This window comes from Moorena sp. SIO1G6 (assembly GCF_010672795.1).
Taxonomy (GTDB): Bacteria; Cyanobacteriota; Cyanobacteriia; order Cyanobacteriales; family Coleofasciculaceae; genus Moorena; species Moorena producens.
On sequence record NZ_JAAHFZ010000010.1, the window covers coordinates 56,998 to 172,340 of the forward strand.

Annotated in this window: 100 protein-coding genes, 3 tRNA genes and 6 pseudogenes (1 of these 109 running past the window's edge); 57 read left to right on the forward strand and 52 right to left on the reverse strand. The window is 43.1% G+C overall.

Translation table 11 applies throughout. The annotated features are described in order from the left end of the window. Positions 1 to 59: the beginning of a hypothetical protein gene (locus tag F6K63_RS11735; protein WP_287312191.1), read on the reverse strand. 79 nt of this gene lie to the left of the window's left edge; the window shows 59 of its 138 coding nt (coding positions 1–59); it begins with the start codon at positions 57 to 59; its stop codon lies off the left edge, out of view. A 15-nt stretch (positions 60 to 74) separates the two neighbouring features. On the opposite strand from F6K63_RS11735, the gene F6K63_RS11740 reads away from it, so the two are divergent. Next, the gene (locus F6K63_RS11740; protein WP_287295826.1) at positions 75 to 623 is read left to right on the forward strand and encodes a hypothetical protein; all 549 of its coding nucleotides are present in this window, start codon (positions 75 to 77) and stop codon (positions 621 to 623) included. Here the strand turns inward: F6K63_RS11740 and F6K63_RS11745 are convergent. Next, positions 606 to 938, reverse strand: a pseudogene (locus F6K63_RS11745) (transposase); the annotation flags it as partial. The gene F6K63_RS11740 and the pseudogene F6K63_RS11745 sit on opposite strands and share 18 nt — an antisense overlap. Before the next feature lie 905 nt (positions 939 to 1,843). On the opposite strand from F6K63_RS11745, the gene F6K63_RS11750 reads away from it, so the two are divergent. Together F6K63_RS11750 and F6K63_RS11755 are read left to right on the forward strand one after the other, a co-directional pair. Continuing rightward, the gene (locus F6K63_RS11750; protein ID WP_287312310.1) at positions 1,844 to 2,089 is read left to right on the forward strand and encodes an endo-1,4-beta-xylanase; all 246 of its coding nucleotides are present in this window, start codon (positions 1,844 to 1,846) and stop codon (positions 2,087 to 2,089) included. Between the two features lie 82 nt (positions 2,090 to 2,171). After that, positions 2,172 to 2,747: a Uma2 family endonuclease gene (locus F6K63_RS11755; RefSeq protein ID WP_287312192.1), complete on the forward strand. Its 576-nt coding sequence runs from the start codon at positions 2,172 to 2,174 to the stop codon at positions 2,745 to 2,747. A 244-nt stretch (positions 2,748 to 2,991) separates the two neighbouring features. Here the strand turns inward: F6K63_RS11755 and F6K63_RS11760 are convergent, their stop codons facing one another. From F6K63_RS11760 to F6K63_RS11790, 7 genes are all read right to left on the reverse strand, one after another. After that, entirely contained in the window at positions 2,992 to 4,302 is a 1,311-nt protein-coding gene (locus F6K63_RS11760) for a YeiH family protein (RefSeq protein ID WP_287312194.1), read from the reverse strand. Between the two features lie 516 nt (positions 4,303 to 4,818). Beyond that, on the reverse strand, positions 4,819 to 5,007 hold the full coding sequence (locus tag F6K63_RS11765) for a hypothetical protein (RefSeq protein ID WP_131826974.1): 189 nt from the start codon (positions 5,005 to 5,007) through the stop codon (positions 4,819 to 4,821). A gap of 915 nt (positions 5,008 to 5,922) precedes the next feature. Continuing rightward, positions 5,923 to 6,612 (reverse strand): hypothetical protein, encoded by a 690-nt coding sequence (locus F6K63_RS11770; protein ID WP_287251141.1) that lies wholly within the window; start codon positions 6,610 to 6,612, stop codon positions 5,923 to 5,925. 60 nt (positions 6,613 to 6,672) lie between these two features. Then, the gene (locus F6K63_RS11775) at positions 6,673 to 9,105 is read right to left on the reverse strand and encodes a CHASE2 domain-containing protein (protein WP_287312196.1); all 2,433 of its coding nucleotides are present in this window, start codon (positions 9,103 to 9,105) and stop codon (positions 6,673 to 6,675) included. Positions 9,106 to 9,268: 163 nt separating this feature from the next. Further along, the gene (locus F6K63_RS11780; protein WP_165691829.1) at positions 9,269 to 10,438 is read right to left on the reverse strand and encodes a DUF1822 family protein; all 1,170 of its coding nucleotides are present in this window, start codon (positions 10,436 to 10,438) and stop codon (positions 9,269 to 9,271) included. Positions 10,439 to 10,449: 11 nt separating this feature from the next. Further along, positions 10,450 to 11,964: a hypothetical protein gene (locus F6K63_RS11785; protein ID WP_287251132.1), complete on the reverse strand. Its 1,515-nt coding sequence runs from the start codon at positions 11,962 to 11,964 to the stop codon at positions 10,450 to 10,452. A gap of 287 nt (positions 11,965 to 12,251) precedes the next feature. Beyond that, positions 12,252 to 12,518 (reverse strand): hypothetical protein, encoded by a 267-nt coding sequence (locus F6K63_RS11790; protein WP_287251131.1) that lies wholly within the window; start codon positions 12,516 to 12,518, stop codon positions 12,252 to 12,254. A gap of 163 nt (positions 12,519 to 12,681) precedes the next feature. Between F6K63_RS11790 and F6K63_RS11795 the strand changes: the two genes are divergently transcribed. The 3 genes from F6K63_RS11795 (at position 12,682) to rfbD (ending at position 15,145) form a co-directional block, all read left to right on the forward strand. After that, the gene (locus F6K63_RS11795) at positions 12,682 to 13,329 is read left to right on the forward strand and encodes an alpha/beta hydrolase (RefSeq protein ID WP_287251142.1); all 648 of its coding nucleotides are present in this window, start codon (positions 12,682 to 12,684) and stop codon (positions 13,327 to 13,329) included. A 383-nt stretch (positions 13,330 to 13,712) separates the two neighbouring features. After that, complete coding sequence (rfbC, locus tag F6K63_RS11800) at positions 13,713 to 14,258, forward strand: dTDP-4-dehydrorhamnose 3,5-epimerase (protein WP_008178350.1); 546 nt, start codon at positions 13,713 to 13,715, stop codon at positions 14,256 to 14,258. Next, on the forward strand, positions 14,255 to 15,145 hold the full coding sequence (gene rfbD / locus F6K63_RS11805) for a dTDP-4-dehydrorhamnose reductase (protein ID WP_008178352.1): 891 nt from the start codon (positions 14,255 to 14,257) through the stop codon (positions 15,143 to 15,145). Before rfbC ends, rfbD begins: the two co-directional genes overlap by 4 nt. On the opposite strand, the gene F6K63_RS11810 is transcribed toward rfbD, so the two are convergent. Then, positions 15,130 to 15,306, reverse strand: coding sequence for a hypothetical protein (locus tag F6K63_RS11810; protein ID WP_154659650.1), 177 nt, complete (start codon positions 15,304 to 15,306; stop codon positions 15,130 to 15,132). The genes rfbD and F6K63_RS11810 overlap by 16 nt on opposite strands. Positions 15,307 to 15,443: 137 nt before the next feature. Between F6K63_RS11810 and F6K63_RS11815 the strand changes: the two genes are divergently transcribed. The 5 genes from F6K63_RS11815 (at position 15,444) to F6K63_RS11840 (ending at position 22,039) form a co-directional block, all read left to right on the forward strand. Further along, positions 15,444 to 16,517: a glucose-1-phosphate thymidylyltransferase gene (locus F6K63_RS11815; RefSeq protein WP_071103789.1), complete on the forward strand. Its 1,074-nt coding sequence runs from the start codon at positions 15,444 to 15,446 to the stop codon at positions 16,515 to 16,517. Positions 16,518 to 16,802: 285 nt separating this feature from the next. Further along, positions 16,803 to 17,900: a dTDP-glucose 4,6-dehydratase gene (gene rfbB, locus F6K63_RS11825; RefSeq protein ID WP_071103787.1), complete on the forward strand. Its 1,098-nt coding sequence runs from the start codon at positions 16,803 to 16,805 to the stop codon at positions 17,898 to 17,900. 879 nt (positions 17,901 to 18,779) lie between these two features. After that, on the forward strand, positions 18,780 to 19,415 hold the full coding sequence (locus tag F6K63_RS11830) for a hypothetical protein (RefSeq protein WP_287267780.1): 636 nt from the start codon (positions 18,780 to 18,782) through the stop codon (positions 19,413 to 19,415). Between the two features lie 60 nt (positions 19,416 to 19,475). Next, complete coding sequence (locus tag F6K63_RS11835) at positions 19,476 to 19,646, forward strand: hypothetical protein (protein WP_158026344.1); 171 nt, start codon at positions 19,476 to 19,478, stop codon at positions 19,644 to 19,646. Between the two features lie 1,223 nt (positions 19,647 to 20,869). After that, the gene (locus tag F6K63_RS11840; protein ID WP_287312198.1) at positions 20,870 to 22,039 is read left to right on the forward strand and encodes a mechanosensitive ion channel family protein; all 1,170 of its coding nucleotides are present in this window, start codon (positions 20,870 to 20,872) and stop codon (positions 22,037 to 22,039) included. A gap of 90 nt (positions 22,040 to 22,129) precedes the next feature. On the opposite strand, the pseudogene F6K63_RS11845 reads toward F6K63_RS11840, so the two are convergent. The 4 genes and pseudogenes from F6K63_RS11845 to F6K63_RS11865 all read right to left on the reverse strand — a co-directional run. Beyond that, positions 22,130 to 23,239 (reverse strand): annotated as a pseudogene (locus tag F6K63_RS11845) (RNA-guided endonuclease InsQ/TnpB family protein); the annotation flags it as partial. Positions 23,240 to 23,346: 107 nt separating this feature from the next. Then, positions 23,347 to 23,577: pseudogene (locus F6K63_RS11850) on the reverse strand (RNA-guided endonuclease TnpB family protein); the annotation flags it as partial. 277 nt (positions 23,578 to 23,854) lie between these two features. Then, positions 23,855 to 24,169 carry a hypothetical protein gene (locus F6K63_RS11860; RefSeq protein ID WP_071103782.1) on the reverse strand — a complete coding sequence of 105 codons (315 nt, stop codon included), beginning with the start codon at positions 24,167 to 24,169 and terminating at the stop codon, positions 23,855 to 23,857. A gap of 290 nt (positions 24,170 to 24,459) precedes the next feature. Beyond that, positions 24,460 to 24,531: transfer RNA gene (locus F6K63_RS11865), tRNA-Val, on the reverse strand. Positions 24,532 to 24,591: 60 nt separating this feature from the next. On the opposite strand from F6K63_RS11865, the gene F6K63_RS11870 reads away from it, so the two are divergent. The 3 genes from F6K63_RS11870 (at position 24,592) to F6K63_RS11880 (ending at position 26,709) form a co-directional block, all read left to right on the forward strand. Next, the gene (locus F6K63_RS11870; protein WP_287312200.1) at positions 24,592 to 25,197 is read left to right on the forward strand and encodes a metal-binding protein; all 606 of its coding nucleotides are present in this window, start codon (positions 24,592 to 24,594) and stop codon (positions 25,195 to 25,197) included. A 311-nt stretch (positions 25,198 to 25,508) separates the two neighbouring features. Then, entirely contained in the window at positions 25,509 to 26,348 is an 840-nt protein-coding gene (mazG, locus tag F6K63_RS11875; protein WP_287267777.1) for a nucleoside triphosphate pyrophosphohydrolase, read from the forward strand. A gap of 160 nt (positions 26,349 to 26,508) precedes the next feature. Further along, a complete protein-coding gene (locus F6K63_RS11880) occupies positions 26,509 to 26,709 on the forward strand; it encodes a hypothetical protein (protein WP_008178378.1) in 201 nt (66 codons plus the stop codon). Between the two features lie 174 nt (positions 26,710 to 26,883). On the opposite strand, the gene F6K63_RS11885 is transcribed toward F6K63_RS11880, so the two are convergent. Beyond that, positions 26,884 to 28,455 carry a YcjF family protein gene (locus F6K63_RS11885; RefSeq protein ID WP_008178381.1) on the reverse strand — a complete coding sequence of 524 codons (1,572 nt, stop codon included), beginning with the start codon at positions 28,453 to 28,455 and terminating at the stop codon, positions 26,884 to 26,886. Positions 28,456 to 28,757: 302 nt separating this feature from the next. On the opposite strand from F6K63_RS11885, the gene F6K63_RS11890 reads away from it, so the two are divergent. Then, positions 28,758 to 29,279: a DUF937 domain-containing protein gene (locus tag F6K63_RS11890; RefSeq protein WP_008178383.1), complete on the forward strand. Its 522-nt coding sequence runs from the start codon at positions 28,758 to 28,760 to the stop codon at positions 29,277 to 29,279. A 23-nt stretch (positions 29,280 to 29,302) separates the two neighbouring features. Here the strand turns inward: F6K63_RS11890 and F6K63_RS11895 are convergent, their stop codons facing one another. Further along, complete coding sequence (locus F6K63_RS11895) at positions 29,303 to 30,328, reverse strand: Hpt domain-containing protein (protein WP_008178385.1); 1,026 nt, start codon at positions 30,326 to 30,328, stop codon at positions 29,303 to 29,305. Positions 30,329 to 30,588: 260 nt separating this feature from the next. Next, the gene (locus F6K63_RS11900) at positions 30,589 to 31,806 is read right to left on the reverse strand and encodes an RNA-guided endonuclease InsQ/TnpB family protein (RefSeq protein WP_044492011.1); all 1,218 of its coding nucleotides are present in this window, start codon (positions 31,804 to 31,806) and stop codon (positions 30,589 to 30,591) included. A 436-nt stretch (positions 31,807 to 32,242) separates the two neighbouring features. Here F6K63_RS11900 and F6K63_RS11905 point away from each other — a divergent pair, with 436 nt between their 5' ends. Together F6K63_RS11905 and F6K63_RS11910 are read left to right on the forward strand one after the other, a co-directional pair. Beyond that, positions 32,243 to 32,908 (forward strand): pentapeptide repeat-containing protein, encoded by a 666-nt coding sequence (locus F6K63_RS11905; protein ID WP_008178389.1) that lies wholly within the window; start codon positions 32,243 to 32,245, stop codon positions 32,906 to 32,908. Positions 32,909 to 33,031: 123 nt separating this feature from the next. Next, on the forward strand, positions 33,032 to 35,032 hold the full coding sequence (locus F6K63_RS11910; protein WP_287312202.1) for a DICT sensory domain-containing protein: 2,001 nt from the start codon (positions 33,032 to 33,034) through the stop codon (positions 35,030 to 35,032). A gap of 168 nt (positions 35,033 to 35,200) precedes the next feature. Here the strand turns inward: F6K63_RS11910 and F6K63_RS11915 are convergent, their stop codons facing one another. Together F6K63_RS11915 and F6K63_RS11920 are read right to left on the reverse strand one after the other, a co-directional pair. After that, positions 35,201 to 35,839, reverse strand: a complete 639-nt coding sequence (locus F6K63_RS11915) for a phosphoribosylanthranilate isomerase (RefSeq protein ID WP_008178396.1) — start codon at positions 35,837 to 35,839, stop codon at positions 35,201 to 35,203. Positions 35,840 to 35,885: 46 nt separating this feature from the next. Continuing rightward, on the reverse strand, positions 35,886 to 36,239 hold the full coding sequence (locus F6K63_RS11920) for a YkgJ family cysteine cluster protein (protein WP_008178398.1): 354 nt from the start codon (positions 36,237 to 36,239) through the stop codon (positions 35,886 to 35,888). Positions 36,240 to 36,440: 201 nt separating this feature from the next. Between F6K63_RS11920 and psb30 the strand changes: the two genes are divergently transcribed. Then, positions 36,441 to 36,575 (forward strand): photosystem II reaction center protein Ycf12/Psb30, encoded by a 135-nt coding sequence (gene psb30, locus F6K63_RS11925; protein WP_008178400.1) that lies wholly within the window; start codon positions 36,441 to 36,443, stop codon positions 36,573 to 36,575. 208 nt (positions 36,576 to 36,783) lie between these two features. Here psb30 and F6K63_RS11930 read toward each other — a convergent pair whose 3' ends face one another. Both F6K63_RS11930 and F6K63_RS11935 read right to left on the reverse strand, forming a co-directional pair. Then, the gene (locus F6K63_RS11930; protein ID WP_287312204.1) at positions 36,784 to 39,189 is read right to left on the reverse strand and encodes a hypothetical protein; all 2,406 of its coding nucleotides are present in this window, start codon (positions 39,187 to 39,189) and stop codon (positions 36,784 to 36,786) included. A 264-nt stretch (positions 39,190 to 39,453) separates the two neighbouring features. Then, positions 39,454 to 39,897, reverse strand: a complete 444-nt coding sequence (locus F6K63_RS11935; RefSeq protein ID WP_287312206.1) for a cyclic nucleotide-binding domain-containing protein — start codon at positions 39,895 to 39,897, stop codon at positions 39,454 to 39,456. Positions 39,898 to 40,128: 231 nt separating this feature from the next. On the opposite strand from F6K63_RS11935, the gene F6K63_RS11940 reads away from it, so the two are divergent. Next, on the forward strand, positions 40,129 to 40,317 hold the full coding sequence (locus tag F6K63_RS11940; protein ID WP_287312207.1) for a hypothetical protein: 189 nt from the start codon (positions 40,129 to 40,131) through the stop codon (positions 40,315 to 40,317). A gap of 135 nt (positions 40,318 to 40,452) precedes the next feature. Here the strand turns inward: F6K63_RS11940 and F6K63_RS37200 are convergent. The 5 genes and pseudogenes from F6K63_RS37200 to recJ all read right to left on the reverse strand — a co-directional run. Next, a pseudogene (locus tag F6K63_RS37200) lies at positions 40,453 to 40,575 on the reverse strand (cupin domain-containing protein); the annotation flags it as partial. A gap of 17 nt (positions 40,576 to 40,592) precedes the next feature. Continuing rightward, positions 40,593 to 40,739: a cupin domain-containing protein gene (locus tag F6K63_RS11945; RefSeq protein ID WP_353813010.1), complete on the reverse strand. Its 147-nt coding sequence runs from the start codon at positions 40,737 to 40,739 to the stop codon at positions 40,593 to 40,595. 50 nt (positions 40,740 to 40,789) lie between these two features. After that, complete coding sequence (locus F6K63_RS11950) at positions 40,790 to 40,939, reverse strand: cupin domain-containing protein (protein ID WP_287312209.1); 150 nt, start codon at positions 40,937 to 40,939, stop codon at positions 40,790 to 40,792. A gap of 137 nt (positions 40,940 to 41,076) precedes the next feature. After that, positions 41,077 to 41,451: a cupin domain-containing protein gene (locus tag F6K63_RS11955; RefSeq protein ID WP_287312211.1), complete on the reverse strand. Its 375-nt coding sequence runs from the start codon at positions 41,449 to 41,451 to the stop codon at positions 41,077 to 41,079. A 207-nt stretch (positions 41,452 to 41,658) separates the two neighbouring features. After that, the gene (recJ, locus tag F6K63_RS11960; RefSeq protein WP_008178412.1) at positions 41,659 to 43,722 is read right to left on the reverse strand and encodes a single-stranded-DNA-specific exonuclease RecJ; all 2,064 of its coding nucleotides are present in this window, start codon (positions 43,720 to 43,722) and stop codon (positions 41,659 to 41,661) included. Between the two features lie 341 nt (positions 43,723 to 44,063). On the opposite strand from recJ, the gene F6K63_RS11965 reads away from it, so the two are divergent. Then, positions 44,064 to 44,534 carry a GNAT family N-acetyltransferase gene (locus F6K63_RS11965; RefSeq protein ID WP_008178414.1) on the forward strand — a complete coding sequence of 157 codons (471 nt, stop codon included), beginning with the start codon at positions 44,064 to 44,066 and terminating at the stop codon, positions 44,532 to 44,534. On the opposite strand, the gene F6K63_RS11970 is transcribed toward F6K63_RS11965, so the two are convergent. The 6 genes from F6K63_RS11970 to F6K63_RS11995 form a co-directional block, all read right to left on the reverse strand. After that, entirely contained in the window at positions 44,494 to 45,534 is a 1,041-nt protein-coding gene (locus F6K63_RS11970) for a sensor histidine kinase (RefSeq protein ID WP_008178416.1), read from the reverse strand. The genes F6K63_RS11965 and F6K63_RS11970 overlap by 41 nt on opposite strands. 363 nt (positions 45,535 to 45,897) lie before the next feature. Continuing rightward, the gene (locus F6K63_RS11975) at positions 45,898 to 46,503 is read right to left on the reverse strand and encodes an L-threonylcarbamoyladenylate synthase (RefSeq protein WP_008178418.1); all 606 of its coding nucleotides are present in this window, start codon (positions 46,501 to 46,503) and stop codon (positions 45,898 to 45,900) included. Positions 46,504 to 46,605: 102 nt separating this feature from the next. Beyond that, the gene (gene prmC / locus F6K63_RS11980; RefSeq protein WP_008178420.1) at positions 46,606 to 47,553 is read right to left on the reverse strand and encodes a peptide chain release factor N(5)-glutamine methyltransferase; all 948 of its coding nucleotides are present in this window, start codon (positions 47,551 to 47,553) and stop codon (positions 46,606 to 46,608) included. Continuing rightward, positions 47,550 to 48,317 (reverse strand): Tic22 family protein, encoded by a 768-nt coding sequence (locus F6K63_RS11985; RefSeq protein WP_008178422.1) that lies wholly within the window; start codon positions 48,315 to 48,317, stop codon positions 47,550 to 47,552. Before F6K63_RS11985 ends, prmC begins: the two co-directional genes overlap by 4 nt. Positions 48,318 to 48,573: 256 nt before the next feature. Further along, positions 48,574 to 48,647, reverse strand: a tRNA-Pro gene (locus F6K63_RS11990). A 63-nt stretch (positions 48,648 to 48,710) separates the two neighbouring features. Then, positions 48,711 to 49,232: a GNAT family N-acetyltransferase gene (locus F6K63_RS11995; protein ID WP_008181937.1), complete on the reverse strand. Its 522-nt coding sequence runs from the start codon at positions 49,230 to 49,232 to the stop codon at positions 48,711 to 48,713. A 705-nt stretch (positions 49,233 to 49,937) separates the two neighbouring features. Between F6K63_RS11995 and F6K63_RS12000 the strand changes: the two genes are divergently transcribed. Both F6K63_RS12000 and F6K63_RS12005 read left to right on the forward strand, forming a co-directional pair. Further along, entirely contained in the window at positions 49,938 to 50,663 is a 726-nt protein-coding gene (locus F6K63_RS12000; protein ID WP_044492570.1) for a hypothetical protein, read from the forward strand. 315 nt (positions 50,664 to 50,978) lie between these two features. Next, a complete protein-coding gene (locus F6K63_RS12005; protein ID WP_287312212.1) occupies positions 50,979 to 51,890 on the forward strand; it encodes an alpha/beta fold hydrolase in 912 nt (303 codons plus the stop codon). Between the two features lie 251 nt (positions 51,891 to 52,141). Here the strand turns inward: F6K63_RS12005 and F6K63_RS12010 are convergent, their stop codons facing one another. Further along, complete coding sequence (locus tag F6K63_RS12010; protein WP_287312214.1) at positions 52,142 to 53,314, reverse strand: FG-GAP and VCBS repeat-containing protein; 1,173 nt, start codon at positions 53,312 to 53,314, stop codon at positions 52,142 to 52,144. 85 nt (positions 53,315 to 53,399) lie between these two features. Beyond that, positions 53,400 to 53,633, reverse strand: coding sequence for a hypothetical protein (locus tag F6K63_RS12015; RefSeq protein ID WP_008181931.1), 234 nt, complete (start codon positions 53,631 to 53,633; stop codon positions 53,400 to 53,402). A gap of 113 nt (positions 53,634 to 53,746) precedes the next feature. On the opposite strand from F6K63_RS12015, the gene F6K63_RS12020 reads away from it, so the two are divergent. The 8 genes and pseudogenes from F6K63_RS12020 to F6K63_RS12055 all read left to right on the forward strand — a co-directional run bounded on the left by F6K63_RS12020 (position 53,747) and on the right by F6K63_RS12055 (position 60,994). Then, complete coding sequence (locus tag F6K63_RS12020; protein ID WP_008181929.1) at positions 53,747 to 54,754, forward strand: RnfABCDGE type electron transport complex subunit D; 1,008 nt, start codon at positions 53,747 to 53,749, stop codon at positions 54,752 to 54,754. Between the two features lie 75 nt (positions 54,755 to 54,829). Next, complete coding sequence (locus F6K63_RS12025) at positions 54,830 to 56,212, forward strand: DUF2330 domain-containing protein (protein WP_008181927.1); 1,383 nt, start codon at positions 54,830 to 54,832, stop codon at positions 56,210 to 56,212. Between the two features lie 465 nt (positions 56,213 to 56,677). Then, positions 56,678 to 56,989: pseudogene (locus F6K63_RS12030) on the forward strand (ABC transporter permease subunit); the annotation flags it as partial. 390 nt (positions 56,990 to 57,379) lie between these two features. Further along, on the forward strand, positions 57,380 to 58,405 hold the full coding sequence (locus F6K63_RS12035; RefSeq protein ID WP_287312216.1) for a DUF6492 family protein: 1,026 nt from the start codon (positions 57,380 to 57,382) through the stop codon (positions 58,403 to 58,405). Between the two features lie 574 nt (positions 58,406 to 58,979). Next, positions 58,980 to 59,858, forward strand: coding sequence for a hypothetical protein (locus F6K63_RS12040; RefSeq protein ID WP_287250588.1), 879 nt, complete (start codon positions 58,980 to 58,982; stop codon positions 59,856 to 59,858). Positions 59,859 to 60,081: 223 nt separating this feature from the next. Then, complete coding sequence (locus tag F6K63_RS12045; protein WP_131826970.1) at positions 60,082 to 60,303, forward strand: hypothetical protein; 222 nt, start codon at positions 60,082 to 60,084, stop codon at positions 60,301 to 60,303. Between the two features lie 71 nt (positions 60,304 to 60,374). Beyond that, positions 60,375 to 60,533 (forward strand): hypothetical protein, encoded by a 159-nt coding sequence (locus F6K63_RS12050; protein ID WP_229414257.1) that lies wholly within the window; start codon positions 60,375 to 60,377, stop codon positions 60,531 to 60,533. Positions 60,534 to 60,553: 20 nt separating this feature from the next. Next, positions 60,554 to 60,994 (forward strand): MATE family efflux transporter, encoded by a 441-nt coding sequence (locus F6K63_RS12055; protein WP_287296361.1) that lies wholly within the window; start codon positions 60,554 to 60,556, stop codon positions 60,992 to 60,994. A 170-nt stretch (positions 60,995 to 61,164) separates the two neighbouring features. Here F6K63_RS12055 and F6K63_RS12060 read toward each other — a convergent pair whose 3' ends face one another. The 4 genes from F6K63_RS12060 to F6K63_RS12075 form a co-directional block, all read right to left on the reverse strand. Beyond that, complete coding sequence (locus F6K63_RS12060; protein ID WP_287312217.1) at positions 61,165 to 62,340, reverse strand: PLP-dependent transferase; 1,176 nt, start codon at positions 62,338 to 62,340, stop codon at positions 61,165 to 61,167. A 62-nt stretch (positions 62,341 to 62,402) separates the two neighbouring features. After that, the gene (locus F6K63_RS12065; RefSeq protein ID WP_287312219.1) at positions 62,403 to 63,740 is read right to left on the reverse strand and encodes a pyridoxal phosphate-dependent decarboxylase family protein; all 1,338 of its coding nucleotides are present in this window, start codon (positions 63,738 to 63,740) and stop codon (positions 62,403 to 62,405) included. A gap of 467 nt (positions 63,741 to 64,207) precedes the next feature. Next, positions 64,208 to 64,441: an SGNH/GDSL hydrolase family protein gene (locus tag F6K63_RS12070; protein WP_287312221.1), complete on the reverse strand. Its 234-nt coding sequence runs from the start codon at positions 64,439 to 64,441 to the stop codon at positions 64,208 to 64,210. After that, positions 64,426 to 65,043, reverse strand: coding sequence for an SGNH/GDSL hydrolase family protein (locus F6K63_RS12075; RefSeq protein WP_287312223.1), 618 nt, complete (start codon positions 65,041 to 65,043; stop codon positions 64,426 to 64,428). The genes F6K63_RS12070 and F6K63_RS12075 overlap by 16 nt, the downstream gene beginning before the upstream one ends. Positions 65,044 to 65,125: 82 nt before the next feature. Between F6K63_RS12075 and F6K63_RS12080 the strand changes: the two are divergent. The 12 genes and pseudogenes from F6K63_RS12080 to ispE form a co-directional block, all read left to right on the forward strand. Then, positions 65,126 to 65,242, forward strand: a pseudogene (locus tag F6K63_RS12080) (IS200/IS605 family transposase); the annotation flags it as partial. Between the two features lie 279 nt (positions 65,243 to 65,521). Beyond that, entirely contained in the window at positions 65,522 to 66,403 is an 882-nt protein-coding gene (locus tag F6K63_RS12085; RefSeq protein WP_287312224.1) for a hypothetical protein, read from the forward strand. Between the two features lie 567 nt (positions 66,404 to 66,970). Further along, the gene (locus F6K63_RS12090) at positions 66,971 to 67,450 is read left to right on the forward strand and encodes a DUF4079 domain-containing protein (RefSeq protein WP_287312226.1); all 480 of its coding nucleotides are present in this window, start codon (positions 66,971 to 66,973) and stop codon (positions 67,448 to 67,450) included. Then, positions 67,450 to 69,810: a ComEC/Rec2 family competence protein gene (locus tag F6K63_RS12095; protein WP_287312228.1), complete on the forward strand. Its 2,361-nt coding sequence runs from the start codon at positions 67,450 to 67,452 to the stop codon at positions 69,808 to 69,810. Before F6K63_RS12090 ends, F6K63_RS12095 begins: the two co-directional genes overlap by 1 nt. Before the next feature lie 119 nt (positions 69,811 to 69,929). After that, positions 69,930 to 70,016: transfer RNA gene (locus tag F6K63_RS12100), tRNA-Ser, on the forward strand. A gap of 198 nt (positions 70,017 to 70,214) precedes the next feature. Next, entirely contained in the window at positions 70,215 to 70,652 is a 438-nt protein-coding gene (locus F6K63_RS12105) for a DUF3119 family protein (protein WP_287312229.1), read from the forward strand. Positions 70,653 to 70,721: 69 nt separating this feature from the next. Beyond that, complete coding sequence (locus F6K63_RS12110) at positions 70,722 to 71,963, forward strand: DUF3086 domain-containing protein (protein ID WP_287255865.1); 1,242 nt, start codon at positions 70,722 to 70,724, stop codon at positions 71,961 to 71,963. A 221-nt stretch (positions 71,964 to 72,184) separates the two neighbouring features. Beyond that, positions 72,185 to 72,856 (forward strand): glycerol-3-phosphate 1-O-acyltransferase PlsY, encoded by a 672-nt coding sequence (gene plsY, locus F6K63_RS12115; RefSeq protein ID WP_287312230.1) that lies wholly within the window; start codon positions 72,185 to 72,187, stop codon positions 72,854 to 72,856. Between the two features lie 860 nt (positions 72,857 to 73,716). Further along, positions 73,717 to 74,082 (forward strand): dihydroneopterin aldolase, encoded by a 366-nt coding sequence (gene folB, locus F6K63_RS12120; RefSeq protein WP_287312312.1) that lies wholly within the window; start codon positions 73,717 to 73,719, stop codon positions 74,080 to 74,082. 37 nt (positions 74,083 to 74,119) lie between these two features. After that, the gene (locus tag F6K63_RS12125; RefSeq protein ID WP_287312231.1) at positions 74,120 to 75,085 is read left to right on the forward strand and encodes a CBASS cGAMP-activated phospholipase; all 966 of its coding nucleotides are present in this window, start codon (positions 74,120 to 74,122) and stop codon (positions 75,083 to 75,085) included. 399 nt (positions 75,086 to 75,484) lie between these two features. Beyond that, the gene (rsmA, locus tag F6K63_RS12130; RefSeq protein ID WP_287312233.1) at positions 75,485 to 76,333 is read left to right on the forward strand and encodes a 16S rRNA (adenine(1518)-N(6)/adenine(1519)-N(6))-dimethyltransferase RsmA; all 849 of its coding nucleotides are present in this window, start codon (positions 75,485 to 75,487) and stop codon (positions 76,331 to 76,333) included. Beyond that, a complete protein-coding gene (gene ispE / locus F6K63_RS12135) occupies positions 76,302 to 77,252 on the forward strand; it encodes a 4-(cytidine 5'-diphospho)-2-C-methyl-D-erythritol kinase (protein ID WP_287312235.1) in 951 nt (316 codons plus the stop codon). Before rsmA ends, ispE begins: the two co-directional genes overlap by 32 nt. A 212-nt stretch (positions 77,253 to 77,464) precedes the next feature. Here the strand turns inward: ispE and mrdA are convergent, their stop codons facing one another. Continuing rightward, positions 77,465 to 79,243, reverse strand: a complete 1,779-nt coding sequence (gene mrdA / locus F6K63_RS12140; RefSeq protein WP_008178460.1) for a penicillin-binding protein 2 — start codon at positions 79,241 to 79,243, stop codon at positions 77,465 to 77,467. A 375-nt stretch (positions 79,244 to 79,618) separates the two neighbouring features. After that, positions 79,619 to 79,747, reverse strand: a complete 129-nt coding sequence (locus tag F6K63_RS12145) for a hypothetical protein (protein ID WP_267871969.1) — start codon at positions 79,745 to 79,747, stop codon at positions 79,619 to 79,621. Between the two features lie 36 nt (positions 79,748 to 79,783). Here F6K63_RS12145 and F6K63_RS12150 point away from each other — a divergent pair, with 36 nt between their 5' ends. The 3 genes from F6K63_RS12150 to F6K63_RS12160 all read left to right on the forward strand — a co-directional run bounded on the left by F6K63_RS12150 (position 79,784) and on the right by F6K63_RS12160 (position 83,475). After that, a complete protein-coding gene (locus F6K63_RS12150; protein WP_008178464.1) occupies positions 79,784 to 80,938 on the forward strand; it encodes an ABC transporter ATP-binding protein in 1,155 nt (384 codons plus the stop codon). 221 nt (positions 80,939 to 81,159) lie between these two features. Beyond that, positions 81,160 to 82,284 (forward strand): ABC transporter substrate-binding protein, encoded by a 1,125-nt coding sequence (locus tag F6K63_RS12155; protein WP_287312237.1) that lies wholly within the window; start codon positions 81,160 to 81,162, stop codon positions 82,282 to 82,284. Positions 82,285 to 82,611: 327 nt separating this feature from the next. Beyond that, positions 82,612 to 83,475: an ABC transporter permease gene (locus tag F6K63_RS12160; protein ID WP_044492088.1), complete on the forward strand. Its 864-nt coding sequence runs from the start codon at positions 82,612 to 82,614 to the stop codon at positions 83,473 to 83,475. Between the two features lie 2 nt (positions 83,476 to 83,477). Here the strand turns inward: F6K63_RS12160 and F6K63_RS12165 are convergent, their stop codons facing one another. Further along, a complete protein-coding gene (locus tag F6K63_RS12165) occupies positions 83,478 to 83,618 on the reverse strand; it encodes a hypothetical protein (RefSeq protein WP_287312239.1) in 141 nt (46 codons plus the stop codon). A 171-nt stretch (positions 83,619 to 83,789) separates the two neighbouring features. On the opposite strand from F6K63_RS12165, the gene F6K63_RS12170 reads away from it, so the two are divergent. Beyond that, the gene (locus F6K63_RS12170) at positions 83,790 to 84,638 is read left to right on the forward strand and encodes an ABC transporter permease (RefSeq protein WP_008178470.1); all 849 of its coding nucleotides are present in this window, start codon (positions 83,790 to 83,792) and stop codon (positions 84,636 to 84,638) included. Here F6K63_RS12170 and F6K63_RS12175 read toward each other — a convergent pair. Continuing rightward, a complete protein-coding gene (locus F6K63_RS12175; RefSeq protein ID WP_131826969.1) occupies positions 84,592 to 84,780 on the reverse strand; it encodes a hypothetical protein in 189 nt (62 codons plus the stop codon). The two genes, F6K63_RS12170 and F6K63_RS12175, sit on opposite strands and share 47 nt — an antisense overlap. Before the next feature lie 36 nt (positions 84,781 to 84,816). Next, the gene (locus tag F6K63_RS12180) at positions 84,817 to 85,758 is read right to left on the reverse strand and encodes a polysaccharide pyruvyl transferase family protein (RefSeq protein WP_287312240.1); all 942 of its coding nucleotides are present in this window, start codon (positions 85,756 to 85,758) and stop codon (positions 84,817 to 84,819) included. 554 nt (positions 85,759 to 86,312) lie between these two features. Here F6K63_RS12180 and F6K63_RS37205 point away from each other — a divergent pair. Beyond that, entirely contained in the window at positions 86,313 to 86,423 is a 111-nt protein-coding gene (locus tag F6K63_RS37205; protein WP_353813011.1) for a pentapeptide repeat-containing protein, read from the forward strand. Between the two features lie 102 nt (positions 86,424 to 86,525). Here the strand turns inward: F6K63_RS37205 and F6K63_RS12185 are convergent, their stop codons facing one another. Continuing rightward, positions 86,526 to 86,678: a hypothetical protein gene (locus tag F6K63_RS12185; protein ID WP_287312242.1), complete on the reverse strand. Its 153-nt coding sequence runs from the start codon at positions 86,676 to 86,678 to the stop codon at positions 86,526 to 86,528. A gap of 245 nt (positions 86,679 to 86,923) precedes the next feature. Between F6K63_RS12185 and F6K63_RS12190 the strand changes: the two genes are divergently transcribed. Together F6K63_RS12190 and F6K63_RS12195 are read left to right on the forward strand one after the other, a co-directional pair. Beyond that, positions 86,924 to 87,091 carry a hypothetical protein gene (locus tag F6K63_RS12190; RefSeq protein ID WP_287312244.1) on the forward strand — a complete coding sequence of 56 codons (168 nt, stop codon included), beginning with the start codon at positions 86,924 to 86,926 and terminating at the stop codon, positions 87,089 to 87,091. Positions 87,092 to 87,272: 181 nt separating this feature from the next. After that, positions 87,273 to 89,885, forward strand: coding sequence for a DEAD/DEAH box helicase (locus tag F6K63_RS12195; protein WP_287312246.1), 2,613 nt, complete (start codon positions 87,273 to 87,275; stop codon positions 89,883 to 89,885). Positions 89,886 to 90,146: 261 nt separating this feature from the next. On the opposite strand, the gene F6K63_RS12200 is transcribed toward F6K63_RS12195, so the two are convergent. Then, a complete protein-coding gene (locus F6K63_RS12200) occupies positions 90,147 to 91,349 on the reverse strand; it encodes an RNA-guided endonuclease InsQ/TnpB family protein (protein WP_287312248.1) in 1,203 nt (400 codons plus the stop codon). Between the two features lie 76 nt (positions 91,350 to 91,425). Between F6K63_RS12200 and tnpA the strand changes: the two genes are divergently transcribed. Further along, positions 91,426 to 91,824 carry an IS200/IS605 family transposase gene (gene tnpA / locus F6K63_RS12205; protein WP_287312250.1) on the forward strand — a complete coding sequence of 133 codons (399 nt, stop codon included), beginning with the start codon at positions 91,426 to 91,428 and terminating at the stop codon, positions 91,822 to 91,824. A gap of 336 nt (positions 91,825 to 92,160) precedes the next feature. Here the strand turns inward: tnpA and F6K63_RS12210 are convergent, their stop codons facing one another. Continuing rightward, entirely contained in the window at positions 92,161 to 93,222 is a 1,062-nt protein-coding gene (locus F6K63_RS12210; protein WP_287312252.1) for a hypothetical protein, read from the reverse strand. 476 nt (positions 93,223 to 93,698) lie between these two features. On the opposite strand from F6K63_RS12210, the gene F6K63_RS12215 reads away from it, so the two are divergent. The 3 genes from F6K63_RS12215 to F6K63_RS12225 all read left to right on the forward strand — a co-directional run bounded on the left by F6K63_RS12215 (position 93,699) and on the right by F6K63_RS12225 (position 99,113). Then, complete coding sequence (locus F6K63_RS12215; RefSeq protein ID WP_287312254.1) at positions 93,699 to 95,213, forward strand: hypothetical protein; 1,515 nt, start codon at positions 93,699 to 93,701, stop codon at positions 95,211 to 95,213. After that, positions 95,206 to 96,540: a DUF1822 family protein gene (locus F6K63_RS12220; RefSeq protein WP_008178479.1), complete on the forward strand. Its 1,335-nt coding sequence runs from the start codon at positions 95,206 to 95,208 to the stop codon at positions 96,538 to 96,540. Before F6K63_RS12215 ends, F6K63_RS12220 begins: the two co-directional genes overlap by 8 nt. Positions 96,541 to 96,635: 95 nt before the next feature. Next, positions 96,636 to 99,113, forward strand: a complete 2,478-nt coding sequence (locus tag F6K63_RS12225) for a CHASE2 domain-containing protein (protein WP_287312256.1) — start codon at positions 96,636 to 96,638, stop codon at positions 99,111 to 99,113. Between the two features lie 401 nt (positions 99,114 to 99,514). On the opposite strand, the gene F6K63_RS12230 is transcribed toward F6K63_RS12225, so the two are convergent. After that, a complete protein-coding gene (locus F6K63_RS12230; RefSeq protein ID WP_267871970.1) occupies positions 99,515 to 99,646 on the reverse strand; it encodes a hypothetical protein in 132 nt (43 codons plus the stop codon). A gap of 188 nt (positions 99,647 to 99,834) precedes the next feature. Between F6K63_RS12230 and F6K63_RS12235 the strand changes: the two genes are divergently transcribed. Beyond that, on the forward strand, positions 99,835 to 100,407 hold the full coding sequence (locus F6K63_RS12235; protein WP_287312258.1) for a helix-turn-helix transcriptional regulator: 573 nt from the start codon (positions 99,835 to 99,837) through the stop codon (positions 100,405 to 100,407). A 251-nt stretch (positions 100,408 to 100,658) separates the two neighbouring features. Here the strand turns inward: F6K63_RS12235 and hpsE are convergent, their stop codons facing one another. Beyond that, on the reverse strand, positions 100,659 to 101,606 hold the full coding sequence (hpsE, locus tag F6K63_RS12240) for a hormogonium polysaccharide biosynthesis glycosyltransferase HpsE (protein ID WP_008178484.1): 948 nt from the start codon (positions 101,604 to 101,606) through the stop codon (positions 100,659 to 100,661). 156 nt (positions 101,607 to 101,762) lie between these two features. Beyond that, the gene (locus tag F6K63_RS12245; RefSeq protein WP_287312259.1) at positions 101,763 to 105,077 is read right to left on the reverse strand and encodes a choice-of-anchor I family protein; all 3,315 of its coding nucleotides are present in this window, start codon (positions 105,075 to 105,077) and stop codon (positions 101,763 to 101,765) included. Positions 105,078 to 106,975: 1,898 nt separating this feature from the next. On the opposite strand from F6K63_RS12245, the gene F6K63_RS12250 reads away from it, so the two are divergent. Next, positions 106,976 to 107,158, forward strand: coding sequence for a hypothetical protein (locus F6K63_RS12250; protein WP_131826968.1), 183 nt, complete (start codon positions 106,976 to 106,978; stop codon positions 107,156 to 107,158). Here F6K63_RS12250 and F6K63_RS12255 read toward each other — a convergent pair. Together F6K63_RS12255 and F6K63_RS12260 are read right to left on the reverse strand one after the other, a co-directional pair. Further along, positions 107,148 to 109,979, reverse strand: a complete 2,832-nt coding sequence (locus tag F6K63_RS12255) for an esterase-like activity of phytase family protein (RefSeq protein WP_287312261.1) — start codon at positions 109,977 to 109,979, stop codon at positions 107,148 to 107,150. The two genes, F6K63_RS12250 and F6K63_RS12255, sit on opposite strands and share 11 nt — an antisense overlap. A gap of 255 nt (positions 109,980 to 110,234) precedes the next feature. Then, entirely contained in the window at positions 110,235 to 113,159 is a 2,925-nt protein-coding gene (locus tag F6K63_RS12260) for an esterase-like activity of phytase family protein (protein ID WP_287312262.1), read from the reverse strand. Between the two features lie 843 nt (positions 113,160 to 114,002). Between F6K63_RS12260 and F6K63_RS12265 the strand changes: the two genes are divergently transcribed. Then, a complete protein-coding gene (locus F6K63_RS12265; RefSeq protein WP_044492020.1) occupies positions 114,003 to 114,425 on the forward strand; it encodes a helix-turn-helix domain-containing protein in 423 nt (140 codons plus the stop codon). 80 nt (positions 114,426 to 114,505) lie between these two features. Here F6K63_RS12265 and F6K63_RS12270 read toward each other — a convergent pair whose 3' ends face one another. Then, on the reverse strand, positions 114,506 to 114,739 hold the full coding sequence (locus F6K63_RS12270; RefSeq protein ID WP_287312264.1) for a hypothetical protein: 234 nt from the start codon (positions 114,737 to 114,739) through the stop codon (positions 114,506 to 114,508). Between the two features lie 171 nt (positions 114,740 to 114,910). Between F6K63_RS12270 and F6K63_RS12275 the strand changes: the two genes are divergently transcribed. Continuing rightward, positions 114,911 to 115,288 carry a hypothetical protein gene (locus tag F6K63_RS12275; RefSeq protein ID WP_287312265.1) on the forward strand — a complete coding sequence of 126 codons (378 nt, stop codon included), beginning with the start codon at positions 114,911 to 114,913 and terminating at the stop codon, positions 115,286 to 115,288. Positions 115,289 to 115,343: the final 55 nt, after the last annotated feature.

Here is a 115,343-nt window from a genome sequence, read left to right on the forward strand (position 1 = left end):
AATAATACTTTGGTTTGTTTAGGATGTTTTTGAATATAATCCCAAGTATAATTACTCATTGTTTCCGCTTATCTATGGATATTTACGTCCATTATACTCTATTTTTAGAATTTTATAGTATTATGGAGATGTATAATAAGTTAGTGAAAGTACTTCAAAAGATAAAGCCCGTGGTTGCTGGAACGGGTGCGCAGACCAAGTACAACCGGACTAAGCTGGGCTTTCCTAAGGAGCATTGGATTGATGCCGCCTGTGTCGGAGATATTGAAGCCTTGCAGTTAAGGACAAACCAACCACTGTTAGTAACTTGTTTTGGCCAAGGAGGTAGGCAAAAAGCAGCACTCAACAAGTATGGCTATCCCATCAGACACAACCCATTAAAGCCGATTGGCCGTAGGCCACGCTGCGCGAACAAAGGTTGGTGTAGTGGAGATATAGCCAAAAACCTCCTGACTGGGGAGTTCGGAAGAGTTAACCCCAGAAGCAAAAGTAACTCTTTCAATTACACAGTCCCGGGGAAAAAGGCAATAAGCTTGCACGTCAAAAACCTGATAAGAGTCCACAGAAAAGATGGATACACTTACAGCTTTTGCGAGCAAATACCAGAAATTACCTGGGAATAGTCGTCCTACCGTTGACAGACTAAATCCCCTGGCTAATTTGGTTTGAGTACATTTGTTCATCACCTCTAAACGACGTCCATTTATTTGCTCTGCCTCCCAAGGTGCTTCGGTCAGAAAATGGTGTATTCTGTGGTAAGTTACCTCTACGGAGTCTCTCGCTATCTGAGATAGATTTTTTCGTTGACTTTCTCCCAATAATCCCTCTATGTAGTTTCCTTACTCTCTTTTCTTCGGCTAATTCCTCAATAAATCATCGAACTTACACTCACCTTTGTTAAAACAGGGAGGCATTGCTGCTGGGGTTGTTTCTTTCATGGGGGCGTACCCTTAAGCATAACGACGTTAAAACTATGTAAAATCTGTAGTATACCCTACCTTTCGTTTTCCAGGCGAAAGCGTGTCTTCCTAACCGTTTTAGCTGTCGAGTGCAGGTGAGTGGAAATCTGTTCAACATAAAGCGCCTTGATGACTTAAATGAACCGCTTCTGCTCGATCGCGTAGCGTGGCCTACGGCCAATCTTTGACTCGTTAACTGACGGTGGTGGCCCTCCTCAACTCCGGTGAGCGTTCTTTCTTCTTCTTGGGTGAGAAACACTCTCAGTCTGGCTCCCATACCTCTGACTCCTTTCTTCGGCAACACTTTATAATTTGTAACATACCTCCTTTTTTCTGGCACGACCTACTTATGAAATGATGCACTTTCCCTACTCACGCTGGGGGGGTGACATACAAGCTTAAATCCTTACTGGATAATAATTTCAGCCCATAAGTTACTTCAGGTGCGCTTGACCGTGGCGAATTTAATTCGCCACGGTCAAGCGCACCTAAAATATACATTCTGTTTTGGGCTGACTTTGGACGTAGTTATAAGGGTTTGAGCTTGCCATTAAGCGATGCAGCTTCGGAACAGGGGAGGCAGCGCGGTCTTGGGGGTTCCCCCCATGAGCGACTGCCGTGGTTTCCCCCACTCGCGCTTTGCNCTGCCGACTATAAAGGCTCCACTCTACTTACGGTAACTTCAAGCCCTCCGGGCATTACTACTTTCAGGTCGGTAAGTTACGGGTCTCTCTCCCGGCTCAGCCTGCGGTTTCTCAGCCTGTACCCTATACTTTAATTACACCCTAGCGCCAATGTATTGTCAACTCGGCGACTCAAGTCGCTACGGTCTTTCATCCCCGGTTTAAAAACACGGGGCTTTCAGCCTTAGGAGTTCCGTAAAAATTCATGATGATAGTGGCACACCAGAAGAACGGGTGGCTGCTCAGACAAAGGTATATCAAGATATCCTGCAAGTTTGTCTAGAGGCTCCCAATTGTACAGCGTTCTTAACTTGGGAATTTGCAGATCATCATTCCTGGATTCCCGATTTCTTTGGTAAACCAGATTCCCCTCTACCTTTCGATAACTCCTATCGTCGTAAAGCTGCTTATCACGCGATGGTGGAGGTTTTAAAAGTTGATGCTTAAATAGTCAAAAATAAAAGTAAAAATAGCTTAAATTGTACTTGTTATTTCATAAAAATATTCTATAATTTTGGAGGTAATTAACATGGTATATTTACCTAATACCCTCGAATTAACTATTAATTTAAGTGACGAACAATTTTTTCAGATTTGTCAAGATAACAGGGATTTAAGATTTGAGCGCACCTCTGAAGGAGATTTAATCATCATATCACCTACCGGAGGAAATACAGGTAGACGAAATATTAAACTATCGACTCAACTAGAATTGTGGAGCAGTCAAATGAAACTTGGTGTTGCATTTGACTCTAATACAGGATTTCAACTGCCTAATGGAGCAAATCGTTCTCCTGATGCGTCTTGGGTTAAACGAGAGCGTTGGGAAGGGTTAACATCAGAAGAACAGGATAAATTTGTTCCTTTATGTCCTGATTTTGTGATCGAATTGCGTTCTCCCAGTGATTCCCTGAAAATGGTGCAAGCTAAAGTCCGAGAATATATGGAAAATGGCGCTAGATTAGGATGGTTAATTGATCCCCAAAATAAGGTTGTGGAAATCTATCGTCCCAATCAAGAGGTAGAAATTATCCAATCTCCGAAAACCTTATCAGGAGAAGATGTTTTGCCTGGATTTACTTTAGATTTATCAGAAATTATATGATATATTATGCTATCAATAACAGTTATCAATTGGTTTGCTAACTGCTATAGTTGAATAAGCTAATCTTGAGATAGTATCTCTACATCTGTCCAGAAAATTACTGAAGCATCACTCTCGTTTTCGTAGATATCCTGTACGCTCGAACCCAAATAACCACTTACTATCAAGCTATTCAATAACCACAGTAGTAGCGGAAGTGTACAAATACTAATCAAAAAGATTAGGGATTTTCGGAGAGTGTTTATCACTGTCCTAACTCCGGTATAGGAAAAATAATTCCGCTTAACATTAGCCAAGCTATAGCCAAAGTCAGGACAATGTTAAAACTCTGCCCTACCAAATAAAAAATCATGGGTTTACCACCCTGAAGTTGTGTTCCTAAATCCCGAAAGTTCGAGTCTAGACCAATGGACAAAAATGCGATACAAAATAGCCAGCCACGATAGATCTTGGTTTGACTAAGAATGTTTTTAACTGTATCCATCCCCATCAAGGGAATACAAACAAAGGATACTAACAGAGAAGCAGCTATAAAACCTAAGATAAACTTGGGCAAACGTACCCATAATTCCCTCAGTTGTGGTTTAGGAGCATTTGGCTCGCGCTCTATAAAAAACACCCAAAATAAAGCGATCGCAAAAGCTATCACTCCGATCAGCATATTTTGAATCATCTTAACTAAAGCAGCAGCTTGACCAGCGATTTCCCCTACTGTTTCACCAGCAGCGACAACTGCGCCAGTAGAATCAATGGTTCCCCCCAGCCATGCACCACTGACTAATTCATTCATACCTACAGCCTTGACAAACAAGGGCATGATCACCATCATGGCAACAGTAAAAATGAGAGTCATCCCTACAGCTAAAGTCAACTCGTTTTTCTTAGCCTTACAGGCTGCTGCTGCTGCAATAGCGGCTGATACACCACACACTGATGTGGATGTGGCGACTACCATCACCAGTGATTTCTGCTGCATTTTCAGAACCCGAGTACCAAACAGATACATAAATATGATCACAATAGGCGTAACCAGCCAAGCGGACGCTAAACCATAGGGTCCGAATTCGACAATTCGGTTAAAGAGAATTTCTGCACCGAGAATCACTAAGCCAGTCTTGATGTAATATTCAGTACGCACCGCTGGCATCATCCACCTTGGTGTACCAATCGTATTACTGATGATTAGTCCAATCAACAATGCCCAGAAAGCATAGCCGAGGTTAATTGCTTTAGCGGTCTGTGAATTCCCAAGTATATAGGATAAAACTGACAAGAGAAAGATAACCAAAAAGCCTGGTATCATGTTTCTGCCTTCTTTGCCCTTCATTACCAGGTTGCCAAGGGTAAACAGAGCACATAAACCAATGGCGAGCAATGCCAGTTTAGGAAACAATTCCCAGGGGAGTGCCGATAAGAAATCTATCCCTTTCCATTTAGGCATCTTTGGCACAACGGTTATGATGCCACTAAACACCGTCCCCAATAACAGCAGACCAATCCATACAGACCACCAGTCTTCTAATTTGTAGAAGTTAGACCATTTTGTTTGACTCATTAGTAGATTTTATTTTACCCTGGAAGCCACCACCGAAATAATATCAATACATAATACCAATTCATAAAAGTAGCACGCTAAGATGCAGATGGGGAGATGGACATCTCCCCGCGCCGGGGTCTGTTTTTGTAACTATTTCCTATTCCCTGGGCACAGCGCTATAGTTTATTAACGGTGACGATTGCTCCTAGTGGTACTTTCAAAGGCTCTAGACTCGAAATCCCCTAAAAGCGAAGCAGAGCTAGGAAAATACATCGGCGCTACCAAAATGACTGAAACCCAAGGTTCATGTAGGGTGGGCAGTGCACCACAGATCATGAACCTTGCAAAGGGCGTTGGTAGGCACTGCCCAGCCTACGATTAATGACAATGGTGCAAGATCTCGGAAATACGTCGGCGCTACCAAAATGACTGAAACCCACGTGGAGCAGCGACTGCATCAAGAGAAGGAGATACTGCTGATGGACTATTACCTAGCTCTGGATCTACTTTTGAGGCTATTTAGGAGGGTTTATCTTAAAATCCCACTACAAACTGCTGGTCGAACCTGAACATAAATTCAACTCTCAACCCATTAATTCCTTCCCAGGAAATATTCCGAAACACAGGAGCAGCCTCTGCTTTATAAACGTAACATGCGATCGCAATACAAAGAGCAACACTGGTGACTGCAGTATTAACAATTTTGGCCAGTTTTTTTTTCATTTTTAGATTATCTCGACTACATTTGGTTACTACTGACTGTTCAAACAAGAATTAACTTTAATGGCTGATTAGATTGGTAGTTGATAAATTATCTAGCAACGAGAGGTTAGAACTAACAGCGCTAATATAATTCAGGAGCTCCCTCAAACCCCTCAATGAATGTTGATAACTATAGCTTCCTATGCCGTTCCAGGTTTCTGTAAAAACAATCTTGACGTTGATTAGAACGATCTTATCAGGTGTTCCGGACAACGTGCATCAAGTTATTATCAATATAATTAATGGTTTTGTTAAGAGAGCTTTAAGGAAATATGAAACTAGTTTAGGACTTAGGCAAAACTATTCAAAAAAAACTATAGCTAGTAGAACACTACAAGTCGATTTGCTGTCTAATTGTAAGCATTCAGCATTCAGCATTCAGCTATCAGCATTCAGCTATCAGCATTCAGCTATCAGCATTCAGCATTCAGCTATCAGCATTCAGCTATCAGCATTCAGCATTCAGCATTCAGCATTCAGCTATCAGCCATAGGCCAACGGCTGACGGCTGACGGCACCTCAAGTAGCGTGGCCAAAGGCCAACGGCTGACGGCTGAATGCTTACGTCTAATTCCTGTAGTTAAGACTAGGGCGTGTTTTCAAAGTTTTCCGCAAGATATTAGATCCCCCCCAGCCCCCCTTATTAAGGGGGGAGCCATACTCAAAGTCCCCCTTTTTTAAGGGGGACCAACGGGGGTACTCGGAGTTTGAAGACACGCCCTAGTCTCGTTAGACTATGAAAACTAAAAATTATGAATTGTGAAGACTGATAATACCTGATTTTGACATAACAAACTATCCTCCGATTGAGGAGCTTTGAGTCAGGAGTAATATTAATTTATTTTACAGTAATTTTTAAGATAAATTAGTCCTTGACTACTCACAAAACTCTTGATATAATTCCTCAGTATTAGTTTTCCAACTATCTAAGTCCCCAAACACCGAAATCACTCGTACCACATCTAGGAAAAGATCGCGATCAGCAAAGTAACTCGCATGCTGATCTCGAAACTGCTCAGCTGGCAATTCAGCTTGGATAATCTGATACGCTTCACCACCCATAACTTGAAAGGGAATAGTTTCGGTATCTGTAATTAGTTGTCCATTATTATCCGTTGTGTTGTACTCTACCCAGTAATAATATTCTTTACCTCGTTGAAGTGGCTGACCTTTACCATCAGCATTGTACATAACACTAGTCTGATTATCGTTTACCTGATAAGACCATAACGCTTGTCCATTGCGAGAGGAACGAACTTGAATGATATTAACACTTCCTTCCCAAGCAAATAGAGGTTGGTCACTCCAGGTGCGATAGGCAGCAATATTAGGGGAAATTGAACAAAACTCTCCATGGGTACCTGCTTCATCCTTCTTCCTACGAAAAATATCTCGGATCTTAGCCCATACAGATTGTGTTTCCTGTTTGGTTTGACTCACTGCTTTCGCTACTTGATTCCCTTGACTGGTAAACGAAGCTGCAATTGATACTGATGAGGTCGGACAACTAATACTCATCGTTCCAGTAATTAGCAGTAGATAAAAGACTCTAATTAATCGATACATAGGATTTAAATGTTAAAGGCTTGCCGGAAATTAAATTAATAATTACCAATTAATAATTAACTAAATAATATAAAACCAGAGTATAATTGATGGTAAAGCTATAGGCATTAAAAGAGAAGCTGAGATATAAGCCTGTAGTCCGATTATTCCATAGACCGCTGTAGCACCAAATAATATCAATATTGATTGCTGTCGTTCTTGAGGCTTTTGCTGGAGCAGTAGCAGCATTGTTCCTTTTCCTGACAATGCTGCTAATAGAATCATCCAGCTGTCGGGAATTAATTTTATTGTATGCTGCGATAAAAAATGGTGAACCATGTAAGCATGGGCTTCACCTCCGGTAAATACCTTGGGACAAGTATCTGGTGGCTTTCTGGTTCGATTCAGTGGATTACACCAATATTCAATAGCTAGAGGTAGAGAAAAATTATCCTCGGCTTCATCATATCCCCCAGAGGCAATGATAACCACTTGCTGCTCAATGTTAGAAAAGTCACTTTTGAGGAATTCCCAAGCAGGCTTGTGCTCATAAGCCTGTTCTGGAGGAATAGAAAAGTCAATAATATAGCGCATCCCTAACGGTAGATTCTTTGGTTTAACGGATGCGTTCGCGTAGCGTGGCCTACGGCCAATCGCATTATCCTGGCTACTGACTTGCTGAAGATACTGACTAACTTGCTGCTGAAAGTTGGTGGTACTTTCAACATTAGGATTTAATCCTATCCCGTGGTTTGGCTGTTGGTGCAACTGGTGTGATAGAGCCAGTAGATAGGCAAAAGGACATGACTTGTTGCAGGTGGCATCCTGGGGGAGTTCCATATCCCAACGGAAAAAGGTAATATCCCCTTGTAGACTCCATTTAGGGCTAGCAATTTTCGGAAAGACCTTGCGATTTTTATCCTGATTGACCCCAAAGACAAACCAGGTATCCTGTTGACTGACAGCGGATTGAATCGCACTAGCCAGTTTTTCCTCTCTCGCTTCTTGGGTATGGAGCAGATAATCAATTCCAATTACCTTAGCGCCTGAGTTCGAGAGTTGTCTGACTAATTTGCCAAGGTATTCCCGTTCCATCGGCTGGGTTTTAAAGCCTTTAATCTCCAGTTGTGCCTGATTGATTGAGTCTTGATCAATAGCAATTAACAGTACAGAGCGTGGCTTAGCCGAGGATAACCCCTCCCGAGGAAACTGGTTTGTGCTATCGCGATAGACAGCTTGAAGAAACGTTCGCCCATCTAGCAACATGTCTTGTACAGGAACCATAGCGCTAACTAAAAGCACACTAGCTAATGCGATCGCTTCTTTTGGTTTAGGTAGCCACTGCTGAAGTAGTTTCTGGTAACCCCAAGGCTCAATCCGAAATGGCTTAGCACCATAGGGACTAAAAAACGAAGGAATCAGGTAAGCTGATGGATAAACAAACTTCTCACCTACCTGTAAATTGCGACAAGCTGCCAGCATTGCTTCCTGGACATCCTGATACTGAGCTAAGCGGCTGCAAAATTCTTTGAGAAATACATGAGCAACATTATCATGAACTTCCTCCCGCATGATCACCACTTGCAATCCTAAATCAGCCAACCGATTCGCAATCTTTAGACCATTACAGGAGTTAAAGACGCACAACTGAAGTCCCTGATTTTTAGCAGTAGTTAGGTATTCCTTAATTTCACTGATAGATACCAACTGATCTGGGGCGATCGCTAATTTTCCATCCGTAACTTTTGTCTCATCACTATGACCCATAAAAAATAGAGCATCCCACCCCCTTTCATCCGTTATTTCTGCCGCCAGTGCTGCTTTAAGATTCACCCCATCTCCTTGGTGTTGCCAGTCAAAGAACTCTACTTGAGCAACTCCTTTGAGCAACTTAACAGCCTGCTTATCTTTCTCCAAATTCAGATCTGTATTATCCCCCAAAATCGCTAAAATCCGAGGTTTACCATGGCGCAGTTTATTATCTAGCGCTATTGTTTCTGCCTGAGTAGTCATCGGAATCCTGGTAATCCGAATTCTCCCACTGGGGATATCCTCTGGAAGCAACTGCCATGCTTCCCAAGGAAGCCGTGCCAATTCCACAGAATCGCAGGCTATAAAAATAGCTACTTCTCGATAGGCTTCTGCTGTCTTCTTTGACTGTGATTCCTTTCTAGCAATAGTGAAAATTTGATGTTGAATTGTTTCTCGAATAGTCTGTAATTGACCTAACCACCGTTGAAAGACATCCAGAAATATCTCTTTTGCTTCTTCTAATTCATGTCCCAAGTCATCGACTAATGGTGTGATGGCACCACTGGATAATTCTCTTGCTCGCAATTTCGGGTAAAACTGGAGGTAAAGGTATCGCCACTCCTCATAACAGTCTATTACTTTAGCTGGATAGTCCAACTTTGCGGATACTTCCTGTCCGTGATTACCCCGTAAATAAAACAGACAGGATGAATCAGCTTGCCAAACATTTAGTCTAAAACTACTTTGATGATTAGTTGTCAATCGCTTCGCTCCAATTCAAAATTATCAATTAAAAATTAAAAAAAATACTACAAATGAAGTCGGGGGCTTGAAACATCGCTTCGCTCCAATTTAAAAATGGTAATTTGTTACTTTTTTATTCCCCCTACTCCCTACTCCCTACTCCCTACTCCCTCTTAAAATATCATAAACATTTATCAGGATCAAAAGCGAAGGGAAGTAGGGTTAATGAGGCTCCATTACTTAGAGAAATGGTAGCTACAAATTTTTGGTTCCACCTACCTGCTACTGCAACATGGAGATAACGTTCATTTACCAATATCGCTTCAGAGACAACACCAGTGAATTCGCTGATTCGTAACTTCATACCAGGGGGAAGTGTATTACCAAGACAGTCTTCGATTAGCAATAGCAATGCCCATTCTCGAGTATCTTCTGGTGCTTTCTGGTAAATGAACCAGGTAACAGCACATAGTTTGAACAGAATGCCATTTAAATTAACAGTTTGGTAAGAGCCACGAGCATGAGACGGAACAATTAATCCTTTTTGTCTTCTCAACTCTTTAGCGATCGCTCGATATCTGTCTGGTTCATCCGATACTGGACTAATCCGACGCATTGATGGCTTAGAAAAGGTATAGTCAGGAAGCAGTTGCCAAGATAAACAGCTTGCTAACTCATCCATTTCTCCTCGCAGCCATTCTGCTGTATTAATGGCTGTTTCAGCAAAGAATGGTAGGATTTCCTGAACAGAACGCTTAGTATCAGCAACTGGAATTGTGATCTCTTGGGAATCTAACCAACGCAAGTAGTGCAGTAAATGATTTGGTTGCTGATCAAATAAAGACAGAGGTAAGTTATAGTTACGGTTACCTTGTGGTAAGTTAGCTGTTTCGCGATAGTTAACCAACTCGTCGTGACGTAAAATACCTCTAATAATACCCTGTTCTTGGGTTTCTTTCACCTCAATTATGATATAAAAATGAGCGGCAAGTTCTGGTAATTCAACAGCAGCTATTGGTATATTAACCCCTGGATATATGAGGGTTTCCGTGACAATTATACACAGATTAAAATTACCAACTTTAAAATTACATACCGTTTCAATCAGATTAGCATACTCTGGTTGAAACACCGAACATTTATCCTTATTAATTGGCAGCTTAACCCGTTCTTCTAACCATCTTTCAAAACCAAATAAGGCTAAACTATTTAGATAATTTGGCCAATTTTTGGCCTCACTATTAACTTTTTCACTAATCTTTATCGCTTGCTCAAAGTCTTCAGGTTCTAGCCAAAATACTTCTCGGTTTGCAAGGGCTATATCCCTGGAATCTGTCCTATCCTTATTCATTAGTTTCATCCTTATTTTTTTTGATTGTGTTCATCTAGATATCGGCACAATCGCTGAGCATATAAACTAGCCATTGAACGGGTTTTAGAAGTACTCAGTTCTGCTACCGCTTCTTGAAAAACTTGTGTGTTCAAGAAAGCCTCTACTTCCTGCATCAGGTTACTCAAATAATCGAGCTTTGTGGCATTTTCTTCCAGAGCTAATCCCTTAGTAGTTGTTGAGATAAGCTGGAAAAAATTTTCTACACTCAGATAATGAACGCGATTCAGCAGTTTCCCTGGTGCCAAGACTCGGCTGGCTTGGGAATGATTGGTCATCTTCACAAGGGTTGCTATCTCTTTAAGAGACTTACCCTCACAGTAAAGGAATCGGAAACCTGGGATAACCTTTGAAGCAAAACAAGCGTAACGGCGACTTTGCTCTAAAGAGGCAATGTGCTCAGCCAAGGCTTGCGCTATCGCGTGATCTAAAACCTCAATCAGTCCCTGTTCAAGAAAATCCTGCAATTCAGATTGTCCTAAATGATCTATGGTATTAATAGAGTTTAGATCAGGTAATTCTTTGGGGACATACTCGCCAGTTTCTGGATCCCGTGCTTCTAGAGGTTCCCAGATCGGACTTCCTCTGCGGCTCCAAATCTCCTCTTCTTGCAGACCCTTGGCTATCCTGGTTAGTTCTTTGTGAAGCTCTTTGGTGGAATTGATGATAACACCACGTTCTGGCAACAGGTGGAGCATGTCTTGGAGTTGGTCATCCCTAGGCTCAAGGCATTGGTTAACTCTAGGGTTAAGTTTATGGTTAACTCTATGGCGCCGTTGCTGTTGTCTGTCTTGAGAATAGACAGTATGGAAGGTTTCTACTAGTTTGCGATCGCGTGGATAGAGCTGTTCAAGGTGTCTGAGTTTAACTCGTCCCAACAGTGACCAGTTACTGGACAAGGGCAATCCCTGTTCAGCTAAGCAACGTTTGATATCAGGATGTTGTTTGGTTTTCAGATATGCCCAATTGTCCAAACTGAAGCGAGCTGGTGAGTTCAGACGATAGCTTGCCAAGACATCAATCGTAAAAAACTGACCAAGTCCAGGTTCAATCTCACCTTGCTTATTAACAACCAGTTGAGCTTTGCCATCACTATCGAGAATAATCGGAGTTTTGCCATCATCATTGAGTACATAGGATAGCAGCTCACGGTAAGTTAACCGATAGTCAAGGCAAAACTGACTCGCTAGTTTTTTACAAGCCTTTAGGATAGGCATTGAAACATAGCACCGAAGACACAGTCCAGCTAACGCCCGGTATTTAGTATCACATGTAGTATCAACAGTAGATAGCTCAGCACGAAACCAGGATAGCAGTAAATCCTGGATACCTCGCTCCCACTGAGCTAATAACCTTTCCTTTTGATCCAATCCCAGGAGTGTTTGTTGAAAAAACTCCTGTGCTTCCTGTTGATGGCAGACTTTGTAGCCTTTTTCGTTATTGGTTGGGTCAAATACCCGAATTGTCGAGTATCTAGATGCATCCATAACCGATTGAGACAGCACTCTACTAGTATATAGATGTCAGGCTATTTAACCTGTGCAGTTTTCTCTAGCAACAGCAACAGGCAAGGCGTTGGTCAATGGTGGAACGATTGAGGGTAATCGGTAATCATTAATCAGTAATCAGTAATCAGTAATCAGTAATCAGTAATCAGTAATCAGTAATCAGTAATCAGTAATGTTAATTTGAGATTCCCTCACCGTCAATCATCAAACTCCAACCTACCCTACAACGGACGCCTGGACAAAAACCACCTCCAAGCCTTCAACCTTCAACCTTGGCCAATAGGCCACGCCATCGCGTTCAACCCTCCAACCTTCAACCTTGGCCAATAGGCCACGGGTTCGCTGAAAGCGGGACGAAGTCCATCGCGTTCAACCTTCAACCTCCCAACCTCCCAACCTTCAACCTCCCAACCTTCAACCTCCCAACCTTCAACCTCCCAACCTTCAACCTCCCAACCTTCAACCTCCCAACCTTCAACCTCCCAACCTCCAACCTCCCAACCTTGGCCAATAGGCCACGCGTGCGCGTTCAACCTCCCAACCTTCCAAAGCCTATTACTTGTGAAAATCAATTCATTTAAGCGACGAAAATTTCTATTCCAAAGTTTAGTAGCTCTGGGAATAACGCTGTTATCAACTGCTTGCCAAAAAGCGTACAATTCTCAAGAGATCACCTACTCTGATGGAGATAAATCTTTGCAGCTGAACTATATTAACATTCCCCCTACCAACAATCAACCACCAGCTGGATTAATTGTCTGCTTACATGGCTTTGGAGCCAACTCCCAAGATTTGGTATCTTTGGCTAAGGCGCTAAACTTACCAGACTATCAGTTTCTATTTGCTGAAGCTCCCTTTGACCATCCTGCTGTACCTGAGGGTAAAATGTGGTATGATTTGAATGGCCCGGAGTATCAAGGCTTAACCGAAAGCAGACAGCAGCTAATTGATTGGCTCAAATCCCTGGCCAAAAGGCCACGCTACGCGAACGAAGTGAGCACTGGCGTGCCCCTATCCCGCACCATTCTGAGTGGATTTTCCCAAGGCGGAGCCATGACATTAGATGTAGGGTTGACCTTGCCAATAGCAGGCTTAGTATCCATGAGTGGCTATTTACATAGCCGAACCCAACCTCCTACAGGCTCATCGTTACCAGCAATTTTGATAGTTCATGGTAGACAAGACGAGGTTGTACCGTTAATGGCTGCTCACAATGCTAGATATACTCTAACTGGTTTAGGGATACAGGTCAAGTATCAAGAATTTGACATGGGACATCAAATCATCCCAGAGGTAGTAGTGCTCTTTCGTAATTTTGTTCTTGAAGTAATGGGTAATCGGTAATCTGAATGACTTTTCGTTAATTTAGTTTAGTTAATTTAATTTTTTCGATAGTTTACACCATTCGCCTTTACGAAATCCTGATAGCAATTTTAAATTCAGTAGAATACAAAAGTTCGTCAGATTAAGCCTCGATCGATCTTCCCCATCTTGCCATCCCTCCCTTTCTACACAACTAGGTGTAGTCTACTTGAGTGCAGACTACTATTATAATTACTCCCCTATCAATCTTGTTTTCAATTAACAGACTACTAGGGAGGAAAGTGTCAAGCTGAGATATTTCACAAAAAGTTTACAAAGTATTGAAATTCTTTCAGTGTAGATAACACAAACTTGATGAGGAGTTGGTCACTTTAAGAGGCTTAGCTAATCAACCAGAGAACTGTATGAACGTTATTGAAACCAAAATACCCGAAGTCTTAATTCTTGAACCCCGTGTCTTTGGTGATGACCGTGGTTTTTTCTTTGAAAGCTACAATAAACGAGTTCTAGCAGATAAAGCTGGGATCACCGCTGAGTTTGTCCAGGATAACTATTCCCGTTCAGCCCAAGGGGTGCTTCGAGGATTACACTACCAGATTCAGCAGCCCCAAGGTAAACTGGTGCGGGTTTTACTCGGAACTATATTTGATGTGGCAGTGGATATTAGAAAAAGCTCCCCGACCTTTGGACAGTGGGTTAGTTGTTTGCTGAGTGCAGAAAATAAACAACAAATCTGGATTCCAGCTGGATTTGCCCACGGATTCCTGGTAGTCTCTGAATTCGCTGAAGTTTTATATAAGACTACTGACTTCTACGCTCCTGATCACGAGCGGACTATTGTGTGGAATGACCCTGACCTAGCCATTCATTGGCCTCTGACCGACTCTCCCAGTCTGTCGGCTAAAGATCAAGCGGGTAAGTCTTTCAAAACAGCCGAGGTTTTTGCATGAAAAAAATCTTACTCACTGGGATTACTGGACAAGTGGGTCAAGAGTTGGAAGATACTCTGAGTCCCCTAGGCCAAGTCATCGGTGTGGGGCGCAGCGATATGGACTTAGCTGAGCCAGAGAGTATTCGTCAGGTAATTCATCAGATTAAGCCTGACGTGATTGTCAATGCAGCGGCTTACACGGCTGTGGATAAAGCAGAGACAGAACTGGCACTGGCTAAATCGATTAATGCTGTTGCTCCAACCATCATGGCAGAGGAAGCTCAGAATTTAGGAGCCATCCTGCTCCATATTTCCACCGACTATGTGTTCGATGGCAAAAAAAATACTCCTTACACGGAGCAAGACACTCCTAATCCCATCGGTTCTTATGGTAAGTCGAAACTGCAAGGGGAAGAAGGGGTGCAGCAAAAATGCGATCGCATTCTCATCCTCAGGACTGCTTGGGTTTATGGTACTCGTGGTCATGGCAACTTTGTCAAAACCATGTTACGACTAGGGGCTGAGCGAGAAGAGCTTCGGGTGGTAGCGGATCAAGTGGGTACTCCTACCTGGGCTAAAGATATAGCAGTAACCATTACTCAACTTTTGCAAGCAATGGATTCTAATCCAATGCTAGGAGGAATCTATCACTTCACCAACACTGGTGTCACCAGTTGGTATGACTTTGCCGTTGCCATCTTTGAAGAAGCCAAACTGCTGGGCTTCCCCTTAAAATTGCAGCGAGTTGTCCCAATTACTACCCCAGAATACCCCACTCCCGCTCAGCGTCCAGCTTACTCAGTTCTCTCAAACCAGAAAATATCCCAAACCTTGGGAAGCTATCCGCCCCATTGGCGTCAATCTTTGAGGCAAATGCTAGCAGAACTTTATCAAAAGCTTGGGTAATTGCTATAAGCATAGGGAGTAGGGAGTAGGGAGTAGGGAATCGGGCATCGGGCATCGGGCATCGGGCATCGGAAAACAATCCTGTGTACCTGATTAGTATGAGAACCGCTATAGTTCAAGTTCAACCAAACAACCTGCCAACCAAACAACCAAACAACCAAACAACCTTCAACCTACCCTACGGGAACGCCAAGGGCGAACAACCTTCAACCTACCCTTCACCGAATGCCAAGGGCGAACAACCTTAATAATTCATATTTCATATTTCAGACTTTATAGTGAGGATTTCATATAGCTTATGAAAGCACTAATTCTTTCTGGGGGAAAAGGAACTCGTTTACGTCCCCTAACTTATACTGGTGCCAAACAGTTAGTACCTGTTGCCAATAAACCAATTTTGTGGTATGGGCTTGAAGCGATTATCGCTGCTGGTATTACTGATATCGGTATTATTATCAGTCCTGAAACTGGGGAAGAAGTTAAGGCTAAAACAGGAAATGGCGATCGCTTCGGAGCCAACATTACCTATATCCTCCAAGACCAACCCTTAGGACTTGCCCACGCCGTTAAAGTGGCCCAACCCTTTCTCGGAGATTCTCCCTTTGTCATGTACTTGGGAGACAACTTGGTTCAAAGTGAGCTGAACTTATTTGTAGAGAATTTCCAGAACAAAAATCTGGATGCTTTAACTCTGCTACGGGAGGTAGATAATCCTACTGCTTTTGGTGTTGCCAAAGTCGATGAATTCGGGCGAGTGTTGCAGCTAGTAGAAAAACCGAAAGTTCCTCCTTCTAATCTGGCACTGGTAGGTGTTTACCTATTTTCTCCTGTTATCCATCAAGCAATTGCTAATATCCAGCCTTCTGCTAGAGGGGAACTGGAAATTACCGATGCGATTCAATACTTGATTGATCAACAAAAAAATGTAGAAGCGTTTCAAATCAAAGGTTGGTGGCTGGATACTGGTAAAAAAGATGACTTGTTAGCTGCTAACCAGATTATTCTAGATACTTGCCTAGAATCTGCTGTTGATGGTGAAATTGACTCCGAAAGTCGAATTAGCGGACGGGTACAGATTGGTAAGGGGTCTTCTATTACTAATTGTACCATTCGTGGTCCAGTTACCATTGGTGAAAACTGCCATCTGGAAAACTGCTTCATTGGTCCATATACTAGCATTGCTGACCAAGCTACTCTCTTAGATGCTGACATTGAGCATAGCGTGATTCTAAAAGGTGCTAAATTAACGGGGATTCATCAACGAATTGTTGATAGTTTAATTGGAGAACGAGCTCAAGTTAAAGCTGCACCCCAACATCCAAAAGCCTTACGATTCATGATTGGTGATGACTCACAAGTTGAACTAACTTAAGGTAATAATTCAGCGGTCAGCCGTCAGCGATCAGCGGTCAGCTTCAAATAAACCTTGAACGGTCGAATTTAATAGTTCGAGATTAATGAGAATTGAAGGTCTGGGTAAAAGCCATTGGCCAATGGCTGATAGCTGATAGCTGATGGCTGAATGCTGAATGCTGATAACTGATAGATGAATGCTGATAACTGAATGCTGATAGATGAATGCTGATAACTGAATGCTGATAGCTCAATGCTTACTTTTCTACTAACCCATTGAAGCACTAACCCACTCAAACTAATCATGAATTCTTTTGAACAAAAATCCCTGACTACTAGACAACCTCGCCAATTACTAGTAACAGGTGGTGCAGGATTTATTGGCTCGAATTTTGTTCATCACTGGTGTGAACAGTACCCAGGCGATCGCGTGGTGGTACTAGATGCTCTGACTTATGCTGGTAACCGCCAGAATCTGGCCGGTCTGGAAGACAAAGCAAATTTGCGGTTTGTCCAGGGAGACATATGCGATCGCACTCTAGTAGACCGCCTGCTCCAGGAAGAAAACATCGACACCGTCGCCCACTTTGCTGCTGAATCCCATGTTGACCGCTCCATTTTAGGACCCGATGCTTTTATCCGCACTAATGTGGTCGGTTCCTTCACCCTACTAGAATCCTTCCGGCAACAATGGCAAAATCAAGGACAACCAAGGGATTATCGCTTCCTCCATGTTTCCACGGATGAAGTGTATGGCAGTCTAAGTGCTGATGACCCAGCCTTCTGTGAAACCACACCCTATGCCCCCAACAGTCCCTATTCAGCTTCCAAAGCTGGCAGTGACCATCTTGCCCGGGCTTATTACCATACCTATGGGGTTCCCACTATTATTACCAATTGCTCCAATAACTACGGACCCTATCATTTTCCAGAAAAATTAATTCCCCTGATGTGCATCAACATCCTGTTGGGCAAATCTCTACCAGTCTACGGGGATGGACAAAATATTCGAGATTGGCTGTATGTGGGTGATCATTGCCGTGCTTTAGATGTGGTGATTCACAAAGGTCAACCAGGAGAAACCTATAACATTGGTGGCAATAACGAAGTCAAAAACCTAGACCTAGTTCACCAGATTTGCGAGCTGATGAATGAATTAGCCCCTGATCTACCGGTTGCTCCAGCACAACAGTTAATTACCTTTGTCAAAGACCGCCCAGGCCATGACCGTCGCTATGCTATTGATGCGACTAAAATTAAAACTGAACTGGGTTGGGTACCAACAGAAACCTTAGCAGGTGGCCTACGTAAAACTATTGAGTGGTATCTAAGCAACCGGGATTGGTGGCAACCATTGCTATCCCAAGAGTATCAAGCTTACTATCAAAAAGTTTATGCCTAGAAGGATGTTCGCGTAGCCTGGCCGTTCGCGTAGCGTGGCCTAAAGGCCAAAAGGCTAAGGGTTAGGTACCCTCGTCCTAGATTTTAGGGAGTAGGGAGTAGGGAGTAGGGAGTAGCGATGCAGTGTGGTCAAGACCGCTTAGGTGCGTTTTCCGTAGACGAATTAAATTCGCCACGGGTCGCACCTCTGCATCGCTTTTTAATAACACCAAAAAATCTTCCGAGCTTTTTCCTACTGTTCCCTATTCCCTGTTCCCTGTTCCCTTGTAAATGCTATAGATGATATCCATTGTGGATCAAGGGATAAACTATCGAATTTTCTCTCATCATATTTTTTTTTATACAAGCTTTATATAGTTAAAGTTTTAGTTAGTTGTTCGTTAAACATGGGTATGCTACCAATTCCTAATAATAAGAGACCTAATAAAATATTTTAATCCTATTACAGGGAACAATTTTTTGAGCAAATTGGGACTATATTTAAGGCTTTATACGAACGAGATGCCGAGATAGCTAACTTAGATAAGATAGAGCGCAGTCAGTCTAATAGCTTAGAAACAGTTAATACTCGAATTGATGAAATTAAGTCTTGTTTTAGTGCGATTATTTGTCTACCTTCATTAGAAGAATCATCTCAACAATTTCAGGCTATAGCCTATCTCGATTTAGGAGCTTGCTTGGCTCTTTTTCCTCAAAAAACTCTCCTTATCTATAAATCAGTTGTGCCGCCACAAGGCTTAAAGAGCAAAGAATTAGAAACGTTCAAGTTTTCCGGGAATTTAGATTTTCAAACAGGCATGGAACTATATGGAAAAATCTTGAAAATATTAAAATCTTGAACATCTTACAAACAGGTTGCTGAACTGATAACAGGGAAACTATGACAGACGAAGAATTTACAAGGTACTTTGTCGAAAATTTACCAGACAAAGTGTATAGTGCAGTAATTAAGTTATGCGATCGCTTTTTAGAAAAAAGGAGGAGTCTTTCCTACGAACAACATCTCATTGCTTTTTCTACTCTTGAACAGTTTATCATATATCACACTATTCCCTATTCAATCCCCAGAATTTTTGAGGATTATGGAATATCAAACTATCAAAGAGAAGAAGCCATTGTCGAATTCTTTAGAACTATCAAGCAAACTATCCAATCGCTTCCATGGAGCGAGCAGTCAAAGTTGATGCAGCAATCTCTGAGTAGCACCTGGAAGCCAAAGGAAAACCTTCAACCGAAAGAAGAACTTAAATCTTTATCTCAAGATGCTTTGCTACGTTTGATTCAAGAAAAAGATAATTTAATTAATCTTTTAATTAGACAGGTAGAAACAGCGCTACAGCGTCCGAGTTTGTATGCAGAAAATTATCACAATGAGGGAAACACTATGTCTGAACAGCCAATTAACAATGACCTCCGTGGTGCCAAATTTGGTGGTGGCTTCGCTAATAGAGATCAGCACGGTGGTACGTTAAACGACTATTCCAAAGACCATAATTTAACTGAGGCAGCAGCATAAATTCAACAGCTTTTAGAGCAACTGTCCCAAACTAACCCCACTTCAACCAATGCTGAAAAAATGGCAGTGGTGGCTAAGGCGGTGGATCAGATTGAAGGTAAACCCACCCTAAAACAAAGGGTGATTAATGTCTTAAAAACGGGGGGAACAGAGGCATTTAAAGAGGCGGTAGATCATCCCTTGGTGAATGTTTTGTTCGCAGCTATTGAAGGTTGGCAGGAAGGTTCGTAATTCAGTTACTTATGGAACTCTGGTGCCCAAGTTAGCCACCACCGTACATTCGGAGCCACAAAACAGCATAAGTAAACACCATCACTAAGAAGCTACCGATGACTCACTACGTTAGGAATCGGTGCTTCTTGTGGAATATGCTGCCAATGACTCAAGAATGGTAGCAACACTGCTACCAATAACCTTGGCATTCAACAGACATGGGCAGTACTTGATTCGAGCCAGTGACGTCCTGCTGTTAAGCCAGGGGCTCTACTAAAGCCCCGTGGAAAGGACGCCAGTTGCTCCGCGCGCCCCACACTTACCATATTTACCACACTTTAAACACCTACCACGCCTGCCTATGTTTCCCTGTTCCCTTTTCCCTGTTCCCTTTTCCCTTGTGGGGAAAGGGATAAACTATCGAATTTTATATCATCATATTTTTTTTTATCCAATCTTGATCTACTTAAAGTTTTAGTTATTTTACCTTAAAATTTATAAATTTTAGCTGAGTTAGATATAAACTGATAGTCGAGACAATAATTAAGTACGAACTACTAAGAGTTGATTGAAATATTAATTATTTAAATTCAAGGGAAAACTATGGAGATTTGATAGGTTAGTTGATGGTGTTAGTTTTGGAATGGTTAACAGGCCACTTTTTTTATCAAAACTATTTGAAGATAACGTATTTTTAACAAAAACTTTAGGATTGATATATCAGTATTATATAGCGTTTTAAAACGATTGAAAAACTGAGAATATCTTATTTGATTTTACTATAAAAATCTGGAGCTATTGCCTATTGTCTATTGCCTTTTTCCACAATCTATGACTTGACAACTCCTTTGAAAACGCTATAGCTGGATTCTTGATTCCTTGAATCGTAGTTTCTACGTCCTCTTACTTAAGCAATTACTACGTTAATTGATAATACATTTATGATCAGTGTTATTACTATAGTTGGTATTGTTTTTTTTCGATTATACTGAAGTGTCTTCCATTTAAATCAAACCTAATAACTTGTTATTGAGGATTCATGGAACAAAAACTAGTATCTACAGTGCTCAAATTCCGACTAGTTATTAGCTAATAACAGAACTAATAACTAGTCTTTAAATCACCTGCTATCCGATCCAAATTTACCTATTATTAATTAGGTTTTTACTGGTGCAATATCTTTAATAACCAGTGCCAACTAGGCATTTGGAGCTTTATGCTGTTCTATTTTAGTCAAAACTATGGAAAACCTTAAGAGTACAATCAACCTAATCAAAGAAAGGATATTTGATTCCGACTTCCAGCTCGGCAACATCCCTCTTTCCACGATACTTATGGTGGTGGTCATCCTCCTCCTCACCCAAATATGTCGAGGTTTGTTCACTGCCATAATCATTGACAGAATTGAGCGTCTGACTAGCGCTACAGAAACTACCCTAGACGATGAGTTTATTAAGATTCTTAGGGCACCATTAGGCTGGCTAATTTGGCTGGCTGGATTATGGCTAGTACATAGTGTTGCGGCAACCCATCTTAGTCCTGAACAGAATCAGAAAATCCCCGAGATGCTCTTTGTGAGCGCTCTGTTCATTGCCACCTATATTCTTTACCGTGCTGCTCCACTACTGGGGGAGCTGCTAGCGGGATTGGCGGCACACACTGAAACTGAACTGGACGATTTGTTCGTCCCCTACTTCCCAAGGCTTTTTCAGACAGCAGCAATCCTGATTGCTGTGATTAAAGCCAGTGAGATTTTGTTGGGGACATCGGCCGGTGCACTGATCGGTCTAGTCGGTGGTGCAGGTGTTGCCTTAGGTTTGTTAATGAAAGATATTATCTATGACTGGTTTTGTACGGTGATTATCTACGCTGATGGTCTCTATAAACCCGGTGACTGGGTAGCAGTGGACGGAGTCAATGGTTTTGTTCAGATCGTCAGTATTGGTCTAAGAAGTACACAGCTTCGTCTGACTGAGTGGGGTTCTATCAAAAAAGTTCCCAATTCTAAAATGATTGCTGGCGTTGTGGAAAATTGGTCCCAGAAGACTGGCGATACCTTTGAGTGGGGCATAAATTTAACTCTGAAAGTTGATGGAATTTCGGCTGAGCAAACTAGCCGCATTTGTCAGGCTATTGAAGATAAAATTCCGTCTATCGATGGCTTGCATAAGCAGAACATGTTAGTTTTATTTTCCCACATTGAAGAGAATGCTCGTGTGATTATAGTTAGGGTATTTGTGATTGATACAAACCTATACATTGCTGCCCAGCAAAACTTGAATCTAGCCCTATTAGAAATCCTGGAAAAAGAGGAGATTGATCACCTGCATGTTGAGCTGGAAAAGCAACTTCAAGACTACAAACAGGTGAAGGAAAATGGCTCTGCCAGTGTGGCTATGATAAATTTTTAGAAAATAATCCCTACAAAGCTTACTAACCAACACTTATAGCGATCGCTAGTAAGCATTCAGCGGTCAGCGGTCAGCGGTCAGTCGTCTCGATTAGCTGACTTGACACTCCCCGGTCATTAGACGCGGGGATTCTTGCTTCATAGAGCCAACTTGCTCAACCAGACCGGAATCAGGAAGAGTAGAGGTCGATTCTCCACAAGAGTTTGGATCAATGATCCAGGTTCCGGTGTGCCCCACCGTACCCAAGGCTCTTTTCAGGATATTGATTGCAGCGTTGTGGTCTCGGTTTAACTGGCACCCACACTTACAGACATGAGTCCTAGTTGACAGTGACTTTTTAACCGCTTCGCCACAATCTGAACAATTCTGGCTTGTATAGGCAGGATTTACCGCAACGGTGACTCTACCAAATTTTTGGCCAAAGTGCTCTAACCATTTTCTGAATTGATACCAACCTGCATCGTTAATAGATTTAGCTAGACAATGGTTTTTAACCAGGTTTTTCACTCTCAAATCGACCTAGGCGACCAGGTCGTTAGACCGGATTACGCAACGTGCCGGAGACGAAACCTTAGATAGTGGAGCCTTTATGGGTGTTCGGCTTTGCATAAAAGGGTTAAATCTTTTGTAATAAGGCTCCACTATCTTACGGTAACTTCTAACCAGTCTCTTGGCATGTTCTTCACGCTGCCTACTTATTTTGAGATGTTGTCTGCCTAGTCTATTAACGGCCTTCTTACGGTTAGATGAGCCTTTCTTTTTTCGAGATACTCGACGCTGATAAAATTTCAGACGCTTTTCCCCAGTTCTATAAAATCGGGGATTGGGTTCTGTGTTACCTCTAGAATCGGTGTATAAATCTTTTAGCCCTACATCTAATCCTACAGTAGCGTCAACTGGATCCAATTGTTCATTTATCTCAGCAGAGATGCAAAATTGAACATAATACCCATCAGCCCTTTTTACAATGCGAACCCGTTTAATTTGCTTCTTGTCCAAGCGCCACAAGTCCCAGGTACCCTTGAGCTTTAGCTTTCCAATTCCCTTCTTGTCACTGAAAGTGATTGATTTCTTGTCAGGGGATAACTTCCATCCTGATTGCTTATACTCAACCGACCTACAGTGTTTTTGAAAGCTAGGAAAACCTTTCTTTCCTGGTACCTTTTTCTTGCAGTTTTCAAAGAAGCGAGAAATTGATGACCGGAGATGAAACCTTAGAAGAGTGGAGCCTTATTTCATGAGTTTTAACCCTTTTTTGCATAGCCTGTCGCCTATAAAGGCTCCACTCTTCTTACGGTAACTTCTAACCATGCCCTTTCAGCCGCAGCTTGCCGAGCAGTAGAGTTTAATTCATTGGCAAATGAGAATTCTTTAGCAAGTATCTTGCAATATTTGCTAAGGTCATATTTCCCCGTCCCTTTATTGTCCATCCATAGACGGATGCAGCTATTACGGATAAATTTGACTGTCCGAATTGCTTCTTCTATAGCTTGATATTGGATAGGTTTCCCGTATGCCTTAAACTCTATTATGATCATCAGAACTCGACCTATTCTGTTATATTATTACGCTAGTACGTTTGAGGAAAACTGTCAAGTTATAGTCAAACCTTTTTCACGGCGACTAAAGTCGCTACTAGCTTTCATCCCGGAGACGAAACCTTAGAATAGTGCAGCCTTACAACAAAACCTGTCACCTTTAATGCATAGCCTACCAACTATAAAGGCTGCACTATTCTTGCGGTAACTTCTGACCCGGTTTAAAAACACGGGGCTTTCAGCTTTGGGGGTTACGTAACTCAGATTAAACAAATGGTTACCTGTTTTCTTCAAAAGCACCTGAAGTAGCGATGCAGCGCCACCAAAGCGGGTTTCCCCCACTCGCGCTTTGCATCAAGACAGCGTGGCCGTAGGGCATTAACTGAATGGTAATAGCTAATAAGTGATAGCTGAATGCTGATAGCTGAATGCTTACGATCCCTACAAGCCATTTGTGTAAAAATGGCTTTTCATTGTCTTGATGCCGCCCCTCCTCATGAGCGACTGCATCAAGATAGGGATTCCCGACAACAGAAGAAAAAAAATATCCATTGAGGAATAAATTCGTAAACCGATACTTTTTAGCTACCAAAGTCTACCAAGATAGACCAAGGCCCGCCAATGCAAGATGCAATAGCATCCAGGGGGTATCTCCGCGCTTCTCTGACGGAATATCCCGCGAGCGCCATAAAAATGTCAAAAAAGTTGGTTCCACCGGGATTACAGCGCAACTATTAAACCCTTGGTTTTCGGCTTTAATTTAAGTTACATAATAATCCCTGTCGGTGTTACCCTAATTTAAGTCTAACAAATAATAAGAGTTTTTGGTAGACTCTGCGACATTTTTTCTAGCTGTTTACTAACCTTGGAATTTGACGGACATGGGCAGTACTGGATTCGAACCAGTGACGTCCTGCTTGTAAGGCAGGCGCTCTACCGCTGAGCTAACCGCCCGTATGCAATACTTACTTACTATAGCATATTTTTCCAAAGACGACAACAACTATAAAAAATATGTCCTCTGGCTATATACATGATCGCATAACCTTGTGGAGTTTGCCAGTAGTCACGGTTTTGAGCCTGGTAGTAACCCGGAGTAGTGATTTGACCTTGATTGTAGCTGGAGGGTTCCTGTTCGGTGGCTTGATGTTTAGCCCTGACTTAGACCTATACTCTCGACCCTTTAAGCGTTGGGGCTGGTTGCGCTGGATTTGGATCCCTTATCAGAGGATGGTGCCTCACCGTTCTATTTTTTCTCATGGACCAGTGATTGGGACAATTTTGCGACTGCTTTATCTAGCCAATTGGATCGTCTTGTTTGGGGGTGTGGGATTGCTGGTGTTTCAGCTATTCCAAGATGAACCAGATCGTTGGCTGGAGCTGATTCAAGGGCTGGGGGGTAGGGTGTGGGAATATCGTACCTGGTTGATGGCCTGTGTGGTGGGATTGGAGTTGGGTGCGATCGCGCATTTTGTCAGTGATTGGGGAAGTTCGGCTTATAAGCAGTTTAAAAAAGGGGGGATCACGGGGTTATGGTCTCCCAAGCAAGGGAGGAGCAAGGCCAGGGGTGCGGGTAAGACTAAACCACAAAGACCCAAAGCACGCAAAAGCAAGAGGTAAGCATATGCGCTACGCGCAGGCTACGCCAACAGCTATCAGCTGTCAGCCCTCAGCTAATCAACGGTCGGTAGTAAACAAGGTGGGGGGTGCTGGTACGGCTGGTTGAAAATCCCTGCTCGCTTTACTAATCCGACCCCGTACAGTTAAAGCGCCTGAAAGCTGATAGCACTTCAAGTAGCGTGGGCATAAGCTGATAGCTAATAGCTGATAGCTGATACGCGACACGCTGATAGCTGAATGCTTACATAAAATTTGGCATTGGTGCTGGATTTCGTTAAGAATAATTAAGTTGCGTTTCGCTTTTCGGTTTTATGTGTAGTTCCCCTCAACAAGCTCAGCCAGTTAATCAGGTGTCGATGTTGGCCGCTTTGCAAGAGTTGATTGATGTAGTAGCCAGATTGCGATCGCCTGAGGGTGGTTGTCCTTGGGATTTGGCTCAGACCCCTCAATCCCTAATTCCTTATGTAATTGAAGAAGCTTATGAAGTAGTGGATGCAATTCGCAGTGAGGAGCAAAATGCGATCGCAGAGGAGTTGGGTGATTTGTTATTGCAGGTAGTTCTGCAAGCTCAAATTAGTAGTGAGCAAGGTCAGTTTACCTTGACCGAGGTAGCTCAGGGGATTACTCAAAAGCTAATCCGCCGTCATCCCCATGTTTTCGGTGATGTCGAGGTTGATAATGTCGAGGAGGTGCGTCAAAACTGGGAAAACATTAAGGCAGCAGAGAAAGGAGAAACCATTGCGGATAAGCAATTATTGAGTCGTAAACTGAGTCGCTATAGTAAAACTCTTCCCCCTCTAATGGCTGGGATGAAGATATCGAAAAAGGCCGCTAGTGGTGGGTTTGAGTGGGATAATGTTGAGGGAGTTTGGGATAAGTTTCACGAAGAATTGGCTGAGTTTCAACAAGCACTTGAACAGGACGATAAAGCCCACCAGGAAGCAGAATTGGGAGACGTATTGTTTACTCTGATTAATATTGCGCGTTGGTATGACCTTGACCCTTCAGCTGCTTTGCAGGGAACCCAGGGAAGGTTTATTGAAAGGTTAGCGCAAGTCGAAGCATTGGCTGAGCGCCCACTGTCTGATTACACCTTGGATGAGTTGGATGCTCTGTGGCAAAAGGCTAAAGCACTCTTAGCTCAGAAGTAGGGTCTCCTTAGAAGCATTCAGCAGAAGAAAAGACCCACGCTTAGTGGAAGTAGAAAGTGGGTGCCCAAGCAGATTTGATATTACAGGGGGTATAGCCCCACATCCCCAAGCTCCGGAAAAAGGTTAAAAATATAAACAACAGCCATTACCCTATAGTATAATGTTGGCTCCAGTTCGTCTTATTCCCGGTGCTATACCAGAACTATTTGCTAAAGTTAGCAGCTCTGGAAAAATTACTCTTGCTGATCGATATGGATTGATGGCAGCACTATTGGAGGATTCACTCACCTCCGAAGAGAGAGACTCCATCGACAGATTGCTCCACGCTGTACATCGGGGCAGGGTGAAACTTGCTACCTAGTGCATATACTATAGGTAGTAGATGCGTCTACTTAAGAAAACGATATAGAAAACAATAGATAAAAAGAAATCCCCCATTGATGTGAGGGGCATGGGGGGCTGGAGAAAACATTGAATCTACTCTATTTCATTAAACAAGAATTTGAGTCGATTTGATAGGCATTCTGGCTGTAGTTTAGGATTTCCTGCCTTTGTCCTTGATTTCGTCCCTTTCATCGATTGGTGATTGGGCTTCTGATTTTCCGGTCAGAGGTTGGACTACCTTTGCGATCGCTTCACTGACAAAGGCTTTAATAAACTCATCCCGCTGGTTTAACTGAAACTGCTTCTGCACCACTTCACTCATCCCTCCATCTCCCCAGTCTTGGTCATTGCGGAAGTATTCAATAAAGCTTTTCCCAGCAATTCGGATCAGATAAGCAGCAGTTACCCCCTGAATGGCTTTGCCGACAACATAGGTGGCAAGATTCAGTCTTAGTGTAGTGCTAAGGATTTGAATCGCTCCCTTGACAATACCCAAACTAGCTAAAGTTTTTCCCAAGGATAGGGCTAATTCCCTACCCCGTTCCATATTCAGTTCACAGCCGTAGATTTTGCCAATTTCGACTACCATTTGGGCATTTACTGCTGCAGTTGCTAATAAATCCACCACAGGTAAGGGAGTCAGAGAAATTACACTGGCCCCAATCCACTGGAACCGTTCCACCACTTTCTCTGCTTCTCGCCTGCGCTGCTTGTCGAGGATGTGTCGAGCTTCTTGGCCTAAGCGTTGGGATTGTAGCAGTATGTTATCAGCAATCAACTCTTCTCCCTCTGCTCTTAATACAGCAGCTAAGCGACGGATTAAGGGCAAAATTTCCGGTTCAGGTTGGCAAAGCTGACCATTTTCTAGGGTAACAGGCTGGGGATTGGCTGCGATCGCAACTACATCTGAAGCAGGAATAAAGCCCCTTACTCGCTGGCGCAATCGTGCTAGAACCCTTTCTGAGTCTTGTTCCGTGTACAGGTCAATTTTATTGAAGACAAGAAGCGATCGCTTCCCAATCTGTGCCAATTTTTCGAATGGATCATACTCTGAGTGTCGTAAATCGTTATCCACCACAAACAACAACAAATCCGCTTCCGTTGCCAGATGTCGTGCCCATTGCTCTCGCTGAGTGCCAACTACACCAGATTCTAAAATTCCTGGTGTATCAGTAATCAGAATCGGGCGTTCTAATCCCTTCAGCTTTAGTTTGTAGGTTTCCCCAACCTCCGTCGTTCCCATGGGCGCACCCACTTGACCCACCATCCGACCAATCAAAGCATTCACTAGAGAGGTTTTGCCCGCTGAACCAGTACCAAACACTACCACTAACAGTTCCCCACGGGAGAGGATAGCTTCAATTTCTTCAGAGCGGCGCAGCATCGCTTGCCGTGACACTTCATCCTGAATCTGTTTGACCTGTTGCCTTACTGCTTTAAGGGTTTCTTCTGCTGCTTCGGTTTTCACCTCGGGGGCTTTAGGTTCCAGACGACCCTTACCTGGCCGTTTCCGGGATTTACCAAATAACCCCATGGTGTAGATTAAGGCCCATATTAGTAGCCCTAGCAAGGTAATCACCAACAGGAGCAGTAAATTAGCCAGTAGGGGAGCAGTAAAGGAAATTTGGATATACAGTTGGTACAGACCATTAATCAACCAAAGCATTAGCCCCAGAATAATAATGAGACCAATAATTAGGGTTAGTAAGCGTGGCAGGGGCATGGAAGATACGAGAGGTTTTAATTATTAATGTTAGAATATCCGACAAGAATTCCCCGATCTCCATCAGCCCGATCCGCTGTCTAATCACCTCTGTGTATAAGACCTGTAATAAGTGTGGATTGAGGCAACAGTGCAGGAGACAGAAAGCCCTAGCTAACTCGAAGGGTGTAGTGGAGGAGACTTCACGTTAAGTAGTCAGCTATCAGCTATAGTGGGAAACTAAATCAGTAATTTATAATTGATTTTGGAAATAACTGTTTAAATCTGAATAAATCTGACTGTTTAAATCTGTAAAAAAAACAATGAGCTTATTCAATACTATTCTCAGTGCCATTAATAGTCCTACACAACAAGCTAGTTCTAGTCAGCTAGGGGATATTCTGGACACGGTACAGCAGTTGAGTGGTAACCATCACACCAATCCCTCAGCCGTGCAATCTGCTACCTCAATTGTAGGTAAGTATGTGCGTTCAGCCCTCCAACAAAAGCGCACAAGTGAAGGAGATGAGCAGGTACAAGCACTAGTTAATCAATTTGGTGGCATTGGTGCTAGTTCTCAAGTGGTCAATATGCTCTTTAGTGCGCCTCAGATCCAGGAGCTTGTTGGAGAAATTACTAGCAAGACAGGCATTAATGCTGGTATCATCCAAGCTATGCTACCCACCCTAGTCCCCGTGGTATTGAATTTCCTCAAGACTGGCACCAATATTGAGAATCCCCTTGGTTCTAATTCTGTACTCAGTGGCTTTCTAGATGCTGATGGGGATGGGGATGTGGATATTTATGATGCCATGCAGCTGGCATCACGGCACTTAGGAAGATAACCAAAAAACCCAGCTTGTTGGCTCTAGGAAGAAGCACGAGTTGCTGGAATCAGTAACTTAACCAGTTTTGACAGCTGGGGTTTATCAAAGGCTTGGATGAGTACCTTGGCAGCGGCTTTTGGTTCTAGCACAATCGTAATTTCCTTACCCTTAGTGGTTCGGCTTCGCCCAGTAGCTCCTACAGCTGCTAGTTTTTGGAGTCCTGAACTTGGAGCGATCGCAGCCGCTGCCTTTCGTAACTCCTCTAGATTACCCTGTGCTGCTTGCAACTGGTCACTAGCTTCCTTGAGTTCTTTGATTACTAATGGTGCTAACTGGATATAGGAGTTTTTAGGATTTGCGATCGCTTTATGGCAAACTCCCACTAATTTATGCCAACTACCAATCCCAGCCCCCAGTTTAGCCAGACGCTTACAAAGCTTTTGAAGTTGTTGGCGATTGGTTGGTGTGGAAGATTGTTTAAACAGCTCTAGCATATCTTTAAGCAGGCTAATCACCTTCGGCCCAAAGTCTGGGGGAAATTTTCCTTTTGCTGAAGAAGAAGCTTTGCTAGTCGAAACTTGATCAGAACGAATTGCTTTTTCAGCAGCAGAGCTAGAAGCCATTGCCGCTGGTAATTGACTCTCACCACTGACCAAAGTTTTGAGATAATTCTGTAATTGTTCAAAGCCTGGCTGAGCTGCTTTTAGAGTTTTTTCTGCTTCACTTTGCTCAAACCCAAACGGTCCTTCCAACAGATCAATCAAAGCTTTGAGGGTATCATAACTCTTTAAAAACAGAGTCTCCAGCTGTTGATCAACCTGAATCTTATTCTCTTGAAGTACTTTGAAAGAATCTTCTAAACGATGGGCAGTCTTTTGAATACTTGTAAACCCCAACATGGCCGCCCCGCCTTTAACAGAATGAGCAGCGCGAAACAATTCATTAACCGTCTCTGGTTCATTGACCACTGAGCCCAGATTTAACAGTCCCTGTTCAATGGTTTCCAGGTGTTCTTTCGCTTCTTCAATGAAATAGCCTAAAATCCTTTGCTGATTCCCAGCTTCCACGGCAATTTTTCCTTATCAGAACGGCTAATCACAACAGATTGATGATAATCATCAGAGCAACATTCGATCTGGTCAACGCAGTTTTAAAATTAGTAGACCATAGCGTTGGTTACAGCAACAGCTTATTCTGAGCTTACCCCAAATCAGCTATTGGGCTATCAATGGTGAAAACTGCTCTTAGATCTTCAGTTGGATCTCTATTGTGGCATCCCACACCAAGTCAGCAAAGACTTTACGCGAGCGTGAACTACCCCAACCTACTACGTAGAGGTTGGGGCTTCCAGTTTCACGGAAGAACGCCTTAGCTTAGACGGACGCCCTCGCTTTGGTCTTACTTCTTCTCCACTGGCGTTGACCTCCCCCGTCCCAGAGGAGGATAGCATTCTGATACCTTCTGCTCTAATATTCTTGGCCGCATTACGGTCTCTATCGTGATGAGTGCCACAACTTGGACAAATCCAAGATCTTACATCTAGCGGCAACTCTTTGATTCGGTAATGACAATTAGAGCAGGTTTTAGAGCTGGGAAACCACCGATCTATCTCGACCAGTACTTTTCCTTCTTTTTCGCATTTATAAGAGAGGAAATTTACAAAAGTTCCCCAACTCAGATCAGATATTGCTTTAGCTAATTTATGGTTACGAACCATGCCCTTGACATTTAGGTTTTCAACTACCACTACCTGGTTCTGGTCTACGATTTTCCTAGATAGTTTATGAAGGTAGTCTTGGCGGACATTTCCAATACGTTCATATACCTTAGCTACAATCTTTCTAGCTTTCCTTCGCCCGCTACTTCCTTTTTTTTTGCGGGCAGCAATACGTTGTTTCCTAGTTAGCTTCTTTTCGTATTTAGCTAAATGTTTAGGATTTCCAAATTTAGAAGTCTTTTCGCCATCGTAGGTGATCGCAAAATCCTTGATACCCAAATCAATACCAATTACTTTCCCTTCCTTAAATAGTTTCACATCTGTTAATTCGTATTCTATCAAAACAGAAGCGTAATACTTACCAGAAGGGTCTCTGCTGACTGTTACAGTTTTGATATCCCCGTCTAGTGGCCGATGAATTCTTGCCTTGACAGTTCCTAGCTTTCCAGGGAACTTAAGGCAGTTACCCACTTGTTTGACATTTTGAGGGTACTGAATTGATTGGCGATGATGATATGACTTGAATCTAGGATATTTTGCTCTGCCTTCAAAAAAATTCTGATATGCACGACTAAGGTTGAGACTTACAGATTGTAATACCTGGGAGTAACAGTCCTTTAGCCATTCAGTCTCTTTTTGTTTTTTGAGTTTTGGCAGCATGGAATTGAGCGCAGATTGTTTTAGTCCTTTTCCAGTTGCCTTGTAAGTTTCTATGCACTGATTTAGTCCATAGTTCCACCACCAGCGAGCGCATCCAAAATGCTGAGCTAATATTTGAACTTGCTCTTGTGTGGGATAAATTCTTACTTTGATGGCTTTATGTCTCACTGCACTCAACCTTATTATCGACCTCTATTACTATTATAGAGATTTCGCAGTAAGGCGTCAACCTTTGCAGTAAAATTCCTGAGTCGCTATCCATCCTAGAGACGCGCGCCTTAGTAGAGTGGAGCCTTAATCAAACAGTTTTAACCCTTTTTACCATAGCCGACCAACCATAAAGGCTCCACTCTACTTACGGTAACTTCAACACCCTGTAAGAGGGTGGGGAATTCCGCTATTTTTATTAAAAGCACAAGGAATAGCTAGGGTTAGCTTGAAGCCGACACTTACCTGTTCGGATAAGCTTCATATTGTATCACCAATCGATTGCAGGCACCGATAAGAATAGCTTATCTCTAGATAAAACTTCCAAATATAACATAATCCTTTACATACAAAAAGTATTATTAACATTATGTTACATTAAAAGTAACACTATGTCATGTTGGCGCGGCTGCCAGCTATGGATACCCCAATGGATACTAATGAGCTTCTAGAGCGTTATTCAGCAGGTGAGAGGGATTTCCGTGGAGTAGATCTCCAGCAAATCAACCTCAGTGAAGTCAATCTTACTGGAGTAATTTTCAGACGAGTCAACCTAGCTGATGCCAACCTGAGTCTCGCGGTTTTACAGGAAGTCAACCTGAATCAGGCAAATCTGACTGGAGCGAAACTGTGGCGAACTAATTTGAAAAAAACCTCTCTGGTGGAGGCTAACTTGAGTCAGGCATTTATGATTCGGGCGAATCTCACTAGAGTAAACCTGCGCCAAGCCATTCTAACCCGAGCCGATTTAAGATTAACCATTCTTCAGGATACCGATTTGCGAGGAGCCAATTTAACCAGGGCAGACCTGCGCTACGCTGACTTAAGAGGGGCTAACTTGACTGGTGCTTGTCTGCACCAGGCAGACTTGACTAGGGCAAATCTGTGTGATGCTGACCTTTCTCAAGCAAACTTGAGTGGAGCAATTTTGAGTCAGGTAGATTTGAGACGGGTTACTCTCTCAAATGTAGATTTGGGTCAAGCTGAGCTTTCTGGGGCAACGGTACCAGATCAACTGACTAGTGAATATTCAAAATTCCAAAAGCTAACAGCTAACAACTAATAAATAATCCCTTGATCAAAAGGGTTGGTTTGATCACAAGGGTTGGTTTGATCACAAAGGTTTGTTGAGGTAAAACTATCCCCCTCATGAGTGGAGTGGGACTAATTAGGGAGGGATTTCTAGGTGAACAATCCGAATTCGTTACTGGGAGATTTACGGCAAGAGTTACCACATCTGCGCTGCCAAATGTACTTCAAATCTTCCTTGACAGCTCTTTCTCATGCCATGGAAGACCTCGTGCTAGCAGTGGATGACTCTCCCTTGGTGATTGCCAATTTCCAGCATGAGAAGTTTTATCGTCAGGAAGTCCACCGCTATCAGCGAATTGCCCAACGTACAAACCAAGTTTATGTGTTGGCGGCACCAGAATCCGAGTCTGGCTTTGCTGTGGTTGAAGAATCCTTAGAAACTATCCCCTTAGGCCCAAATGATGGTCTTGCCCAAGAGTGGCACCTGGTGATTTTGGCGCAGAAGTATACAGCTTGCCTAATTTGTCGAGAACAACTGACACCAGCAATTTCCATGGATCAGGCGCGCAGGTTTGAGGGATTTTGGTCCTTTGACCCCCGAGTTACCATTCATGCTGCTCGATTGTTACTCGGACGGATTGCTAGTTATCGACCAGAACTAGCCCCAAAAGTGGAGCAGGTATGGCAGCACTATGGTTTGACTACAGAAGTCCCAGAGCAAACATTGTTGCTGACCAGTGCAGGGATTGATATTAGTATTTTTGCCCAGCGGCTAGTAACTTATCTGCAAGCGAGTCAATATAAGCTCCTGAAAGCTTATCGAGTCCTGACCACCAAAGAAAGCAAGGAGCGTCTGATTAATACTATCACCGCCACCATCCGTCGCTCCCTCAATCCCCAAGATGTTCTAGCAGCGACAGTAAAGGAGTTAGGAAACACCTTTAATTCTTGCCGTTGCCTGCTTTATCGCTGTAGTCCTAGTGACCAGCAAGCAAAAATTGAGTATGAATCGGTTGCTACTGGTTTACCGTCCCTAACCGGACAAATGTGGTCGTTAGCAGATAATCCTCTGATTCAAGTCGCTCTAGCTCAGGAACGAGCCATTGCCATTGCTGATGTCACTAAGACCCCCAATTTACACAATAATCTAGCTCTCAGGACAACTATTCAAGGTTGGCAGATTCGATCTTGGTTACTGGTACCAATACACTATCAAGGAACACTGCTGGGGATGCTGGAACTTCACCATGGCGGTTCGGAACCCTATAGATGGCTCGAAGACGATATTGATTTAGTAGAAGCGATCGCAACTCAAGCTGGGGTAGCCTTGAATCAAGCCCAAGCTTATACTGACTTAACTGAACTCCATAACCAACTAGAAGCCCTAGAACGAACCCGCAATAATCTGATTGCTATCGTTGGTCATGAATTACGAACTCCCTTATCAACTATCCGAGTTTGCCTAGAAAGTTTAGAGAGTGAACCAGAAATGCCAACGGAGTTTCGGGAAACTATGCTTGATACGGCGTTAACCGATGCCGAGCGCATGCGTAAACTGATTCAAGATTTTCTCACTCTCTCTAAGTTAGAAAGTGGTCAGACCTGTCGTTACCCGGAATCAATCCAGATTATCGAAGTCTTAGACTTGGCTCTTTCTGCTCTGAGATCGATTTGGTCACCAGAGACTCTACCAGAAATCAACGTTAAACTACCCTCTGTCTTACCTACAGTCTTAGCAGATGGTGAAGGGTTGGTAGAAGTCTTAACCAAACTCCTAGACAATGCCTGTAAGTTTACTGAGCCAGGGGGTAAAATCACTATCCAAGCCCAAATTAATGAAACTCAAGCAGAGTCGATAGGATTCTTCACCAAGAATCGCCGCCATAATCCCATGTTAGAAGTAATTGTAGCGGATACTGGTAGGGGCATTGAACCCAGTCAGCTAGACGCAATATTTGAGAGTTTTTATCAAGAGGAAGATTCACTCCGACGCACCGTTGGTGGCACAGGTCTTGGTCTAGCTATCTGTCGTCAGATTATTAAAGGTATGGGTGGAAAAATTTGGGCTGAGTCTGAGGGGAAAAATCAAGGTAGTCAATTCCACTTTACCATTCCATTGGAATCATCCCAAACCTTGTTGACTGTTGACTGTTGATCTTCAACCGCCTAACTTTCAATTTTTTAGAATTTAGAATTTAGAATTTAGAATTTAGAATTTAGAATTCACCATTCTGCCTTCTGCCTTCTGCCTTCACCATTCACCATTCTGCCTTCTGCCTTTACCATTCACCCTTCTGACAGACAACCTTCAACCGTTCAACCTTCAACCTTCAACTCTTGATCCTAATTTCTCCAATAACCGAGCAACCTTTTTTAAATCTTTATCACCTGGTCTTCGCTCTACACCACTGGATAGATCAATTCCACTGGGTTGCACCAAAGTGAGGGCATCTAAGACATTATCCGGTGTCAAGCCACCAGCTAGTAACCAAGGGATACTGGGACGAAATTCTTGTAGCCTTTGCCAGTCTAAGGTTTTACCAGTCCCCCCCAACATTTTTCGATGGTAAGCATCTAGTAATAGTGTATCTACACAACTTAAATAACTATGTGCTTGATTTAAACATTCTGAAGTTCTTATCCTTAACGCTTTAATAATTTCAATCTCTGGTAAAGCTTGGCGCAGCTTTTTGCAAAATTCTGGGGATTCATTACTATGCAGCTGAACGGCATTTATCCCTGACTCATCCACAATTTGACTGATTTCTTCCGTAGAGGTATTAGCAAACACACCAATGCGGTCAACTGATACGGACAAGTGGTTGACCACCCCTCGAATTTGCTGTGGTGTAACGTAACGAGGAGAGCCTGGTACACAAATAAACCCTAACGCTGTTGCTCCCAATTTTGCGATCGCATCTGCTTGTTCTGGTTTCGTAATGCCACAAATTTTTACACGCATTGTTACTTGTTACTTGTCCCTTGTTACTCGTTAATTTTAATTTTCCCTATTCCCTCCATATTTCCCGCTCAAAGCGCAGCATTTCCAGAGAGCAATCTCCATAAAGTGCTTCAATATGCTCCCAACAGCAGTCAATGGCAAAATCATTTAAATCTGCTGGCTCCACCCCATACATATCCTGAAATACCTCAGGTTCCACCCGACAGAAACGAGGTCGATGGGGATAAATACGACATTCACGGGTGGTGTGGTCGAAATTTATACACCATCCCCCCTCACCTACCATACTTAAATATAGCGCTAGCTCTTCTGGGAGAAGATATTCCTCTAATCCTGGACGCTCAGCTGGGTCAAGATGACAGCAAGCGCCACATTGCTTTACACAACTCCAAGTTGCCATAACTTTGAAAAAAGAGCTAAAAGCTTAAACTATATCTAGCTTAGCGAGTTTTCACCCGTGATAGGTGTGGTCAGGCTTGCCGTTGAGTTTTGTATATTTTTGTAAACTTACTTAAAAAAAGCAGATCATTACCCAGTAATATCTAAGGGATGGATTGTGATTAGTCACCATCGCCTTTGTTGGGTCAATTCTGGAGAACACATGTATTTAGCTTTTTTAGATTTTATAGGTAACATCGATTGGGTATTAATTGCTCAATTGACTATGCTGGCAGCTGTTGTGATTGCTGGTCCAGTGGTCATTTTCGCCCTATATGCTCTTAGAGGGGACCTTTAATCTAGGGTTGAAGGTGAGGCGGTTGTTCGCCCTTGGCGTTCGGTGTAGGGTAGGTGATGCAGTTGAAGGTTAGCCCGTTGAAGGTTGAAGGTTCGGCGTTGCTTAATAATGGAATGATTTTAAGAGTGAGGTGGAACCGGCATCTTGGTGGAACCGGCATCTTGCCGGTTATCAATATTTTCGGGCAGGCAGGATGCCCACCCTACTTCTATTCATTCCTTGATTCAGCAACGCCAAATTCTATAGGACGGCTTTTATCATCAAGTGCTTTCCAAAACAAATCAATATCATCGGTCTTGAAACGTTGTGCCATGCGATAAACCCCTGGTTCTATACCTTTTTCAGTCGTCGCAAGTTTGACCAAACCCAGGAGTTGCATTGTGACAATTGGATCAATATATTCTGTTTTTACACCTTTCTCGTGTTTAGCAAAAAAGTTGATCACAAAACCATCTGCTAACAGTACTAATCTTTTAGATTGACCATTAAATTGTATATCATAGACCGTACCAATATCCTTATGAAAGGATTTGTGAATTGAAATATTCTTTTTGATCTGATGCCGAATCCATTCAAACAAACAAGAAACCCATGTACTAGATTCGAGATTATTTAAACCCATGCTCTTGATCAATTCAGGATAATCTTTTAGCTTAGCTACTAGAGAATCAGAGGTTTCCGAAGAAGAAAGCACTTGATGAATGACTTCAGTCTCACTATCCGAAATAAAACACAACTTCTGTTCATAATATTTCTTGTACCAGATTAACTGTTGATGAATATCAATTGTATTTTCGGAAATAATTTCTAATAACTCGTCTAGAAAAACTATTGCCTTTCTAAATTCATAATCCTTCGATGAACCACTGGTAAGAATCAGTTCATCTACAAGATCTCCGATATTTTTTCTAGTCAAAAACCCATTGATATCCAGCTCATCCAACACAGGCGAGCCAGTAATCCCAATAATTGTATCAATGTGGTTTTGAATAAGGCGCGTAACTTTTCGGAAAGATAGTATTTGTTCAGGAACTAATAAGGTCACCTTTTTTAAGCAATTTTGCTTACTAAAGATTTGACTCATTCCTTGGCCATTGGGTAACAGTTCGATTTTCTCAGGGACATATCCATATTGCTGACGGATAGATTCCCATAAACCATTCAAGGTATTTGTTTGATACCATAGCGTCTGCAAGGAAGATTCTGGGCTGGGGAAAGCATTAGTTATAACTAATTCATTAAAAGATTCGTACTTGGGAGAGGGTGAGAAAAATTCTAGCACCGATTTCTCAATCTTATCGCTATACAATTGAGGGTGACGCTCACCAAAAGGCAAATCGACAATCACGGGTAAACAGGTGTCTTCGACAATATATCTGCCCAAATTTAAATAATCAACTTTTGTGGCAGCATAGGGAAATCTTTGACTGTCAATTTCTCTAGAAAATGCTTGATCGACAATATCTACAGCAAAAACATGACTTGTACTATTTTGCATTTCTGTGAGTTCTTCAACTAGTCGAGTTCCGATTGCACCATTACCTCCGATCACCGCTACTTTCCGTGTTTCAAATGTTGGCAATCCTAATCGGCCTAAAGCTGTTGAAGTTGAGTCAATAATTGCTTGTGAAACCCCTTTTGCCTCGAAAATAACCTTGATGTCATCCCGTGCTGTAGAAAGCACAGGAAGCAAAGCTTTTCCTTCATAAGATTCTATAGCGGCCCTGTCTCTTTTTTCCCCAGCAGTAGTTACTTCAACAGCACCAATAATAATATTTTCATCGACAGCCTTCTTGAACAGAGAATGTAAACCATGATTTGGGTCTTGATAAATTTTATAAATTAAAGGTACAGCATATCCTCCATCTTCATAAATCAACAGTTTTTTATTTTGTTTGATACATGTTTGAATGCAGCGAACGAGTTCTGTTTCAACTAACGCTGTCATTGCACTCATATAGTTTTGATTAACTTCCGATTTTTCATACAGGTTAACAAATAACTTTTCCTCAGTATTTGGGAGAAAAGAGGACTGCTTAAAGTCAAACTTGTATTGCGTTGGCTTGATAGGATGTTGAATCATACGTAAACATCGATAGCTTTGACCAGAAACATGATCTAACATCCTCATAATCGGCCAATTACTTTCACCATAGGGAATCCCAATAAATGCATCAATGTTAAACCCTAAGGCATCCAGGGTTTGTAAAGTCATGACAACTTCATGAGTCCGATGGTGAAGCACAAAGAGATGATAGGGGTTACTACGCTGAAGACTTAATTTTTCTGGTAAATTATCATAAACATTATGCTGAATTGGCATATTAATGCTTGATATTAACTCTTCAACTTGTTTGCTAACAGACGGTTCATTCTGGCTTATATAGATAAAAATATTAGCTGTTATTGTTGAAGAGGCTTGATCATAATGTATGCCTTTGACTTCCCATTTAATAAAAAAGGTTTGCTGATGTGAATCGTACTTCTTATGGACAACCAGGCAACCTGATTTTCCTGAAGTACCAGGGGTACAGATCACCTCAAATAGATCTTTAGGGAGGTCTTTCTTTAGATGATTATTCCCAATCTGATCAAAGAGGGTATTTAAAACCATTACACCAGAAGGAGTTCCTGGTTCTAAAACTTTTTGAAGTATACTGGGAGTTTAAAAAAATGCAATATCAATGTCTTCTTTTTTGGGAACAACACCTGAAATTGAGTCTGAACCAGACAACATAAATTGATGTTTATCTCTGATTACGAGTTTTTTATTTAAGGGAATAATACTATCACATTGATAGGCTTCGGCAGAAAGTTCTTCACAGAAAAAATAAAGGTAGTAATTGCTGAGAGCTTGTTGAGCAACTAATGAATTGCGTTACCGAACTTTAGCAGAGAGAATAGTTGCAATATTTTGGGTAATTTGATAACCAATATCAGGATCATCTTGATAGAGTCTGGCCAATGCGTCTTTTGAAAATCGTAATAATTTGGTGTCCTTTGAAGCACATATTGCTGAATTAGGAGAAGGATATTTATCAATTAAAGAGATTTCTCCCAAGGATGTTCCCTGAATTTTATCCGCAATTTTTTTCATTCCAATTGTTCCTTCTTCCACATTTCCCTGCAAAGCTGGGTCGATCAAAATATCAACTTTGCCTTCTAGGACAACATAGAGATCGTGACTGTCTGTTCCTTCGTCAAAAATATGCTCACCATATTGATATTGATTAATTTCACTAATTTCTAATATCCTTTGACGCTGTGGCTCGGTCAGACCTTTAAAGACAAGAAGTTGTGCTAATAGGTTTTCGATATTCATTTTTTAAATTTCCAATTCAGAGATTGTTTGATGGGTTTTTCAGACCCTGTTGCTTTTTTTTATTCCCATGTACGCAATTGTACTATAGGTTAAAGAATTTAAGGTCTTAGGATGAAGATTCAGGGCAAACGCATCTAAATTATATAAGCTTTACTCAGAAGCGATGCAGTGCGGTCTTGGGGAGGCAGTGCGGTCTTGGGGAGGCAGCGCCGACCTGCGGGGGTTTCCCCCATGAGCGACTGCCGTGGTCTCCCCCATGAGCAACTGCCGTGGTTTCCACGGGGCTTACAGCGATGCAGCGCGGTCTTGGGGGTTTCCCCCATGAGCGACTGCATCAAGACAGGTGCGGAAGCAAGTTCCGCACACAGACCCAAAACCATGAGCAACTGCATCAAGAGGTGCGACCCGTGGCGAATTTAATAATTAGATGCGGAAAGCGCACCTAACAGAGATTTCAAAATTAATAAGTATAAATATTTATCGTATGAATCTCATATCCAGTAGGCATTTCAAAATAAGATGCGTTTGCCCTGGATGAAGATTGGAAGTTATCAATTACTGTTTCACATATGGGGCTAGCTGATCCCACAGGTTAGGAAATTGCTGACGGAATGTTTCAGGTTGAGCAATCTCCATGTCACGGAATTCAAAGCCAGGTGCAACGGCTTCCCCCAGGAGTCCAAACTCTCCTTCTTCTAAGACCGCAGCTTTCCAGTAACCACTGGAAGAATCTGGGGTGTTTCTCCTTTTGCCAGATCCATGCCGAGTTTGAACTTTTGCAAGGTTCCGTTGGGATCAAAAACTAGATAGAGAACGGGAGAACCTGCATGGAAGTAGTGCATAATGTCAGACTTATTGATATGAAAGTGATCAATAGGGCGATCATCTGTTATCAGGTAGTATAGAGAAGGGTCAACACTGCCCGTGATGACCCTTCTCTATCGGTTTCAATTATTGTTTTAGAACGATAAGTTTCTGAAAAATAGCCTCCTTCAGGATGCATTTGCATGCCCAACTTTTGAATTAGGTCGTGTTTATTCATAATCTTGTATGGGGATAGGTAAAAATTTTGGGTTCTGTAGTAAGAGCCTATCAAGGAAGGACTAGCTGGCGCAATTCTGGTGCAACAGAGAAGAGAAGTTGCGCTTCTTTTGAGCCACTATCGATAAGCTCAAAACCTTAAAATTTAAAGCCTGGTGCAACGGAACAACCCACCAAAACACTACCTTGAATGGGTACTGCTGCCTGCCACACACCTGAAGGTACAACGTAGCAGAACTGGTTTTCTTCAGATGATAATGTAATACGTTGTGGTGGTGAATCGGTACCATCCCAGAGGTAGAGGTAGATACCCGTGCCTTTGTATAAATTCCAAACTTCATCCCCAATAACCCGATGAAACCGACTCTTTTCATCTTGGTTCAGAGAAAAGTAAATATGAGTAAGAGCAGACTTCACGCTAGAATCACTTGCAGTTACTGAAATCTTTGATCGAAATACCTCCTGATATCTTCCGCCTTCTGGGTGTTCTATCAACTCAAGTGGTTTAGTCATGAGTATTTAATTATATCTTTCAGATTTCAAACAATATACTATGTTAGTAGAGTAGCATTTCAACTTCAGTTAACCACCAAACAGCCAACTCCCAGTAGCTACCTCATCGAATTGCCAAAAGAATAAGAAAAGCTCGTGTTTTTTGTTGGTGTCGCTAACCCCACCTAAATGCAAGATTATAGGTGGGAACTGTACGAGACATTTTGTTCAACTGAGTCCCAACGCACGAGTTGCTGCTTTGATCAACGGGTAGTAGGGCGGTTTAGTGACATTAACTTCTATAGCATCTTCCCGTTTAGTACCCAAAAGTCCAATGCGTTGTCCTTTCTGAATCGCTAGGACTTTTCCTTCCGGGTTTCTAATTCTTAGTTCGTTTAAAGATTCCCAGAGGCTACAGGTGTAACGGCGCTGATTGTAATAAAATTCCGCTTTCTTGGTAGTTGAGGTAGTAGTAACTGTACTAGTAACTACGGGTAGACGGACACCAACTAACTCTAACTCAATGGTCGTGTTGCCCTCCCAATGATGCTCTCGCAACTTGTAGGCAATATCCACTCGCCGAGGTAAAGGGAAGTATTCCCCCCAACGCCAAGCAATAGCCTGAATCGTGACTGGTTGGTTGTCCTGATTCAAAGTAAGCTTAATGTGTCCCTTACCAACCACTCGTTGTTCAAGGATTTGAACATTGGCACTCCAAAAGACAGGGTCCCGATTGCCAATGCCACAGGGGTGAAGCAGATCTAATTGCTGGTAGAGGTTAGAGGTAATTTGAGAGAATTCTAGGCTAGCGTCGATACTAACTAGGGGTTTGAGGTGTTCAGGTTTTAGAGATTGATGGGCAAAACCGCTAAGGGATTGTTCAAAGGCGCTTAAGTTCTCAGCAGGTAGGGAAAATCCACCAGCTGCTTTGTGTCCTCCATATTTACCCAGTAAGTCTTTACAGAACTCTAAGGCTTCAAAAATATTGAATTCAGTGATGCCCCTTGCTGAACCACGAATGTGTTGTTGGTCGTTGTCTTCATAGGTTCCAATAAAGACTGGGACACCATAGCGCTCTACTAATCGGGAGGCAACAATCCCAATCACTCCATGATGCCAATTCGGTTGGACAATCACTAATACCCGCTTCTGTTGCCAATCTAGTCCAGTGTCTTCAATAAATGCGATCGCATCTTGTTCAATATCAGCACACAATTGCTGACGCCGTTGGTTCACTTGTTCACACTGCATTGCCCTCTCACGTGCTACTTCCGGTGCAGTAGTCGTCAGCAGTTCAATTACAATTTGGGGATCCGATAAGCGACCAATAGCGTTAATTCTTGGTCCTAGTCTAAACCCAATATCCTCTGGCTTGAGGGATTTTTGGTCATCTTTGACCCCAGTTATCTCGATTAATGCTTGAACTCCTGCTAATTGAGATTGAGGCAATAACCCTAAGCCTCGCTTTAACCAACGTCGGTTGATACCGGTTAAAGGGGCTAAATCCGCAATAGTTCCCAGAGTAAATAGTTCTAACAGCTGTTGGGTCAAGCCTTTGAGTTGACCCAGTTCTTGTGCTAGACAGATAGCTAAAATGTAAGCTATCCCTACACCCGCTAAACTTCGGTAGGGTGACTCTTCCGGCAGTTGCTTAGGATTGAGAATGGCATCAGCGTCTGGAAGTTCTGGAGGTAGGTCATGGTGGTCAGTTACAATAACCGTTATTCCAAGTTCTACAGCTCTAGCAATAGGTTCATGGGCAGCAATACCATTATCAACCGTTAAAATCACACCCACCCCTTCCTCCGCAAATTCTTCCACAATCCGTGTATTGATGCCATAACCCTCTGTCATCCGGCTGGGTATGGCGTAGTCTACATCAGCCCCCAACCAGCGTAATGCTCTGAGTAACAAAGCCGTGCTGGTCATGCCATCAGCATCGTAGTCTCCACAGATAGCGATTTTTTCTTGATTTGCGATCGCTTCAGTGAGCATCCCGACACTAATTGCCAAATCGGGAAATTCATCAATCGGTGCAGGCATCACCTGAGATAGGGGATTGAGGAAAACCTCGGCTTGTTCAGAGGTTTCAATGCCCCGATTGATCAGGAGTTGAGCGATTAGGGGGGAAATGCCTCTAGCTTGGGCGAGTTGGTCAGCTTGTTCAGTTTTGAGGGGGGCAATTTCCCAACGCTGATTAGGCAATTGGGCATGGGGTTTGGATGGGGTGGGTGAGAGGTGGTTGTGCACAGGTGTCGTGATCGAACAACAATAGCCCATACTACCACCCATACTATCAGTTATTGAATTTGACCGAAATAATTACAATAGGTTATAATCTTAACATTTTGTAATACTCAGCTGCCTGGGTTTGTCAAGCCAGAGATCACCTATCGATAGATATATCTTTAACAGCTATCTGCAAACCCCTTTAATCCTGATTAATTGTCAATTTTAAATTGTTAATTAATCAGGAAAAATTGTCTGGTTTCTATTACTTAACCGTAGTCAAGAGGACAGGCTCTGAACCCTATTTTAAATTAAAATTTTTTTATTAAACTTCCCGACTAAAATCAGGAAAGTAAGTCAATTTCAAGGCACGTTTAACAAAATCAGAAGGAACTTTGGTAACTATGGATTACCGCCATATTCAGTTTTGCGATCGCAAATCTCAAATCGACTATTACCAGCTACAGCAATTGTTTAACCTAGGTGCTTTTTGGGCAAAAGACCGAAAAATCGAGGATTGGCAAGTTGCGATCGCTAACAGTAATCCTGTCATCAGCGTTTGGGATAACCAGAAGCTGATTGGATTAGCTAGAGCTACCTCTGACGGAATTTATCGGGGAACCATTTGGGATGTCGTTATCCATCCAGACTATCGAGGAGCTGGGCTAGGGCGTAAGCTAGTGGAAACCGTACTCTCTCATCCTCAGATGAGCCGAGTAGAGAGAGTTTATCTGATGACCACCCATCAACAAAGTTTTTACGAACGCATTGGTTTTGAGGTGAACTCCAGTACCACAATGGTATTGTACAATCAGCCTCTAGCTACTCCAGTGCCTAGTAAGGCTCTACAATCTCAGGAATCCCCTGGGGTATAGAAACTTGAAACCGGGTAAGATTCTCAGCAGAGGTATCATTGTCAGCTTCTTCACTGGGGACCGCTAATACTTCTATACGCCCCTGCATCACTTCCAAGAGTGTTTGAATCATCAACAAGGTCAGTCCAGATGAAGTGGATACCGTTTCACTGGGCTGTTTTGATTGATCTGGTGGTAATTGCAATAAATCAACAGCTTCAGCCCAACAGCTGATAGCACAGGGCATATCAATCCAGATGGAAACTGTTTCAGATTTAGAGGAGAGTGTAGTCGAAACTTTAATTTCACCACTGCTTATCTGAGTAATCGCAGTATCCACAATCATTAGTAATGCTTGTCGAAAACGCCGTGGATCTACTAAAACGTGAATTTGGGGGTCAGGTGGAACTATTTGCAGTTGGAGATTGCGATTGGCAGCTTGCAAATAGGTCAGACGATAGAGGTCTTCCAACAGCTGCTTCAAGGGGACTGAGCAAATCTCCAAAACGTTAGTACCGTGTTCAGTTTTAGCTACAGCAGTCACCTCATCAAGCAGTTTGACCATAGTATGGGCAGAGGCGTTAGCCTGGTTCACAAATTCTCTCTCTTCTTCTGGAGACTCACACAGATCCGACAAAATCAACTGATGTAAACCAATCAACCGACTCAGAGGCGATCGCAACTCGTGGGAAGTTCGTGCCAAAAATCCGGCTTTAAACTGGCTCATTTCCATTGCCATTTGGTAAGCCAATTGATTTTGCTTGAATTCCTGTTTCAGACCCTGGATTTCTTCAGCATCAGTATCAGTTTGATGGCATCCAGAGGTCTTTGAGTCTGTGCTTTCATGGAGGTGCGACCCAAGGCCGGGGAACCCGGCCATTGGAAAGCGCACCTTAAGGTGCGACCCAAGGCCGGGGAACCCGGCCATTGGAAAGCGCACCTTTAAAAATTTCCGGAAGCGACTCCCCATAACTCCTAACCCAATGCCTACTAGCAAATAGATCAGATCTGTCTCACCCATGCTTATTAAGTCTTGCCACACTAAAAACGTCAACAGGTGCGACCCGAAGGTGCGACCCAAGGCCGCGAGGGATTGCTCGCGGCCTTGGAGGCGCGACAATCGCGCGAATTTAATTCGCCAAGGTCAAGCGCACCTAACAAAATTGAAGGATAAAGAATGAAGGTTGAAGATTGTACTGCTGGTAATCGACAAGGGTAGAGTTGGGTAGGCAACGAGGCTAAAAAAATACCTGTTGCTGAGTAACCAATCGATAGAACCTTTTCAGGATTCCTTCACAATTCAGGGTTCCTTCACAATTCAAACTTCATACTTTTTTGTCAGATCTTTTTAAGGATAGCTAGTTTTTTTAAAAGGTGAGTAGAACTATTCAAACTCTGAATCGTCTAATTCAATCCCTCCAGCACGCAAAATTTCCCAGCCACTGCTGGTCCATTTGGCAACAGTAGACGGGACGCCAATCTTGTCTGGTTTGATCGCTTCTAACTCAGCTGGCTGGAGGGTCAATACCTCGGGAAACTGCACCTCAACCGCTGCCATTGTTTGTAAAGGTGGCTCGCCTGAGTAATTAGCACTGGTAGTTGCCAACGGACCAGTCTTGGACAAAATTGCGATCGCTATCCTGGAAGCTGGCACACGCACCCCAATAGTAGTCGGGTCAGAAGGATTCATAACGGTAGGTACTTTATCTGAAGCGGGTAAAACCAATGTTAATGCTCCTGGCCAATACTTAACAGCCATGTGTTCCCAAATCGACCTCTGTGCGGAAGTACCTTGAACAAATGGCCAAAGAGACTTAGGAGATGCCCCCATCAAAATCAAAGGTTTGTCTTGAGGACGCCGCTTTGCCTCAAACACCAACTCTGACTTGTGCGGTAGCACTGCTAGTGCTGGTACTGTATCTGTCGGAAAACTTACCAGCTTACCTGAGAGAGCCCCGGAAATCAGGGTAGCCATAGAAACTTGGGTCATTGCTCACCAGCACACTAAAAAGTAGAAGCTATCACGTCAAAGGTAAAAGCTTGGGAAAATTCTCCAAAGCTTTTTACCTGTGGGCATCTATGCATACCTTGTTTATACTTCATACTTCCTATAAGCTAGAGCAAAGCGGTCAATACCTGCTAAATCTGGAAATATCTGGATCTCAGAGTAACTGCCATGGTTTTGGAGTAGTTGAACAACCTTGTCCGCTTGTCCTGCCATCATTTCAATTAACCAAACACCGCCTGGGCGCAGATAATCCCCAGACATGTCAATCAGCTGTCGGATACAGTCTAGACCATCCCTGCCACCGTCGAGGGCAATATGGGGTTCATGGTAGTATATTTCTGGTTGTAGCTGTTTGAGGGAGTTACTAGGTATATAAGGTGGGTTGGCCACCATACCACTTAACTGACCTTTCAAGGCTTCTAGAGGTGAATACCAATAACCATGGTAGAACTTAATTTTTTCTGCCATGCCCAACTGTTGAGCATTCAATTGAGCGATGGCAAGGGCTTCTTCAGTGCAATCAACGGCATGAATAGTCCCATGGGGAAATACCTCTGCCAGTCCACAAGCGATCGCTCCACTACCAGTCCCCAAATCCGCCCAGTGTCCTGATGATAAGTCAGGTGTAGAGCTCATAGCTACACCATTGACCGCCAGATCAATCAGGGATTCAGTTTCTGGGCGGGGAATCAGGACAGCTGGGGAAACTCTCAAGGAGAAATGACGCCAAGGAGTAACCCCAGCTAGGTATTGAACTGGGCATCGCTGATGGATACGCTTTTGCCACAGTTGGGTGAGTACAGGTAGAGGTTGGGAAAGTTGAATAGTTGAGTTTTCAGTGGCTTGCCCTAACAAGGAACACTGTTGCCATGACTCCAAGCGTAGCACTAATGGGTCAAGCTCAGCTACCTCCTTTAGCAACCAGTCCACTTCAGCTGTAGGGACACCTGCCTCGGCGGCAGACTTGCAGGCATCTTGACGCCACTGCCAGAGTTCTTTTCCCGAGACCACCCACCGCTGACCCATAATCATTGATTTGGACGTTGGAGTTGATTTTGGGACAGACCTTGCAAAAATTTCAGGGATTCCTGGGATGGCACTAGTACGATTTTCTCTAGCTGCTGATCGTTGCTGTCCTGTAAGGTTTTTATAACGCCCTCTAGAGGCACTACCTCTATCTTAACCTGGGAGTTAGGGTCTTGCTGCTTATAGCGATTCACTATACTCTGCAATTGCTCTTTGTTAAAAAAGAACGGAATTGATGAGACCCCATTTTGTTGAATGGTTAGGTATCCGCTGTTGCTAGCTTCTTTGGCCACAAACAGCGGTACGCCCTGAAATGGCTTTTTTTCTTGACCATTTTGGTTCCAGATCGCTTGTGCCTGCTTTACCTGCTGTTGGTTTGGTATGTAGGCAAAATTTAAACCATTGGGAACAGTGCGATTCTTTTGATTTTGCTCATGAACTTCCCCCAAAGATACAGGCACTACTTGAACCTTGTTACCTAGTTGAGGATTCTCCTGCTTTAAACGCTGTACAAAGGCATTAGCATCTTCTTGGCTAATAAACACACCTGCCACTGAGGTAGTCTTCTTTTGATCTTGCTGATCTGGAATTGAGGCTACTAGTGGCGAACCTTTAGTATCAGTAACTGCAAATACAGGTACAGGTGTCAACTTTTCTCTTACCTGCTCTTCGGTCAGAGCCAGTGCCGCTAAATTTTCCGCACTCACTGAGCCTAGTAAGGCACTCCCTACTAAACTTAATGTTGTGCCCCAACGGAACAATGATTTCATAGAAATTACCTCGAATTTTAACGAAGAAGAGCCTGTTACAACTAGAATACCCTGCTCACTGAGAGATCTGAACGCAACTTACTAACCTCTAGTAGAGGCAGAGATTAAATTCATTCTTGTCGATCATAGCTTGACGTGGCATGTTAACTTAGCTGATCAGCGGCGTTTCATGGCTCTGCACCTGACTATTATCAAGTTTCACTGACTTTACCCTGGTGTCTTGACTGATTAGACTTATTGATTGATCGATTTCCAATCGGGATGACAGGATTTGAACCTGCGACATCCTGCTCCCAAAGCAGGCGCGCTACCAAGCTGCGCTACATCCCGGATGCTACCTCTAAGCAGTATAACCAGTATAACTCACTTTTGGCATTTTGTGTGTACTCTAGATTAATCTGGATACCAAAACATGCCTTTAATACCTTCTGGGTCAGGCATAAATCCCATTTTACGGTAAAAACTTACCACTTGAGGATCGGCAAATAGGGTGATATTGCTAATATCTTGGCTGCGCAATTTTTTGATCATATATCTCATCAAAGCTTTACCTAGTCCCTTGGCTTGGAAATCTGGATGAACTACTACATCCCAGATTGTGGCATTGAAAGCATGATCAGAAGTGGCACGGGCAAAGCCAATTAAGCGCCTCGTGTTACCTCGCTGGTACCACATAGAAGTAACCAAAAAGCTATGCTGAATGGCTTTCTTAACTTTGCGCAGAGGACGCCGAGACCAACCAACAGCATCACAAAGTTCTTCCAATTCGTACAGGTCAATTTCCCGTGTTGTACTGAAAAATACCCGTGAGGTACCGTCGGTGCGATATTTGACACCTTCTACGGTATCTCCTTCAGATCGTGTTTGAGGCAAAGCAGTATCAGAACTGCTAAAGAAGCTTTTCCAAAAACCCATGCAGGTGTGACAGTGGCGTTATCATAATTGTGAGCTACTTGGACTGGTAATGGTCTTCTTTCCCTGACGGCTCAGACGTTCTGGGTCTCGGTCAACCAGAGCCAGACTTAAATGTTTTAAAAAACAGAAAGTGATATTTGATCTATATGGTTTTACTCCACCAGGAAAACTATCATACCCGACCTACCTTGATCTGAAACTAATTCTTTGTGCAAATGATAATACCACAATTAAGCCTCCTATCCAAATTCCCATCCTAGCATTCCCTCAAGGCTCGCGCTCTTTGAAGTTGCTTGGGTAAGATTCTCGCGTCGGAGGGGGCACAGCTGTTTCAGGCTAGGAAGGTACCGAAGGTGGGGAAGTTGGGGAAGATTAGTTAGACTAGGCTAATCAGCAGGATTGCTCAGAAATGAATCAGATCCGCCCTTGTTGTTGGCTGGGGGCTCCAACCCATATATATCAAGAAATCAAGCAAATCAAGGTGCGCTTTCCAATGGGCGAGTAAATCGCCCTTGGGTCGCACCTCAATGTTAAACTCTATCTATATATACATTTAAGGCTCTTTTATCAGTATTTTTGTAAGTCCCCCTAGAAGCTGACGGGGTTGTGTTAACTCAAAAAGCTTAGGTGCGCTTGACCTTGGCAAATTAAATTCGCCACGGGTCGCACCTTTTGATAAACAAGAATAGCCACCTACCCCTATCGATCACTGTGGGTTGGAAATCATCCCAACAAGAAATCCTGAAACGCTTCAACCGAGCGTTTCCTAAGTTCTATGAACAGTTTGTCAGTAGTGAGATCCAACTGCACAACCTCAAACTGGCTTACCGACTCTATAAAACCCAACATGCTGTAATTGAGATCAAACCGGAAGGCTCAAAAAGTGTCCTGCACTTTGCTTACCGCAATGAGTCTTTTCTGCTCAGTGACATTTTTGGCGTTCTGACTGCCTATGGACTGACTATCCACAGTCTCAGTCTTTATGGTCAAATTAGTCCCCCAATGCTGGTGTTTATGAAACTAGTGGTGTCTCGTGACCGGAAAGCGCTGACCTACAAAACCTCAGAAAATGTCTGCCGTGCCCTGAGGGAGGCTTTGGCAGGGCGCTTTGAGGTGGAACAAATGCTGGCAGTGGAATTTAATCTCGATGCTGGCTTGAAGCAGGTAGAAACAGAATTTTATGTAGACCCAGTGTTTCATCTACCAGCGCTGTTAATTGAGGCCAATAACCAACCTGGATTATTTTACAAAGTTATGTATGCCATCTGGCAAGAGGATTTACTGGTGGTCAATGCCAACTTGCTGGTGTGGCGGGGACGAACCCGACTGATTCTTTACCTACTAGGTCCTAACGGAAACTTGATTCCCGATTATTTAGGTCAAAAAATTGCTGAAAGCATTCGGAGGCGATTACTAGGTCAAGTGTTTTAGTTATCATTGGGTGACAAGCACAGGTGAGACCCGAAAGTGCGACCCAAGGGCGATTTACTCGCCCATTGGAAAGCCCACCAAAGCCAGAATTTAATTCTTAATGGGGAAAGCGCACCTAAGGACTTATGCCGCAAACCCAGTTTCTTAAGGTAATTACTACGATTTCAGCCTTTGATATATAACCAGAAACCGGGTTTTAAGGCTATTGGTGGCTAAGTCCGTCATCCTGCCTACTTTTCAAGTAAAGACAAACAAGATGTGATTAAAATCACTGACTAATTTCCTATCCTGTTAATTCTTCGATAAGATCAAGGTATGGCAAGCATTAACATCCTAGGAGTATCCCATACTTACGAATTAACACCTCCTACTCAATCATCCTGTCCTGTTCTGGTTTTCATCCACGGCTGGCTGTTAAGCCGTAGCTATTGGCAACCTCTAATTTATAGGTTGTCACAGCAGTATCAGTGTCTGATTTATGACCTGCGGGGATTCGGTGAATCCCAGTCCCAAATTCATAACACTCAAAGCTCAACATCGAACCGGGACTCGGAATCACCATTTCCTGAGACTGCTGCTTCATCCACTGACCGCTATAGCTTAGCTGCCTATGCTCAGGACTTGGGCATCCTGCTAGAAAAACTGGGAATCGAGCCGGCTTGGTTGGTTGGTCATTCCCTAGGGGGTAGCATTGCTCTATGGGGTGCCTATTTGCTGCCTCAGAGGATTCAAGGGGTAATCTGTCTTAATGCTGGTGGTGGGATTTATCTGAAAGAAGAATTTGAGCGGTTTCGGGTGGCTGGTCAGCAGTTGGTAAAACGGCGTCCCCGTTGGTTGTGTTATGTCCCTTTACTGGACTTACTGTTTACCAGGGCTCAGGTAGCGCGCCCTATTGCCCGGAAATGGGGACGTCAACGGGTTATTGATTTTGTTACTGCTAACGCAGAAGCTGCATTGAGAACCTTATTAGATTCTACCACAGAAGCGGAGGTGCATCGCTTACCTCAGGTAGTTTCCCGACTCAAACAACCTGTTTATTTCATTGCTGGTACTAAGGATAAGGTAATGGAACCCAAATATGTGCGCCATCTTGCTAGTTTTCACAGTCTCTTTCAATCCTGTGGGGACAATGTGATTGAAATTGCTGAATGTGGACATATGGCGATGGTTGAGAAACCAGAGACTATTGATGATCAAATTCGTCAAATTTTGGCTAATTACAGTTAATTAAAATGGTTAATTAGAATGGGCGAGGCTCAAGCTAATAGAGAACTTTAGCCTCACCCCAGGCTGGGAATGATCGGGCGATCTAGCCGAGATTTGCTTAATGCATAACCTAGATAATTCGGCGTTGATGATTAATGGAATAATTGAGGGGAGTGGGGAATGGGGAATGGGTAACTGACCACTGATAAATGACCCGACTATACTTGATATCATTTCTTACTTCAGCAACGTCGAAAATTCAGAGGGAAGTGCTAGGCAAGTGCAGCACCAAACAGATCACCGGCTTCATTTGCTCCTAGACCTGCCTGATCCAGTCCTTGGCTAGGTACCAATCCGTTAGCGGAGCCATGAAAGATAAAGGCAAACCCGGACTTGGGATCAGACCCAGGAGCTTCACCAGGGGCTCCAACCCCTAGGTCGTCAAAACCGTCGCCGTTGAAGTCTCCCACTGCTAAGGATTCACCAAACCGATCACCAGCCTCATGGGCTCCCAGTCCTGCCTGACTCAGCCCTTGGCTGGCGACCAGTCCGTTCTGGGAACCATTAAACACAAAGGCAAACCCCGACTTGGGAGCCGACCCCGGGGCTTCACCAGGGGCACCAACTACTAAGTCGTCAAAACCGTCGCCGTTGAAGTCTCCCACTGCTAAGGATTCACCAAACCGATCATCAGCCTCATGGGCTCCCAGTCCTGCCTGACTCAGCCCTTGGCTGGCGACAAGTCCGTTCTGGGAACCATTAAACACAAAGGCAAACCCCGACTTGGGAGCCGACCCCGGGGCTTCACCAGGAGCCCCAACCACTAAGTCGTCAAAACCGTCACCGTTAAAGTCTCCCACTGCTAAGGATTCACCAAACCGATCATCAGCCTCATTGGCTCCAAGTCCTGCCTGATCCAGCCCTTGGCTGGCGACCAGTCCGTTCTGGGAACCATTAAACACAAAGGCAAACCCCGACTTGGGAGCCGACCCCGGGGCTTCACCAGGAGCCCCAACCACTAAGTCGTCAAAACCGTCGCCGTTGAAGTCTCCCACTGCTAAGGATTCACCAAACCGATCATCAGCCTCATTGGCTCCAAGTCCTGCCTGACTCAGCCCTTGGCTGGCAACCAGTCCGTTCTGGGAACCATTAAACACAAAGGCAAACCCGGATTTGGGAGCCGACCCCGGGGCTTCACCAGGGGCCCCAACCACTAAGTCGTCAAAACCGTCGCCGTTGAAGTCTCCCACTGCTAAGGATTCACCAAACCGATCACCAGCTTCATTAGCTCCGAGTCCTGCCTGACCCAGCCCTTGCCTGGCGACCAGTCCGTTCTGGGAACCATTAAACACAAAGGCAAACCCCGACTTGGGAGCCGACCCCGGGGCTTCACCAGGGGCACCTACTACTAAGTCGTCAAAACCGTCTTTGTTAAAATCTGCCATAATTATTTACCTACTTGGATTTGGTTTGAGCGCTTTCCCAATTCCCTCTGTAGACTTCTCAGACCCAGTTCAGGAGTTTATGCAGTCAGTTACGAAACTTTACATTGATTGGGTAGGCTATGATAATCACCAGCCAGAAACTCTCTGCTGATTGTTGGTCTAAATTAGCTTGCCCAAATCCAGTACCTGTGCAGAACCAGTCAAAAAGAGCATTTGCACAGTAGCGATGCAGCGCGGTCTTGGGGGTTTCCCCCATGAGCGACTGCATCAAGAATGGTGCGATCGCTCCCGTAGCCTGGTGTTGGTAGCGGGTAAACATTGCCTGATAGCTCTTGCAGTAGTCTTCGTAGAGTTAGCGTGTTTTTTTGTGTTAAACCTGATCCATAAAGAGCGCCCTGATTACTTTAACAGTCGGATCAGAATGCGTAGATAATGTGGCAACAAGACCCCCGAAACCATCAAATTCTGTTTCTCTCCATCTTCCTAGTCTTGGGCATCAGCACTCGGGACTGGACACTAAGACCAGACTTGATTCTAGTTGTAATCGCAAGCTGTCTACTAACTCAGTGGTTAGCAGCATTTCTTTGGTCAAACCCCAAACACAGATCCGCAATCAAAAACTCTGGGGAGCTTGGCCTCTCTTTCTTTGGCCTCCCTTTCCTTGGCCTCCCTTTGAGTTTTAATCCCAAACCCTATTTCCAAACTAGCCTTGAATGGTGCAAAATTCAAACCTTAGAAACAATTCTTAATCTGCTGACAAAAAAATCAAATTGCCCCCAGGATAATGATGCTACTTTCGCCAGTTCTCCCAAACCCCCTTCCCTAAAAAGTGCTATGATTACAGCCTTAAGCTTGAGTCTGCTGCTGCGTGCTGATAACTATAGCACTATGGTTTTAGCTGGCTCCCTAGGAATTTTGAGTAAATTTATTTTCCGAGTAGAGGGCAAGCATTTTTTTAATCCAGCCAATTTCGGAATTATTGCTGTTCTTATCCTAAGCAATGATGCTTGGGTTTCTCCCGGACAGTGGGGGGATGATGGTTGGTATGCTCTATTATTTGCTGGTACTGGCAGTATGGTGTTAAAACGGGTAGGACGATGGGATACAACGGCAGCGTTTTTGGGTGCTTATGCCGTTTTAGAAGGGATTAGAAATGTCTGGCTTGGCTGGAGTTGGGATGTATTTTGCCATCGCTTGATGAGTGGGTCTTTGTTACTATTTGCCCTATTTATGCTAACCGACCCTCGCTCAATCCCCAATGCACCGATTAGTCGATTGCTATGGGCGGTGTGTATTGCGTTACTCACTTTTATATTGCGCAATCAATTCTTCATGCCTACTGCTATTTTCTGGGCGTTGTTTGCCCTATCCCCTTTGACCGTAATTTTGGATTTTATTTGGTCATCTACAAGATTTTCCTGGCATGATAGTGAATCTTAGGTGCGCTTTCCGCATCTAATTATTAAATTCGCCACGGGTCGCACCTATTAAATGACGTGAATTAAGCTTATAAAAATGAAAATTATTCGGGTTATAAGTACTATTATTATAACGGTTTTAGTGAGTTTAGGGTTGGCTCAAAAAGCTTGGGGTTTTTGTGGGTTTTATGTGGCCAAAGCTGATACTAAACTATATAACCAGACGTCTCAAGTGGTAATTGCTCGGGATGGCGATCGCACTGTTTTAACCATGGCAAATGACTATCAAGGGGATGTTAAAGACTTTGCCATGGTTGTCCCAGTTCCTGTGGTGCTTCAGCGAGAACAGGTGAATGTAGGTGACCCTAAGATTATTGAAGGCCTCGATCAGTTTAGTGCACCTCGACTAGTGGAATATTTTGACCCAAACCCCTGTGCCGATAACCGAAGGTATCTCGAAAGTGCGCCAGCAGACCTAGGTCGTCCAGGTGGCACAAGGGGAGCGGATGCTTATGATCGTAGTTTAGGTGTCACGGTAGAGGAGCGCTTCTCAGTTGGAGAATATAACATTCTTATCCTCAGTGCTAAGGACTCTAGAGGTTTAGAAACCTGGCTCAGACGCAACGGTTACAAAATTCCACGGGGAGCAAATCGGTTATTGCGACCCTACATCCGCCAGAATATGAAATTTTTCGTTGCCAAAGTCAATCTGGAGGAATTTGACCCCCCCAATGTGAATCTGCACGAATTTGACCCCCCCAATGTGAATCTGCACGAATTTGACAAAACTGCCTACCAACGGTTGCGACCCCTCCAGATGGCTTACGAGTCTCCCCGATTTATGCTGCCCATTCGCTTAGGAATGATGAATGCTACGGGTGAGCAAGACCTGATTGTGTATGTGTTATCACCCCGAGGTCAGGCTGAAATTACAAACTACCGCACTGTGAAGATTCCTTCTAATACTGAAATTCCAGTATTTGTCAAAGCAGAGTTTGGTGATTTCTACACTGCTATGTTCCAAACTGCTTACGAGGGTGAAGGTAAAAAAGTGGCTTTTCTTGAATATGCTTGGGATATGGCTAGTTGTGACCCATGTTCAGCTAATCCCCTCAATCGGGAAGAACTCCGGAAATCAGGTGTCTTTTGGCTAAACTCAGGAAGAACCAATAGAAGACCCAATAATGTTTATATCACTCGCCTCCATGTTCGCTATACCCGTGATACGTTCCCAGAAGATTTGATGTTCCAGGAAACGTCAAACCGTGAATTGTTTCAGGGACGATATATCCTTCGTCATCCCTTTACTGGGAAGATGAGCTGTAGCGCAGGAGTTGACTATCAACAATCCTTAAATCGACGATTGAAACAGGAAGCTCAAACCTTAGCTGAGTTGACTGGATGGGATATTGATGAAATCCGCAATAAAATCGATTTTCCTGATGTTAAGCCTATTCCTTGGTGGAGACATCTTTGGTAAACCATGGAAATCGTTACTTGTGACTTGTTACTTGGTTACTTGTTTTACTTGTTATTTCTTACTTGACAAGTAACAAGTAACCTAGACTTAATGTAAAGCAATCTAAATTTTAACAAAGATATGTAACGCAATTATAGCGTTTCTCGCAGTTATGAGGTACACTAGTCTTTGAGACTGATTACCTTAAAACCCTCTTTACTATTGCCTTTTGCCTTTTGCCTTTTGCCTTAAAGGGATAAGCAATGTCGCTCATGAGTATGAGAACTGCTATATCATAAATTTGACGGGTTGAACCAGGGTAAGCTCATCTAAATTAGTATCAAAAACTACAGATAAAAGTTTTTTGACTGAAGTTACTCTGTTCATTTGTACTACTTTGAGACTCAAACTCCCTTAAGGTAAGCGATGTAGCAATTGAGTTTCCCAAAAGGGAATAGGTAATAACCAATTTAAATGCACATCAGCTTATTTATAGGACAGGTTTTACTGCCCTTATTTTTACCCAAAGGAATGCGACCGGATCGGGTATTACGGGCAATTGTAGGATTAACAATATTTAGTTCAGCTGATCTAGCAGAAAAGGTGCGGGGTGGACTCCAAGCCATACCGAGAGGTCAAGTAGAAGCTTCTAAAGCCCTAGGTTTGAATACCCCGTTCACTTTAGGATTGATTGTTTTACCTCAAGCTTTTAAAATATCGATTCCATCGATTGTCGGTCTGTTTATTAGTCTGTTTCAGGATACAACACTGTTGGCAATTGTGGGATTATTAGAATTGAATTATTAGACCTCTTGCAAAAGTAGTTTTCTGATAGTGTTTGCGTCAATTTTTATCCACTGTTCCCTGTTCCCTGTTCCCTGTTCCCGACAACTGCCGCGAAGTCTATTGAATGATTAATTATAAATTATGAATGGGGTTGAAGGCGACTTGAAGTCTAGCTTCAGCTAAGTTCTGCTCAACCAGTCGCAATAGCAGAGGTTCCACCCCTAGCCCATATGAATGATAAGTGATGAATGATCAATTCTGAATGGGGTTCTGAGGTACTTGTTCAGCTTAGATGTTAATAACGGCAAGAGACCTTAACATCCTAAACTAACACTGACTCCTTGCTCGATTAAGATGATATTTTTATTGTTGATAGTCTAGATAAATTCGGAGTTAAACGCTATGTCACAAGAAATCTTCGACTTTGTGATTCCTCTCTATCAGTTGCGCTGGAACACGCGGGGTGTGCTTGAGGGAATTACAACCCATTACAAACCTCGCAGTATCCATGTGATTTCACCTGAGCCAGAGGCGCGATCACTACAACAGGTGTCTCAGGGTTGGGAAGTGGCTCCCCTTTATACCCATTCTGAGGAAACCTTCTTTCAAAAGAGTGGTCTGACAAAAGACAGAATTTGTGCTGAACTGGAACTCGGGGAATCCCTTTATACTCCAGGCTGGTTCTATCAGCAACTCTTAAAACTGGGTGCTGGTGAGGGAATTGATCACTTAAGTGAATGGTATGTTGTCTGGGATAGTGACCTACTTCCGGTTGCGACTTGGCCCCTGATTTGTGAGGAGAACCAAACCCAACAGCATACGTTTGCCCTACTTCAGCACAATCAGTGGGGCAATGCGAGCATTGTCTCCACTTGGGCAGAATGGATTCGCTCGGTGTTGGGGGTTGAACCCCTAACAGACCCTGAAGGCACTTTTATTCCCCATCATATGTGGTTTAAACAAGAGCACCTTAAGTCCTTTAAGTGTCAGGTGAGCAACTACTTTCAATCGGATGACCATTGGTTGTTGCTGATGATGCGATCTGCGCTGAAATTTGGCACCTTTAGTGAATATTGGTCTTACGTTTCCTGGGTGGCAGCTCAAGCCCCAGATCATCTGGCTTTTCATCCCTATGAACGCTATGGGGCAACCACTGAACGGTTTTTTGATGATGGTACGGGTTTGTTTTCTGCGACATTACGGCGATATCAATCGACGGTATCCCAGCCGACTCAAGAAAGCTTTTCTCCGTCCTATACAGAGTTAGAATCCTTTATTCAAGCTGAGTATGGGTCAGATCCGCTGCCATCTTCTTTATCTTTTGAAAGTAGTCCTCGACATCTCAAAAAGAACACAGAGAATATGCATATCGAAGAGTTGCGTTCTCGTTGGAATCCTCGGATGACTGAAGTCTCTAGCACAGACTAAAGATTGGAAATCTAAATGGATTCGGGTTCATCTGGGATGGCAGCAGGTCACCTCCCGGTATATAGGACTCACCATGACCGAGACATCAACGCGAGTAAAAATATTTTGGCGGCTTGGCTCGGCCATTTCAGTCTGTCGAGCGCGCCTTTAAGTAGGTGGGAATAAATAAACGTTAAAACTTAGAATCCGAGAATGAAGCTGAAAACCTTTATTCAAGAGGTTTTCACGATTTTGAATCTCATAGCAAATCCGGAAAGGAAAAACAGGATTAGAATTAGGGTCAAACAACGGTAGAGTCAGACAAAGACAAATATTTTTTACTGTCTGTACTAACCGAATTTGATATCACTCGCTATTTTACGGATAATTAAACCCACCTACTTAGACCTGAGCAAAGTAAATCTGTTAAGGCAGGTGCGAAATCCCCTAGTGGAAACAAGCAGAAACCCAAATCGTGAGGTTTGGGAATCCCGCTCCAAAAGTGAAACGTTGGCGTCGGGAGGAGGTCAACAATGGTCTTCAAACAACCTGTTGACCGAAAAGTCGTTAGTTATTGTATGAAAACAATCGGTTTATGCCACTCCAAAGACTACAAAAATTGATTAAGCCTATTATCCAGGATATCGGCTATGAATTAACAATTCGGAACCGGATTAAACAGATTCCGATTATTCAAGAAATAGAACGTTTAAGGACAAGTGAACGCTATCAAAATCCTCAGGGTTTAATTGCTTTTGGTAGTAAGGTTTATTCCCAAAGTGATGAAGATGGCATTATTAGAGAAATCTTTAACCGGATTGGTGTCACGAATCAAATCTTTGTTGAATTTGGCATTGGCAATGGCTTAGAAAACAATACCCTTGCCCTGCTTTTTGATCATTGGCAAGGTCTATGGATCGATGCGTCGTCTAGTTCGGTAAATAAAATTAGAAAATATTTTCATAAAGTCATAGAAAATGGTCAGTTAAAAATCGTTGAATCCTTTATTACAAAAGAGAATATCAACGAATTAATTTCTGCCAATATAGATGCTGATGAAATCGATATATTATCAGTCGATATTGATGGTAATGACTATCATATTATTGATTCAATCACCTGTATAAGTCCCAGAGTGATTGTCGTTGAATATAATGCCAAGTTCACACCACCCATTTTATATTGTATGGACTATGATGCCACACACAGATGGGAAAAAGATGATTGTTTTGGGGCTTCATTGAAGTTTTTTGAGGTCAATCTAGATAAAAAAGGGTATTATCTTGTGGGCTGTAACTTATCGGGTGTTAATGCATTTTTTGTCAGAAAAGATTTGGTTAGTGATCAATTTTTTGCTCCGTTCACGGCTGAAAATCATTATGAACCTGCCAGGTATTATCTCTCGGGATATTTTGCAGGTCATCCTGCCAGCTATCAAACCTTAGCAAAATCTCTGACCATGCGCTCTATTTGAAATTCGCTGAACATCAGCACCCCGCTCTAAAGAGACGGGGCTTTTAGCTTCCCTTTTTAGGTAGCTGACCAGCTATCAGAATTGTTCTTGATCTGAGTTGTCTCTCTATCCTGTGTTTCACAGAAAGTGGAACTTTTGAAATCCCATAAAAATTTTTAAAATTAAGCTTGATTTTTGTTAAAATTTACTCTTAAAAATACCAATAAAGTTGATATTTGAGCCGATGAAACTTGCCCGCTTAAACTCAGACAGTCTTATCCCCCGCTTCTACAGGCTTGCGGTCATTAATACTCTCTCCGTAAGTATTCACCGGTCAGTGGTCAGCCGTCAGCTGTCAGTGGTCAGTGGTCAGCCGTCAGCTGTCAGGGGTCAGTGCTCAACAGACGTAACTCAGATTAGACAAATGGTTACCTGTTTTATTCAAAAGCTGAGAGCTGAAAGCTGAGAGCTGAGAGCTGAGAGCTGAGAGCTGAGAGCTGAGAGCTGAGAGCTGAATGCTTACCTCTCTCCAATATCATGATTCCCTTATCGGGCTTAGTCAGCGTGGCTTTCCTGGGACATCTGCCAGAAATTCGTCACTTAGCAGGAGTTGCAGTCGCAACGGTTTTGTTTACCTATCTTTACCGACTTTTACACTTCTTGCGGATGGAACGGGAGCGACGGCTCAAGCTGTAGGCAAAGATGACCGCGAAGCCATGTTATTATTGGGTTTACGCAATGGATTGATAGCGTTGGTACTGGGTGTATTAATTGTTATTTTACAATATCCTATCGAGAAAATTTGGTTTCTTATACTCGATGCTCCTGATGACGTTAAATCTTCTGGTATTGCTTATTTTAATGCCCGTATTTGGGGTGCTCCCGCAGTGGCACTTAACTTAGTCGTGATCGGTTGGTTATTAGGAAAAGAGATGAGTGGTAAGGTGCTAGTGATAACAATCCTTGGCAATTTAGGCAATATAATCTTTGATTATTTTTCCATTATTAAATGGCATTGGGGCAGTATTGGAGCTGGTTTTTCTGCTTGTTTGAGTCAATATTTGACCTTATTTGTGGGAATATTCTTTATCAGTCAGGATGTTCGATTCCAAGAAATTCAGCAGTTAAGTGATTGCATTTGGCAGGGTTCCATTTAGATTAGGATAATATAATCGGGGGTAAGGCCAAAGGAAATAGAGTACAGAAACAAGATACTCTAATAGACCTATGCGCAAAAGTATTTTTCTGATAGTGTTTACCTCAATTCTTGTCCACTGTTCCCTGTTCCCTGTTCCCTGTTCCCTGTTCCCGACAACTGCCGCGAAGTCTAATGTATTTCCGTAGGGATATATCGAGCAAGACTACAATCGAGATCCTCAATGATACTATCGACTGGATCATTAAAGCCGATGGAGAGTCGAATCAGACTATCCGTAATATTTAATGATTTTCTATCCTGGTCGGATAAATAGTAGTAGGTAAAGGGAGCAAGCTGTTCGATATAAGTTTCCGCTGAACCAAAGTTAGAAGCAATATATGGAATTTTTAAGTTGTCAATGAATTCTGATGTCTCACGTTTTGAGAGTTTGAGTTCAAAGGTCACAACACCACCATACCCATTAGTAAAATATTTCTTGGATAGTTCTCGATGAGGATGAGAATCTAACCCCAAATAATAGACCTTGGAAACCAAATCATGGGAATTTAAAAACTCAGTCAGTTTTTGCCCTGAAGCATTTAAAGACTCCATTCTCAACTGAAAGGTTTTCAAGTGTTGACCCAATGTAAACACATCCCGAGGGCTAGGAATAACTCCATTGATATTTCTGAAATTTCTAATTTGAGCGATCGCTTCCTTTTTACCAGCAACACTTCCCCGTACCACATCAGCATGACCATTGAGATATTTAGTACAACTATGAATCACTAAATCTGCCCCCCATAAACAGGGTTGAAAATTATAGGGACTGGCAAAGGTACTATCGACAACCAGAAGCGTATCGGGTTCTAACAACTCTTTGATTTTTTCAATATCTGCCAGGTAAAGATGAGGGTTAGAGGGAAGTTCTAGGAAAAGAATATTAATATCTTGACTGACTTGATCAAGTGTTCTCATCAACTCAGATAGATCCGAATTATCCAAAATCAAAGTTTTGAACCCCAGTTTCTCAAGATTCTCAAAAACACGTCTTGTGTTTTTATAGAGATAGCAAGTTGTTGCGAAACAGCTTTGAGATTTGGCGAATGCCATTAAAGTGCTGTAAATAGCACTCATTCCACTGGGAAATAGTAAGCAATCTTCAGCCTTATCGAGTTGGGCTAAGATTCCCTCTACTTCTTCCCAATTCGGATTATGATACCTGCCATAACGGCCTTTTGTGAGCGATCCTTCATGTAAGGCTTTAACATAAGTTTCATGATCGTCATAAAAGTAGGCTATATTTTGATAAATGGGTGTTAGAATTGAGTTGGTGTAGGATTCATGCTTTCTGACTCTGCCCATTCTCTACTCCTCCTGTAATTTCCTGTAATTTTGGACTTCTAGATTAGACTTAGAGAACGACTTTATCCAACAGATTCATAGATTTTATATAAATAAGCAACAATTTCAGAAATGATATCTGTTGTCAGATTTCCATGATGTACAATTATCCGAATAAATGCCGGAAGATTATTAAAACTAGACGAACTGACTTTGATAAAGTCATCCTGGACTACTTGATCATAGATAGCGAGATTAAGTTGATCGATTTTCTCAATTTCTGCCGCCGTGTAATCTGTGATGGTTTCCTTCACTTCCATTTCTTCAGGAATAAACCAGAAACAGAGGTTAAAATACTGGGGTTCGACGACATATAAAACCCGCTCCGAAAGTTGTTTCCTGAATTTTTTCCGATTTTTATAGTATTTTTGAATTAAGTTTTTCAAGTGTTCAAGACCATGATGTTTGAACATCAACCAAAGCTTAAAGGCATAGGCTTCTCGGGAACATTGTAAAGACTTGATGCTGAGACTATATTTTCTATTCTGGTTGCTGGTAAATGGAGAATTAGGATTATGTGCGATTACTTCATCCACTAAAACAGATTTGTCTTTCACCAGTAAGACTGAACATAATAGAGGGGCTGAAAGAAATTTATGAAAGTCTAATACAATTGAATCTGACAAACTACTCAGTTTTCTGTAAAACGCTGCATCTTCACTAAAGTAAACCCCGCCTCCCCAAGCTGCATCAAGATGAATCCAAGGTTGAATCGCGAATTCTTGGAATATTTCCAGTATTTCTTCTACCGGATCGAAAGTTCCCAAGGTAGTCGAACCCATAACACAAGCAAAGTAAATTAGATTGAGATTATCAGCTTTAATTTTGCTGACTAATTCTCGTAAATGTTCTCGATCAACGACTCCTTTTGTGCTTGTTTTAACATTGATAATATGTTGAATCCCACAAATCTTAGCAGCTTTACTGATAGAGTAATGAGAATGATCGGAAACCAGAATGACTGATTCTCCTAAATTAACTTTTGCTCTTTGTACTGCTAAGAATACAGATGCCAAATTAGATAAGGTACCACCCGGATAAAAGATACCATCGCCTTCAGGATAACCCACTAACGGCAGGAGAGTTTCTACCATTTCTACTTCACAACGAGTAAAAATTGGCGAACATTCTTCAGTATGAATATTAGAATTAATGTAGTTAGACACGAAATCGGCAAAAACACCGATAGGGTCGGGATAGGAAAACAAGTATTTTAAGTTTTTTGGGCTGTAGATATCTGGAGTAATAGACAGCGTAGATTTAACAAATTTGTCAATCCTCTCTAATCTTTCCGGTTCGGATAAACTATAGATGCCATCCAGCATCTTCAAGCATTGATCAATGTCTTGTTCTGTTAGCATCTTAAATGTTTGTAAGAAGTTTAGGGTAATTCAGTCCAAGCTATCTGGATATCGCCAATTCCAATCGTGATCAAGCCAACCAGTGCGCATCAGCGGAGATCGGAGTGCAAAAACTAGCACTTGATACAGATTTTTTGAGGCAGGAAGCCTGAAAAATTTGATACATCAATATTAGAATCTGGCGTTATCACAATAATTACGGAGACAGACCTTTTTATAATACCACATCGAATCACACTGGCAAAAACGAGGAGCTTGATAGGCCCGTGAATGCATTCCGAAAGGCCTATATAAGCCATTTGGTATCTATAGTGATGGTCAGCAATTAGCAAAATCCTTCAGAAGAGCTTCGCCTACAGCAAATGCGCGTAGCGCACGCTACTTGAGGTGCTATCAACAATTAGCAATTTAATGATGGGGTTATACCGCAGGGTAAGCGCAAGGCGCTTACCCTGTAGATTTTTTTCTCAACTACCATAGATCTCGATCTCAAGGGGAACATCTATAGGAATATCATCTTGCTTTTCCCTCGTACCAATGCCGATCATGATTTTGAACCAAGCGTGAGCCAACTTTTTGTAACCCTCTGGGGTTAGGTGAATACCATCCTCAAGCATGTGATCAGGGGTGAATATATTGCGGTTATTAATAAATCGAATGTTCTTGTTTTTATAACTTTCTCCAGTCAGCAAATTTGCCAATAGGTTATTGTATTTATCAGCTTTCTGATTCTTGAGAGTACCATCCTTAAGTGCAGAGGGGTTAATGGGGGGAATTGAAGAGACAAACAAATATACCTGATCTGGGCGAGAATTTTATCAATTAGTAAAATCATTTCATTGACTGTATCTTCAGGGCTTTCATTCTGAAAAAGTATGTCGTTTGTGCCAGCCATTAATAAGATAATATCCGGTCTTGCCTGCTTCAGCCAATCTTCTATTTCGGAGTTTAAATCTGACCACGCATTGGATGCTCCAACACCAGCTATGGCAAATCCCCCATGCCCTTGATGCTCTTTGTCAAACACATATGTGTTGTTTTGGCCTAAAACTATTTCGGGATTTTCTGAGGTAGCGCTACCCACAAAATTTACTCTATAGCCATTATCTTTAAACAATGCCCACAGGTCATCTCGATATCCGGCTCGATCCAATGCTTTACCACGAGTGTTTGAGTCTCCTAAAGGCATAATCTTGAGAGACCATTGATCGATGGTGAGCGCCTCTGCGGTGGGAGAAAACTGAAATAGGCTGATGCAATAAGCGGCGATTAAGGTCAATTTTGGGGAGAATTTTTGCTTCATACTATAGTTTCCTAGTAAGCTTGAGGTACAGTAACAGCAATGAGCAAACCAATTACGAAGATCATTATTGCTTAGACAATAATTTCCAGACCTGTTGAGATTGCCAAGTTTATGGACACATTCGTATATGTTTGACACCACTGGCAAGATTAGCACTCAGAAAGTTTTAGTGTACATTAGCGACCCGCATCGCGGATGAATCAATTCATCCGTTCGCTTATATCCCCCGACTAAAGTACAGGGGCTTTAGCCATCACACTTGTAAAGCAATCTATATCTTAACAAAGATATGTAACGCAATCATCATAAATTTGATGGTTACTTAACATTTATCAATGATAACCTAAAATTTATCTTAACTATTAGATTCCAGGGATAGTTATTGTGAGACAATTAGTAGTTGATATCAGGCTGTGGGGAGACTCCTCCAGCGATTTCGGCGATTTGTTTTAGTTGTCTATGAGCAGGAGCTGTATGAATGTCTTCAAAGCAATTTACTAAATCCCAGGAAAATAACGATGGCAAGATTTTTACTAGCAACTTAGGGTTTACTGCACTCTGCTTCTTAATTGGTTTAGCTGGATTTGGCTATATTCTCGCCACATTGCCCGGAATCGCCGAATCGCCGACAGACCCTTCTAGAACCTGTATAGTCGATGGTTGGAAACTGGGATTAATTATTACTCACGTGCTGGTTTTTGCCCTAATACCTCTGGCGATGAGAATTTTTTACAACAGTTTAAAAAATTTAGGACTGCCATCGAGAAGTATTTTTGCTTCCCAACTCGGTCTAGCTTTTGTGATGGTGGCGATCGCTTCAGAAATTGGTTGGCACGTCACCCAATGCTGGTATTATCAAAACGATTTTACGATGCTGAATTTCATGTTTTACTTTTTCTTGATTTCAGCATTTGCGCTGTGGGCGGATGGGTTAGTAGAGAATACTACTATAATCACCAATTTAATTAACATTGTGTTTGCTATCAGTCTGTTAGTTGTTTCAATTTTATACCCTTTAGGTTATCAAGCCGGTAACGATAATTTTAAGATTCCTATCTATATTGCACTTACTCTAGTTTTGGGTGTGTTGACCTATCGAGGCTATAAGATACTGGAAGATTGGAAAATTATTCTTTTCCCAATTTTCTCCGTTGGAGTCAATTTAACCTTTGTGTTTCTTCTAGATAAGTTTGGAGGTAATCCCTATACTGACCCACAAGTTACTTTCAATGCTTTATTTCATATCCTTCACGATTTAGTAGGAACCGAAGCTGGATTAGTCATCTTTACCTGGCTTGTCTATAGTAAAGGCATTGCTCAAAAAAACTCCAAAGCTACATTAGCGACAGGAAAAAATTAGTAAATACTAATTTTGATATATACCAGTTTTAAATTGGCCAGGGTAATCCTAAGCTATTTAGTATTACTATAGGTTAACAAGTATTATCATTATCAAAAACAAAGTAGTGACAGTGGCGGGGTGCGGAATGTGGGTGATTAATTTATTGTCACTAATAAGCTAGTAAGCGTTCGCGTAGTGTCGGCTATGACCCATCGCCCTCTAACAAATGGGGATCTCTTCGAGACCCCCTTAGCGATGTGCTTTCAAGTCTTCGATTCATAGTATTAGTCATTTGTCAAAAAAATTTAGATGGCTTTGCCCTAGGGGCTAAAGCCATCCGTCTCCTTTGCACCAGGGACAGGCAAACGATCATACCAGTCTTCTAGGATCTGGTATGATCGTTTGTTAACGTTCAGCTGCGAGTGAATGAAATTGTCTGTTTTCTAATTTTAGACAATTGTCAAGGAATCTAAACATCGCTATCTGGGAATGTTGACAGTTTCTTGCCCAATCAAATTCTGAATATGCTACAAAGATGGTTACTTAAGCTAGGTAAACCTTAATCGAGAGGATAGTTTTACACCGGTGGGAAATTTAAGTCAGCTCTTAGAACCAATTGCTAACCAATTTAGGATTTTAGGTATTCCTGAGCCAGTGGTGCATTGGGGACACCCATTGATGATGGGAATTGTGGTATTGATTATGGGTAGCTTTGTGGGAATAGCAGGATGGCGTGGCAGAGTAGTATCTGAGCCTGAAATAGCACTACAGAGTCGCAGTGATCATCGAAAAATAGCACCCTGGATGTTCATTTTTATCGCAGGTGGCTACACCGGTGGGGTTTTGTCTCTGGTCATGCAGTATCAGCCAATTCTAGAAAGCCCCCACTTTTGGACAGGATCAATCGTACTGATTTTGCTGGCTGCTAATGGGGTGATTGCTTTGACTGGCTTTGGCGGAAACAAAGCATTGGTGCGTACCGTTCATGCCTACTTAGGAAGTACAGCACTTTGCCTGCTATTGGTTCATGTTGTTTTGGGCTTAAGGCTAGGTTTATCGATCTGATGAAGCCTGCCAGTGGTACAGTAGTAAGTCTTGCTTATATTATCGGCCTACTTTCTACAGGGATTCTCCACTTACCGACTGGTGAGATTCCCTGGCAAGAGTATAGAGCTTTGGTAACAGGATTAGTTGTCACAGGGATAGTGGCTGCGATCGCATTCCCCAGGTTCTGGCGCACAGGACCAAAACCAAGATTATGGGTAGCAGCAGGACTAATCTCGGCCTTGGCGGTGGTCTATTTTCAATTGCGGGTACCACAACCAGAACTGAATGACATTAGCGAATATGTCCCCTCAACCAATAGCATTGCTCCAGAGCAACTGTTTAAGGTTGAAGGCAAAGTGGAGAGTATGCCTCGCCTGACCCGAACTCAGCGTACACAATTTTGGTTACAAGCTACTCAGTTAACTGAAATTGAAAGTCGCGAAGATGGGGGAGCGATAAGTCAAGGAGTGACAGGCAAGTTGTATGTGACTGTGCCATTACTTCAAGGAACTGGTATCTACCCAGGTCAGATAATTAGCGTAACTGGGGTTTTATATAAACCCAAGCCAGTGACTAATCCCGGAGCCTTCGACTTTGGAGCCTATCTTGCCCGTCAAGGGGCTTTTGCTGGTTTGAGTGGGCGTCAAATAAACTTTGATGAGGAAACTATTGGCAAACCCTGGGGATGGTGGAGACTGCGACAACGTATTATCCGTTCCCAAGTTCGCTTTTTAGGCTCTCCCACAGGTCCGTTAGTCAGTTCAATGGTTTTAGGACGTCGTGCTGTTGATTTGCCCTACGATATCCGGGATCAATTTATTCAGGCTGGGTTAGCCTATACCTTAGCAGCATCTGGATTCCATGTCTCTTTGCTGTTGGGTTTTGTCTTAGCCGTTACCAGGGGTTTAAGCAAGGAAAAGCAGTTCAGTATTAGCTTGAGTGTACTGTTAATTTACGTGGCATTAACTGGACTGCAGCCATCAGTAATGCGGGCGGCTCTGATGGGGGTGGGTGCCCTAATTGCCTTAGTGACGGCACGGAAAGTTAAGCCTTTAGGGTCACTCTTGTTAGCAGCAACACTGTTACTCCTATTTAATCCTTTGTGGATCTGGGATTTGGGATTTCAGCTGAGTTTTCTGGCCACCCTAGGATTACTAATCACTGCACCAGGGATTATCCAACGTTTGGATTGGTTGCCACCTGCGATCGCATCCCTAGTTGCTGTGCCAATTGCAGCAGCAGTTTGGACTCTACCCCTGCAACTGTATGTTTTTCAAGTTGTTGCCAGCTACTCTATACCCGTTAGTGTTATTGCTACACCCCTAATTTCTATTATCACTTTGGGTGGAATTGTCAGTGCCTTGGCAGGACTAATTTGGCCAACAGCAGGAAGTGGACTGGCTTGGTTACTGTATTACCCAACCCATGGACTGATGGGACTAGTGGAATTTTTCAATCAGTTGCCAGGAAGTTCTGTAGCGGTGGGCAAAATTTCCCTAGGGCAACTGTTATTCCTCTACGGGCTAATTGCTCTAGCTTGCTTGATTAAATGGTTACATCCTCGTTGGTGGCTGATTAGTCTAGTTGCTGTCACTGTGGTGGTGTTGCCCCAATGGCAACAAGCGTCAAAATTGTTTCAAGTTACAGTGCTAGCTACAGGAAATAACCAAATTTTAGTGATTCAAGACCAGGGACAAGTAACGTTGCTCAATAGTGGCAACCCTGATACAGTAAGGTTTACAGTGCTGCCTTTTCTGCAAAAGCAAGGTATCAATCATATTAATTGGGCGGTTGCTCTCGACAAGCAGCCCCAACTCAGAAGTGGTTGGGTTCAGGTTCTAGGTAGTTTACCTATCGACACATTCTACGATAACACTGATTTACAACGACCATTGTCTCAGGCTCAAAATTGGAACGATATTGTCACCCGTAACTCTATCGCTAGTGCAGTAGCATCTAGGCAGGGTTACTACCAACCAATTCCTGTGGGTGAAATACTCTCTGTTGGCTCTACATCAATAGAATTAGTCAACACTGAACCACCAGTGTTGCTGATGCGCATCATTGACCAAAATTGGTTACTCCTAGGAAACCTCAAACCAGGCTTCCAAAAACAGTTAGCCAAAACCATCCGTTTCCCTGAGCTACAAGTACTTTGGTGGTCGGGAAAAAGTCTGAGGCCAGAATTCCTCGATGCCCTGCAACCGAAAATTGCGATCGCATCATCCAATGTCGTGGATGCCTACACGGCGAAGCTCATGCGCAATGCTAAGATGACCCTCTATTGGACAGGCCGTGATGGTGCTATCCAGTGGACACCGGATGGTGGTTTTAAGACTACTGTTGAAGATATTGAGATAGACATTGATGTTCCTTGATAGTGATTCCATCATTGAGCACCCAGCAATGCCTGAGTTTTCAACAGCAGGCTTGACAAATTCCACGGTTTTGTGTTCAAATTTAAGATGAAGTCTGGGGTGCGGTTTGACTAGATCATGGAGGGGTGTCCGAGTGGTTTAAGGTGGCAGACTCGAAATCTGTTATGGTGTCAAAGCCATCGGGGGTTCGAATCCCCCCCTCTCCGTATAAAAATTTAACTCAATTTTTGATTAATCTCACTCAGGAATGTGCTAGGTACTGGTAGTAGGTAAGATCAGGTAACTGTCATCCCATAGAATCCCATAGAAGAAATTGGGAAGATCGAAGAAGTTGGGAATATAGGCTTAGAATTAAATTATATTCATATATTGATTCATCTTTATCAGCTCGGGATTTAAGCCAAGTGACTTCTGCTGATTATTCTCCAAAATCAACATCAGAAGGTGCGACCCGTGGCGAATTTAATTCGCCAACGGAAAGCGCACCTGTAGTTGAACTCTCCCCAAGTTACACACTGCCTATAGTGTTGATTATTGCTGCAGTGACAATATTGCTCATACAACCCTGGGTGAGTTTAGCGATCGCGTTGTTGGGCTTATTCTTGTTGTTTCAAGCCATAACTATACGCCTGCAATTTACTGAAACCGCCTTGGATATTTATCGCTCCGAGACCCTGATCCGGCGTTTTCCTTATCAAGAATGGCAAAATTGGGAAATCTTCTGGACATCAGTACCGATTTTGTTTTATTTTTCAGAAGTCAAAAGCATTCACTTTCTACCAATTCTATTTGACCCAAAGCTGCTACGAACTTGCCTAGAAGAACGCTGCCCTAAAGGATAACTGACATACCTCAAATTATAGAGTAGACGTTAGGTAGTTAGTGCATAAGTTATTAATAAACCAGTTTAAATGAATTCCGAAGACCCACAAAACCCAGAACAAGAGCAAGATAACAACCAAGCAGTTAAGGGATTAGATAATTCACAGGAGTCAAATTGGCCAGATCAGGATAGGGCTACTCCTAGGGATAACTCTCAAGCTCCCGACCTTCCTCCCATTTCTCTGACCCTATCAGACCATGACAAAGCTAAACCAACACAGTCGAATGAGCCGCTGCAGGAGGATAAAGTTAGTGAAATTCAACTAGGCCAGTCTTCAGATCAAGCCAAAAAAATGGCTAGCTTAGCTCAAACTGTGGCTGAACTGGAGCAAAAAGAACAGGAGTTGAGACAGAGAATTGCCGCTCTGCAAAACCATCAACAGTCACTGGTTTCAAAGGAATTGGGAAGCACCGAAGCAGTTGTAGAGCGGATGGTACTTGAAGGTCTGACCGAACTGGAGCAACGCAAGCAAAAGTTGCAAATTTCTATTGAGCAACTAGAACGCCGCCGGGAACGCATTCGTGAAGAAATGCGCACCAGTTTTGCGGGTGTATCTCAAGAGCTAGCCATTCGGGTTCAAGGCTTTAAAGATTATTTGGTTGGCTCTTTACAAGACCTAGCTGCTGCTGCTGAGCAACTGGAACTCTCCCAGCCACCAACCGAAGCACCACGGTCAGAATTAGAAGAAGCACCACCACCCCCGACCAGAGGCAACCCAAAATTTGCCGAACAAGCATTTAAAGAGGAAGTCCGACAGATTCGTCAGCTGTTGGATCAATATCGAAAAATGCCAGATTATTATGGTCCTCCCTGGCAACTGCGTCGTACCTTTGAGCCAATTCACGCTGAAAAAGTGTCTCAGTGGTTTTTTTCCCAAGGTGGTCGTGGTGCCCTCCAAACTATGGGGAGCCGCTTACAAAATGTTTTAATTGCCTCAGCGGTTATATCCGTGTTGCGGACACTGTATGACAATCGCCTAAGTACTCTTGTGCTGGCCAACACCCCAGAACGACTGGGAGAATGGCGTAGAGGATTACAGGACTGTCTCGGAATCTCCCGCAGTGATTTTGGTCCAGAACGGGGAGTTGTTCTATTTGAAGATCCAATAGCCCTGGTTCAAAAAGCGGAACGACTGATCAAACGGGATAAGTTAGCGTTAATCATTGTTGACGAAACCGAAGATAAGATCAGTCTCTCATTATTGCAATTTCCCCTATGGTTGGCTTTTGCACCTGATCCTCGGCAGATGTATACCTATGACGATTATTGAATTACTTAGTTTACTGGCTTGAATTTTAGCAAAACAGGCGCGAAACTGCTGCCAATCGGGAGGTTCAGCGAACTTAAAAATCGATGTAGTTGCTCCGACGGGGGTTTCCCCCACTTGCGCTTTACATCAAAACAGTTAGCAATGTTACAGCCGAGCTACCCGTCGCGGTGGTGATCGGGGAATTCTTGCCGGATCTTGTCACAATCTTCAACATGACACCAATGGTACTTAACTTAACTTGGAGTGGGCTACTAGTCATCTCAGCCTATTTATTAGGTTCCCTGCCTACTGGTTACCTAGCAGGACGCTGGCTTAAAGATATTGATATTCGCGAGCATGGCTCTGGATCAACTGGTGCCACCAATATATTGAGAACTGTGGGCAAAGGACCAGCAGTGGTGGTATTACTGATTGATGCCTTGAAAGGAGTAGCGGCTATTAGTCTAGTCAATGGCTTTTATACCCTGACAGACGTTTCCCTACTGCCTGAAACCTGGCAACCCTGGTTAGTGGCATTAGCTGCGTTTGCTGCTATCTTTGGTCATAGTAAATCCATTTGGCTAAACTTCACCGGAGGTAAATCCGTTGCCACCAGTATAGGTGTTATCCTGACCATGTCTTGGCCTGTAGGCTTAGGAACCGTAGGTGTATTTGCAGTAGTCTTGGCAATTTCTCGTATTGTCTCTCTCAGTTCCATTGCTGGTGCGATCGCTGTTTCCCTACTGATGTACCTTACCAAAGCTCCTCTTGCCTATGAGTTATTTGGTATTGCTGCTGGCATATATGTCATCATCCGTCACCGCAGTAACATTCAGCGTATAGTTAGAGGTACCGAACCCCAAATCGGTAAACCCCTTTCTCCAGCAGTATCCTTAGAGACTGGAACAGACTAAGACTATAAAACACAAGTCCCTGGTTATGGATTGCTTGAGTAGAAATCTAATAAAGGAGCGGACTGACGCAATGGTTGTATGCTAGGGGTTTACTTGAGACAACAATTCTGGTAGTAGACTCCAGCAATTCTGATTTTTAAACATTAGATTTGAAACGGGATTAGCCCAAAGTAGTAGCGCTAATCGCAATTTTTTCCCAAAAATTTGGGGTAATCGCGCCCCTAGAGACGCGCGCCTTAGAGAGGGTCGCCTTTAAGGTGGGTCGGTCTCGCGCAAAAAGGTTAAAACTTGATAATTAAGGCGACCCTCTCTTACGGTAACTTTAAATCCTTCTAGGACGGCTTTTGATTGAAACAAGAGAAAAAATCAATATTATACAAGAAGTTTGTTGTATAATATTGATCGGTACAGGCTGCAAAACCGTTGGCTCAGCCGGGAGAGAGACCCGTCACTGATTGACCATAAAAAAGTAATGCCTAGAGGGTAAGGAAAGTCCTCTTAAAAAACCTAATCGTCAATTAACAGTTGGCGTGTGAACCCAAAACAATCACTATGCACGATAAGCAAGGTACGGTGGGGCACACCGAAACCTGAGGAAAGGAAGAGAAACAGACTTTTTAAGGCACTTCCAATAAGTACTTAAACGCCTAAGAAGAACTGCCCTCTGGGTCTGTCGTGAATTGACTGGGAATTTGGTCTTGAACGGATTTGCCGGTTTTGTACTGTCCCATTTTTGGCAGAGTCAAAGATAGGAACTCGGCGGTTTAAGGCGGTTCGTTGATCTAGGAATCCCCGCTATGCGCAAGGCGGGGAGTGTCAAGTTGGTGATAGGAGATAGATGAGGGAAAACTTGACAAATGATGGACTGTATTAAACTAAGCAATATTCGCTGCTACGGCTACACTGGCTACCTACCCGAAGAACAGACCCTAGGACAGTGGTTTGAAGTAGACCTGACCATGTGGCTAGATCTAAGCCCTGCGGGAGAAAGTGATGACCTTAGGGATACCATGGATTATCGGCAAACTATTGATACTGTCAAGCATTTGGTTAAAACCTCAAAATGTGCCCTGATCGAAAAATTGGTAGTTAAAATTGCTAATGCGATCCTAGAATTCGATAAGGTGGAGCAAGTCCAGGTGCAGTTAAGCAAACCTGGTGCCCCCATTCCCGATTTTGGAGGTAAGATCACCCTGGAAGTGACTAGAACCCGTCACAATAGTTAGGAGGAATAATTCAACATCGTGGGTTTATAGGGGAATCATGACTTTTCGCATACTCAGCTTAGATGGCGGTGGTATTCGGGGCGTTATCGCAGCAGTAATCTTGGCAGAATTAGAGAAAGAGATTAACCAGCCCCTCAACAAGTATTTTGATTTAATTGCAGGTACCTCCACCGGTTCAATCTTGGCTGCCGGGATTGCCACTGGCATCCCCAGCCGAGAGATGATTAGACTTTATGAACAGAAAGGGGAAAGAATTTTCCGCTACACCAGCCGTTTTTCACTAAAGCGGCTGAAGGTTATCCTTAAGTATGGTCTTTCTGCTCCTAAACACTCCAATCAGGGGTTAATTGAGGTGATGAAAGAGCAGTTTGGAACGACCAAGCTGTCGGATATCTACGATTCACCTCGGCTGTTGATCACAGCCTACGACACTATGAGTCGCATGCCGATAATATTTAAAAGCTGGCGTGAAGACAAAGATTATTTCCATGTTCCCTTGTGGGAAGCCTGTGTCTGTTCCGCATCTGCCCCCACCTATTTTCCAGCCCATCAACTCAAGACTCAAAGCAAGACTTACTCAGCGATTGATGGTGGAGTTGGGGCGAATAATCCCTCAAGCTGTGCATTAGCTGAAGCGATCCGGTTAAATCATTCCCTTAAGGAAATTTCTATCATCTCGATTGGCACAGGAGAATCCAACCGCCCCATTCCTTGGGAAAAAGCTAGAGGCTGGGGATTGGGACAATGGGGATGGCAAGGACGATTGATTGAAGTGCTATTTGATGCTCCTTCTGACATTCACCGGTATATTACCAAAGAGTTGATCGGTAGCTTAGAATCTGAGGATGCAACAGTTTCTCGTTACCTGCGTCTACAACCGCAAATCACTAATGACACAATGGATGATGCGACTCGGAGCAATATTGCCCAGTTAAAGCGTGTTGCCAAGAATTACGCCTGGCAAAACCAAGGTTTGTTCCAGAACTTCCTGGAAATAAATTGATGAACCTTTGAGCTCCTGTTCGTCGGTTTACTACTGATAATTCAAGGAACTTGCTTACTTGTTACTGGTTAATTAAACACTAACATTTATGGGATAAACCTGATTAGACGTGATGTAAGCAGTCAGCAGTCAGCAGTCAGCCGTTGGCCGTTGGCAAAGCTAATTGAGGTGCTTTCCGTAACTCAGCATTATTCCAATGCTTACCTCTTTTATTCTAAAGACGTAACTCAGCATTATTCCAATGCTTACCTCTTTTATTATTAACGGTTTCCTACTCAATAAGCTTGCCCATAGCCCATAAGCTGAGAGCTGAGAGCTGATAGCTGTTGGCGTAGCCTGCGCGTAGGGCATATGCTTAACAATTGGGTACTGAATTGAGAAATGCTATAAAATTGGGCAATGACCTTAAAAGCTCGTAAAAAATTTGCTCAACATTGGCTGCGTAGCGAGGAGGCACTGAACCAAATCGTGACAGCTGCTAATTTACAAAAAAGCGATCGCATTCTAGAAATTGGTCCGGGTACTGGCATTCTTACCCAGCGCTTACTGCCTTTTGTTCAGTCTGTAGTGGCCGTAGAAATTGATCGAGACTTGTGCCGATTATTAGTTAAAAAACTCGGTAAAATAGATAATTTTTTACTGCTGCAAGGGGACTTTCTATCCCTAGAATTAGATACCTTGTTAGCTAACTTTTCCAATTTCCAAAAACCTAATAAAGTGGTTGCCAATATCCCCTATAATATTACCGGTCCGATTCTGGAAAAGTTACTAGGTACCATTACTCAGCCAGCTGTGCCAGGGTTTGATTTAATCGTGCTGCTAGTGCAAAAAGAAGTAGCTCAGCGGTTATATGCCAAACCCAGTTCTAGACAATTCGGGGCATTATCAGTGCGGGTGCAGTATCTCGCCGAATGTGAATTGATTTGCGATGTACCTGGGTCGGCCTTCTCTCCTCCCCCCAAGGTCGATTCCGCTGTCGTGCGGTTACATCCGAGCCTAGCCGAACCACCAGCTTCTGACCCCAGATGCTTAGAGACACTATTGAAACTGGGCTTTGGCAGCAAACGTAAAATGTTGCGCAATAATTTAAAATCTGTAATTGAACGCGATCGCATCACCCAATTGCTGGAACAATTAGAAATAAGCCCTCAAGCCCGAGCCGAAGACCTTAGTGTTGCTCAATGGATAGCCCTAGCCAATCAGATCACCATAAAGAATGCATTCATACTCCCTAAATGCCCCAGCTAAAATCAATCTGTATTTGGAAATCCTCGGTGATGCGGGTGATGGTTATCACGAACTCGCAATGATTCTCCAAAGCATCGAATTAGCTGATCAAATCGACATCCGTGCCATTGGTACACAGGAGATTAAAGTCCACTGTCATCATCCCGAAGTGCCAACGGATGAAAGCAACCTCGCTTATAAAGCAGCTGCCTTGATGTGGGAGGAGTTTCCTGAGTATTTTGCTAACTTGGGCGGTGTAGAAATTACTATCCACAAGCGAATTCCTGTAGCCGCTGGACTAGCTGGTGGCTCCACGGATGCAGCGGCTGTGTTAGTAGGAATCGATATGTTGTGGCAATTGGGATTAACCCACCCGGAATTAGAACAATTGGCAGCACAGCTTGGATCGGATGTGCCGTTTTGCCTTGCTGGTGGCACTGCTCTAGCTCTGGGCAGAGGTGAACGGCTGTCTGCCCTACCGGGACTGGATTCTCTATATGTCGTCTTGGGGAAATACCGCAGTCTGATGGTTTCTACTGCTTGGGCTTATCAGACTTATCGGGCTCAGTTTGGGGAAACCTATATCCGGGAGCTTGAGGACTTAGAATCCCGTGCTAATCGTTTTCATAGTGGTCCGATGGTTAAGGAAATCCTCAATAAGGATGGGGGAAAGATAGGAAAACTATTGCGCAATGATTTAGAGAAAGTGGTGTTACCCAATCACCCCCAAGTCTTGGAACTACGGAAAGCCTTTGAGAATAGCGGTGCCATAGGAACCATGATGTCTGGTTCCGGTCCGACGGTATTTGCCCTGTGCGAGTCCCAGGAGCAAGCCCAGGAAATTCAACAGAAAGTAAGCATTGATATTACTGACCCAGATTTGGAATTTTGGGTGACCAAGTTATCGACTCAGGGAATTCAGATAATGTCAACACCTTGAGTCAAGTCGCTTCGCTCCAATTCAAAATTATAAATTCAAAATTCAAAAATACCCCAGGAATTAATTCGGGGGTTTGAAACATCGCTTCGCTCCAATTCAAAAATAGGGGCTTGTATCCGGTGTCAACAATTCAAAATTATCAAGCTATTCATTTTGAATTCAAAAATGGTGGTTAGTCCTGATTCAAAAGTGACTAACCAGAGTTTCAATCACTAATTATGCTTGAAATAAGCCTCCATCACCTGGCGCACAATCGGTCCTGCCACTGAACCTCCACCGCCGCCGGAATGTTCCACAAAAGCAACAACCGCAATCTCGGGTTTATCATAGGGTGCAAAACCACCAAACCAAGCATGAGCTTTGCCAGGAGGAGCCTCTGCTGTTCCACTCTTACCAGCGGCAGGAGGTAACTCTGGCACCCTCAATGCCGCTCCTGTTCCCCCAGTAACCACAGCTCGCAATCCTCGGCGCAGGGTTTGAATCGTTGATGGCTTCATATTTATGGACACTCGCCCTTTGATGGCATCCTGATTGTTCTTGAGCAAGTGAGGTTTAACCCGATAGCCGCCATTGGCAACTACAGAAAACATCACTGAGGATTGTAAGGGTGTTCCTAGGGTAAACCCTTGACCAATAGACATATTTATGGTATCTCCCACGGTCCATCCCCAATTGTAGTTTTTCCGCTTCCAGGCATCATCCACTATCAAACCACGGGATTCCCCAGATAACTCAATACCAGTTTTTTCACCAAAGCCATATCTACGAGCCCATTCAATCAGGGTTTTCCCCCCAACCCCTCGACCGATTTGACCAAAGAAGGTGTTACTGCTCCAAGCCATAGCACCCACAAATCCCATTGGACCAAATCCGGCTCGGTTCCACTCCCCAAAGGCATGACCACCCACATAAAGGTAAGGATAAGTCTGTAAAACAGTTCTGGGAGAATACCGACCAGATTCCATACCCGCCGAAGCCGTGACTACCTTAAATGTACTGGCTGGAGGAAACCCTCGCATTGCCCGGTTGATAAACGGATTCCCTCTGCCTTGTAGCTTTCGCCAGGTTTCTGAGGTGATGCGAGTCGAGAAAATATTCGGGTCAAAGGTTGGACGAGAAACCATTGCGAGGACAGCACCGGTGTTGGGGTCTATAGCCACGACTGCCCCTTTGCGATCGCCTAATGCTGCCTCGGCTGCCTTCTGCACGTCTAGATCGATGCTTATATGGATAGGTTTACCCGGTTTTGCCTGTTTCTGACCCAGAACCCTGACGACTCGTCCAGCACCATCAACTTCTACTTGCTGACCGCCCCATTCTCCCCGTAGCAGATGCTCATAGGACTTCTCCACCCCCATTTTGCCAACCACATCACCGAGGCGGTAGCCGTCCGCTTTACGCCGTTGCAGCTCTTCATAGTCTAACTCTCCAGTATAACCTAGAACATGAGCCGATAGCTTCCCATGGGGATAGTACCGCACTGCATCAATATCCACCTCTATCCCCTGTAATTCATTGCTGTACTCAGCCAAGGCAGTAACTTGAGCGGGAGTAACACCACGGGCAATCCGAAGTAGGTAAGGAGAGTTATAGCCCGCTTGTTCCAGACGCTTTTGAATCTCAGCGTCTGGTATCTTCAAAATTTGGGACAGGCGTTTGCGAGTTTGGGGCCATTGCTCCTGCCTAAGAACCATCGGCCATACAAATACCGAGTGAGACAACCGATAGCTAGCTAATACTCTTCCCTTACGGTCAAAAATATTGCCCCGTATAGGGGGCTTGGGAATCAGACGAATCCGATTATTTTCTGCCAGCTTTTGGTTGCGTTCCCCTTGAACTAGCTGTAAATAAGCTAAACGGGAACCAATTCCCCCCAGCAAGAATAGGCTCATCAGTACCATAATCACTACGGATTGGTATTTGCGTCCGACAGTGCGGGAATTAGATCGATATACTGCAAATGGAGATAAGGAAGGCTGAATTAATGTCATCGTGAGAGGTCTGAGAATGGGGAATCGGACTTGGAGAACACGGGATTGGGCAATTAAGGCGAATAGTCACCTGATCAATGCAGTAACCTATTGGCTTGGATTCCCAATACGTCCCCCTTTTCAATTAAGAATTAAGGATTGACAATTGACAACAAAACAACAGGACTCACGCCCCAAGCTTGTCGGTTAAAACTGGATATGGGGTTTACGGTGACCGGGTGTAGTGAGCAAAATTGGAACATGCCCGATTAATTGCCCACACCGGTTAGCCTACAGCCGCCCCAAATCCTTGATTAAGGAGGCTCTGATTTGCCCCTGTTCAATAGCTCTTACCATTAGCCTAATATCTCCTAGTCAAGCCTAATACCCAGCAATTTACTTCCGCACCTCAGCTACTGGATCAGTGCAGATCTGTTTAGCTACTGCAGGAGTATTTTTAGGTTCGAGGATAAAATAAACCCAAGGAGAGAAACCGTGTTGCACAGATGCAGACAGACGAGGCATGACTCTGGGGGCATCACTACTGCTGAAATAACCACCATGTTTCAAACGACTGTTAAAGAACCACGTCCGACTGCTACGACTACAGCTAAACTTGATGTTGAACTCCGCAAGGTTTTTAAAGTGTTCGACACCGAGACCGTTGTCCGTGGTGTTGACTTAAGTATCCGTCAAGGAGAATTTTTTAGCATTCTTGGTCCGTCTGGCTGTGGCAAAACTACAACCTTGCGTTTAGTAGCAGGATTTGAGATGCCTTCAGCTGGGGAAGTAATGATTCAGGGACGCTCGATGAATCATATTCCACCACACCGCCGACCTGTCAATACGGTCTTTCAAAGTTATGCTCTATTCAATCACCTGAGTGTATCCGAAAATATTGCCTTCGGTCTACGGCTAAAAAAGCTACCCTCATTGGAGGTTGAGGAACGAGTCAAAGCAGCCCTCAAACAAGTGAAACTAGAGGGATTGGCGAATCGGTATCCCCCTCAACTGTCTGGGGGTCAACAGCAACGAGTGGCATTGGCCCGAGCGTTAGTTAATCGACCAGCGGTACTGTTGTTGGATGAACCCTTGGGAGCCCTAGATTTCAAGCTACGCAAACAGATGCAGGTGGAACTTTCAAATCTCCATCAAGACCTGGGGTTAACCTTTGTGATGGTGACCCACGACCAAGACGAAGCCATGAGTCTTTCTGACCGTATCGCTGTGATGCGTGCAGGTAAAATTGAGCAAGTTGGTTCCCCCAGAGAAATCTATGAAAATCCTCGGACAACCTTTGTGGCGGACTTTATCGGTGATACCAATTTATTTAAAGGTCGTCTGCAACGGTCCGATGCCGACTCACTCGAAATTACCACCAAGACTGGTATCAAGATTGTGGTTGAGTCTCCATCCGTTAGAGAAGTCCTGGATAATTCTAATCCTCAGGATATTGTAGTAGGTGTACGACCAGAGAAAATTCGCCTGAGTCTTTCCCCGCCAACAGTAACAACAACTACTACTACTATGAATTGCTTTGAAGGACGTCTCAAACACGCGATGTACCTGGGTACTCATATTCAATGTGTGGTGGAGTTACTCAGTGGCGACTGTCTCAGAGTCATACTGGCCAACACCAATAACAAGTTACCAGACCCTAACACGACAATTTATGCTCGTTGGGCACCCACGGATTGTCGCGTGTTGGCGGAATAATTTAAAGATTTCGGTAGTTTTTGAGCCTAGTTTGCTGGCAAAATAGTGCTCAGGAAAGCCAGATATTTTTAGTTGTTTACTAAATCAATTTTGGTGGATTAATTATCCTATCCATTTTGGGGTAATGGGTAATCGGTAATCGGTTTTGAATAACTTTATTAAACCTACCCTACTTCGGACGCCTGGGCAACAACAAACCTCAACCTTAAACCTTTTCAATCGTGCTTTCTAAGGATCGACAATCATTCCTAAAACGCCCTACAAGGCGCAACTTTTTACAGCTAGCCACTGTCGCTACCCTATCAGGTCTAACCCTGTCTGGATGTGGCTGGACTCTAGCTAAGGTGAAACCAACACCTCCTTCACCAGGTGACAGAAATAAACTATTTATCTACACTTGGACTAACTATACCGATGATGAGCTACTAGACCGCTTTACCGAAATAACTGGAATCAAAGCTTTAGTCGATGTCTTTGATTCCAACGAAGCTATGCTTGCTCGACTTCAGGCTTCTGGGGGCGGAGCCTATAGCATTATCTACCCGTCTGACTACATGGTGCGGAAGATGGTTGAGTTGGATCTGTTGCTCAAACTGGACTTTGAACGCATCATCGGAATGAATCGACTTTTTTCTAAGTTCCTCAATCCTATATATGACCCCAACAATTTGCACAGTATTCCTCTGAGCTGGGGAACAACGGGTTTGATTTACAACTCCAAAAAACTATCTAAAGTACCGGAGGATTGGAGCTATCTTTGGCAATATAAAGACAAATTATCGAGACGGATGACTTTGCTCAACGATGTGCGAGAAGTGATGGGTGCCACTTTGAAAATGTTGGGTTACTCGTACAACTCTACCAATCCCCAGGAGATTAAAAAAGCCTATGAAACGTTGGTGCAGTTAAAACCAAGTATTGCTTCATTTTCTTCTGATGCTTGGCGATCGCAAATTCTGAGTGGGGATTTATGGATTGCGATGTGTTACTCCTCGGATGCTGCTGAAATCATGGCAGAAAACCCAGATTTGCAGTATGTGCTACCGAAAAGCGGTTCTTCCTTGTGGACCGATACCTTGGCAATTCCTAAAACAGCTCCCAATCTTGAGGGTGCCTACGCTTGGATTAACTTTATGTTAGAAGCAGATGTTGCTGCTCAAATTTGTGAACGCTTGAGCTTCGCCACACCAAACCAAAAAGCCTTTAAGCTATTGTCCCGTGAAATCCAAGAGGATCAAAGTTTGTTTCCAGAATCATCAGCGTTAGAACGTTGTGAAGGTCTTGCACCTGTTGACGAAGTTAGCGAACTTTATGACCGCTACTGGACTAAGTTGACCAGTGGTTAGGAGTTAGGAATTAGCCCTTTTTAACACCCTAAAGTTTAGGAAACTAGTACGGAACGGCAGAAATAAACATACCATTCAAAATACCTCTAAAAAAGAGCGTAACGCTATTGATAATTGCTATAGATAACAAATAACATTCCAAGAATTAGAGTGATAAAATCCTAAAGAATCAAGCACATTTTGAATAGTTTTCAATTTATATATCAAATATACCATTTTTATTAAAAAATGGTATATATCTTGGAATAATGACTAATAACTAATGACTAATAACTAATGATAAATAACACTGAAAGCGTTACTGATAACATTGCTGAGTCCCCAGTTATGCAAGATAAGAGACACTTACGATGGCAGTGGTTAGAACCCCTAGGATTGCTCAGTCCAGCAGGTATATGGTTAGCTTTGTTGTTGGTGCTGCCAACCCTAGTCATTTTTGAACTAAGTTTGGTACCCAACATTAGACCAGGAGATGTGGTCAATCCCTCTGGTATTGATAATTATTTGCGGGTATTTGATCCAGTAATCTTGCAAGTGATAGGGCGATCGCTTTTTTTGGCCATGGGAACCACTGTGATTTGTCTTCTGCTAGGATTTCCTGTGGCTTATTGGATTGCTCAGCTAGCACCCAAGCGGTGGCAAAATTTACTGCTGCTTGGTTTTATCTTACCGTTGTGGACATCTTCTCTACTGCGTTCTTATGCCTGGATTACCATTCTGCGACCGACTGGGGTTCTCAATACAGTCCTGACTAGTCTTGGACTACCAGGGTTGGATTTGCTCAATCGTAGTGCTGCTGTATTGATTGCCATGGCTTACAGCTTTCTGCCATATATGGTGTTGATTCTCTATGCGTCTATAGAAAAATTAGACAAACGTTTGTTAGAAGCGGCGGCAGATTTAGGGGCAAATCCCTATCAAACGTTTTGGAAGGTAACCGTACCCCAAACTCTACCAGGAATTGCTGCAGGTTCTTTGCTGGTATTTATCTCTGGATTAGGGGATTTTGTTAATCCGGAATTGCTAGGGGGAGCATCGAGTATGACTGGAGCAAGATTGATTTATAACCAGTTTTTAGGAGCTACTCAAAACTGGGGATTTGGGTCAGCTTTGAGTATGATGTTAATTTTGGTGGTGAGTATAGCGATCGCACTTTTGATTAAGTATGGTGATCCAAAAGCACAGCCCTAGCACTATAGTAAAGGGAGTAGGGAGTAGGGAGTAGGGAGTAGGGAGTAGGGAGTAGGGAGTAGGGAGTAGGGAGTAGGGAGTAGGGAGTAGGGAGTAGGGAGTAGGGAGTAGGGAGTAGAGAAATTCGGATCAACAATTCTCACAATTCCTACAGGGATCCCTATCAAAAGAAAATGTTTGCATTCATAAAAATGGAAAATTTTAACTATAAACTTAAAATTAATTAACAAGTAACAAGTAACAAGTAACAAGTAACAAGTAACAAGTAACAAGTAACAAGTAACAAGTAACAAGTAACAATTGACGAATAACTAATGACTAATGAACAACTATACCATCAGCAGGAGGAGCTTACCCTAGACATGGTAAACTCTCAACCAAAACTCCGGGTTTCTTGGCAAGGTATTTTCTCCCTGGTGATGTTCTTTTATATGTACCTACCCCTGCTGGTACTGACGTTTTATAGCTTCAATGACTCTAAATACAGCGCCCAGTGGCAGGGATTCACGTTTAAGTGGTACCTAAAACTATGGGAGGACGAGAGTGTAAAGACCGCACTATTCAATAGTCTCACGGTAGCGCTAGTGGCAGTAGGGATTTCTGCGGTATTGGGTACCATGATGGCAGTCGGTTTAGCCCGTTACCACTTTCCAGGGAAACGCTTGTATCGAGGGATATCCTACTTACCCCTGATTATCCCAGATATTGCGATCGCAGTGGCAACTCTCATCTTTTTGGCAGTTATGGCTATTCCTCTGAGTCTGTGGACTATCATAGCAGCTCATATAGTTTTCTGTTTGGCTTATATTGCCATTGTTGTTTCCTCCCGTATCACCCAGCTTGACCCTCACCTAGAAGAAGCAGCCCTCGATTTAGGAGCAACGCCTCTACAAGCTTTTATAAAAATCTTACTACCGGAATTGATGCCAGGGATTATTGCTGGTTGTTTATTGTCTTTTGTCCTAAGTATGGATGATTTTCTGATTTCTAGTTTTACCGCTGGGACTGGTGCAACTACCCTACCCATGGAAATCTTTAGCCGCATCCGCACTGGTGTTAAACCAGATATAAATGCTCTTAGTGTTTTGCTAATCCTGGTATCAGGTGCAGTTGCTTTTATCGCTGAATGGCTCCGTTATCGGAGTGTGGAAAATCGGCAATAATCGGGAATCGGGAATCGGAACCCACCCCTAACCCCTCCCAGGAGGGGAACGGGAATCGGGAATCGGAACCCACCCCTAACCCCTCCCAGGAGGGGAACGGGAATCGGGAATTTTTCACTGATAGAAGGTTACTTGATATCATTACATTCCTTAGTTCAGCAACCCCAAAATTGATAATTCATTCTTGATAAGTCATCCTTGATTTCAATTTATCTAATTTTTCTTCCAATTGAGTGGTAAGTTGCTCGATCCGATGGTCATTACTTAAGTAGGGAGATGTAGTTTGAGCGATTCTGAATAGTTGAGTAGCGATTAATTGTTGTTTTTCACCCCAAAGTGTCTTGACTGAACGCAACTGATCTTGTTTGAGCCAATTAAACCAAAAGTGAGCATAACGGATTGAGGAACGAATTCCCCGTGCTGTTCTAGGATATAAATCCCAAAGAGGCATGATATATTGGGGTTGGTATTTCAAACCAACGGATAAGCACCAATCCTGCCATTTAAATGCCAATATAGTTGGATTAGTGCAGATGGGAATCCAAGGAATTCGTAGGGCATCGGCTACAATGGCTCCATGCATAGCTTCTGTTAGTAAGATGTTGGTTTTGCTGATGGCAGATAATACTTGCTCGACAGGCAAACTAGGGTCAATATACTTAAAGCCGATTTGTTCACAAATTTGATGCCAGGCTTGACCGCCATATCTGGCAGATTTAGCATGGGGCATAACGGCAAATTGATGGATTTTTTGACTGGTTGGATGGAAGAGTCGTCTGACTAGCACTGCTCCATCGGTAACGGCTAATTGAGGGGAAATGTCTAAGGCTTTGGCTGAGAGGGGTCCTCTTACACAGTAAATTGTCCAGGAATCTTGGAGTTTTGGTAACTTTTCATAACCGACTCCGGTACTAAAAATGATGATTCGGCGAGCATTGGGTAAACGCTTGGGGAGTAAATTATTTAGGAGGGTACCGATTCCAACAAAGGCGGTGCTTTCATCGTCATCTAGTAAGTTAGGGATTAACTGTTGCCATAGCCAAGGGTTTAGGTCATCGCCGAAGTTATTGAGACCACCAGGGAATCGTTTCGGTGAGTATTGGTAGTAGAATAGTTTCATTATTGTTATCCCCTAATATGTCGTATTTTACTTCGGTAGAGCCACTAAAGATTTATGTTCCGGCCTTGACCAGCTGGTCAACAGTTAGTTTTAGTTCTGGGAAAGTTGGTGATTCAATAGATTCACAGCCTGTAAAGGTTTTGCCTTCTTTATATTCATTAAGTAGTCCCAGAGAAAAAAAGAGATGTTTGTAAAGGATTATTTTACACCTTGCAGGTTAACACACTCAACCTTATGTCCGTTGCGCTCTCCTATTGCCTCAATTCCTACAGTCACGTGGTAAGCTAATTCCGACTCCGATTCAAAAATCTGACCGACCAATTGATCACGATCCGCAATGCTCTCACTCCAATTCAATGGGGTTAATCAACGTTCTTTCTTAAGAAAAGTTGAAGTTTGCTTTGACACAAGTATCAAGTTCAGTAAATTTACTATGATTGTAGCTACAATACAAAAAATACTCCCATTTTTGGATTGATTAAGGGTGCTGTCTGCGGAAAGAAGTTTAGATTTAACTCCATACTGAGAGACTTGTGGATAGAGAAACGGATGCTATGAGTAAGGATTTATCAGAGCAGCGCTTCGAAGGCCAGGATTTAAGAGGAAAGAATTTTTTCAGAGGTGCAAACCTGCGAGGAGCAAACTTATCTCGGAAAAAACTCTAAAAAGTAGACTTTACCCATCGACGGACCCGTCTGTGCTTACTGTGAGTATACTGTCGGAGGCAGGGTAGATAGGATATCCAGCGGGTCAGATTAACTTCACCACTATGGATCTTGGCTACCACCATCCATAGACAGACCGTTAGATGGGCTTTGTGTGCCCAGGGACTGGCAAGACCGGTGCCAGGTATTCAGGGCATTGTAGAGGCGGGAGTTTTTTTCGAGTGCGTTCCTATGGTTTTGAGTGCCATCGCGCATCAAAGAACGCTGGCTCCCACTCAGCTTTTTTTAATCCCTCAAACATCCATCTGACAAACAGTTTGACAAAACAGTCACCGCCTTTTGTCAGTCAGGTAAATCATCTGAGGGGGTGACATGAGCCCTGAAAAGCCCACTATATAAGGCTTTGATGCCAATGAGCTATGGCTTGATACAGTGGGAAATTGACCCTCGATTCATTGTCTTGATGCAATAGCGAGTGGGGGAAACCACGGCAGTCGCTCATGGGGGAGACTCCCAAGACCGCGCTGCCTCCCCAAGACCGCGCTGCATCGCTTTCTGGAAGCTTAAACCCTTATAACTACGTGCAGTGTCAGCCCAAAACACCATGTATCTTTCAGGTGCGACCCGTGGCGAATTTAATTCGCCAACGGAAAGCGCACCTGAAGTAACTTATGGGCTAAAATGACTACCGAGTAAGGATTTCAGCTTGCATGTCACCCCCCCAGGTAAATCATAGATAGCAGTTTTCTCTTTGACACAGTATGCCTTAAGGAGATACAATCACAGACAAACAAATTGATGTATAAATAAGTTTGTCTATCTATAACTAGATAATAGCTGTATAAAAACATGGCACTCAAAAAAGTTAGTCATTCTCACACCTCTGCCGAAACCCCTGAAGCACTTTTCCGAGATATTAAAAATAAACAATCAAAAGGGTTGCTTTCTCACCAAGCTGACATACTCAGAAAATACTGCCAGCCAGAAAATCTCAATTTATCCGATATAGCCTTACAACTTCCAACAGGTAGTGGTAAGACAGTAGTGGGGCTTTTGATTGGAGAATGGCGGCGTTCCCATTTTAATGAAAAAGTAGTTTATCTTTGTCCGACTATTCAGCTTGTAAATCAGGTAGTAGAACAGTCATTAACTATTTTTGGGATAAAAGCAAATGCTTTTACAGGTGAACGGGCTAAATATGCTCCTGCTATCAAGGCTGAGTATACTAATGCTGAAACTATTGCTGTCACTACTTATAGTGGTTTATTCAATACAAATACTTTTTTCAACAATGCCGACATAATAATTCTTGATGATGCCCATGCTGCTGAAAATTACATAGCAAAATATTGGTCTCTTTCAATCGATAAACGCAAACATAGCACTCTTTTTAAAGCTTTAGTTTCTGCTATGCATGATATTGTGCCAGATGCACACTACTCCAGGTTGATTTCTACTTCTCCTGATTTGGGAGATATTCAATATGTCGAAAAAATACCTACTCCATTTCTGCATGAAATACTTGGAGAAATAACTGAAATACTGGATATACATATCAAGGATATAAGGGAGTTACAGTATTCTTGGTCTGTTTTAAGGGATCACTTATTTTCGTGCCATATATATAGCAGCTATAACTCTATATTAATTCGTCCTGTTTTACCGCCAACTCGCACTCATCAACCATTTTCTAATCCTAAACAACGCATATATATGTCTGCCACCTTAGGAGAAGGAGGAGAACTAGAAAGGCTGGCAGGTACAGAAGAAATAGTTCGTTTACCAGTTCCAGATGGATGGGATCAACAGGGAATTGGTCGTCGCTTTTTCTTTTTTCCAGAAAGGTCTCTTAATGAAGAAGATGCACTCAATCTTGCTATAGATATGACCAAAGAAACACCAAGAACTCTTATTATTGTCCCTAATAAGATTACTGCGGATCAACTTCAAACACAGATATCTACAACAACAGGTTACCAAATATTTAAGACTGGTGAACTTGAGAAATCAAAACAGCATTTTATATCTGAAGAAAAAGCGGTAGCTATAGTTGCCAACCGATATGATGGCATTGATTTAGGAGGTGATGAATGTCGTCTCTTAATAGTAAAAGGACTGCAAAAAGCAATAAATCTTCAAGAAAAGTTCTTGCTAACAAGAATGCCAGCAAGTATTTTATTTAATGACCGTGTGTTAACTAGAATCGTTCAGGCAGTTGGTCGGTGTACAAGATCAGATAATGACTATTCCGCAGTAGTAGTGCTAGGCTCGGAATTGAATGATTTTTTACTAGATCCGAAGAAAAGAAAATTTCTGCATCCAGAAATTCAAGCAGAGATAGAATATGGAAATCAGCAATCTAAGGATATTCAAGCATCAGAATTTATCGATAATTTACAAATTTTTCTCAAACATAAAGAAGAATGGAATGAAGCAGAGAAAGATATTATAGATTTGAGAGATAAATTAAAACAATCTCAACTCCCGGGCATAGAAAAATTACAGGCATCTGTTGCTCATGAAGTTAGATATCAAAACGCACTTTGGAGCGGTAATTTTAAACAGGCAGTTGAAGAATGTCGTTCTGTTTTAAGTTCGCTTAGTGAAGATGATGTTAAAGGATATAGAGCTTTTTGGTACTACCTTGCTGGAAGTGCAGCCTGGATAGCAGCACAACGTGGTTCTGCTTCTATGGAAGGATTAGCCCGTGATTTCTTTAGGCATGCTGCTTCCACTACTAATGGAGTTAGTTGGCTCTATCAACTCTCTAGCTTAAATTTAGAAGAAAATAACGAAAATCAAGCTGATAAATTGAGACTGACTTGTGTTATTGAAGGACTTGAATCACAATTTTTAAAAGACGGCAATGTCAACACTAAAAAGTTTGAGGCAAAAGTAAAAGCAATTCTTGATAATCTTCAGAGAGTGAAAGACACACCAGAAGACCCCAAAGCCTTTGAAAAGGGTCATGAAAAATTAGGGTGTTTATTAGGTTATAAAGCTGGAAATTCCAACGGAGATGCTGATCCAGATCCATGGTGGATTGCTCATGATGACTTTTGTATTGTATTTGAAGACCATTCAACTAATAATCCAGGAAATTCACTAGGAGCAAATAAAGTTAGGCAAGCAGCTTCACATCCTAACTGGGTTAAACAGAATATTTCAACACTTCGTAAAGAATCAGAAATCATCCCTGTTGTGATTACACCTTGTAAAAGTATTAGCAATGGTGCAAAGCCTCATACACAAGATTTGTGTTATTGGAATCAGCAGGATTTTCAAACCTGGGCTGAAAACGCAATTACTGTAGTACGTGAGCTAAAACGCAGTTTTCCAGGTGAAGCTAGCTTGGAATGGAGAAAACGTGCTATGCAAGCTTATCAAGATAATGCTCTTGATCCAGCGTCCTTAGCAAAAAAATTACGTAATCATAAATTAGCTGATCTCCCAATTAAGTAGTCCCAGGAAAAAAAAGAGATGTATGTAGAGGATTATTTCATGCCTCGCAGGTTGACATATTCAATCCTTTAGTCCATTTCGCTCTCGAAGAGCCTCAAGTCCTACAGTCACGTGGTACGCTAATTCCGACTCCGATTCAAACATCTGAGCGACCAATTGATCCCGATCCGCGATGCTCCCCATAAAATTATACCATTCCGGAGTTCAGAGTTTCCTCCATCCTCTGGGTACTGTTCTAAGAATTCTTGACACTCCCCATGCCTAGAAAGCAGGGGATTCTTGGTTCAACGAACTGTCTTGCTTGACCAGACCGGAATCAGGAAAAGTAGAGGACAGATCTCCCCAAGCGTTTTGGAAAGTTTCGGTGTGCCCCACCGTACTCAAGGCTCTATTAAGTATGTTTTTGGCAGCATTATGATCGCGGTCTAAGTTACAGCCACACTTGCAGATATGAGTCCTAGTAGACAAAGACTTTTTGACTGCCTCGCCACACTCGGAGCAGTTTTCGCTTGTGTAGGCTGGATTGACTGCAACTGTTATTTTGTTAAACCTTTGACCAAAATGCTCTAACCATTCCCGAAATTGACGCCAACCAGCATCATTAATAGACTTAGCAAGACAATGATTTTTAACTAAGTTTTTCACCTTCAAGTCTTCGTAGGCCACCAGATCGTTAGACCGGATTACGCAACGCGCCAGTCTCTTGGCGTGTTCTTTACGCTGCCTACTTATCTTAAGATGTGCTCTACCTAGTCTATTCCTAGCTTTTCGTCGATTGGCTGAGCCTTTCTTTTTTCGGGAAAGCCTGCGCTGACAGAACTTTACACGTTTTTCGCTTTTTATATAAAACCTGGGATTCGGTTCTGAGTATCCATTGGAATCAGTGTAAAACTCTTTTAGTCCTACATCTAATCCAACAGCATACCCGGTACTTCTTAGTTCTTCAGTCCTGTTTACCTTGACGCAAAACTGAACATAATACCCATCGGCTTTCTTTAGAATCCGAACCCTTTTTATAAGCTTCTGATCGAACCACCATAAGTCCCAAGTCCCCTTGAGCTTTATTTTGCCAATATCCTTCTTGTCGGTGAACTTGATAGACTTTTTGTCTGGCGATAATTTCCAACCAGATTGCTTGTATTCAACAGAACGGCAATGCTTCTTGAATTTTGGAAAACCTTTCTTGCCTGGAACCTTCTTCTTGCAGTTGTCGAAAAAACGTTTAATAGCTCGTTCTACGTTTTCGACAGAAGCCTGACAAGCATGACTATTAAGGTCTTTAACAAACTCAAACTCGTCTCTTAGTTGAGTGTTATAGCGATAGAGTTCTTTCTTTCCGATTCCCTTGTTATCTATCCAATAACGAAGTACTTTGTTTCTCACAAATTTGGAGGTGCGAATAGCTTCGTCTATAGCTTTTTGTTGGGATTTAGAAAGGACCGCCTTGAACTCCATTGCTAACACTCTATTACCTCCTTGAAGTTATTTGACGTGTAAAATTATATTATATACACAGTATCTAGCTAATGTCGAGGACGAAATGAAAAATAAATTCAAATACAATAAAAATATTGTCTACTCGTGCAAATACCACGTTGTGTGGTGCCCCAAGTACCGCAGACCGGTACTAATAGAAGAGGTGGAAGTAAAATTAAAAGAACTCCTCTACCAGATAGCGGAGGATATCCAAGTAAAAATTCTCGAATTAGAGGTAATGCCTGATCATGTTCACCTACTCTGTGAATGCGATCCTCAGTTTGGTATTCACAGAGTGCTTAAAAGGTTTAAAGGAGCAACTAGTAGGTACCTTAGAGAGCAGTTCCCTCACCTGAAAAGTAGGCTGCCTACCTTGTGGACTAATTCCTACTTTTTGTCCACGGTTGGAGGTGCTCCACTAGAGACAATCAAACGGTATGTTCAAAACCAGAAAGAGGTTTAGGGAATAAATTCCTGTTCGGGCTAACCCCATGGATAGAATCCAGGGGCTTGCGCCCTCAGGGTCTTCGGTCAAAGGTTAATAGTTTTGATACTGCTTGAACCATAGTTAGGACTGGTTAATAAGTACTATTGGGTTAGTATCTAGTTTAAGTATAGCGTTTTACAATGATAGGTCAAACTATTTGTTGTTAAAAAAGCGCTGCATCCCTACTCCCTGCTCCCTAATCGCTACTCCCTACTCCCTAAAAACCACCGGTGTAAGTACCTAACCGAATTGACAACTGCTATATAATAATGATACCAAACCCATTTCCAAAAATCCATTTACCATCGAATTTTATATTAGATTGTTGCTAGCTAATAAAACTCTTGTTAGTTTATCTTTAACTCGATTTCCATGAAAGCCAAGATAACCCTGTCCCAAGGTAACCTGTTGAGACCAATGAGATTGATTGCACCAACGATAATAGGCAGGTAAGGCAATAGTTTCTAAAAAATAACGCCACTTCTTTGTAGTACTTGAAGGGGTGATCGCTTTGGCACGAATTCGACCATTTTTAACCATAGCGCTACGTAAATTAGGCTCTTCTTTCAACCGCTTAAGGGCTGAAATTAACGCGCTAGGGGTAGCCACTTCCAGATAGTCTAGTGGGCTATAGCGTTCTACTTGATAAGCAGCTTCACATCCGAGAATAGCAGGAACCCCCGCTAGCCAAGCATTGTAGAGTTTGGTAGCTGGTTTGGTCAGGTAATTGCGGTGGAGGCAGCCTGTGTTGCCCTCAAAGCTACGCACAGCCACAATAGCATCAATCTGACTGTAGTCATGCCAGCGATTGTCTAGGTTGCTATAGTCATGCCAACGATTGCTATTGATTACTGGTTGCCAAGATAACCCTAGTGCTTGGAGTTGTTGTTGCCAGGAGGGATGCTTTAACTGTAGCGCGAGATTAAATTCATGACCAAAGAAGGCGATGGTTTTAAAGCGATCGCATCGTGCTGGATGGCGCTGAATTAACCCTGGCTGAGTCCAGTGGGGTAGGTAGTAACTATTGCGCAAATGCATTGTTTCCAGAGGATTTTGTACCACATGGAGTTGAGCATAGGGATAGGGTATTTGTTCAGCTTTAATACAAATCAGCAATAACTTTGGTCCTGGCTTGAGCTGGTTTTTGTGAGCTCGTAAGCAATTGCGGTGGCTCAGGACAATCCCTTCTCTGGGCAATTCTGCTACTAGTTCGCAAGGGAAACCATCGGCTTTCAGGCGTAGATAGGTTTGTAAAGTCCAGGCATAGATACCAATCCCAAAGCCTTTCCAGTTCTCATCGGCACTTTTGGGCATGGTGTCCGGCCAGAAACCCTGAGGAATGTAGAAGTAAATTGGTGGTAATTTATCGGTCATGTGAGGTACTTTTATTCTTGGTTTTAGGAAACAGGGAGTCGGGAGTCGGGAGCGGTGCGACCCGTGGCGAATTTAATTCGCCTACGGAAAGCGCACCGAGGGAGTCGGTAGCGGTGCGACCCGTGGCGAATTTAATTACGGGTCAAGGGCACCGAGGGAGTATAAAAAAAAATATTTTTGTGCCTCATTAGACTAGTAATCCTAGCAATAATGATTAGCCATTAGGGATTACCCTGACCCAAAAATCCAGGGACTATTTGATAAGTGATTAACGGAACTTGATCTCAACTTTGGCGTCAGCTATCAGCGTGTCGCGTATCAGCCCAAGGCCAATGGCTGACGGCTGACAGCTGACAGCTGAATGCTTACACTTTGTCTTTATCTTGTGGCCAAAAAAAGCGCAATTTTACCATATCATCTTTTGGAAAAAATTACCCGTTTGGGTACTGCGAACCTAAGGATCTGTATGAGACAATATGGCACAGCTAAGCAAAAGTGTAAGGATGGTGCCTCTATCGAGATATTGGGAAATTTTAAGACTTGATCCTGCTAGTGTTGGGTGTGGTTACAAAAAACTGTTACTACCGCTGGCATGGGAGTTTTTTCAACAGAAGTGTCTAGAATTAGATGCTCCAGAAACGCGAACGCATTTGTCGGTGGAGCAGCATCGGGACATTCAAACCTCCCTATACGCCTGGTTTCACCCTGAGGCGTCTGGGTCACCCATAAGTCGTGCTAGAGCAGGACTTTGTCTTCGTTGCTATGTCTCTTACCCAATCCTGAAAGCTTGCAAGAAACTCGCTAGTTTATATAGCGCTAGTCATCACTTCACCTATCGGGATTTGCTGCCATTTGTGCTTGATGATGATGGGAAAGTACTCATCATCTTAGATCAGGATGGTACAACTCAACTTATCCTGAATGGCGATAGGGAAACCAAAAAAACCGATTACCAATTTTTTACCGTTGAAGTATTACGAAAATATAATCTGAATTCCCCATCCAAGTCTAGGTTAGATGATTGGGTCTACTATCAAACCAAACAAAATCCCAAACTCAAAGACTTCTTATCGGAGCGAGGACTTTGTTTTCTCAGTGACTGGGCGCTGCTGAATCGAGCTAGACCGACACAATTTGAAAAACTATTGCCACGCGATCGCAATATCCTAGAAGCCTTTCATGGGGTCTACCGTAGGGACAGACGCCAACAGCCAACAAAAAAAGCTAGACGTTGTCCCGATCCCACCCAGGCTCAACTTGAAGAAATGAGCCACCTCTTGCAGGAAAAATCGGTAATTGTCAATTCTCTAGCACAGCTGAGCAATGAACTCAAACATCTGGCTAGACTGCTACGGCAATATAACATCTGGATTCGCAGCGGATTTCCGCCATCGGAACCCCTAGAGGTGTCGGATCCGGATACTGGAAGGAACCGAGAGTTACCAGACCGAAATTTTACCAACCCTTTAGATGCGATCGCACGACAAGAATTACAGCAATTCTGTGGTCAGCAACTCATAGCCTGTTTGGATTTGGGGATAGAGCAAGGGCTAACGGAGCACATTACCAAGCTACAGCACAGTCGAAGTTACGCCCGTTTTGCGTCAAAGGTTATACTAGGTCTTCAACTCATCTACTGTCACGGTAAATCTCAAGCCGAGATTGCCTCTATTTTAGGAATGACCAATCAGTCCCAAGTGAGCCGGGTGCTAAATCCAAAGGAGCTGCTCAATCGGGTGCGGTTTTGGACAATAGACAAACTTTTCCACATTATCTCCCATGCAGCACATCAGTTTAATCTAACAAATATGTCTAGGGATCCAGACTATTTTAAAAACCTAATGGAACACCTAGAAGCTTTCGTGGATGCTGAAGTCTTCCAAGAAGCAGCTGCAGAAATCATGACAGGGAAAAACCGTTCTACTAATAGCCTATATACCCAGCGACTATGCCGCTACCTTGAGAAAGCGATCCAGGAAAATCATGACTAGTTATTCTGTTAATTCCACCGACCTCAGGCTTGTGCAACCAGAATGTATTTGGTTAGAGTCCGAACAGTTTGAGCAAGCAGTACAAATGAGCAATCAAGTCATCTCAGAAGCACGCCAATGGCAAACCTATCTGAATGGACTAGGATTACTTAGTTTTACACAATGGTTAGAGGAAAAGTTATCTAATATCCTGATATCTCATAATTGTTGTTCTTTACGACAACCTAAATACGCTAATGTGATTGAAGCGGTATGTAATCTTATCGTAGGCGAATTTAAGATTTGTTTACTTACCAGTGAGAGTTTAATTGATGAAGTAGTAACTGTACCGATAGCCGCCATTGATTTACCAGAATTTGCTGCTCATTTCTATGTTGTAATTGAAGTGCAAGAAGAGCTAGAAACTGCTATTATTAGAGGCTTTATCCGTTACGACGAACTGGTTAATTATCGACAAGTTTGTAATTTACATCCTGAAGTTGATTGGAACTATAGTTTACCTCTATCATTGTTTGATCCTGAGCCAAATCACCTACTCTTTTATTTACGTTTCTTGGATTCCGCTGCCATTGAGCTACCAGTAACTTCCCCTAATTCACTCCCTAGGCTATCTCTGAATCAACCTGACTTGGAAACATTAGAAACATTATTAGATCGCCTACAATATCCTGAGCAAACTCTTTGGCAAACCTTAACTTGGGAGCAAGGGCTGACTATACTCCAAAGTCCTGAATTACTGGATTTGTTATATCAGTGGCAACTAACTTCCCACAGAACAAAGTCCCTTTCGATTCGGATTACAGAAGTATTTACTATCCTAACTCAAAAGGCTATCAATACCCAGGAATGGTTGGAGGGTAAATTAGACGAATTGGCTCAAGGTTTAGGATTGTTTATCCCTGAAACCATTACTGCGAATTCATCGGTATTTCGGTCAATTGATAAATTCGATAATGTGATTAATGAGCTTAGATATCAAGGAATGGACATTCCTCCCGAACCAGGTCGATCCTATCAGGACATTGATTTAGGTGAAATTGCTTTACGACTATGTGCCGTCACCTGGCCGATTGACTCTCCAATTCCTCCCCCAAAATGGTCATTGCTGCTAATTTTAGGAACCCAGCTTGGTACTCCTTTACCTGATGGATTCAAGCTACAAGTTAGCAATCTAAGGTCTATTATACATGAGCCTGTATCAGCGCTTGATGATCCATTTTTGTTTGCCCGTGTGGAAGGACGCTCAGATGAAAAATTTGTTGTAACTATTATCCCACCGGATAGTTCAGCACAGACCTTATCTCCTTATGCATTCGATCCTAGTTAAACAGCATTTTCAGTTATTGATTAAAAATGAAACAGGGAACATCGAATCTGTCAACAGGGAAATTTCATAAAAATATCCGAGGATTATTTTGGGTAATGACTACAGTTTTTGAAATTAAAATTTGGGATAAAAAAGATGATAATTCTTGTTTCTTTTTGCTGCTATGGGATGACAGAAGAAGGCAGCTATCTGCCAGCCTGAACTATTGCCAGGAAATACAAAGATGTTATCAACGGTGGCGACAGCGCTACACTAGGTTTTACGAATTTACGTCAGTGAAACCTATAGGAGATAGTGGCAGAATTAATCCTGGTTCAGGTGACCCATGTTATGATTTGATGGAGGCAGAAAGAGAGTTCCTCAATGCTTTCCAGCGTTGGTTAGGAGAAGGCGAGGTTCGTAAGATTCAACAGCGGATTCGAGACGAATTCACTCGTGTTGCTCACTTGATATCGGAAGACGGCAAGGGGATTGGTACTCACCCCAGTGTTGATATTTTCGTAGCTTGTGACTCTATAGAAATGGAACGGTTACCATGGGAAACTTGGGAACTTGCTCCTGAAGGCACACCCCTGGGGAGGGTTCGCATTTTCAGAAGCGCTATGGATAATCCGGATCCCATTGCTTGTACTAAGCCCCTGACAGCTTGCAGTGCGACCCCGCGCTTTTTCAAAGCGCTAGGGAACGCGCACCTTAGAAAAACCCGCATTCTAGCTATCTTCGGAGATGATCCCAGACTACCGTTGCAGGATGATTGGAAAGCTGTGCGATCGCTTAAGTCTATTGCTGAGGTCGAGCGAGTAACCTGGCAACCCCATGAAAACCATGTCGATATCAAAACCAAAATTGCTAATGCTATCTGTGATCAACGAGGCTGGGATGTGCTGTTCTTTGCTGGACATAGCGATGAAACCACAACCACAGGAGGAAGACTTGCGATCGCTCCGAATATATCCCTGTCGATTAGTGAACTCGAAGAAAAATTAACTCAAGCTAGAGAACATAGATTGCAGCTGGCCATTTTCAACTCCTGCAGTGGTCTGAGCATTGCCAACTCTCTGATTAAACTTGGGTTACAGGTAATAGTGATGCGGGAACCCATTCGCAATGATGTGGCTCAGAGTTTTCTCCAGCAGTTCTGTAAGCCCCTAGCTGACCATAGAGATGTTTACGATGCACTACTCGAAGCCTGTCAACATCTCCAATCCGTAGAGAAATTTGCCTATCCCTCTGCCTATCTGCTGCCCTCTTTATTTAATCCTCCCGGTTTGATTCCCTATCGCATTGAGCGGTTTGATTGGAAGAAAATGCTGCTGCAGTGGTTACCGACAAGACCAGAAGCGATCGCATTGGGAACAGTTTTACTGCTGAGCGTCATCCCAGCTATTCAAGTAGAATTATTGTTCGATATCCGAGCGTTAGTTCAAGCTGTCTATCGTAATTTGACGAATCAAGTACCAAAGCATACCTTAGCGCCTGTTTTGTTAGTTGCCATCGATCAGGAATCTCTAGATCAAGCTGATGAAGCAATAGAAAGCACACAAGGTAAGTTGATTGATTCCGAATACTTAGCCAAGTTGGTAAGACACCTATACGCCTTGAATGCTCAAGTAATCGGCATTTACTACAGTCGGCATATCTACCAACCTAGATACGAAAACCTTGATCAAGCCATTCGCTCTGCTGTGGAAAAGCAGAATACTTGGTTTGTGCTAGCAACAGATAAACAAGATAAAGTCGCTAGTCGCAAATGGAGTTTAGAAGGGTACATAGACTTTGAGCCTTGGACTATTGAACAGCCTCTAGATCCCACCTGTATAGACGAGTCATGTCCGTTTGCCTATCAGCTAGCAGTAGCTCATCTGCTCAATCACCAGTCATCTTCAGATAGTTTACCCCAGCCAACATTAAACAGTACAGTAGATTTTCAGTCCCAAGTCAGTGATTATCTAAAGCCAGGAAAGACTCACAATCAAGGGCTGATTCCTTTCAATCAATCTGCTCCTCCTTTTGGACTAGCTTCCATTATTGACTTTTCTATTCCTCCTAGACAAGTTTACAAATCTATTACAGCTAAGGAACTTCTCAATTTTCCTGTGCCTAATCCAGAACTCCAACACCATGTGATGCAGCAAGTTGTTATCATCACCCATGGTGACTACAATGACACCGAAGATGACTTTTACTTTCCGTCAGTTGCTGGCTATTGGTGCCATTACTATCAACCTGTTGAACAGGATCTAAAGCAGTGCCTCGAAGTATTAACTAGAGGAGAAGTATTTGCTTATATGGTTCACCATATAATCCGGCAGCATCGGGTAGTTTTTATTCCTGATCATTGGGTTATTTTTCTAGGGGCATTCCTAGGAAAATGGACTACTATTATCCTGGTCAAAAAAACATTACTACAGCGACATGAACAGGTATTAACCTTGGGAAGTATAACAGGAATATACGGATTATTTGTATTGCAGGTTTATATCTCAGCATTAGTATTGATTCCGTGGTTTTTACCGTCAATACTAGTTTGTTTTTACTATAGTTTCGCTATCCAAAAATATTATTTAAGGTAGGAGTGATTTTGAATAAGATATATTCCATGACTAAGCTAATATCAAAACTTACGAATACTAATACCCAAGTGCCAATGACTCAAACAGAAAAACATCCACGAAAAAGACAAAAAAGACCATGGTGGAAGAAGCCCTTAGATAATTCCATTTTTCAAAACATCGTTAACTCGACAGGGAATGAATTCGAACAGGAAGATAGCTTGACATTAAAGTTATTCATGATTTTAATTATCCTTATTAGTTTTTTTATACTCCCTTTTCTAACTCAGTTTCTAGATTTTCAATGAATAACACTAGTGCTGAGGTAAGCATTCAGCATTCAGCTATCAGCTATCAGCTATCAGCTATCAGCTATCAGCTATCAACTATCAGCTATCAGCTATCAGCTATCAGCTTATGGGTTAGGTCCGATGCGTCGAAGCCTGCCCCACAAGGCTGACCACTGACCGCTGACCACTGACCGCTGACCACTGACCGCTGACCACTGACCGCTGACCGCTGACTGCTGTTGGCGTAGCCTGCGCGTAGCGCATATGCTTACAACTCAACACTGACGCCCTCAAATGAACAAGTGATACCAGAACTGGATAGCTAACTGCATAAGCTCAAAGCCGCTACACCTATGGATTGTAGTAGGAACCTGTAGTAGGGACTTGTAGTAGGTACCTGTAGTAGGTACCTGCTCTGTTGCAGATTCGTAACGTTCACATAGGTCTAGAGGATGAATACTCAGGTAAGACAGTTTAACGGTGTTCTCTTACAAGGGGTAGTAGAAGGATTAATGGATGGTGTCTTGATTCTGAACGCTCAGGGAGAGTTAGTTCATAGCAATTGCTATGGTCGCTTTATTTGTGCTCAACTGGCAGTGGATAGGTCAAAATCTAACGTTGTTCCCAAAGAAATCAGGCGTGTTTGCCAAGCTGTGCTCGACAGCTGTGAGTTATATCCAAATCAGTCAATAATTATCGAGTCTGAAATTATTACTGAACCCTCAACATCTTTTCGGATTCGAGCCGTTAAGCTCACCTTAGACTCCTTTGAAAATCCCTGCATTTTAGTAACACTAGAAAATCACGATCAATATGCTGGGAGTTTTGCGATCGCAGAGGTGAATAAATATGACTTGACTCCTCGTGAGGCCGAAGTTTGGTTACTGCGTCGTGCTGATTACAGCTATCAGGAGATTGCTGATGAATTGCTCATTACTCTCAACACGGTTAAGAAGCACTTGAAAAATATTTATGCTAAAATTAAATTTTACCAATTTAAACAGGAATTTTTAGAAGCTAATTAAATTATTTAGTTATAGCAGCCTAGGGAGTCGGGAGTCGGGAGCGGTGCGACCCCGCACTTTTTTAAAGCTAAGCGTGAACGCGCATTCCCTGGGAGTCGGGGTCATAAAAATGTCTTTAACTATACCCAATTATCGAAAACTACTTCTTCGCTCTCCCCACACTAGCCACACTAACCCCTCTCCCCACACTCTCTTCCCTGTTCCCTATTCCCTTTTCCCTTTTCATACATGCCAGCATTTTGTCTTATTATTTATGACTGATTTCCAAAAATCCAATGATAAAATGGACTAAAGAAGCTATTCACAAAAAGTTCCAGTTCGCAAGCTGCTACTAAATCTGTCTTGAGGTGTTGGCGATATCTAATCAGGTGAAGGATAGTCTTGCCCAAATCATTGATTAGGTAAACTAGAATCATGAAAGGCTTTTGCCAATGTTGAAAGCGCAACATGCGAGTGGGATACCGACTTAAGCCCACACCTCGAAATAATTTCAATAAATAGTCTTTTTCCAAACGCCATTTGGGAATTTGATGCTCAATACACATTTGAGGGTTATGCCAAATTTCCCAACCGGCTTTTTGAATATAGGATAAGGTTTCTATATCTTCTCCTTTAGCAGATAGGGATGTCGCACACACCCCCTTGAGCCAAGGCTGTTCAGGAACATTATTTAACCAGGCTTGCTTACGAATCACTAACCCCGCACCCACAGGAAATACCCCTTGACGAGGCTGATAACAAAATGGCTCTTGACCTCGTTCTATGATAGCGATAAAACAAGCAATTCGGTTAAAGTTTTCCGGTGGTTTAACTTCATAGTCTCCATAAATTTGACTACCATAAGCACCAGCTTGGGGATGGGAATTACCAAAATTATAGGCAGCACTAACCCAATCAGGAGTAGGGAGATTATCATCATCTAAAAACCCGACATACTCACCTTTAGACTCCTGGATAGCACGGCGTCGAGCAAATGCTATCCCCTGTTTTGGTTCAAAGTAATATCGGATCGGATAAGCTTCTGGATGGGATTGATACTCCTGAACAATTTTGCTGGTATTATCAGTGCTGTTATTGTCAATAATTATAATTTCCCAAGCAAAATGGTCAGTTTTAATTTGAGACAGTAATCGTTTTAGAACCTTAGGTAGACGAGTTTCGCCGTTATAGGTACAGATAGCAACTGTGAAATCAATCATGGGTAGTCAACCATTAGAGTCCCTTTTGAATTAAGAATGTAGAATTAAGAATTAAGAATTAAGAATTCTGCATTCTGCATTCTACATTCTGCATTCTGACAGACAACCTACCCTACACCGAATCGCCTTGGGCGAACAACCTTCAACTGCTCTGCCTTAAGCAACCAATATAAAAGTCGTAGCAGCATTATCGATCAGGGTTTCAGCCTGCACCTGATTCAGGATTGCTAAGGTTTCATCACCGAAGCTAATCACAGCGTTGTTACTTTCTTGAGTAACCGATAACTGACCAAAGGTTAACCCATCTGCTAAACCGATGAAGTCTTCACTGACTTGGAAATCCCCAATCGTATCAGTTCCTTCACCAGCGGCCAAGATGAAGGTATCACTACCATCACCACCAGAGCCATTATCACCAAATAGGGTATCATTGCCAAGACCGCCTCGCAGTAGGTCATCCCCAGCATCACCCCAGATTTGGTCATCACCTTTCTGACCAAACAGGGAATCATTACCGGCTTTTCCACCAATGCGATCGCTTCCAGCACCCCCGTAAATTACATCATCCCCTCCAAGGGTATTGTCAGAGGAACGGCTGTTGAAGTCACCTCGTAATACATCATCTCCATTCCCCCCAAAGATAGTATCATTACCTAAAGCACCAGCAACTGTATCATTGCCAGCTCGGGCAATGATTGTCTCATCAGCTTCGGTGCCAACTAGTTCATCATCTAATGGGGTTCCCGGACCGGGGTTGACTGAAAAGATAGTAATGGTTTCACTGTCTTCTTGAGCCACTATCAGCAGGGGTTCACCATTGGGGCTGTCTTCCACAGGAATAAATGTTAGCCCCTCAGGCTCACGGTCTACTGGCTCATCTGGATTGCCACCATTATCATTGGGCAGATATTGGACAAATTCAGGAGCCGTGGGATTAGTGACATCGTAGACAATCACCCCGCCTATTCGTTCGAGGCCGATAAACGTGTAAGTGCGATCATTAATGACCCCGGTGACAATTCCTTCCGGTTCTGGTCCTTGATTGTCACTGCGATCGTCAAAGGTATCAGGAGTGCCGCTAGAATTAAATAGTTCAGGAACTTGCTGAGCTGTAATTCGTTCAAAATCATCACCACTATCAAACACTAGGTTGCCAAACTGATCCCAAATTGAGAAAGAGCGCCCACCGTAGGAGAATAGCTGGTCAAAATCACCATCATTATCCAAATCCCCATCAATGGTAGATATTCTCAAACGACCCAGTTGAGACTCTTGTTGCAAGGTTTCAGCATCGGGAAACGCATCTGGGTCGAGGGTCAAGTTTGCAATCCGTTCCTCTTCATCCCTGATATCCCCTTCATTGGCAGTGACGTAGTAGGTTTGACCGTTTGCCTCAAAAGATGCGATCGCATCTGGTTGGTATAGACCGAAAACCGGCCAATTTTGGATGTTGATGGCATCATCCTCATTACTAGCATCCAGGGCATTGTTCTCACCCAAGTCGATCAGACCTAAGACCACAGGAGTTGGATTGGGGTTCAGAGGAACCGAGCCATCCACCGGAATCTCCTGATCGAGTAATCCAAAGTCATTGTCATTGAGTACAGCCAGTTTGCCATCATCCAGTAGCGCTAGACCTTCTGGTTTATCACCAGCGAGATACCCAATCGAAGGCAGGTTTGTCACTTTTATCTTATTGACCGCCTGAATCCCAAGAGCATCTAGGTCATCCGCACTCAACTGCTCTAGAGTAGAGTCAGTGGCTAGTGTGGGGGCATCCGGAGCAAGCAAATTAGTGGCTTTTGTCAGGTCTATTTGGAAGATAAACTTCTTTGCTTTATCACCAACTGCGGAATCTCGCTCAATGACAAATAATTTTCCATCCTCAGCGTATACCGCATCACCAATCTTATCTACTCGTCCTCCACTACGTAAAGCAGGGTCTTCGAGCAAGTAAACATACTCAGCAACGGCATTACCTGTGGTAGTATCAATTCCGAGAATCCGAATCACATCCGAGCTATTAGACGTAGCACGGTCTGGATTCTGTAAAGGAGTTTGAATAAAGGCGTAGAGGATATTATCGTCTGGATCCAGAGCTACGGCCTCAAAGCCACGGTTACGGCGGCGATTGGCGTACTCCTCAGGTAAGGACTCAGTGCCAAAGGTTCCCGCTGCTGCACCAGCCAAGGCAGCTGTTCCTTGGGCAACAAAGCGGTCAATCAGAACACCATGGGCATCAAAGTGGTAGATAGCTGGACGGTACTCATCCACCATCCAGAAGGTGCCATCCGCAGCGATTACTACCCCTTCCAGGTCAGCACCAAACTCATCTAAGGGCAGCAAATTGCCAGATAAGTCTACTGGTTCTTCATCCACCCCTGCAATATTGGGTAGTCCTGTGATTGGTGTGGTGCTATCTTGACGGGTCAAGAAAATGGTTTCGGTAATGGTGATCTCGCCAGAGCTGGGATTTAACTCAAAGCGGATCACGCGAGCTTGGTAATCCGGTAAGGCAAAGGGTCGTTCTTTACTCCCATCCCCATCCACATCAGTGGGTTCACCATTGGGTCCCCGGTCAGGAACCGTTACAAACTTCAAGTTGCCAGTTGCTGCATCCGTCCCTTCGTAGAATAAGCCAGACAGTCCGCCCAGTTTAATCTCCTGACCCCCTTCGGTAGTACCAAGTACAGGCAAGTCATTGAACTCAAATAGCTCTAGGGTGGGCTGACCTTGGCTGTGGTCTTTCACACCCAGAGGCAGGATATCCACCACTGTAGCGGACTCCAGGTCTACCACCCCAAAGGCATTGTTTTCCTGGAGGTTGACAAAGGCTGTAGTACCATCGCTTGAGACAGCAATGAACTCTGGTTCCACATCCTCAGCAACAGTCTTGTCTGGGAAAATACGTACACCCTTTGCCCGGAATTCCGCTTCACGACCATTGAAGGCGCTGAAGTCTGCTGTAGCCACATTGTCTTGGGTTAGAGTTGCTATCCCACCGGACACATCAATAATACTGATCGATCCTTCAGGATCAATGCCATCATCCGCTTCTCCTTCATTAGCAACCAGTATTTTGGTGCCATCCGGGGTAAAGGTGAGCATATCGGGCAGAGGCCCCGCTTGCACTACCTTCAGGGCATTGGGGTCAGCCGGATTGTTCCGAAACGCAGCAATATCTACAATTGCTACCTTCCCCGGATCAGTAGAGGTGCTAGCTTCTAAGGCTAGCGCCAGTAAACCATTGCTATAGGCTACGCTATTTGCTCCGTCAATGTCAGGTATCAAAGAAGCAATATCAATTGGTGGTATTGCCTGAGTTGGATTGCTCGGATCACTGAGGTCTAGCACTTGCACCTCAGTTCCACCAGATACTACAAATAACTCTTGAGATATGGGGTCGTAGGCGGTAATTTCAGCGCCAATCTCACTAGAAAAGCTACCAATTTTCTCTAATATATCTGCCACAAATTTATCCTAGGTAGTAGACTGCGAGTACCTATATCAGCTATTAGCTATCAACTTATTGAAAGTTTTATAGCAATAATTATGTACTCATTACCCTGTTCCAAAGGAACCGCTTCGCGAATATTAAAATGCCTAATATTTTCTTGATTATCAAGAATTAAAATAATTTATTAGGACTTAATTATTAGGGTTTTGTTGCTCGATTAAATAGGTAGGTTAGTAGCGTTAGCGCTAAGGTTTTATAGTGTTGACTGTCCTTCAGGTTAATTGTTGAGAATCAACAGTTAAACCTCAGCCTATTACGTTAATTTCCTACCTACTTAGTTAGGGGTTGCGTCTGAACTCTACAGCTAGTGTTAATAATTAACCTTTAACCTTGAGATAGTGTGGCGATGGCTGAATAACGCAAACACTGATAGCATCAATATAACATCAATATAACATCAATATAATAGCAAGCTATCTGTGCTTTATTGAACGTTATTGAATAAGCTATTTGCTCAATCTGATCTGCATTCGCGAACGGAACATCCCATTGAGTCTGAACTAATTCAAAAAGAACAGCCAATGGAATTACCCACTCATACTAGGCTTATGACTAGCATGATGCTACCATGATGATAGCTATCACCTTGACTCCCTTCGGGTATGAGGATTTAACTTGATAATCCAGCCACATCAATACGGACTTTATTTATCTAGTTACCCATAACCTTGGTCTGGAGTTCAACGGAGTCTACCTAAGCTGATCTTCGATTCATTATCAAGTAGATTTTACCCTTTCCCTGATTTCATTGCAATCACTAGTTCAGCAACACCGACTTAAGGTTTTATTGAATTTTACTGTCTTGGATTTGATACTCTTCGATTAGCAAACTAAATCCAAATCATTGTAAGCATTCAGCCGTCAGCCGTGAGCTTTTAGCTCACGCTATTTGAGGTGCCGTCAGCTTTGTGGCACAGGCTTCTAACCTGTGACTTTCGTTACTATTAAACTAATGCTTACCTGTTTTATTCAAAAGCTGTTCGGTGTAGCGTTCCCATAGCCCATCAGCACATCAAGTAGCGTGCCCATAGCCCATAGCCCATCAGCTGATAGCTGATACGCGACACGCTGATAGCTTACAAATCATTTGTCTTTGATCTAAGCAACTGGGCTATAGATGCCCGCTGGCTAAGCACCGTCTTCAGAGATGACCAAAGGAATCTGGGTAGCTTTAACCTACCAGTAGATGCTATCGGTCAGACTAATTAAGCCATAGGTTACTTGACTTAATATATTTTTGGATTTACGTAAAACTATACTAGAAAAGAGTGTACTATAGTCAACTTTACATAATCTTACAGAATTTGCTCTTTTTGTTACATCAGCTTTACTTAAAATTTACACGAGTAGCTACAGGTTTGGGTTTGGATCCAAATTCGGGTGGGTGTAGGGTCTTACCCTCTTGTGCGAAGATCTTCACACTCACTTTTACGCTTCCTAAGCCTGAGATATTACTCCTTCAATTAAACCCTCTAAAATTTATGATTATAAAGTCATAGCAAAGGTATAGCAGAAGTCAGAAGTCAGAAGTCAGAAGTCAGAAGTAAAACTATTGCTATACTTAGCTTTGAGACTTTTGTCATGTCCTAACTGCCCTGGCGACTGCTATAACAGGGAGCAGGGAGTAGGGAGTAGGCAATATGGAGCAAAAATTATCATATCAAAATTACGACATTAATTGGTACATTATCGATTTATTATATTTTTTATAATTAAATTAATGTTATTAAAATCAAAATTAATAAATATAAAACCACAAAAAAATTAACTTCAACTTATTAAGTTAATCAGTTTTATAGCATTTATAAAATAGTTTAATTACACAATTTTTTGATTTTCGGGAACAGGGAACATGGGGAAAAGTGTGGGAAGTATGGGAAGTATGGGAAGTGTGGGAAGATGCGGAAATGGAACACATTTTTATAGTTTTTCCGATACTTACGAGGTACATTTAATTTTCTTACCCCCACTCCCGACTCCCGACTCCCGACTCCCTATTCCCCTACTTCCTAATTTGAGAATTGCTATAAAATAACGAAATCCCTTTCAGCAAGGGTTGTTACTCCTAACACTACTGCTAGGGTTCCATCTCCAACATTGATAAGAGAATTATTACTATCGGAGGTGATAGAAACTTCACCAAAGCTCAAACCATTGCCTAAACCAATGAAGTCAGTGCCCAGCTCGAAGTCTGTAATCGTGTCAGTACCTTCCCCAATCTCTAGGACAAAGGTATCACTGCCACTACCATTAGAGAAGTTATCTCCAGTCAGAGTATCATGACCGAGACCACCACTCAATAGGTCATCCCCAGCATCACCCCAGAGTTGATCATCTCCGAAGCCACCATAGAGGGAGTCATTACCAAATTTACCGCCAATGCGATCGCTTCCTGAACCACCATAGATAATATCATCCCCACCAGCCTTATCATCTGGGGACCTGCTATTGTTATCTCCGCGCAGGATATCATCACCATTGCCACCAAATAAAATATCATTACCTAGTGCCCCAGCAATGGTATCATTTCCACCAAAGCCATTGATCAGATCAGCATCAATAGTCCCAATCAACTGGTCAGCCCCTTGAGTACCGTTAATCTCAGAGGTGGCTTCTACTATTGCTGTCGGAGATTGAATATGATCGAGGTCTAGCCCAAATGCTAGGAATTGGGTAATCTGGCTGTCATTGAAATTGTTATCGCTAGCAACAATTAGGGATTGTCTGCCATCCGGTAAGGTTGGACCAAATGCGATCGCTTCACTATTGTCGAGACGAATACCTAAGTCATCGAAATCCAACAGTAACCGTTTCTCAGCTACTTGCTCAACCTCTAAGAGTCCACTATCTGGGTCAGTGGGGTTGCTCAATAGGTTATCAACATCACTGATATCTGTAGCGTCTTGGAGCCGGACTTCATATAGCCTGAGATTATTTCCGACACCAACTGCAAAGGATCGCTCTAGGGCTAGTAAGGTTCCGGTATTATCTAGCGCTAGTAATTCTACTAAACCATTGTCAGCAAAACTGCCAGGAGGGTCAGGCTGATTGGGAATGGTGTCAGTGATGTAGAGGAATTCTTTAGCAGGTTCCCCAGTTTGTAAATCATACTGTAAAATCCGAACAGGGCTTTCATCTTCTAGTGTCGAAGCCGGACCATCCTGAATCAGAGCATTCTCTACTGCAGTATAAAGGAAGCGCTCATCTGGGCTAATGGTCAGGCTTTCAAAGGCACGATTGTTACGAATGCCCCTGGTTCCATCTGAGGTAGGTAAGAACTTATCTGGTACCGTCAGCTGATTGAACTCTTGTCCTGCTAGAGAGAATTCATTGACGAAGGGATTAAGAAGATTGTTAGCATCCCCTTCAGAGGAGATAAACAAGGTTCCAGCACTAGTCAAGGCAATCCCTTCTGGATCAACACCCCGTTCTGGGAAAGGCTCACCGCTAGCATTCCGTAGAGTAGTGACATCTGTAAACCCTACATCACCGTTGTCTAGACTACCATCACTTAAATCAATATCAATAGTATAGAAACGAGCGGGAGCATTTTGGCTGCGGTCATCAGATAGACCATAGTAGACACCATTAGCAGGATCGTAAGCTAAACCAGAGATACCGCCAACTTCTGTATTCTCAAACTGCAATCGAGTATTAAAGCTAACCTCTCCGAGGAAGTTAATACCAGTGACAACCTTGGAGTTAGTATCTACCACTGTCGGCTCTACCTCAACATCAACATATACTAGACGGTGATCAGAACTAGGAAAGGGGAAATCACCCACTAGCTCAAAGGAAGGGTCATCACTTTTCGGCCAGAAAACTGTTGCTTCAGTGATACGGAGATTCTCAGAAGGCAACACATAATCCACCCGCAGGTTGCCAGGACCACCAAAGTTTTCCTCACCAAAGTCAGCGGTGTCAAAGGCTGGATTACCTCCATGAGTCAGGTTATTCAATCCTTGGCGGTTGGTAGCATCTACCCCTCCCTCACTGGAGGGTGTAACAGAGGTGTTCACTAACGGGTTATCTAGAATTTGCAGGATGGCATTATCAGTACTATCCCCATCAAAGGGGTCAGCATTTTGGTCTCCCATGATCACGAAGCGATCGCTTGCCAACAGACCACCGAAGTTTCCTTGGTCATCATAAATGTAATCCCCAGCTCCGGGAGTGATATAGTCTGACCAGAACCGAATCTCATCGTGATTACGGGTACCGTTGCGGTCTTCTAGACCATCAAACACTGGAGGAGTAGGATGGCTAGCGAGAACATGAACCGTTTCACCGTTGATATTAATGGGAATATCCCAGTGACTCTTGGAAGAGAGGCGGAATACAGCTAATTCTTCCTCAGAGTACCAGGATTCCCCAGTTACTGGATCTACAGGAAGCAACGCATCTGGCATATCTTTCCAGAGGAAGTTTTGAAAGGTGCGTATATTCTCCGTATCAATCGGGTGTTTGGAGAATAGCACCATCCCAAACTGTCCTGGAAAGAACCCGAAGCCAAACGCATCATTACCCCCGCCAACTTCCCCGTTATTATCTAAGTCAAATCCAGAGGGAATCCCGGTGTTAGAAGGTGCGAGATAAACATAGGGAAAGTCAATCGCTGTCGCACCATTCTGACTAACCGAAAGATAGTTATCTTGGAAAAGTTTGGCCGCTTCTCCATTCTCATCGAAATCAAATTCATTGATTAGCAATACATCCGGATTAGCACGCTGAATAATTTCAGCCACTGCCTTGGCTTGGTTATTATCATAAGTAGATAAATCTTGAATTAAATCCCCTTGATTGGAGCGATTTAAAGAAGCATTAAAGCTAGAAAAGCGAAGGTTAAGATTAGACATATTAATTATTTTTATACCTAAAGTTCGAGCACTTCAGTTATCAACTTAGTTACCTCAATACTGCGTCGGTTTTGGAAGTTCAATTCCTGGAGATCCCCCCTAACCCCCCTTAGCAAGGGGGGAACAATAGCTATGGCTCCTCTGGCTTCCCCCTTATTAAGGGGGACGGGAGGGGGATCCTTAACCCACGCAGTATTGCGTATTACCAAATAATAAAAACCGGGTAATCCTTTAATTACCCGGTTTTACAACGGATTAGATGATCGTGAAATCAGCCTCTGTTAGAGGATTAGCGATCGCAAAAGTTGCTAATAGTTGATTCTCCAAACTAATGCGAGCATTTTGCGAATCTTGTTCAATGGATAACTGACCAAAGGTCAAACCATCAGCTAAACCAATTAGGTCAACGCCTGCCTGGAAATCGAGAATGAAATCTGTACCTTCCCCAGCAGCTAAGACAAAGGTATCACTACCGCTAATACCAGAAGAGTCATCACCAGTCAAGAAGTCATTACCTAATCCACCTCGGATTAAGTCATCACCTTCATTACCGAAGATAAAGTCATCTCCTGCACCACCGTAGAGTTTGTCATTGCCGAGATTGCCGTTAATCCGGTCATTGCCTAAGCCACCGAAGATAACGTCATCTCCGCCAATGGTGCTATCAGCAAAGTCTCCCTGTAATACATCATCTCCAGCTTCACCCTGAATCAGGTCATTGCCCAGACCGCCATCAACGGTATCATTGCCTTCACCAGCAGTAATGAAATCGTTACCTAACTCGCCAACAATTTCATCACTATCTGGAGTACCTGAGATAAAGTTGGGGGCTGGAAGACCTAATAAAGGATCTACATCCAGGGGCTGATCTAATTCGATCAGAATAACTTCGTTATTATCAATATCCGGACCCCGTCCTACGGAGAAGGGATAGTTGTTGTCATTGGCAACTAAGATCGTGTTCTGATCAATCACCAATACATCTTCGATAGTGACAAATGGGAAGGTAAAAGTGAGTTCCCCATCCCCGTTCAGATCATCTGGGTCAGGAATGTTGAGCAAGTCAACTACTTCCTCTTTGGCAACAAAGCCATTTTCATCAATCTCAGACAAGTCAATCTTAAAGATTTTCTTGAACTGAGCCTCCGCTCCTTGCTTACCATCCCGCTCTATGACTAAGAACTCGTTGTCATTGATGGGGGTAAAATCCCCAATCGGATGACCGGGAACATCGGTACGGTAAAATCCTACCAGACCTTGGTACTCACTGGAAGCAACATCAAACTCATAGATGCGTAGAGCATCCTCTGGGTCCCCATCTACTACACCTTCGAGTAGGGGATACAAGGTGGTGCGGTCAGGGCTAAATGCCATGCCCTCAAATCCGCGAGACCGAGATAGATTAGGCAGTATTGTTTCTTGGTCAACTACAATTCTTCCAGTTTCTGGGAAGTCTGTAAAGAAACCATCTACTCCAAGCTCAATCAATTGACGGAACTCATCCTCTGGGCTTTGAGGGGTACCATCAGGGTTGAGAGTTAGGAAGCGCTCTTCATTACGCAGGGTGTAGGGGTGAATCTGTAGACCTGCATCATGAGCCCAGTCGATGAAGGGACGAACTTCACCAGTGAGCTGGGTAGTGATTTCAGCAATGCCATCACCATTGCCATCAACAGGAGTATCGATCGATTCCCGCAGCAAAAAGCTGTTTTTCCAAGGACCAACACCCTCAGCGTAGTTAGCGCCAATGTAGTCAAAGACTGTCTGAGTGGCTAAATCTTGGTAAGTGGTATCGGGAATACCATCACCAGTGACATCAGCACCAAAGTCGGGAACAATGTCAACTAAATCGCCGTAGGTAGCCCGAGCCTCTTCTGCGGTAAAGTCAGGTTTGCTGAAATTAGCAACAATATCGTAGGGAGCAGAAAAACCGCCACCACCAGCATTGAGGAATTGATCGTCTACGTCTCCGTAGAGTTGTACTAAGGGTAAGTTTTCTAATCCAGCCGCAGGTAGCAAGTTATTTTGTAAATCAATCAGGTTAGCTACTTCAAAGGATTGGATGAAAATCCGGCTGGGGTCGGTAAAACCAGTTTCTTGTAGGGTTGCGATTAAAGGCTCTTCTAGGGATAAGCCTTGGTCATCGAAGAATGTAGGATGCTTGGTTTCAGGATAGATACCGATTTTTTTACCAGTTTCCGCTTCTACCTGCTGGAGTAGTTCGATAACCTCTTTGAAAGTGGGAATTTCAAACTGACCATCGAACTCATCACTACGGAAGTCACGAGACTGAACAGCACGCAGTTGCTTGATTTCTGCTAAGGTAAAATCTTCAGCAAAGTAACCAGTAATTTCTTCACCATCCAGCAGTTTGGTGGACTTGCGGTCTTCACCAAATACATCAGCTACGTTAGTGGTGTCATCTAGCAACGGTTCGTGACGAGCAATCAAGACACCGTCTTTGGTGATTACTAGGTCAGGCTCAATGAAATCAGCCCCTTGTTCAATGGCAAGAGCGTAAGCTTCTAAGGTATGCTCTGGACGCTCACCGCTAGCACCCCGGTGTGCAATCACTAGAGGAGGATCACCATTGAGGCTATTGAATTGTAAATCTGGGTTTTGAGGCGATCGCACAAATTCCCCTGTGGTATTCCCGGGGATATTGGGAGTAGAAATAGGGGCTTCGAGCAGTTTACCAGTGCTATCGAAGTGAAGTATAAACGGACCGAATTCGTCACCAATCCAGATATCGCCCTTAGCATCAATCACAAAAGACTCGATATCAAAATCCGCCCCGGTCAGAAAGCGTCCGCTACTGTCTTCGTTGACAATCTTGAAAGGAATTTTGCCATCAGGGTCAGACAGTTGAACAAAGCCTTCAATCTCTACACTACCATCTCCATCCTCTGCACCCTTGAAATCAGGATTAACTTGATAGAGTCTGAGTAGGTAATCCGCACTATTCTCTTGGGCTCCAAAACCGTTATCTGATAGAAACCAAAAAGAGCCACCCCCACTAGGAGCAAACTGAACACCACTAAAGCCTTGAACAGGTTGTCCATCAAACGGACCGGTGCGACCATTGGCAGAAATCGGTTCACCGTTGCCATTGTCTGCACCAGACTGGGGTCCCTCTGCAAAGGTATCAGCTGGTAAAGATGCAAATCCTTTTAATTTCATAAAATCCTGGAATCAACGAGACTAAAACTCTCGAATTTAGCGTTTTTATATCTAGAGACTTAGAAGCACAGAAACTAGCTAAATTGTGTCAGCATTTCAGCTTTCAGCTATCACCTAGTACGTAATTGTTGCCAACCTTAAATCGCCTTGGCCTAGGTTTACGTGATGATTGAAACTGGCTGACCTCCCTTAGTAAGGTTTTCATTTCCAGGTTAAATTTTGATTGTAATTATATAAACATAATTATAAGGTTTGGTTAAAGCTTGTTTTTGAAGTCGCTGTAAATTTTTAGTGTAATTTTATCTGAGTAGGGTATAAATATTTTGTAAAGTTAACCTAGATTTAATATTAACTTAATTTTTTTAGTTTTTTATTAACCTTGAGCCTAGAGATTTTTTAGATAATCCCTGACTAAGTAAGGTTTCGGCCAAAAATTTTGTTATCAACGATTTTAACAATTAGTTTTTAGCAAAGGGAGTAGGAAATAGGAAACAGCGGATCTGGAAATAATTATTTTTGATTTTTTTTAAGTAAGTATTCAGCCGTTGGCCACGCAACTTGGTATTAGCATTTAATTGTGAAAATGCAATAGTTTTTGATAACACTTTTATCTCACTCCTCTCACTAATCCCACTAATCCCAGTTGCCCCTACTGCTTGAGATTGTGACAATGCAATAGTTTTTCAGCACTCCCAAACCTCCCAATACTACCAAATATCCTAAATATCCCAAACCTACCACAAGCCCTGAAATAGCGATAATGCAATAGTTTTACTATATCCTTGCCTTTTCCGAAAAAGTGTGTTAAAGTAGTAATATCGTTAAAGCAATGGTTTACGACCCATGATGATTTCCACCGCACAAGCCGCTGAATTACTTGGTGTTTCCGCCACTCGCGTCCGTTACCTTCTGGGCAAAGGCAGAGTTAAAGGCGCTTATAAGGTGGGTAGAACTTGGGTGATTCCTTTGTTTGATGGTATGCCGGTGGTCACCCCTGGCACTCGCGGACCAAAACGGAACTGGTCAAAGCGCACAGAGTACACTAAGGCTGTGATCCACGTTAATCAGAAAGTGATTCGCCAAAATCTCAAGACCGGGGAGCGTAATCCTGTAATTACGGTGAAGCGAGGCACTAAAAATGTTTACGCTCATACGGTGGAGGTCAATGGCCCGTGTCGGGTGATGTATCGTCCAGATGATCCCCTCAAGTGTGGAGCACGGGTGTGGATTGAGACGATTTCTGATTTTGAAGTGATTTCAGCTTGATGGGATGTGAATGCGTTCGCGTAGCGTGACCTACGGTCAATCGCGTAGGGTGGCAGTAGGCCAATCCCATTCACATCAAATTAATCACAAGGTGTCTTTTTGCGATCGCATTCACATCGATCAATCACAAAGTGTTCTTTTGCGATCGCATAAGCGCGGAAGCTTCGCTTGATCGCGTAGGGTGGCAGTAGGCCAATCCCGTAGCGTGACCTACTGCCAATCCCATCAAACCAGTCAATGTGGCGTAAGTCCCCTTTTGCCTTTTGCCTTTTGCCTTTTGCCTCTTGCCTTTTGCCTCTTGCCTTTTTCCTCAACCAAAGAATTAACTTACCATAAACATTGAGTAGTGTAAAACACTGTTTTATACGAGTTTACCGCCATTTCATGAATTTTTGGATATATTTCTTGGTTTCTTAGTAAAATATCCTGATTCAATTTAGAGCTAGCGAAGAGTATAGTAGTCAACCATTACTATTCTCTTTGTCATGAAAGGAAAAATTTTAAATTACCTTGTTCTTATTGGAGTAAGCATTATTCTCCTGCTCGGTATAGTTACAACAGCTGTTGGTCAGTATAATTCACAATCAGTTAATGATTCTACTATTAAGGGTAATAATAAGAACTGTAAAGCAACAAATCAGGTACCAGTACGTCGAAAAAAAATAAATGATACAAATAATTCTCTATATGAATTTTATGACTGCATGAACCCAGGAGAGGAGCTTGAAAATCAAGGATTTTTCACAGATACTCATAACACTTTTATGCAATACAAAGTAGATGGTAATTATGGATTCTTTATTAATAAAGAATACTTAGAATGCTCAGATCAAGCCAAAACTTTTATAACTCGTCAACGATAAGAATCCTGGGGGGGTGACATGCTCCCAGATGAAATCCTTACTGGGTAGTAATTTC

Coding starts and splice junctions, on each gene's coding strand:
- hpsE (WP_008178484.1), bottom strand. CDS start 101,606: ATGATTGATTTCACAGTTGCTATCTGTACCTATAACGGCGAAACTCGT.
- F6K63_RS12145 (WP_267871969.1), bottom strand. CDS start 79,747: ATGCCTCGTCTGTCTGCATCTGTGCAACACGGTTTCTCTCCTTGGGTT.
- psb30 (WP_008178400.1), top strand. CDS start 36,441: ATGTATTTAGCTTTTTTAGATTTTATAGGTAACATCGATTGGGTATTA.
- F6K63_RS12075 (WP_287312223.1), bottom strand. CDS start 65,043: ATGAAGCAAAAATTCTCCCCAAAATTGACCTTAATCGCCGCTTATTGC.
- F6K63_RS12010 (WP_287312214.1), bottom strand. CDS start 53,314: ATGGCAGATTTTAACAAAGACGGTTTTGACGACTTAGTAGTAGGTGCC.
- F6K63_RS11985 (WP_008178422.1), bottom strand. CDS start 48,317: ATGAAATCATTGTTCCGTTGGGGCACAACATTAAGTTTAGTAGGGAGT.
- F6K63_RS11950 (WP_287312209.1), bottom strand. CDS start 40,939: ATGAATAAACACGACCTAATTCAAAAGTTGGGCATGCAAATGCATCCT.
- F6K63_RS11780 (WP_165691829.1), bottom strand. CDS start 10,438: ATGAATAAGGATAGGACAGATTCCAGGGATATAGCCCTTGCAAACCGA.
- recJ (WP_008178412.1), bottom strand. CDS start 43,722: ATGGGTGGTAGTATGGGCTATTGTTGTTCGATCACGACACCTGTGCAC.
- F6K63_RS12175 (WP_131826969.1), bottom strand. CDS start 84,780: ATGATATCAAGTAACCTTCTATCAGTGAAAAATTCCCGATTCCCGTTC.
- F6K63_RS11815 (WP_071103789.1), top strand. CDS start 15,444: ATGAAAGCACTAATTCTTTCTGGGGGAAAAGGAACTCGTTTACGTCCC.
- F6K63_RS12230 (WP_267871970.1), bottom strand. CDS start 99,646: ATGCGCTACGCGCAGGCTACGCCAACAGCAGTCAGCGGTCAGCGGTCA.
- F6K63_RS11935 (WP_287312206.1), bottom strand. CDS start 39,897: ATGAATATCGAAAACCTATTAGCACAACTTCTTGTCTTTAAAGGTCTG.
- F6K63_RS12255 (WP_287312261.1), bottom strand. CDS start 109,979: ATGTCTAATCTTAACCTTCGCTTTTCTAGCTTTAATGCTTCTTTAAAT.
- F6K63_RS11995 (WP_008181937.1), bottom strand. CDS start 49,232: ATGGGTTTTTGGAAAAGCTTCTTTAGCAGTTCTGATACTGCTTTGCCT.
- F6K63_RS11765 (WP_131826974.1), bottom strand. CDS start 5,007: ATGAAAAAAAAACTGGCCAAAATTGTTAATACTGCAGTCACCAGTGTT.
- F6K63_RS11965 (WP_008178414.1), top strand. CDS start 44,064: ATGGATTACCGCCATATTCAGTTTTGCGATCGCAAATCTCAAATCGAC.
- F6K63_RS11755 (WP_287312192.1), top strand. CDS start 2,172: ATGGTATATTTACCTAATACCCTCGAATTAACTATTAATTTAAGTGAC.
- F6K63_RS11920 (WP_008178398.1), bottom strand. CDS start 36,239: ATGGCAACTTGGAGTTGTGTAAAGCAATGTGGCGCTTGCTGTCATCTT.
- F6K63_RS12260 (WP_287312262.1), bottom strand. CDS start 113,159: ATGAAATTAAAAGGATTTGCATCTTTACCAGCTGATACCTTTGCAGAG.
- F6K63_RS12110 (WP_287255865.1), top strand. CDS start 70,722: ATGAATTCCGAAGACCCACAAAACCCAGAACAAGAGCAAGATAACAAC.
- tnpA (WP_287312250.1), top strand. CDS start 91,426: ATGAAAAATAAATTCAAATACAATAAAAATATTGTCTACTCGTGCAAA.
- rsmA (WP_287312233.1), top strand. CDS start 75,485: ATGACCTTAAAAGCTCGTAAAAAATTTGCTCAACATTGGCTGCGTAGC.
- F6K63_RS12040 (WP_287250588.1), top strand. CDS start 58,980: ATGCCACTCCAAAGACTACAAAAATTGATTAAGCCTATTATCCAGGAT.
- F6K63_RS37205 (WP_353813011.1), top strand. CDS start 86,313: ATGAGTAAGGATTTATCAGAGCAGCGCTTCGAAGGCCAGGATTTAAGA.
- F6K63_RS12220 (WP_008178479.1), top strand. CDS start 95,206: ATGACTAGTTATTCTGTTAATTCCACCGACCTCAGGCTTGTGCAACCA.
- folB (WP_287312312.1), top strand. CDS start 73,717: ATGGACTGTATTAAACTAAGCAATATTCGCTGCTACGGCTACACTGGC.
- F6K63_RS11970 (WP_008178416.1), bottom strand. CDS start 45,534: ATGGGTGAGACAGATCTGATCTATTTGCTAGTAGGCATTGGGTTAGGA.
- F6K63_RS11840 (WP_287312198.1), top strand. CDS start 20,870: ATGGAAAACCTTAAGAGTACAATCAACCTAATCAAAGAAAGGATATTT.
- F6K63_RS12215 (WP_287312254.1), top strand. CDS start 93,699: ATGGCACAGCTAAGCAAAAGTGTAAGGATGGTGCCTCTATCGAGATAT.
- F6K63_RS11930 (WP_287312204.1), bottom strand. CDS start 39,189: ATGGTTTTAAATACCCTCTTTGATCAGATTGGGAATAATCATCTAAAG.
- F6K63_RS12210 (WP_287312252.1), bottom strand. CDS start 93,222: ATGACCGATAAATTACCACCAATTTACTTCTACATTCCTCAGGGTTTC.
- F6K63_RS12170 (WP_008178470.1), top strand. CDS start 83,790: ATGACTAATGAACAACTATACCATCAGCAGGAGGAGCTTACCCTAGAC.
- F6K63_RS12195 (WP_287312246.1), top strand. CDS start 87,273: ATGGCACTCAAAAAAGTTAGTCATTCTCACACCTCTGCCGAAACCCCT.
- F6K63_RS12095 (WP_287312228.1), top strand. CDS start 67,450: ATGAAGCCTGCCAGTGGTACAGTAGTAAGTCTTGCTTATATTATCGGC.
- F6K63_RS11770 (WP_287251141.1), bottom strand. CDS start 6,612: ATGTATCGATTAATTAGAGTCTTTTATCTACTGCTAATTACTGGAACG.
- F6K63_RS12250 (WP_131826968.1), top strand. CDS start 106,976: ATGGGGAAAAGTGTGGGAAGTATGGGAAGTATGGGAAGTGTGGGAAGA.
- F6K63_RS11835 (WP_158026344.1), top strand. CDS start 19,476: ATGGCAGTGGTGGCTAAGGCGGTGGATCAGATTGAAGGTAAACCCACC.
- F6K63_RS12225 (WP_287312256.1), top strand. CDS start 96,636: ATGACTACAGTTTTTGAAATTAAAATTTGGGATAAAAAAGATGATAAT.
- F6K63_RS12265 (WP_044492020.1), top strand. CDS start 114,003: ATGATGATTTCCACCGCACAAGCCGCTGAATTACTTGGTGTTTCCGCC.
- F6K63_RS11915 (WP_008178396.1), bottom strand. CDS start 35,839: ATGCGTGTAAAAATTTGTGGCATTACGAAACCAGAACAAGCAGATGCG.
- F6K63_RS11740 (WP_287295826.1), top strand. CDS start 75: ATGGATATTTACGTCCATTATACTCTATTTTTAGAATTTTATAGTATT.
- F6K63_RS12275 (WP_287312265.1), top strand. CDS start 114,911: ATGAAAGGAAAAATTTTAAATTACCTTGTTCTTATTGGAGTAAGCATT.
- mrdA (WP_008178460.1), bottom strand. CDS start 79,243: ATGACATTAATTCAGCCTTCCTTATCTCCATTTGCAGTATATCGATCT.
- mazG (WP_287267777.1), top strand. CDS start 25,509: ATGTGTAGTTCCCCTCAACAAGCTCAGCCAGTTAATCAGGTGTCGATG.
- F6K63_RS11885 (WP_008178381.1), bottom strand. CDS start 28,455: ATGCCCCTGCCACGCTTACTAACCCTAATTATTGGTCTCATTATTATT.
- rfbD (WP_008178352.1), top strand. CDS start 14,255: ATGAAAAAAATCTTACTCACTGGGATTACTGGACAAGTGGGTCAAGAG.
- plsY (WP_287312230.1), top strand. CDS start 72,185: ATGGTACTTAACTTAACTTGGAGTGGGCTACTAGTCATCTCAGCCTAT.
- F6K63_RS11785 (WP_287251132.1), bottom strand. CDS start 11,964: ATGGATGCATCTAGATACTCGACAATTCGGGTATTTGACCCAACCAAT.
- F6K63_RS12055 (WP_287296361.1), top strand. CDS start 60,554: ATGTTATTATTGGGTTTACGCAATGGATTGATAGCGTTGGTACTGGGT.
- F6K63_RS12060 (WP_287312217.1), bottom strand. CDS start 62,340: ATGGGCAGAGTCAGAAAGCATGAATCCTACACCAACTCAATTCTAACA.
- rfbB (WP_071103787.1), top strand. CDS start 16,803: ATGAATTCTTTTGAACAAAAATCCCTGACTACTAGACAACCTCGCCAA.
- F6K63_RS12185 (WP_287312242.1), bottom strand. CDS start 86,678: ATGCGCGATGGCACTCAAAACCATAGGAACGCACTCGAAAAAAACTCC.
- ispE (WP_287312235.1), top strand. CDS start 76,302: ATGCATTCATACTCCCTAAATGCCCCAGCTAAAATCAATCTGTATTTG.
- F6K63_RS11955 (WP_287312211.1), bottom strand. CDS start 41,451: ATGACTAAACCACTTGAGTTGATAGAACACCCAGAAGGCGGAAGATAT.
- F6K63_RS12190 (WP_287312244.1), top strand. CDS start 86,924: ATGGGGGAGACTCCCAAGACCGCGCTGCCTCCCCAAGACCGCGCTGCA.
- F6K63_RS11940 (WP_287312207.1), top strand. CDS start 40,129: ATGAGCGACTGCCGTGGTCTCCCCCATGAGCAACTGCCGTGGTTTCCA.
- F6K63_RS12160 (WP_044492088.1), top strand. CDS start 82,612: ATGCAAGATAAGAGACACTTACGATGGCAGTGGTTAGAACCCCTAGGA.
- rfbC (WP_008178350.1), top strand. CDS start 13,713: ATGAACGTTATTGAAACCAAAATACCCGAAGTCTTAATTCTTGAACCC.
- F6K63_RS11890 (WP_008178383.1), top strand. CDS start 28,758: ATGAGCTTATTCAATACTATTCTCAGTGCCATTAATAGTCCTACACAA.
- F6K63_RS11830 (WP_287267780.1), top strand. CDS start 18,780: ATGACAGACGAAGAATTTACAAGGTACTTTGTCGAAAATTTACCAGAC.
- F6K63_RS12085 (WP_287312224.1), top strand. CDS start 65,522: ATGTCTTCAAAGCAATTTACTAAATCCCAGGAAAATAACGATGGCAAG.
- F6K63_RS12045 (WP_131826970.1), top strand. CDS start 60,082: ATGAAACTTGCCCGCTTAAACTCAGACAGTCTTATCCCCCGCTTCTAC.
- F6K63_RS12035 (WP_287312216.1), top strand. CDS start 57,380: ATGTCACAAGAAATCTTCGACTTTGTGATTCCTCTCTATCAGTTGCGC.
- F6K63_RS12150 (WP_008178464.1), top strand. CDS start 79,784: ATGTTTCAAACGACTGTTAAAGAACCACGTCCGACTGCTACGACTACA.
- F6K63_RS12180 (WP_287312240.1), bottom strand. CDS start 85,758: ATGAAACTATTCTACTACCAATACTCACCGAAACGATTCCCTGGTGGT.
- F6K63_RS11760 (WP_287312194.1), bottom strand. CDS start 4,302: ATGAGTCAAACAAAATGGTCTAACTTCTACAAATTAGAAGACTGGTGG.
- F6K63_RS11975 (WP_008178418.1), bottom strand. CDS start 46,503: ATGACCCAAGTTTCTATGGCTACCCTGATTTCCGGGGCTCTCTCAGGT.
- F6K63_RS12025 (WP_008181927.1), top strand. CDS start 54,830: ATGAAAATTATTCGGGTTATAAGTACTATTATTATAACGGTTTTAGTG.
- F6K63_RS11945 (WP_353813010.1), bottom strand. CDS start 40,739: ATGCACTACTTCCATGCAGGTTCTCCCGTTCTCTATCTAGTTTTTGAT.
- F6K63_RS12125 (WP_287312231.1), top strand. CDS start 74,120: ATGACTTTTCGCATACTCAGCTTAGATGGCGGTGGTATTCGGGGCGTT.
- F6K63_RS11880 (WP_008178378.1), top strand. CDS start 26,509: ATGTTGGCTCCAGTTCGTCTTATTCCCGGTGCTATACCAGAACTATTT.
- F6K63_RS12065 (WP_287312219.1), bottom strand. CDS start 63,740: ATGCTAACAGAACAAGACATTGATCAATGCTTGAAGATGCTGGATGGC.
- F6K63_RS12020 (WP_008181929.1), top strand. CDS start 53,747: ATGTGGCAACAAGACCCCCGAAACCATCAAATTCTGTTTCTCTCCATC.
- F6K63_RS12005 (WP_287312212.1), top strand. CDS start 50,979: ATGGCAAGCATTAACATCCTAGGAGTATCCCATACTTACGAATTAACA.
- F6K63_RS12015 (WP_008181931.1), bottom strand. CDS start 53,633: ATGTTTACCCGCTACCAACACCAGGCTACGGGAGCGATCGCACCATTC.
- F6K63_RS12050 (WP_229414257.1), top strand. CDS start 60,375: ATGATTCCCTTATCGGGCTTAGTCAGCGTGGCTTTCCTGGGACATCTG.
- F6K63_RS12235 (WP_287312258.1), top strand. CDS start 99,835: ATGAATACTCAGGTAAGACAGTTTAACGGTGTTCTCTTACAAGGGGTA.
- F6K63_RS11905 (WP_008178389.1), top strand. CDS start 32,243: ATGTTGGCGCGGCTGCCAGCTATGGATACCCCAATGGATACTAATGAG.
- F6K63_RS11870 (WP_287312200.1), top strand. CDS start 24,592: ATGTCCTCTGGCTATATACATGATCGCATAACCTTGTGGAGTTTGCCA.
- prmC (WP_008178420.1), bottom strand. CDS start 47,553: ATGATTATGGGTCAGCGGTGGGTGGTCTCGGGAAAAGAACTCTGGCAG.